Annotated in this window: 104 protein-coding genes, 3 tRNA genes and 2 riboswitches (1 of these 109 running past the window's edge); of the genes, 52 read left to right on the top strand and 55 right to left on the bottom strand. The window is 73.6% G+C overall.

The annotated features are described in order from the left end of the window. From D5H75_RS20220 to bldD, 3 genes are all read left to right on the top strand, one after another. Window positions 1–1257, top strand: partial view of an amino acid permease gene (locus D5H75_RS20220; RefSeq protein WP_119928052.1) — the 3' portion only. It extends 156 nt beyond the left edge of the window; only the last 1257 of its 1413 coding nucleotides appear in the window; its start codon lies off the left edge, out of view; it ends in the stop codon at window positions 1255–1257. 10 nt (window positions 1258–1267) lie between these two features. Continuing rightward, window positions 1268–2158: a universal stress protein gene (locus tag D5H75_RS20225; RefSeq protein WP_119928053.1), complete on the top strand. Its 891-nt coding sequence runs from the start codon at window positions 1268–1270 to the stop codon at window positions 2156–2158. Between the two features lie 290 nt (window positions 2159–2448). Further along, window positions 2449–2943: a transcriptional regulator BldD gene (gene bldD, locus D5H75_RS20230; protein ID WP_119928054.1), complete on the top strand. Its 495-nt coding sequence runs from the start codon at window positions 2449–2451 to the stop codon at window positions 2941–2943. 280 nt (window positions 2944–3223) lie between these two features. Here the strand turns inward: bldD and D5H75_RS20235 are convergent, their stop codons facing one another. Continuing rightward, complete coding sequence (locus tag D5H75_RS20235; RefSeq protein WP_119928055.1) at window positions 3224–3700, bottom strand: YbaK/EbsC family protein; 477 nt, start codon at window positions 3698–3700, stop codon at window positions 3224–3226. Between the two features lie 91 nt (window positions 3701–3791). On the opposite strand from D5H75_RS20235, the gene D5H75_RS20240 reads away from it, so the two are divergent. Next, window positions 3792–4604 carry a L,D-transpeptidase family protein gene (locus tag D5H75_RS20240; protein WP_242454380.1) on the top strand — a complete coding sequence of 271 codons (813 nt, stop codon included), beginning with the start codon at window positions 3792–3794 and terminating at the stop codon, window positions 4602–4604. 259 nt (window positions 4605–4863) lie between these two features. Here D5H75_RS20240 and D5H75_RS20245 read toward each other — a convergent pair whose 3' ends face one another. Beyond that, window positions 4864–5826 (bottom strand): helix-turn-helix transcriptional regulator, encoded by a 963-nt coding sequence (locus D5H75_RS20245; RefSeq protein WP_119928056.1) that lies wholly within the window; start codon window positions 5824–5826, stop codon window positions 4864–4866. A 52-nt stretch (window positions 5827–5878) separates the two neighbouring features. On the opposite strand from D5H75_RS20245, the gene D5H75_RS20250 reads away from it, so the two are divergent. Beyond that, window positions 5879–7255, top strand: coding sequence for an FAD-binding oxidoreductase (locus D5H75_RS20250; RefSeq protein ID WP_242454381.1), 1377 nt, complete (start codon window positions 5879–5881; stop codon window positions 7253–7255). 711 nt (window positions 7256–7966) lie between these two features. Continuing rightward, a complete protein-coding gene (locus D5H75_RS20255) occupies window positions 7967–8401 on the top strand; it encodes an SAV_6107 family HEPN domain-containing protein (protein ID WP_119928058.1) in 435 nt (144 codons plus the stop codon). Window positions 8402–8725: 324 nt separating this feature from the next. On the opposite strand, the gene D5H75_RS20260 is transcribed toward D5H75_RS20255, so the two are convergent. The 4 genes from D5H75_RS20260 to D5H75_RS20275 all read right to left on the bottom strand — a co-directional run bounded on the left by D5H75_RS20260 (window position 8726) and on the right by D5H75_RS20275 (window position 11503). Further along, on the bottom strand, window positions 8726–10975 hold the full coding sequence (locus D5H75_RS20260; protein ID WP_119928059.1) for a hypothetical protein: 2250 nt from the start codon (window positions 10973–10975) through the stop codon (window positions 8726–8728). 1 nt (window position 10976) lies between these two features. Then, window positions 10977–11048: transfer RNA gene (locus tag D5H75_RS20265), tRNA-Pro, on the bottom strand. A gap of 161 nt (window positions 11049–11209) precedes the next feature. Next, a tRNA-OTHER gene (locus D5H75_RS20270) sits at window positions 11210–11280 on the bottom strand. A 152-nt stretch (window positions 11281–11432) separates the two neighbouring features. Further along, window positions 11433–11503, bottom strand: a tRNA-OTHER gene (locus D5H75_RS20275). 204 nt (window positions 11504–11707) lie between these two features. Here D5H75_RS20275 and D5H75_RS20280 point away from each other — a divergent pair. After that, window positions 11708–12277, top strand: a complete 570-nt coding sequence (locus D5H75_RS20280) for a GNAT family N-acetyltransferase (protein WP_242454382.1) — start codon at window positions 11708–11710, stop codon at window positions 12275–12277. Here D5H75_RS20280 and metF read toward each other — a convergent pair. The 4 genes from metF to D5H75_RS20300 form a co-directional block, all read right to left on the bottom strand. Then, window positions 12220–13164: a methylenetetrahydrofolate reductase [NAD(P)H] gene (metF, locus tag D5H75_RS20285; RefSeq protein WP_119928060.1), complete on the bottom strand. Its 945-nt coding sequence runs from the start codon at window positions 13162–13164 to the stop codon at window positions 12220–12222. The genes D5H75_RS20280 and metF overlap by 58 nt on opposite strands. A gap of 236 nt (window positions 13165–13400) precedes the next feature. Next, a complete protein-coding gene (locus tag D5H75_RS20290) occupies window positions 13401–14495 on the bottom strand; it encodes a polyprenyl synthetase family protein (protein ID WP_119928061.1) in 1095 nt (364 codons plus the stop codon). 109 nt (window positions 14496–14604) lie between these two features. Further along, window positions 14605–15249 carry a thiamine phosphate synthase gene (gene thiE, locus D5H75_RS20295; RefSeq protein ID WP_119928062.1) on the bottom strand — a complete coding sequence of 215 codons (645 nt, stop codon included), beginning with the start codon at window positions 15247–15249 and terminating at the stop codon, window positions 14605–14607. Continuing rightward, the gene (locus D5H75_RS20300; protein ID WP_119928063.1) at window positions 15227–15598 is read right to left on the bottom strand and encodes an Rv2175c family DNA-binding protein; all 372 of its coding nucleotides are present in this window, start codon (window positions 15596–15598) and stop codon (window positions 15227–15229) included. The genes thiE and D5H75_RS20300 overlap by 23 nt, the downstream gene beginning before the upstream one ends. A 181-nt stretch (window positions 15599–15779) precedes the next feature. Beyond that, a riboswitch (TPP riboswitch) is annotated at window positions 15780–15891 on the top strand. On the opposite strand from D5H75_RS20300, the gene thiO reads away from it, so the two are divergent. The 5 genes from thiO (at window position 15885) to D5H75_RS20325 (ending at window position 20975) form a co-directional block, all read left to right on the top strand. Further along, window positions 15885–16940, top strand: a complete 1056-nt coding sequence (gene thiO / locus D5H75_RS20305) for a glycine oxidase ThiO (RefSeq protein ID WP_119928064.1) — start codon at window positions 15885–15887, stop codon at window positions 16938–16940. (Overlaps the previous riboswitch by 7 nt.) Further along, window positions 16937–17137 (top strand): sulfur carrier protein ThiS, encoded by a 201-nt coding sequence (gene thiS / locus D5H75_RS20310; RefSeq protein WP_119928065.1) that lies wholly within the window; start codon window positions 16937–16939, stop codon window positions 17135–17137. The genes thiO and thiS overlap by 4 nt, the downstream gene beginning before the upstream one ends. Before the next feature lie 2 nt (window positions 17138–17139). After that, on the top strand, window positions 17140–17928 hold the full coding sequence (locus D5H75_RS20315) for a thiazole synthase (RefSeq protein WP_277949960.1): 789 nt from the start codon (window positions 17140–17142) through the stop codon (window positions 17926–17928). A 217-nt stretch (window positions 17929–18145) separates the two neighbouring features. Next, entirely contained in the window at window positions 18146–20059 is a 1914-nt protein-coding gene (gene pknB, locus D5H75_RS20320) for a Stk1 family PASTA domain-containing Ser/Thr kinase (protein WP_119928066.1), read from the top strand. A gap of 61 nt (window positions 20060–20120) precedes the next feature. Further along, window positions 20121–20975 carry a deoxyribonuclease IV gene (locus D5H75_RS20325; protein ID WP_119928067.1) on the top strand — a complete coding sequence of 285 codons (855 nt, stop codon included), beginning with the start codon at window positions 20121–20123 and terminating at the stop codon, window positions 20973–20975. A 162-nt stretch (window positions 20976–21137) separates the two neighbouring features. Here the strand turns inward: D5H75_RS20325 and aroF are convergent, their stop codons facing one another. Next, window positions 21138–22196, bottom strand: a complete 1059-nt coding sequence (gene aroF / locus D5H75_RS20330; protein WP_119928068.1) for a 3-deoxy-7-phosphoheptulonate synthase — start codon at window positions 22194–22196, stop codon at window positions 21138–21140. 315 nt (window positions 22197–22511) lie between these two features. Between aroF and D5H75_RS20335 the strand changes: the two genes are divergently transcribed. The 5 genes from D5H75_RS20335 (at window position 22512) to D5H75_RS20355 (ending at window position 27249) form a co-directional block, all read left to right on the top strand. Further along, window positions 22512–23120 carry a molybdopterin-dependent oxidoreductase gene (locus D5H75_RS20335; RefSeq protein ID WP_202638330.1) on the top strand — a complete coding sequence of 203 codons (609 nt, stop codon included), beginning with the start codon at window positions 22512–22514 and terminating at the stop codon, window positions 23118–23120. 118 nt (window positions 23121–23238) lie between these two features. Further along, window positions 23239–24351, top strand: a complete 1113-nt coding sequence (locus tag D5H75_RS20340; RefSeq protein WP_119928163.1) for a histidine kinase — start codon at window positions 23239–23241, stop codon at window positions 24349–24351. A gap of 62 nt (window positions 24352–24413) precedes the next feature. Further along, the gene (locus D5H75_RS20345; RefSeq protein ID WP_119928070.1) at window positions 24414–25157 is read left to right on the top strand and encodes a LytR/AlgR family response regulator transcription factor; all 744 of its coding nucleotides are present in this window, start codon (window positions 24414–24416) and stop codon (window positions 25155–25157) included. Next, window positions 25154–25498, top strand: a complete 345-nt coding sequence (locus D5H75_RS20350; protein ID WP_119928071.1) for a hypothetical protein — start codon at window positions 25154–25156, stop codon at window positions 25496–25498. The genes D5H75_RS20345 and D5H75_RS20350 overlap by 4 nt, the downstream gene beginning before the upstream one ends. After that, window positions 25495–27249 (top strand): sodium/solute symporter, encoded by a 1755-nt coding sequence (locus D5H75_RS20355; RefSeq protein WP_119928072.1) that lies wholly within the window; start codon window positions 25495–25497, stop codon window positions 27247–27249. Before D5H75_RS20350 ends, D5H75_RS20355 begins: the two co-directional genes overlap by 4 nt. Before the next feature lie 622 nt (window positions 27250–27871). Here D5H75_RS20355 and thiI read toward each other — a convergent pair. After that, window positions 27872–29164, bottom strand: coding sequence for a tRNA uracil 4-sulfurtransferase ThiI (gene thiI / locus D5H75_RS20360; protein WP_119928073.1), 1293 nt, complete (start codon window positions 29162–29164; stop codon window positions 27872–27874). 129 nt (window positions 29165–29293) lie between these two features. Between thiI and D5H75_RS20365 the strand changes: the two genes are divergently transcribed. Beyond that, entirely contained in the window at window positions 29294–30655 is a 1362-nt protein-coding gene (locus D5H75_RS20365) for a CapA family protein (RefSeq protein WP_119928074.1), read from the top strand. Between the two features lie 149 nt (window positions 30656–30804). Here the strand turns inward: D5H75_RS20365 and D5H75_RS20370 are convergent, their stop codons facing one another. Beyond that, entirely contained in the window at window positions 30805–31530 is a 726-nt protein-coding gene (locus D5H75_RS20370; protein WP_119928075.1) for a VOC family protein, read from the bottom strand. 45 nt (window positions 31531–31575) lie between these two features. Here D5H75_RS20370 and D5H75_RS20375 point away from each other — a divergent pair, with 45 nt between their 5' ends. Next, entirely contained in the window at window positions 31576–32337 is a 762-nt protein-coding gene (locus D5H75_RS20375; protein ID WP_119928076.1) for a TetR/AcrR family transcriptional regulator, read from the top strand. 3 nt (window positions 32338–32340) lie between these two features. On the opposite strand, the gene D5H75_RS20380 is transcribed toward D5H75_RS20375, so the two are convergent. Continuing rightward, entirely contained in the window at window positions 32341–32862 is a 522-nt protein-coding gene (locus D5H75_RS20380) for a hypothetical protein (RefSeq protein ID WP_119928077.1), read from the bottom strand. 210 nt (window positions 32863–33072) lie between these two features. Then, window positions 33073–34098, bottom strand: a complete 1026-nt coding sequence (locus tag D5H75_RS20385; protein WP_119928078.1) for a 6-phosphofructokinase — start codon at window positions 34096–34098, stop codon at window positions 33073–33075. A 224-nt stretch (window positions 34099–34322) separates the two neighbouring features. On the opposite strand from D5H75_RS20385, the gene glpK reads away from it, so the two are divergent. Next, complete coding sequence (gene glpK / locus D5H75_RS20390; protein ID WP_119928079.1) at window positions 34323–35801, top strand: glycerol kinase GlpK; 1479 nt, start codon at window positions 34323–34325, stop codon at window positions 35799–35801. A 113-nt stretch (window positions 35802–35914) separates the two neighbouring features. On the opposite strand, the gene D5H75_RS20395 is transcribed toward glpK, so the two are convergent. Continuing rightward, window positions 35915–36661, bottom strand: coding sequence for an IclR family transcriptional regulator (locus tag D5H75_RS20395; RefSeq protein WP_119928080.1), 747 nt, complete (start codon window positions 36659–36661; stop codon window positions 35915–35917). Between the two features lie 46 nt (window positions 36662–36707). On the opposite strand from D5H75_RS20395, the gene D5H75_RS20400 reads away from it, so the two are divergent. From D5H75_RS20400 to D5H75_RS44190, 9 genes are all read left to right on the top strand, one after another. Then, a complete protein-coding gene (locus D5H75_RS20400; RefSeq protein WP_119928081.1) occupies window positions 36708–38177 on the top strand; it encodes a 2-hydroxymuconic semialdehyde dehydrogenase in 1470 nt (489 codons plus the stop codon). Continuing rightward, entirely contained in the window at window positions 38174–38941 is a 768-nt protein-coding gene (locus tag D5H75_RS20405) for a 2-keto-4-pentenoate hydratase (protein ID WP_119928082.1), read from the top strand. The genes D5H75_RS20400 and D5H75_RS20405 overlap by 4 nt, the downstream gene beginning before the upstream one ends. Further along, window positions 38938–39918: an acetaldehyde dehydrogenase (acetylating) gene (locus D5H75_RS20410; protein WP_119928083.1), complete on the top strand. Its 981-nt coding sequence runs from the start codon at window positions 38938–38940 to the stop codon at window positions 39916–39918. The genes D5H75_RS20405 and D5H75_RS20410 overlap by 4 nt, the downstream gene beginning before the upstream one ends. Next, window positions 39915–41045 carry a 4-hydroxy-2-oxovalerate aldolase gene (gene dmpG, locus D5H75_RS20415; RefSeq protein WP_242454384.1) on the top strand — a complete coding sequence of 377 codons (1131 nt, stop codon included), beginning with the start codon at window positions 39915–39917 and terminating at the stop codon, window positions 41043–41045. Before D5H75_RS20410 ends, dmpG begins: the two co-directional genes overlap by 4 nt. 2 nt (window positions 41046–41047) lie before the next feature. After that, the gene (locus D5H75_RS20420) at window positions 41048–41779 is read left to right on the top strand and encodes a 2-keto-4-pentenoate hydratase (protein WP_119928084.1); all 732 of its coding nucleotides are present in this window, start codon (window positions 41048–41050) and stop codon (window positions 41777–41779) included. After that, window positions 41776–42243, top strand: coding sequence for a RidA family protein (locus D5H75_RS20425; RefSeq protein WP_119928085.1), 468 nt, complete (start codon window positions 41776–41778; stop codon window positions 42241–42243). The genes D5H75_RS20420 and D5H75_RS20425 overlap by 4 nt, the downstream gene beginning before the upstream one ends. Window position 42244: 1 nt before the next feature. Continuing rightward, on the top strand, window positions 42245–42817 hold the full coding sequence (locus D5H75_RS20430; protein WP_119928086.1) for a 3-hydroxyanthranilate 3,4-dioxygenase: 573 nt from the start codon (window positions 42245–42247) through the stop codon (window positions 42815–42817). Window positions 42818–42946: 129 nt separating this feature from the next. Continuing rightward, window positions 42947–43771, top strand: a complete 825-nt coding sequence (locus D5H75_RS43280) for a MerR family transcriptional regulator (protein ID WP_242454385.1) — start codon at window positions 42947–42949, stop codon at window positions 43769–43771. Then, on the top strand, window positions 43768–46206 hold the full coding sequence (locus tag D5H75_RS44190; protein ID WP_119928087.1) for a VIT domain-containing protein: 2439 nt from the start codon (window positions 43768–43770) through the stop codon (window positions 46204–46206). Before D5H75_RS43280 ends, D5H75_RS44190 begins: the two co-directional genes overlap by 4 nt. Before the next feature lie 82 nt (window positions 46207–46288). Here the strand turns inward: D5H75_RS44190 and D5H75_RS20445 are convergent, their stop codons facing one another. After that, entirely contained in the window at window positions 46289–47023 is a 735-nt protein-coding gene (locus tag D5H75_RS20445) for a lysophospholipid acyltransferase family protein (protein ID WP_422674041.1), read from the bottom strand. 155 nt (window positions 47024–47178) lie between these two features. Here D5H75_RS20445 and D5H75_RS20450 point away from each other — a divergent pair, with 155 nt between their 5' ends. Both D5H75_RS20450 and D5H75_RS20455 read left to right on the top strand, forming a co-directional pair. Beyond that, window positions 47179–47964, top strand: a complete 786-nt coding sequence (locus D5H75_RS20450; protein WP_119928089.1) for an alpha/beta hydrolase — start codon at window positions 47179–47181, stop codon at window positions 47962–47964. A 15-nt stretch (window positions 47965–47979) separates the two neighbouring features. Then, on the top strand, window positions 47980–48450 hold the full coding sequence (locus D5H75_RS20455) for a hypothetical protein (protein WP_119928090.1): 471 nt from the start codon (window positions 47980–47982) through the stop codon (window positions 48448–48450). 210 nt (window positions 48451–48660) lie between these two features. Here D5H75_RS20455 and D5H75_RS20460 read toward each other — a convergent pair whose 3' ends face one another. The 7 genes from D5H75_RS20460 to D5H75_RS20485 form a co-directional block, all read right to left on the bottom strand. Further along, entirely contained in the window at window positions 48661–49926 is a 1266-nt protein-coding gene (locus D5H75_RS20460; protein WP_119928091.1) for a WD40/YVTN/BNR-like repeat-containing protein, read from the bottom strand. A gap of 100 nt (window positions 49927–50026) precedes the next feature. Then, entirely contained in the window at window positions 50027–50761 is a 735-nt protein-coding gene (locus D5H75_RS20465; protein ID WP_119928092.1) for an endonuclease/exonuclease/phosphatase family protein, read from the bottom strand. After that, window positions 50758–51702 (bottom strand): ROK family glucokinase, encoded by a 945-nt coding sequence (locus D5H75_RS20470; RefSeq protein ID WP_119928093.1) that lies wholly within the window; start codon window positions 51700–51702, stop codon window positions 50758–50760. The genes D5H75_RS20465 and D5H75_RS20470 overlap by 4 nt, the downstream gene beginning before the upstream one ends. A gap of 70 nt (window positions 51703–51772) precedes the next feature. Further along, on the bottom strand, window positions 51773–52603 hold the full coding sequence (locus D5H75_RS41765; RefSeq protein WP_202638331.1) for a DUF5304 family protein: 831 nt from the start codon (window positions 52601–52603) through the stop codon (window positions 51773–51775). A gap of 85 nt (window positions 52604–52688) precedes the next feature. Continuing rightward, window positions 52689–53867, bottom strand: coding sequence for an ArsA family ATPase (locus D5H75_RS20475; RefSeq protein ID WP_119928094.1), 1179 nt, complete (start codon window positions 53865–53867; stop codon window positions 52689–52691). A gap of 4 nt (window positions 53868–53871) precedes the next feature. Continuing rightward, complete coding sequence (locus tag D5H75_RS20480; RefSeq protein ID WP_479688595.1) at window positions 53872–54324, bottom strand: SRPBCC family protein; 453 nt, start codon at window positions 54322–54324, stop codon at window positions 53872–53874. 121 nt (window positions 54325–54445) lie between these two features. Continuing rightward, a complete protein-coding gene (locus D5H75_RS20485) occupies window positions 54446–55213 on the bottom strand; it encodes a metallophosphoesterase family protein (protein WP_119928095.1) in 768 nt (255 codons plus the stop codon). Between the two features lie 186 nt (window positions 55214–55399). On the opposite strand from D5H75_RS20485, the gene D5H75_RS20490 reads away from it, so the two are divergent. Then, on the top strand, window positions 55400–57187 hold the full coding sequence (locus D5H75_RS20490; protein ID WP_119928096.1) for an AMP-dependent synthetase/ligase: 1788 nt from the start codon (window positions 55400–55402) through the stop codon (window positions 57185–57187). 233 nt (window positions 57188–57420) lie between these two features. On the opposite strand, the gene D5H75_RS20495 is transcribed toward D5H75_RS20490, so the two are convergent. The 8 genes from D5H75_RS20495 to D5H75_RS20530 form a co-directional block, all read right to left on the bottom strand. Then, window positions 57421–59652 carry a terpene synthase family protein gene (locus tag D5H75_RS20495; protein ID WP_119928097.1) on the bottom strand — a complete coding sequence of 744 codons (2232 nt, stop codon included), beginning with the start codon at window positions 59650–59652 and terminating at the stop codon, window positions 57421–57423. Window positions 59653–59966: 314 nt separating this feature from the next. Beyond that, window positions 59967–61109, bottom strand: coding sequence for a glycosyltransferase family 4 protein (locus D5H75_RS20500; protein ID WP_119928098.1), 1143 nt, complete (start codon window positions 61107–61109; stop codon window positions 59967–59969). After that, window positions 61106–62374 carry a M48 family metallopeptidase gene (locus D5H75_RS20505; RefSeq protein ID WP_242454386.1) on the bottom strand — a complete coding sequence of 423 codons (1269 nt, stop codon included), beginning with the start codon at window positions 62372–62374 and terminating at the stop codon, window positions 61106–61108. The genes D5H75_RS20500 and D5H75_RS20505 overlap by 4 nt, the downstream gene beginning before the upstream one ends. After that, the gene (locus tag D5H75_RS20510) at window positions 62371–63312 is read right to left on the bottom strand and encodes a hypothetical protein (protein ID WP_147425226.1); all 942 of its coding nucleotides are present in this window, start codon (window positions 63310–63312) and stop codon (window positions 62371–62373) included. The genes D5H75_RS20505 and D5H75_RS20510 overlap by 4 nt, the downstream gene beginning before the upstream one ends. A 129-nt stretch (window positions 63313–63441) precedes the next feature. Further along, window positions 63442–64065 carry a C40 family peptidase gene (locus D5H75_RS20515; protein ID WP_242454387.1) on the bottom strand — a complete coding sequence of 208 codons (624 nt, stop codon included), beginning with the start codon at window positions 64063–64065 and terminating at the stop codon, window positions 63442–63444. 55 nt (window positions 64066–64120) lie between these two features. Continuing rightward, a riboswitch (cyclic di-AMP (ydaO/yuaA leader) is annotated at window positions 64121–64266 on the bottom strand. Window positions 64267–64884: 618 nt separating this feature from the next. Continuing rightward, a complete protein-coding gene (locus D5H75_RS20520; RefSeq protein ID WP_242454388.1) occupies window positions 64885–65901 on the bottom strand; it encodes a C40 family peptidase in 1017 nt (338 codons plus the stop codon). A 202-nt stretch (window positions 65902–66103) separates the two neighbouring features. Further along, a complete protein-coding gene (locus tag D5H75_RS20525) occupies window positions 66104–66295 on the bottom strand; it encodes a hypothetical protein (RefSeq protein WP_202638332.1) in 192 nt (63 codons plus the stop codon). A 77-nt stretch (window positions 66296–66372) separates the two neighbouring features. Beyond that, on the bottom strand, window positions 66373–67710 hold the full coding sequence (locus tag D5H75_RS20530) for an NYN domain-containing protein (RefSeq protein ID WP_242454389.1): 1338 nt from the start codon (window positions 67708–67710) through the stop codon (window positions 66373–66375). Window positions 67711–67893: 183 nt separating this feature from the next. Between D5H75_RS20530 and D5H75_RS20535 the strand changes: the two genes are divergently transcribed. Both D5H75_RS20535 and D5H75_RS20540 read left to right on the top strand, forming a co-directional pair. After that, window positions 67894–69003 carry a phosphotransferase family protein gene (locus D5H75_RS20535; RefSeq protein ID WP_119928103.1) on the top strand — a complete coding sequence of 370 codons (1110 nt, stop codon included), beginning with the start codon at window positions 67894–67896 and terminating at the stop codon, window positions 69001–69003. Between the two features lie 115 nt (window positions 69004–69118). Next, complete coding sequence (locus D5H75_RS20540) at window positions 69119–70843, top strand: DEDD exonuclease domain-containing protein (protein WP_119928104.1); 1725 nt, start codon at window positions 69119–69121, stop codon at window positions 70841–70843. Window positions 70844–70991: 148 nt separating this feature from the next. Here the strand turns inward: D5H75_RS20540 and qcrB are convergent, their stop codons facing one another. From qcrB to ctaE, 4 genes are read right to left on the bottom strand one after another with little or no spacing between them, the layout of a single operon-like run. After that, window positions 70992–72650 (bottom strand): cytochrome bc1 complex cytochrome b subunit, encoded by a 1659-nt coding sequence (gene qcrB / locus D5H75_RS20545; protein ID WP_119928105.1) that lies wholly within the window; start codon window positions 72648–72650, stop codon window positions 70992–70994. Further along, window positions 72647–73726 carry a cytochrome bc1 complex Rieske iron-sulfur subunit gene (gene qcrA / locus D5H75_RS20550; RefSeq protein ID WP_119928106.1) on the bottom strand — a complete coding sequence of 360 codons (1080 nt, stop codon included), beginning with the start codon at window positions 73724–73726 and terminating at the stop codon, window positions 72647–72649. Before qcrA ends, qcrB begins: the two co-directional genes overlap by 4 nt. Further along, entirely contained in the window at window positions 73719–74567 is an 849-nt protein-coding gene (gene qcrC / locus D5H75_RS20555; RefSeq protein WP_119928107.1) for a cytochrome bc1 complex diheme cytochrome c subunit, read from the bottom strand. Before qcrC ends, qcrA begins: the two co-directional genes overlap by 8 nt. Beyond that, window positions 74564–75229, bottom strand: a complete 666-nt coding sequence (gene ctaE, locus D5H75_RS20560) for an aa3-type cytochrome oxidase subunit III (protein WP_479688596.1) — start codon at window positions 75227–75229, stop codon at window positions 74564–74566. Before ctaE ends, qcrC begins: the two co-directional genes overlap by 4 nt. A 127-nt stretch (window positions 75230–75356) precedes the next feature. Here ctaE and D5H75_RS20565 point away from each other — a divergent pair, with 127 nt between their 5' ends. Both D5H75_RS20565 and trpD read left to right on the top strand, forming a co-directional pair. Continuing rightward, entirely contained in the window at window positions 75357–75773 is a 417-nt protein-coding gene (locus D5H75_RS20565; RefSeq protein ID WP_119928109.1) for a response regulator, read from the top strand. A gap of 32 nt (window positions 75774–75805) precedes the next feature. After that, window positions 75806–76846: an anthranilate phosphoribosyltransferase gene (trpD, locus tag D5H75_RS20570; protein WP_119928110.1), complete on the top strand. Its 1041-nt coding sequence runs from the start codon at window positions 75806–75808 to the stop codon at window positions 76844–76846. A 389-nt stretch (window positions 76847–77235) separates the two neighbouring features. Here the strand turns inward: trpD and D5H75_RS20575 are convergent, their stop codons facing one another. Further along, window positions 77236–77523, bottom strand: a complete 288-nt coding sequence (locus D5H75_RS20575) for an Lrp/AsnC family transcriptional regulator (RefSeq protein ID WP_119928111.1) — start codon at window positions 77521–77523, stop codon at window positions 77236–77238. Between the two features lie 275 nt (window positions 77524–77798). On the opposite strand from D5H75_RS20575, the gene D5H75_RS20580 reads away from it, so the two are divergent. Then, window positions 77799–78095, top strand: a complete 297-nt coding sequence (locus D5H75_RS20580) for a hypothetical protein (protein ID WP_119928112.1) — start codon at window positions 77799–77801, stop codon at window positions 78093–78095. Window positions 78096–78350: 255 nt separating this feature from the next. Here D5H75_RS20580 and D5H75_RS20585 read toward each other — a convergent pair whose 3' ends face one another. The 4 genes from D5H75_RS20585 to ctaC form a co-directional block, all read right to left on the bottom strand. Next, window positions 78351–79607 carry a L,D-transpeptidase gene (locus tag D5H75_RS20585; protein ID WP_242454400.1) on the bottom strand — a complete coding sequence of 419 codons (1257 nt, stop codon included), beginning with the start codon at window positions 79605–79607 and terminating at the stop codon, window positions 78351–78353. Between the two features lie 256 nt (window positions 79608–79863). Continuing rightward, on the bottom strand, window positions 79864–80259 hold the full coding sequence (locus tag D5H75_RS20590; protein ID WP_119928113.1) for a cytochrome c oxidase subunit 4: 396 nt from the start codon (window positions 80257–80259) through the stop codon (window positions 79864–79866). Continuing rightward, the gene (ctaD, locus tag D5H75_RS20595; RefSeq protein ID WP_119928169.1) at window positions 80256–81878 is read right to left on the bottom strand and encodes an aa3-type cytochrome oxidase subunit I; all 1623 of its coding nucleotides are present in this window, start codon (window positions 81876–81878) and stop codon (window positions 80256–80258) included. The genes D5H75_RS20590 and ctaD overlap by 4 nt, the downstream gene beginning before the upstream one ends. Before the next feature lie 65 nt (window positions 81879–81943). Continuing rightward, window positions 81944–82744 (bottom strand): aa3-type cytochrome oxidase subunit II, encoded by an 801-nt coding sequence (gene ctaC, locus D5H75_RS20600; protein WP_242454391.1) that lies wholly within the window; start codon window positions 82742–82744, stop codon window positions 81944–81946. A gap of 145 nt (window positions 82745–82889) precedes the next feature. Here ctaC and D5H75_RS20605 point away from each other — a divergent pair, with 145 nt between their 5' ends. Both D5H75_RS20605 and D5H75_RS20610 read left to right on the top strand, forming a co-directional pair. After that, window positions 82890–84032 carry a cysteine desulfurase family protein gene (locus tag D5H75_RS20605; protein WP_119928115.1) on the top strand — a complete coding sequence of 381 codons (1143 nt, stop codon included), beginning with the start codon at window positions 82890–82892 and terminating at the stop codon, window positions 84030–84032. Next, complete coding sequence (locus D5H75_RS20610) at window positions 84029–84265, top strand: sulfurtransferase TusA family protein (RefSeq protein WP_277949961.1); 237 nt, start codon at window positions 84029–84031, stop codon at window positions 84263–84265. The genes D5H75_RS20605 and D5H75_RS20610 overlap by 4 nt, the downstream gene beginning before the upstream one ends. 139 nt (window positions 84266–84404) lie before the next feature. Here D5H75_RS20610 and D5H75_RS20615 read toward each other — a convergent pair whose 3' ends face one another. The 3 genes from D5H75_RS20615 to erpA form a co-directional block, all read right to left on the bottom strand. Next, window positions 84405–86555: a tetratricopeptide repeat protein gene (locus D5H75_RS20615; protein WP_119928116.1), complete on the bottom strand. Its 2151-nt coding sequence runs from the start codon at window positions 86553–86555 to the stop codon at window positions 84405–84407. 65 nt (window positions 86556–86620) lie between these two features. Continuing rightward, a complete protein-coding gene (locus tag D5H75_RS20620; protein WP_119928117.1) occupies window positions 86621–87607 on the bottom strand; it encodes a carbohydrate kinase family protein in 987 nt (328 codons plus the stop codon). A gap of 160 nt (window positions 87608–87767) precedes the next feature. After that, window positions 87768–88118: an iron-sulfur cluster insertion protein ErpA gene (erpA, locus tag D5H75_RS20625; protein WP_119928118.1), complete on the bottom strand. Its 351-nt coding sequence runs from the start codon at window positions 88116–88118 to the stop codon at window positions 87768–87770. A 257-nt stretch (window positions 88119–88375) separates the two neighbouring features. Between erpA and nadA the strand changes: the two genes are divergently transcribed. Continuing rightward, on the top strand, window positions 88376–89533 hold the full coding sequence (nadA, locus tag D5H75_RS20630; protein WP_119928119.1) for a quinolinate synthase NadA: 1158 nt from the start codon (window positions 88376–88378) through the stop codon (window positions 89531–89533). A 270-nt stretch (window positions 89534–89803) separates the two neighbouring features. Here the strand turns inward: nadA and D5H75_RS20635 are convergent, their stop codons facing one another. From D5H75_RS20635 to D5H75_RS20655, 5 genes are all read right to left on the bottom strand, one after another. After that, window positions 89804–90568 carry a maleylpyruvate isomerase family mycothiol-dependent enzyme gene (locus D5H75_RS20635; RefSeq protein WP_202638334.1) on the bottom strand — a complete coding sequence of 255 codons (765 nt, stop codon included), beginning with the start codon at window positions 90566–90568 and terminating at the stop codon, window positions 89804–89806. 67 nt (window positions 90569–90635) lie between these two features. Beyond that, window positions 90636–91199 carry a PspA-associated protein PspAB gene (gene pspAB, locus D5H75_RS20640; RefSeq protein WP_119928121.1) on the bottom strand — a complete coding sequence of 188 codons (564 nt, stop codon included), beginning with the start codon at window positions 91197–91199 and terminating at the stop codon, window positions 90636–90638. Further along, on the bottom strand, window positions 91199–92107 hold the full coding sequence (gene htpX / locus D5H75_RS20645) for a zinc metalloprotease HtpX (protein ID WP_119928122.1): 909 nt from the start codon (window positions 92105–92107) through the stop codon (window positions 91199–91201). The genes pspAB and htpX overlap by 1 nt, the downstream gene beginning before the upstream one ends. 1 nt (window position 92108) lies before the next feature. Continuing rightward, window positions 92109–92387, bottom strand: a complete 279-nt coding sequence (gene pspAA, locus D5H75_RS20650; protein ID WP_119928123.1) for a PspA-associated protein PspAA — start codon at window positions 92385–92387, stop codon at window positions 92109–92111. Beyond that, window positions 92384–93181, bottom strand: coding sequence for a PspA/IM30 family protein (locus tag D5H75_RS20655; protein WP_119928124.1), 798 nt, complete (start codon window positions 93179–93181; stop codon window positions 92384–92386). Before D5H75_RS20655 ends, pspAA begins: the two co-directional genes overlap by 4 nt. Window positions 93182–93298: 117 nt before the next feature. Here D5H75_RS20655 and D5H75_RS20660 point away from each other — a divergent pair, with 117 nt between their 5' ends. Next, window positions 93299–93898 (top strand): DUF3043 domain-containing protein, encoded by a 600-nt coding sequence (locus tag D5H75_RS20660; RefSeq protein WP_119928125.1) that lies wholly within the window; start codon window positions 93299–93301, stop codon window positions 93896–93898. A gap of 249 nt (window positions 93899–94147) precedes the next feature. On the opposite strand, the gene D5H75_RS20665 is transcribed toward D5H75_RS20660, so the two are convergent. Further along, a complete protein-coding gene (locus D5H75_RS20665) occupies window positions 94148–95053 on the bottom strand; it encodes an SMI1/KNR4 family protein (RefSeq protein WP_119928126.1) in 906 nt (301 codons plus the stop codon). Between the two features lie 46 nt (window positions 95054–95099). Between D5H75_RS20665 and D5H75_RS20670 the strand changes: the two genes are divergently transcribed. After that, window positions 95100–96098 carry an aldo/keto reductase family protein gene (locus tag D5H75_RS20670; protein WP_119928171.1) on the top strand — a complete coding sequence of 333 codons (999 nt, stop codon included), beginning with the start codon at window positions 95100–95102 and terminating at the stop codon, window positions 96096–96098. A 226-nt stretch (window positions 96099–96324) separates the two neighbouring features. Here D5H75_RS20670 and D5H75_RS20675 read toward each other — a convergent pair whose 3' ends face one another. Further along, window positions 96325–96534, bottom strand: coding sequence for a hypothetical protein (locus D5H75_RS20675; RefSeq protein WP_119928127.1), 210 nt, complete (start codon window positions 96532–96534; stop codon window positions 96325–96327). A gap of 85 nt (window positions 96535–96619) precedes the next feature. Here D5H75_RS20675 and D5H75_RS20680 point away from each other — a divergent pair, with 85 nt between their 5' ends. The 3 genes from D5H75_RS20680 to D5H75_RS20690 are packed head-to-tail and all read left to right on the top strand — an operon-like array spanning window position 96620 to window position 99230. Further along, complete coding sequence (locus D5H75_RS20680) at window positions 96620–97414, top strand: SCO2322 family protein (protein WP_119928128.1); 795 nt, start codon at window positions 96620–96622, stop codon at window positions 97412–97414. A 2-nt stretch (window positions 97415–97416) separates the two neighbouring features. Beyond that, window positions 97417–98349: a bifunctional adenosylcobinamide kinase/adenosylcobinamide-phosphate guanylyltransferase gene (locus D5H75_RS20685; RefSeq protein WP_242454392.1), complete on the top strand. Its 933-nt coding sequence runs from the start codon at window positions 97417–97419 to the stop codon at window positions 98347–98349. A 47-nt stretch (window positions 98350–98396) separates the two neighbouring features. Next, window positions 98397–99230 carry an adenosylcobinamide-GDP ribazoletransferase gene (locus D5H75_RS20690; RefSeq protein WP_119928130.1) on the top strand — a complete coding sequence of 278 codons (834 nt, stop codon included), beginning with the start codon at window positions 98397–98399 and terminating at the stop codon, window positions 99228–99230. On the opposite strand, the gene D5H75_RS20695 is transcribed toward D5H75_RS20690, so the two are convergent. The 3 genes from D5H75_RS20695 to D5H75_RS20705 are packed head-to-tail and all read right to left on the bottom strand — an operon-like array spanning window position 99160 to window position 101415. Further along, window positions 99160–100116 (bottom strand): CPBP family intramembrane glutamic endopeptidase, encoded by a 957-nt coding sequence (locus D5H75_RS20695; RefSeq protein WP_119928131.1) that lies wholly within the window; start codon window positions 100114–100116, stop codon window positions 99160–99162. The two genes, D5H75_RS20690 and D5H75_RS20695, sit on opposite strands and share 71 nt — an antisense overlap. After that, on the bottom strand, window positions 100109–101071 hold the full coding sequence (locus D5H75_RS20700) for a DUF1648 domain-containing protein (protein WP_119928132.1): 963 nt from the start codon (window positions 101069–101071) through the stop codon (window positions 100109–100111). The genes D5H75_RS20695 and D5H75_RS20700 overlap by 8 nt, the downstream gene beginning before the upstream one ends. Further along, window positions 101068–101415 carry a GntR family transcriptional regulator gene (locus tag D5H75_RS20705; RefSeq protein WP_119928133.1) on the bottom strand — a complete coding sequence of 116 codons (348 nt, stop codon included), beginning with the start codon at window positions 101413–101415 and terminating at the stop codon, window positions 101068–101070. Before D5H75_RS20705 ends, D5H75_RS20700 begins: the two co-directional genes overlap by 4 nt. Window positions 101416–101499: 84 nt before the next feature. Between D5H75_RS20705 and D5H75_RS20710 the strand changes: the two genes are divergently transcribed. From D5H75_RS20710 to lipA, 7 genes are all read left to right on the top strand, one after another. Continuing rightward, entirely contained in the window at window positions 101500–102984 is a 1485-nt protein-coding gene (locus tag D5H75_RS20710) for a leucyl aminopeptidase (protein WP_119928134.1), read from the top strand. Between the two features lie 101 nt (window positions 102985–103085). Continuing rightward, the gene (gene lpdA / locus D5H75_RS20715) at window positions 103086–104477 is read left to right on the top strand and encodes a dihydrolipoyl dehydrogenase (protein ID WP_119928135.1); all 1392 of its coding nucleotides are present in this window, start codon (window positions 103086–103088) and stop codon (window positions 104475–104477) included. A 38-nt stretch (window positions 104478–104515) separates the two neighbouring features. Further along, entirely contained in the window at window positions 104516–105979 is a 1464-nt protein-coding gene (sucB, locus tag D5H75_RS20720) for a 2-oxoglutarate dehydrogenase, E2 component, dihydrolipoamide succinyltransferase (RefSeq protein ID WP_119928136.1), read from the top strand. 4 nt (window positions 105980–105983) lie between these two features. Then, entirely contained in the window at window positions 105984–106871 is an 888-nt protein-coding gene (locus tag D5H75_RS20725) for a TIGR01777 family oxidoreductase (protein WP_119928137.1), read from the top strand. Between the two features lie 55 nt (window positions 106872–106926). Next, window positions 106927–107658, top strand: a complete 732-nt coding sequence (locus D5H75_RS20730) for a Type 1 glutamine amidotransferase-like domain-containing protein (protein ID WP_119928138.1) — start codon at window positions 106927–106929, stop codon at window positions 107656–107658. Window positions 107659–107844: 186 nt separating this feature from the next. Continuing rightward, the gene (lipB, locus tag D5H75_RS20735) at window positions 107845–108522 is read left to right on the top strand and encodes a lipoyl(octanoyl) transferase LipB (RefSeq protein ID WP_242454393.1); all 678 of its coding nucleotides are present in this window, start codon (window positions 107845–107847) and stop codon (window positions 108520–108522) included. Between the two features lie 298 nt (window positions 108523–108820). Further along, entirely contained in the window at window positions 108821–109762 is a 942-nt protein-coding gene (gene lipA, locus D5H75_RS20740) for a lipoyl synthase (protein ID WP_202638335.1), read from the top strand. Window positions 109763–109960: 198 nt separating this feature from the next. Here the strand turns inward: lipA and D5H75_RS20745 are convergent, their stop codons facing one another. Beyond that, complete coding sequence (locus tag D5H75_RS20745; protein WP_119928139.1) at window positions 109961–111640, bottom strand: M14 family zinc carboxypeptidase; 1680 nt, start codon at window positions 111638–111640, stop codon at window positions 109961–109963. Window positions 111641–112036: the final 396 nt, after the last annotated feature.

The raw sequence follows: 112036 nt of genomic DNA on the forward strand, positions 1-112036 counted from the left end.
GTCGTGCTGGGCGAGGCCGTCCCGCTGTCCGGGCCCGCGATCGTGGTCTCGTTCGTGCTGGCCGGCCTGACCGCGCTGTTCTCCGCCCTGTCGTACGCCGAGCTGGCCGGGACCATCCCGGTGTCGGGCTCGTCGTACTCCTACGCGTACGCCACCCTCGGCGAGATCATCGCCTGGGTCAGCGGCTGGTGCCTGATGCTGGAGTACGCCGTCTCGGTGTCGGCGGTGGCCGTGGGCTGGGGCCAGTACATCAACGAGTTCGTCGGCAAGCTCTTCGGCGTCCGGCTGCCCGAGGTGCTGTCCAACCCGCCGGGCGAGGGCGGGGTGTTCAACGCGCCCGCCCTGGCCGTCGTGCTGATCGCGGCGTTCCTGCTGCTGCGCGGCACCTCGGAGAGCGCCACGGTCAACACGATCATGGTGTTCATCAAGATCGTGGTGCTGCTCTTCTTCTGCGTGATCGCGTTCACGGCGTTCCGGGCGGGCAACCTCGCGCCGTTCGCGCCGATGGGCGTGGCGGGCATCAGCGCGGCCGGGGCCAAGGTCTTCTTCTCCTACATCGGCTTCGACGCCGCCTCCACGGCGGGAGAGGAGGCCAAGGACCCGCGGCGCGACCTGCCCCGGGCGATCGTGCTGTCGCTGGCGATCGTCACGGCCGTCTACGTGCTCGTCGGGCTGGCCGCGGTCGGCGTGCTGCCCTGGCGCGAGTTCGCGGGGGCCGAGGCGTCCCTGGCGATGGTGCTCGACCACGTCACCGGCGCCGCCTGGCCGTCGATCATCCTGTCCTTCGGCGCGGTGGTCGCGATCGCCAGCGTCGTGCTGACGGTGATGTACGGCCAGACGCGCATCCTGTTCGCGATGTCCCGCGACGGGCTCATCCCGAAGGTCTTCCAGCGGGTCAGCGCCCGGCGGCAGGTCCCCACGGCCAACACGCTCATCGTGACGGCGTTCGTGGGGCTGCTCGCCGGGCTCGTCGAGCTGGGCCGGCTCGCCGACGCCACCAGCATCGGCACGCTGTTCGCCTTCGCCATCGTCAACGTCGGCGTGATGGTGCTCCGCCGTACCCGGCCCGACCTGCGCCGGAGCTTCCGGACGCCGTTCTTCCCGATCACGCCGCTGCTGGGCGTGTTCTTCTGCGCCTACCTGATGATCAAGCTCGACTCGGGCACCTGGACGGCCTTCCTGAGCTGGATGGCGCTCGGGCTGGTCATCTACTTCTCCTACAGCTACCGGCACTCCCGGCTGGCCTCCCAGTCATGAGGCTCTCACCATGAAGTTCGACCACGTCCTCGTCGGATACGTCCCCGACCGCCGCGGCAGGGACGCTCTCGCGCTCGCCGCGCTGATCGCCCGGACGGCGGGCGCCGCGCTCTCCGTCGCCCACGTCAACCCGGCCGCCTGGGACACTCCCTCGCCCGGCCGGGTGGACGCCGAGTGGCGTTCCTACCTGCGAGAACGCGCCAAGTCCGCGCTGGAGGAGGCGGCCGGGCTGCTCTCGGACGCGGAGCTGCCGCACCCGCCCGACCTCGTGGTGCACGCCCACCGCGGCAGCGGGCGCGGGCTGAGCGAGGTCGTCTCCAAGGTCGGCGCGGACCTCGTCGTGATCGGCTCGGCGCCCGGCCGCTCCGCCGGGCACATCACCGTCGGCAGCACCGCCGACCAGCTCCTGCACGGCTCGCGGGTGCCCGTGGCGCTCGCCCCCAAGGGGTACGGCGAGCGCCCGCCGCGCGAGCTGGAGCGGCTGAGCGTGGCCTACCGGCGCGAGCCGGAGGCCGATGACGCGGTGGCGCTCGCGGCGCGGGCGGCGGGGCGCTACGACGTGCCGCTGCGGCTGCTGACGCTGATGGTGCGGCGGGCGGGGGCCACCCGGATCGAGGGCGAGATGCTGGACCTGGCGCACGAGCAGCTCGAGGCCGACCTGGCCGCCTCGGCGAAGGAGAGCCGGCGCCGGGCCACCGTGACGACCGAGGTCCTGGAGGGACCGAACGTGGCCAAGGCGCTGGCGGGGACCGAGTGGCTGCGCGGGGAGATGCTGGTCTGCGCGTCCAGCGCCAGCGGGCCGATCCGCAAGGTCTTCATGGGCGACATGTCGCTGAAGATCCTGCGGGCGGCCACGATCCCGGTGATGGTGCTCCCCCGCGCCGCCGTCAGGACCAGGTGAGGGGAGGTGAGAGGGGCGTGAGGGCCGTGCGGGGCGTCGCGGGCCGTGCCCACTCTCCGCCAAGCGGGACGTTCGGGACCGGACGGATGAGCTGTGTTTTTTCCAATCAGCTTGACCTTCGGGCTCCACGGCTTTACCGTCACTGTCCGTAACCACTCCTCGTGGCGTACCCGGACATACCGGACCCCTCGGCTGGGCTTCCCCCGCCCCGCCGACACCGGGTGCGTGTTCTCCGCGGGGTGGAGCACAATTCCATTGAAACCGCACACAGAGAGCCGGGGGGCCAAACGATGCCGTCTGAGTACGCCAAGTCGCTGGGTGCACGACTCCGCGCCATCCGCACCCAGCAGGGACTGTCCCTACACGGAGTCGAGGAGAAGTCCCGCGGGCGCTGGAAGGCCGTGGTCGTGGGTTCCTACGAGCGCGGCGACCGCGCCGTGACCGTGCAGAAGCTGGCCGAGCTGGCCGACTTCTACGGGGTGCCCGTCTCCGAGCTCCTGCCGGGAGGCGCCGCGCCGAGCCCGCTCGGCCCGACCCCCAAGCTGGTCATCGACCTGGAGCGGCTGGCCCAGCTCCCCAAGGAGAAGGCCGGTCCCCTCGCCCGCTACGCCGCCACGATCCAGAGCCAGCGCGGCGACTACAACGGCAAGGTCCTGTCCATCCGCCAGGAGGATCTGCGCTCCCTGGCCGTCATCTACGACAAGTCGCCCAGCGAGCTCACCGAGGAGCTCATCAGCTGGGGCGTCCTGGACGCCGAGGCCCGGCGCGCCGTCGAGGCCTTCTGACGACAACCACCCCTGGCACCACGGGGCCGGACCGCTCACCGCGGTCCGGCCCTTTCCCTTTTCCGGCCCGGCTCCCCCCGCCCGGTCACGTGCGGCTCGCGCCCCCGCCGCTCGTGAGGCCCGCCCCCGCCGCCCGTACGGCTCGCACCGCTGAGACCCGCCCCCGCCTCCCGTACGGCTCGCGACGGCGCCTCCTGTACGGCTCATGATCGCGCCTCCCGTGCGGCTCGCGACCGCGCCGCCTCCGACGTACGGCGCGGATGGGACCCGGGGCGCGGGGTCAGGTGACCTCGGCCGGGGTGCCCCCGGTGACGCGGACCAGTTCGTCGAAGGTGGTCGGGAAGACCGTGTGAGGGTGGCCCGCGGCGGCCCAGACGGTCCCGTGCTTCATGAGCCAGGTGTCCACCAGCGTGCGGAGCGGCGCGGGGTGGCCAACCGGCGCGACGCCGCCGATGGGCTGGCCGGTCGCGGCCCGGACGAACTCCGGGGTCGCGCGGCGCACCTTCTCCACGCCGACGAGGGCGGCGACGCGGGCGGTGTCCACGCGGTGGGCGCCGCTGGTGAGGACCAGCAGGGGGTCGCCGCCGGCGTCGAAGACCAGGCTGTTGGCGATCGCGCCGACCTCGCAGCCGAGCTGGGCGGCGGCCGCGGCGGCGGTCGGGGCGGGCTCCGGCAGCACGACGACCTCGCCGGTCACGCCGAGCGCGACCAACCTGTTACTGACGTGCAAGGCGTTCGCAGGCAACTTTTCAGGCACGAAGACAACTCTAAGTGTGTGAACGTCCCCCCCGAGCGCGACAATCGTGACCCACGGGGAGTTTGTTACATATGTGAATGGGGTCTGATTTATGCGTACATCTAGGAAGGTTGCCGGACTCGGTGCCCTGGCCGCCGCGATCGTGATGATCACCTCTGGGGGCGCCGAGGCGGCCGCCGCCAAGCCCTCCCTCGCGCCGGTGACGGCGGCCGCTCCGGTGATCCCCACCGCCACGGCCGAGCCCGCCCCCACGACGGCCACCGCCCCCGTCAAGCGCAAGACGCTGCGGCCGGGCATGAAGGGCGCCGAGGTCAAGGCCCTCCAGCTCCGCCTGCAGGCGCTCGGGTACGACCCGGGCAAGATCGACGGGAGGTTCGGCGACGCCGTGCGGATGGCCGTCTGGGCGTTCCAGAAGGTCAACGGCATCAAGCCGAGCGCGGCCGTGGGCACCAAGACGTGGAAGGCGCTGGACAAGCCGCGCACGCCCAAGGTCCTCGTGCCCAAGGGCAAGCCCACCCGCGTCGAGGTGGACCTGCGCAAGCAGGTCATGTACCTCTACAAGAACGGCCGCCTGGTCCAGATCAACCACATCTCCTCCGGCACGCGCGTGCCGTACTGCGAGACGGTGACCTACCAGGGCAAGAAGATGCGCAACTGCGGTGACGCGATCACCCCGACCGGCAACTTCAAGACCGGCCGCCGCGTGAAGGGCTGGCACGTCGCGCCGCTGGGCCGGCTGTACAACCCGATCTTCTTCGTGGGCGGTATCGCGTTCCACGGCTCCGTGGGCAACAACGTGCCGCTGTACCCGGCCTCGCACGGCTGCGTCCGCGTCCCGATGCACATCGCGGAGAAGCTGCCGAAGATCCTCGGCACGGGCGTCCCGGTGCACGTCCGCCGATAACGCCTCCCAGCCCGCCGGCCTCGCCACCTCCCATCACCCTGGCGAGGCCGGCGCCATGTCCGGGGTCCTTCTGCCGCCGCCCCTTCCCGGAGGTCCCCGCCGCCCCTTCCCGGAGGTCCCCGCCGCCCCTTCCCGGAGGTCCCCGCCGCACCCCTCCGGCGGTCCTCACCGCGCCCCTTCGCGCCCCTCCGGAGGTCCCCGCCACGTGCCCGGCCGGCCGTACGCCCGGGGAGAGGCCCGCCCCGCCGTACGGGCCGCGTCATCCGGCGGGGGCGCGCAGGCGCTCGCGGACGCGGTCGAGGTGCTCGCGCAGCTCGGGCGGGCCCTCCAGGGTGAAGTCGGCGTCCAGGGAGACCAGCTCGGCCGCGATCCGGTTGAGGGAGTCCGCGCCGAACCGCACCCGGCAGGTGCGCGTGTCGATCGGCTCGACCCGGTCCCGCACGGGCAAGGGCAGCCGCGCCAGCACGGTCTCCGCCGGGGCCGAGACCGTCGCGACGGCGCGGTAGCGGTACGGCGTGAGCGCCACCGTCCGCGCGACGTGCGCGACCGGGTCCGGCGCGGGACGCCGGGTGAACCGCCACCGCACGGGCCGCGGCTCGCTGATCCGGTCCACCCGGAAGACCCGCCAGTCCGCCCGGTCCGGGTCGTAGGCCAGCAGATACCACAGCCCGTGGATGCTGACCAGGTTGTACGGCTCGACGCGGCGCGAGGTGGCCGTCCCGGCGCGGCTGCGGTGCCCGAACGCCACCATCTCCCGGTCCCGGATCGCCGACGCGAGCACCCCCAGCGCCTCCGGGTCCACCCTGGGCAGTCCCGCCCGCTCCACCGGGGTCACGGTCTCGGCGATCGCGTCGAAGCGGGCGCGCAGCCGTACCGGGAGCACGTGGCGCAGCTTGGCCAGCGCCCGCGCGGACGGCTCCGCGAGGTCGGCGACGCTCGTGCCGGACGCCGTGAGCAGCACCACCGCGACCGCCACGGCGACGGCCTCGTCGTCCTCCAGCAGCAGCGGCGGCAGCGCCCGGCCGGAGGCCAGCCGGTATCCCCCGGCGGTGCCCGTCGTGCTCTCCACCGGATAGCCCAGGTCGCGCAGGCGGTCCACGTCCCGGCGCACGGTCCGGCCGCTGACGCCCAGCCGTTCGGACAGCTCCGCGCCCGACCACTCCCGGCGGTTCTGCAGCAGCGACAGCAGGCGGAGCAGGCGGCCCGGCAGGTCCTTCGTCATGTCCCGATTCTCGCTCGCTTGCGGACAGGTTCTGGCCTCAAGGGCTCCTAGCGTGGGTCCCGACCGACCGATCGAGGGAGAGGACGAGGACATGATCCGCGTGGAGGGTTCCGTCTACCGGCCCGGCGACCCCGGATACGACGCCGAACGCGACGGGTTCCAGCTCCATGGTCAGCACCGGCCGGACGTGATCGTCGCCGCCGCGGGGGCCGCCGACGTGCGCGCCGCCGTGGAGTACGCCGTGGAGCGCGGGCTTCCCGTAGCGGTGCAGGCCAGCGGCCACGGGCTCGCGGAGACGGCCGAGGGCGGCGTGCTGATCAGCACGAGGGCGATGGACGGCGTGCGGGTGGACCCGGCGGCGGGGACCGCGTGGGTCGAGGCGGGCGCGCGCTGGGAGAAGGTGATCGCCGAGGCCGGGCGGCACGGGCTCGCGCCACCCTCGGGCAGCTCGCCGAACGTCGGCGCGGTGGGATACACCCTGGGCGGCGGCATGGGCCTGCTCGCGCGGCAGTACGGCTACGCGGCCGACCACGTGCGCGCGTTCGAGGTGGTCACGGCCGACGGGCGGGCGCGCCAGGTGACGCCCGGCGACGAGCTGTTCCGCGCGCTGCTGGGCGGCGGCGGCAACTTCGGCGTGGTGACCGGGATGGAGATCGGGCTGCTGCCGGTCGCCCGGCTGTACGGCGGGGGCCTGTACTTCGACTCCACGGCCGAGGTGCTGGAGGCGTGGCGGGCCTGGACCGAGACCGTGCCCGACGAGCTGACCTCGGCGATCGCCATGGTCCCGCTGCCCGACGCGCCCGTCATCCCCGAGCCGCTGCGCGGGCGCCACGTCACCCACGTCCGCGTCGCGTACACCGGGGACGCCGAGTCCGGGGAGCGGCTGGTCGCGCCGTTGCGCTCCGCCGGGGAGGTCCTCATGGAGCGGCTCGGCGACATGCCGTACACCGAGTCCCACACGATCAGCGACGACCCGCCGCACCCGCACGCGTACGCCGGGGCCGGGACGCTGCTGACCGAGCTGGACAGCGCGGCGGCGTTCGCGGTGGCCGGGCCCTCGGCGGAGGTGCCGACCGTGCTCCAGGTCCGCCACCTGGGCGGCGCCCTCGCCAAGCCGTCGCCGGCGGTGATCGGCCACCGCGAGGCGCGCTACGTCCTCCACGTGGTCGCCGGCCTCGACGACCCGGACACCCCCGGCGGCCCCGGCGCCCAGGACGTGGAGGCCGTGCGCGCCTACCAGCGCCGCCAGATGGACGCGCTCGGCGGGGTCGGCACGTTCCTCAACTTCCACTGCGGCCCCGCCACCGAGTCCGAGGTCGCCGCGGCCTACGACCCCGACGTCTACCAGGACCTCCGCCGCCTCAAGGCCACCTACGACCCCGCCAACACCTTCCGCCTCAACCACAACATCCCCCCAGCCTCCGCATAGCGCCCTCCTCACCCCAGCCCCGGGCCCCTCTCCCCCCGCCCGGGGCTCCGTCGCATCCGCAGCCCCGTTCCCTCACCACCACGGCGGCTTCGCCATACGCCCGCCACCCCCACTCACGCGCGCCCCGCCCCTCCCGCCCCGCCGAGAACGCCGCCCTCCCCCGCGCGAGCCCTCCCCCGCGACGCCCCCACCTCGCCGTGATCATGCGATTTCGATCACAAGGTGTGCGCAAAACCGCATGATCACGGCGAGGGAAAGGGGGCGGGAGGAGGTTCGGGGGGCGCGAGGCCCTGGGCATGGCGTCCAGGGACGTAGAGGCCGGGAGCGTGGAGAGCCCCGCCGCGCGGGGCGCGGGGGCCAAGGGGGCGGGCGTCGGGGGGCGGTGGGGTGGGGTTGTTGACAGGCGGGGTGGGGGTGGAGTTGAGGGCGGCGGAAATGTCGGTGGGGATGGATATGTTCGCAGGAGTGGAGGGCATGGATCGAACGCCTGTTCGGAGTTTCGCTTGACTTGATCTTGCGATCGAATCTATGTTCGAAGAAGTGGTGCGGGACTCGCGGCCCGCGCCTGGGCAGTGGGTCCCGGTGGACCGCCGTCGGCGGAGGCGGCGAGCCGGGTCCCATCGGCCGGACGGGGAGAGGGGAAGCTCCTCGTCCGGCCCCGCCCCGGCGTGGAGCGATCCGGCATACGTGCTCCAAAGGGGAGGCAGCACAATGGCTCGACCGACCAGCGACCTGGCCCGCCCCCGGGTCTCGGAGACGGCACTCGCCCAGCTCGACGACGCACGCACCCTTCTCGCCGACGCCCGCGAGGCCCGTGCCTCCGCGGACCGCTACTCCATGGCCCACCGCGCGGCCCTGCGCGCCACCGCCGCCGTCCTCTCGGTCAAGGCGCGCCCCACCGCCAGCCGCCGCCTGCGCAGCGCCTGGGAGCTCCTCCCGGCCGCCGCGCCCGAGCTCACCGAGTGGGCCTCGTTCTTCGCGACCACCGCCGTCAAGCGCGCCTCCGCCGAGGCGGGCGTCCTCCACGCCGTCACCCCCGTCGAGGCCGACGCCCTCATCCACGACGTGGAGACCTTCATCAACACCGTCGAAGCGCTCCTCGACATCCCCAGCCAGCCGGTCCTCCCCATCCCCCTGGCCGGCTGACCCCCGCGGCCGGCCAGGCCCGCGGGCCCGCCCTCCCACTCAGGGCGGGCCCGCGGCACCCCCGCCCCGGCCCCCACGCCACCCGGCACTCGGGGCGCCCCGGCTCGTCCCGCACCCGTCACCAGCCCTCCACGGCGCAGGTGACGCGCTCACCGGCGCCATCGCGCGCACACCGCGAACCCACGCGACACGCCGACTCGAACAGCGGCGGTCCGGCGGCGCCGGAGAAGCGGCCGCATCCCGATGGCTCGCACCCCGACCCACCGCCCGGCCGAGGCCGGGCGGTGGATCTCATGGCGGCGGAGACCGGGGAGCCCGCGGGCGTCAGGGGGCGGCGGCCATCCAGTGGCGGGTGGTGGTCCAGCCGCGGAGGCGCCGGGCCTCGCCGGCGGTGCCGTCCGGGGCGAACTCACCGCCTGCCGCCACGTGCCGCAGGCCCGCGACGGCCGGGGTGAGACGCGCGCGGGTGGGGGCCGGGACCGCGGCGAGGCGGCGGTCCAGCTCGTCCGCGAAGTCCAGCGGGTCGCCCGCGCCGGGCAGGGACAGGAAGAAGATCATGTGCCGCCAGGCGTACGCCGCGTCCTTGATCGTGGACAGCGGTCGCGGGTTGCCCCGCACCCGCCCGGTGAGCGTGACCGCCGTGGCGAAGGCGCGCAGCGCGAGCTCCCGCCAGCCCGCCGCCGGCCGCGCCCCCGCGCGGAGCACCAGCGTGGCGAGGTTGTGCGTGGTCAGGATCTGCGCGTTCTCGATCACCACCCCGTTCTCGGCGGGCCTCCCCCACGAGCCCGTGGACCCGCACATCCGGTCGAACTCCGCCGAGGTCGCCGCGCCCCGCCCCGCGCCCCGCCGTACGTCGGGGACGGCCGCGACCGCCGCGTAGTCGATCCCGTAGTACCGCTCGTAGAGGCCGCCGCGCAGCAGCTCCCCGGCGATCTTGGCCGCCGCGGGGAACTTGCCGGAGAACGTGCCCATGAAGATGTCGGCGGCCAGCTCCTCCACCCACGGCAGCCGCTCCCCCGCCTCCTCGGACAGCGCGGCCAGCTCCCGCACGAACGGGTTCGGCGGCAGCGTGCCCGGGAACGCGTCGAGCGCCAGCTCCCCGAGGCGGCGCAGCGCGGCGTGCGCGTCGTCGCGCGAACCCGCGTCCGCGGCCCGGTGCCGGGCGGCGGCCCGCACCCACGGCAGCTCGTCCAGCCGCACCTGGTGCTCCAGGTTGAGCAGCAGCAGCGACCGGCGGCGGCGGAAGGCCAGGTAGTTCGCGGCCATCAGCGACCGCAGGGCGTCGTCGGCGTACGGCGCGGCGGTGGCGGCCGCGGCGATCCGGGGCACGAGCGTGGCCAGCACCTCGGCGGACGGCACCACCCCGGCCTCGATCAGCTCCTCGGCCGTGCCGGCGTACGCCCGCCGTACGACGCGCGCGATCGACGGCGGGATCGGCGTCCCCGCGGGCACGCCCGGCGCCTCGCCCTCGCGGGCGGGGGCGAGGACGGCCTCCACGTCGCGGATGCCGTGGTCCGGCGGCAGGTCCGCCAGCCGGGCGACGACGACGCGGGCCAGCAGGTGGTGCGCCGGGATGGACGCCTCGGCCGCCTGCCTCGCCCGGAGCGCGGCGTGCCGCTCCTCCCCCGGCCGCCCGCGCCGCGCGACCATCGAGTCCACGGCCCGCTGGAGCAGCCCGGCGGCGCGCGGGGTGAGCGCCCGCCCCGCCACGGTCTCCTCCAGCGCGGAGCGCAGGATGGCCAGGTTCTCCTTGGGCTTGCGGTGCTTGGCGCAGCGCGTGTGCGCCGCCGCCAGCTCCCGGTAGCGCGCGAGCAGGGCGGCGGCCCGGTCCCGCCACTCACCGTCCGTCCGCGCGCCCACGCGGCCGTCCTCGGCCGTGTCCAGCCACAGGGCCAGCAGTTCGTCGGCGAACGGGTTCCAGACCGTCAGCGCCTCGCGCATCGTCTCGACCCGCGCGTTCGGCTCGCACCCGGACACGCCGTCGCGCGCCTCGCCCGCCGTCTCACGCCACATCACCTCGGGGTCCGGCGGCGGGGCGTCGGCCGGGGCGGGGGCGAACCGCAGCAGGCCGGCGTACGGCGAGACCGCCTCCAGCACCTCCAGCGCGCCCTCGCGGTCGCCGGCCCGCAGCAGCCAGGCCACGACCGGCAGCGCGGCCTCCTCGGGGAACTCCACCCGGTAGGCGCCGCCGTCGAGCAGCTCGCCGAGCCCGGCCAGCCCCTCCTCGGTGAGGTGGTGGGCGAAGAGCGCCTTCCGCTCGGGCCGCACCCCGGCGCGCGCGGCCAGTTCCGCCTCGTGCCGTGTCAGCGGGCCGCCCGCGGCCGGGGTCCCGGTGGCGAACCCGCCCCGGACCACCTCGGGCGTCACCCACGCGGGCAGGTCGGCCACCGGCGTCCGCGACCCGACGGTCAGCCTCCCCGAGAGCGTCCCCCCGAGCACCGCCGCCCAGCGCCGGACCCGCTCGCCGGCCCGCTCCCGGGTCGCCGCGTCCTCATGCGCCGCCGCCGTGAACAGCGCCTTGGCGAGCTGCCCCGCGGAATACCCGGCACCGGTGTGCCTGTCACTGCCTTCCATGCCAGCGTGGCGGGACTCGCACCCGCGCCCTCCGGGTCCCGAGCCCGGTGCTCCGCTGCTGAGCTACACGCTGATCGCGCCGGCCCCGGCGCTCCCCCGACGATAAGCGCGCGACCCCGCGCCGGCCACCCGATTTCTCCCCTTCGACCCCATCCGCCGCCGTCGTACGGCACGAGCCGGCGCGCGGGACGAGCACACGGGCCCCGCCGTACGAGCCCCGGCTCGTCGATCCGGCCGGCGTGGCGGGACTCGCACCCGCGCCCTCCGGGAGAAAGCCCGGTGCCCTGCTGCTGAGCCACACGCCGATCGCGCCCGCCCGGGCGCGGCCCCGATCCTAGACCGCCGGGCCCGCCGAGGTCATCCCCGTTTCCGCGACGCCGCCGGAGAGACGGACAGCAGGAAGGCCGGAGAGCCGGCGAAGCGGGGACGGGCCCCCGCGCCGGCGGCCGATCTCGGGCCGGCGTGGCGGGACTCGCACCCGCGCCCTCCGGGAGAAAGCCCGGTGCCCTGCTGCTGAGCCACACGCCGATCGCGTCATTTCCACGCGTTCCCTACGGTACGCCCCCGCCGTCCACGGCGTCCCGGATCTCGCCCGCCAGCGCCGTACGGCCGCCCGGGCGGGGGCCGTACGGGGGCCGTGCGGGGGCCACGGGTTGGGGGTCGGCGGGTATCGGTTTCGTCAAAGCGGGTGATAACCGCTATCCGGGCTGGAAGGCGGGTTAGTCTCGCGGCGTGGGCGAGGCGGAGTTGCAGCGGGTGGGCCGGGAGGGGTTTCCCGGGGTGCTCGACAGTGTGCTGGCGATCTACTCGGCGGCGATGCGGCCGCCGGGGGAGCAACTGGCGGGACGGCAGAGCATCATGCGGAACCACTCGGGCTATCCGGGGTTCTCGTGCTGGATCGCGCTGGAGGACGGCGCGCGCGTGGGGTTCGCGTACGGCTTCCACGGCGCGCCGGGCCAGTGGTGGCACGACGTCGTGCGCCGGGGGCTGGCCGAGGTGGGCGGCGAGGCGGCGGCGCGGGAGTGGTTCGCCGACCCGTTCGAGATCGCGGAGATCCACGTGCTGCCGGAGTACCAGGGGCGGGGCCTCGGCCGCCGCCTGCTGCACCGGCTGACCGGCGACCGGACGGAGCGGACGGCGCTGCTGTCGACGCACGACAGGCTCAGCGCCGCCCGGCATCTCTACCGCGACCTGGGGTTCGTGGACCTGCTGAGCGACTTCGAGTTCCCCGGCGGGACCGAGAGCTACGCGATCATGGGGGCGCGGCTGCCGCTGGCGGTCCAGCCGTCGAGCCGGCGGTAGACCTCGCGCGTCGCGCTGGACTTGTTGAACGTGATGAAGTGGATGCCCGGCGCGCCCTCGTCCAGCAGCCGCTGGCACAGCTCCGCGCCGTGCTCGACGCCGAGCCGCCGCACCGCCGCCGGATCGCCGGACACGGCCTCGAACCTCGCCGCCACCTCGGGCGGGAACGGCGCCCCGGAGAGCTGCTCGGACCGCGCGATCGTGCTCATCTGGGTGACCGGCATGATCCCCGGGATGATCGGCACGTCGCAGCCTCGCGCCGCCACCCGGTCGCGCAGCCGCAGGTAGTCCTCGGCGCGGAAGAACATCTGGGTGATCGCGAAGTCGGCCCCGGCGTCGCACTTGCGCACGAAGTAGTCGACGTCGGAGTCCACGTCGGGCGACCTGGGGTGTTTGTACGGGAACGCGGCCACGCCCACGCAGAAGTCCCCGGACTGGCGGATCAGCCGGACCAGGTCCTCGGCGTAGTGGACTCCCTCGGGGTGCGCCACCCACTCGCCCAGCGGGTCGCCGCCCGGGGGGTCGCCCCGCACGGCCAGGATGTTGCGCACGCCCGCCTCGGCGAACCGCCCGATCAGGTGCCGCAGCTCCCGGACCGAGTGGTTCACGGCGGTGAAGTGCGCCACCGGCGTCAGCGTCGTCTCCGTCGCGATCCGCTCCACCAGATCGACCGTGCGGTCGCGGGTCGAGCCGCCCGCGCCGTACGTCACGGACACGAAGGTCGGCCGCAGCGCCTCCAGCTCACGGATGGTGCGCCACAGGTTGCGCTCGCCGTCCTCCGTCTTCGGGGGGAAGAACTCGAACGAGAACGACCGCCCTCCCGCGGCGAGCAGCTCGCGGATCGTGGGCGGACGTCCTGGCAGGACCGAAGAGCGACCTAGCGACATGCCCTTTAGCGTAACGGCCCGCCCGTACCCCGTCCTCCGCCGCGTCCCGTCTTTCGGACCGGCCCCGTCCACTCCTTGGTACGGCCGCGCGGCGACGCCGTGCCGGGCGCCCGGCACGGGGGCGGCGACGGCCGCACGGTACGGCACGGCGGCGGCGCCGTGGGGTCGCGAGACGCGCATGCCGGGACGGGCACCGGGGTGCCGCCGGCCCGGCCGCGCCCGCCGTACCGGGCCGCTCAGGTCCTGCGGGAGGTGGCCGCGACGGCCAGGGCGTGCAGGGCCTCGCGGGCCTCGGCGGTGATCGGGGCGGCGGCGAGCCCGTCGAGGGCCGTCTCCAGGTATCCGGCGATCATGCGCTCCCCCGCGTCGAGGGCGCCGGTCTCGACGATGATCTCGCGCAGGGTCTCGACCCCGGCGACGTCGAGGGCCGGGTCGCCGAGGAGGGCGCGGACGGTGGCGGCCTGGGCGGGGGTCGCCGCCTCCAGGGCGCGGGCGATGAGGATGGTCCGCTTGCCCTCGCGCAGGTCGTCGCCCGCGGGCTTGCCCGTCTCGGCCGGGTCGCCGAACACGCCGAGGATGTCGTCGCGGAGCTGGAACGCCACGCCCACGTTGGTGCCGTAGGCGGCGCACAGCTCGTCGATCCAGTCCTCCGGCTTGTGGCCGAGGGCGGCCGTGGCCAGCATGAGGCCGATGTGCAGGGGGCGCTCGACGCTGTAGCGGGCGCTCTTGTGCACGGCCACGCGGTAGGCGCTCTCGACGGTGCCGGCCTCGCCCTTGGCCTGCTCCAGCAGGTCGAGGTACTGCCCGCACATCAGCTCGGTGCGCATCCGGTCGAACACCGGCCGCGCCGCGGCGAGCACCTCGCCGGGCAGCCCGGAGCCCTGGAAGAGCTGGTCGGACCAGACCAGGAACAGGTCGCCGAGCAGGATCGCGGCGCCCTCGCCGAACCGGCCGGGGCTGCCCTGCCACCCGGCCGCCCGGTGCAGCGCCTCGAACTTGCGGTGCGCCGACGGCATGCCGCGCCGCGTGTCGCTGCCGTCCATCACGTCGTCGTGCACGAGCGCGCTGCCCTGGAGCAGCTCCAGCGACGCCGCCGCCGCGAAGATCTCCGGCCGCCGGTCTCCCCCGGCGGCGCGCCAGCCCCAGTAGCAGAACGCCGGGCGCAGCCGCTTGCCCTCGGCCAGCAGATCGACGGCCGCGGCGTGCATCGGCGCCAGGTCCGGCCACCCGTCCATCCCCGGCCCCATGGCCTCAAGCTGAAGGTCCATGAACGCCCTGAGGGCGGCGTCGACCTCCGCGCGCACGTCGCGAAGGGGCCCGGTTCCGGTCATGCTCTGAGCCTAACGTCGTGGTACGACGCTCTGGCCCCGCGTCCCTCGCCCGCGGGGTGTGGCCCCCGTCACCGCCCGCCTCCCAGGTCGTACGGCCGCCGCCCGCGGATCAGGGCGGGCTGACCGACAGGCGGCGGGCGAACTCCTGCGCGGCGGCCCTGGGGTCCTCGGCCTCGGTGATGGCGCGCACGACGACCACGCGGGTGGCGCCGGCGGCGAGCACCTGGTCGAGGTTGGTCAGGTCGATGCCGCCGATGGCGAACCAGGGGCGGTCCGAGTCCAGGCTCGCGGCGTAGCGCACCAGGTCGAGTCCGGGCGCGTGGCGGCCGGGCTTGGTCGGGGTCGGCCAGACCGGGCCGGCGCAGTAGTAGTCCACGCCCTCCTCCTCGGACGCGGCCTTGGCCTCCTGCTCGGAGTGCGTGGACCGGCCGATGAGGATGTCCGGGCCGAGGATGTCGCGCGCGTGCCGTACCGGGAGGTCGTCCTGGCCCAGGTGGAGCACGTCCGGGCGGGCGGCGTGCGCGACGTCGGCCCGGTCGTTGACCGCGAGCAGGGTCCCGTGGCGCTCGCAGGCGCGCCGGAACACCTCCAGGAACTCCAGCTCCTGGCGGGCCTCCAGGGTCTTGTCGCGGAGCTGGACGATGTCCACCCCGCCCGACAGCGCCGCGTCGAGGAACTCCTCCAGGTCCCCCCGGTCGCGGCGCGCGTCGGTGCAGAGGTAGAGCCGGGACTCAGAAAGCGAGCGCTTGGGCACGCCGGTTCACTTCGCTGTGGCGGCCGGCCACGAGGGCCTCCGCCGGGGAGCCGGGCAGGGAGTCGTCGGCGGTGAAGAGCCACCGCAGCGACGCGACCTCGTCGTAGCCGGCGTCGGCGAGCACGGTGAGCGTCCCCGACAGGCCCTTGAGGATCTGCCCGTCCTTGATGAAGACCGCCGGGACGCAGAGCTGCCGGTCGCGGTGGACCCCGATGAGCTTGCGATCGCGGAGGTACTGCTTGGCGCGGCCGAGGGAGATCCCGAGCTGCTGGGCGGCCTCCGGGAGGGTGATCCACTGCCCGACGAGCTGCTCGGTCTCACGGTCGATCTGCGCAACTGAAAGCGTCACGCCACCACAACTACCACGCCGCGAGCCGCGGCAAACAACCCCGAGGTCCGGGAACGGGGCGTGACGATCACTGAATGCGCCCGCCCGTAAGCGCGAGGGATAAACTTGGGCGAAGCGCCGTGGTCCTCCGGGTGGGCCGTTCACACTAGCCCCGGTTCGCCCGGAGGGTCACGCGCCTTCCTGCACCACGCGCGGGAGCCCGGCGGGACCGGGCTGAGAGGAGGGCTGTCCGGCCCTCGACCGCCGAACCTGATCCGGGTCATACCGGCGAAGGGAGCGACCTGCGTTGACCCATGACGTGATCGTCGTCGGCGGCGGGATCATCGGCCTGTCCGTCGCCTGGCGCGCGGCGGCGGCCGGGCTGTCCGTCGCGGTGATGGACGCCCACACCGGCGGCGGCGCCTCGCACGCGGCGGCGGGCATGCTCGCCCCCGTCAGCGAGGTCACCTACACCGAGGAGCCGCTGCTCCGGATCGGCCTGGCGTCCCTGGACCTGTGGGGGGAGTTCGCCGCGGAGCTGGACGATCCGGCCACCCCCCTGGACTTCGGCACGTCGGGCACGCTGGAGGTCGCCGCGAGCGCGGACGACCTGGCCGTGCTCGACGACCTGGCCCGCTTCCAGGACAAGCTCGGCCTGCCGGTCGAGCGGCTGACCGGCCGCGAGTGCCGCCGCCTGGAACCCATGCTCGCCCCCGGGATCACCGGCGGGCTGCTCTGCGCGCGGGACGCCTGGGTGGACCCGCGCCGCGTCGTCACGGCCCTGCGCGTCCGGCTCCGGCGGCTCGGCGTCCCGCTGATCGAGGAGCGGGCCGAGCGCGTCGAGGACATCGACGCCGGGGCCGTCGTGCTCGCCGCGGGCTCCTGGTCCGGCGGGCTCGCCGCGCTGCCCGTACGGCCGGTCAAGGGCCAGATCCTGCGGCTGCGCGGGCCGAAGGGCTTCCTCGGGCGGACGGTGCGCGGCCTCGTCCGCGGCTCGCACGCCTACCTCGTGCCGCGCGGGGACGGCGAGCTGGTGCTCGGCGCGACCCAGGAGGAGATGGGCTTCGACACGACCGTGACCGCGGGCGGCGTGTGGGAGCTGCTGCGCGACGCCCGCGAGGTGGTGCCGGGCATCACCGAGCTGGAGCTGGCCGAGACCTACGCGGGCCTGCGCCCCGGCACGCCCGACAACCTGCCGCTCATCGGCCCGGTGCCCGGGACGCGCGTGATCGCCGCGACCGGGCACGGCCGCAACGGCGTCCTGCTCGCGCCCTTCACGGCCGAGACCGTCGTCCGCACGCTGACCGGCGGCGAGCCCGGGGAGCTCGCCGCCGCCTGCGATCCAGGGAGGTTCGCCCCATGAACGTGACCATCAACGGCGTCGGCCACGAGCTGCCCGACGGCGCGACCGTGGCGCAGGCCGTGCGCACGCTCACCGACCAGCGCAGCGGCGTCGCGGTCGCCGTCAACGACACGGTGATCACCCGGGGGACGTGGGACACCACCCCCCTCACCGAGGCGGACCGGGTCGAGGTGCTCACCGCGGTCCAGGGAGGCTGAACGTGGACGACCTCAACGGCGCCGGGGGCCTCCCCGGCGCGGACGAGCTGGTCATCGCCGGGGAGAGGTTCGGCTCCCGGCTCATCATGGGCACCGGCGGGGCCCCCAGCCTCGACGTGCTCGACCGGGCGCTCGCCGAGTCCCGCACCGAGCTGACCACCGTCGCGATGCGGCGGCTGGACCCGGAGGCCCCCGGCTCCGTGCTCGACCTGCTGCGCAGGCGCGGCATCAAGGTGCTCCCGAACACCGCGGGCTGCTACACCGCGGGAGAGGCGCTGCTCACGGCCCGGCTGGCGCGCGAGGCGCTGGAGACGCCGTGGGTGAAGCTGGAGGTCATCGCCGACGAGCGCACGCTGCTGCCCGACCCCGTGGAGACGCTGGACGCGGCCGAGAAGCTGGTCGCGGACGGCTTCGTGGTCCTGCCGTACATCGGCGACGACCCGATCCTGGCCCGCCGCATGGAGCAGGCCGGGTGCGCGGCGGTCATGCCGCTCGGCGCCCCCATCGGCTCCGGCCTGGGCATCCGCAACCCGCACAACATCGAGCTCATCGTCGAGTCGGCGGGCGTGCCCGTCATCCTCGACGCCGGGCTCGGCACCGCCAGCGACGCCGCCCTGGCGATGGAGCTCGGCTGCGACGCCGTGCTCCTCGCCTCCGCCGTCACCCGCGCCCAGAACCCCGCCCTGATGGCCGCCGCCATGCGCGACGCGGTCGTCGCCGGGCGCGCCGCCCGCCTGGCCGGCCGCATCCCGAGGCTGCGCCACGCCCAGGCCTCGTCCCCGTCCCGCTGACCCGCCCGCCCCCTTCTCCTCCGGGCGCGGGCCGCCCCGCCGTACGGCCCCCGCGGGCCCCCGCCGGGCCGTACGGCCGCCGCCGCGCGGCGCCCGGGAGAAGGGGGCGGACGGCCGGGGCCGGGACCTGCCCGGATCCCCTGCGGCATCGGGGATGTCACCCGCGCGTCCGCCGTCAGACCTGTCCAACTTGCACCGGACCCGTAAACTCACACTCGTGGACACGACGCTTGCGGACCCCCTCGTCGGGCAGACCCTCGACGGGCGCTATCGCGTTGAGTCCCGGATCGCCCGGGGCGGGATGGCGACCGTCTACCTTGGCACCGACACGCGTCTGGAGCGCACGGTCGCCCTGAAGGTCATGCACTCGACCCTGGCCCAGGACCCCGACTTCGTCCGCCGGTTCATCGGCGAGGCCAAGTCGGTCGCGAAGCTCTCGCACCCCAACGTGGTCTCGGTCTACGACCAGGGCGCGCACGACGGGGTGGCCTACCTGGCCATGGAATACGTCGCCGGGCGCACCCTGCGCGACCTGCTCCGCGAGCGCGGGCGGCTCGGCCCCCGCGAGGCGCTGGAGATCACGATCCCGGTGCTCGCGGCGCTCGGCGCCGCGCACCAGGCGGGGCTGATCCACCGCGACGTGAAGCCCGAGAACGTCCTGCTCACCGACGACGGCCGGGTGAAGGTCGTGGACTTCGGGCTCGCGCGGGCCGTGGAGTCCACCAACCAGACCCGCACCGGCGTGCTCATCGGCACCATCGCCTACCTGTCGCCCGAGCAGGTCACCACCGGCCACGCCGACGCCCGCAGCGACGTCTACGCCGCCGGGATCATGCTCTTCGAGCTGCTCACCGGGCACCAGCCGTACAACGGCGAGACGCCGATGTCGGTGGCCTACCGGCACGTGCACGACACGGTGTCGCCCCCGTCCAGCCTCGTCCCCGGGGTGCCCCCGGCGCTCGACGGGCTGGTGTGCGCGGCGACCGACCGCGACCCGGACCGCCGCCCCGCGGACGCCTCCGCGATGCTCGTGGCCGCCGTCTCGCTGCACAAGTCGATGCCCGAGGACGACCCCTCGCTGCTCTCGGTCGCGGCCGCGACGCCGCGCGCGCAGCCGACCGTCCCGCCGTCCCCCGCCGGTCAGACCACGGTCCTGAACCGCGGCGACACCACCGTCTTCTCCGGTCCCCCGGCCGCGCCGCCCGCCCCGCGCGGGTTCCTCGGCGGCCCCAAGCGCTGGCTGCTGGTCACGCTGGCCCTCGTCCTCGTCGCCGGGGTCGGGTTCTCCGGCTGGTGGTTCACCAGCGGGCGCTACGTCTACGTCCCCGACCTCGTCGGCCAGGACGTCGACGCGGCCGCCGCCGAGGCGCGCGGGCAGGGCTTCACGGTCGTCATCGGCAACGCCGTGCACGACCTGAAGGTGAAGTCCGGCCGCGTGCTGCGCATGGACCCCCAGCCGCAGGCCAGGGTGCTGCACGACGCCAAGATCACGCTGATCCCGTCCGCCGGGCCGCGCAAGATCGAGGTGCCCAAGCTGGAGGGGCTGACCCAGGACCAGGCCCGCGAGGCCCTGGCCAAGGCCGGGCTCAAGCTCGACGACGTCAGGAACCAGGGCAGCAACACCGTCCCGCGCGGCCAGGTCATCTCCAGCAGGCCCGCCGCGGGCACGCGGCTCAACGAGGGCGGCAAGGTCGACATCACCGTCAGCCAGGGCCCGCTGATGCCCGACCTGATGGGGATGATGCGCGACCAGGTCGAGCAGTGGCTCCGGGAGCGCGGGTTTCAGAACATCGTGATCGTGGAGCAGCAGGACGACGCCCCTCCCGGCCAGGTGATCGCGCAGGACCCGCCCGCGTGGCGGCCCGTCGCGTTCACCGATCCCGTCCAGCTCACCGTGTCCAAGGGCAACGGCGGCTTCCCGTGGCCGTGGCTGCGCGGCGACAAGGACAAGGACAAGGACCTCGTGGACGTGCCGGACACCCGGTTCAAGAACGTCTCCGACGCCCGCTCCGACCTCCAGGCCGCCGGCTTCAAGGTGAAGGTGAAGTCCCTGGTCGGCGGGAACCTGGTCAAGATGCAGAGCCCGCTGGGCAAGGCCCCGCGCGGCTCCCAGATCACGCTCTGGAGCTGACCCTCCCGGCCCCGGCCGATGGCCGGGAGCACGCGCCGGGGTCGCCTAAGCTGGGGCCACCATGACTTCCCCGACTTCGCCCATCGGCGGGCACGTGCTGATCTCCGGCGGTCTCGCGACCGGCGGGCTGAAATACGGCGCGGAGATCGGCGCCGAGACGATCCAGGTCTTCGTCACCAACCCGCGCGGCTGGGCGCTGCCCGCCGGCAAGCCCGACGAGGACGCCAGGATGCGCGCGGCGGCCGAGGAGCTGCCGGTCTTCGTGCACGCCAACTACCTCGTGAACTTCGGCTCCCCCAGCGAGGGGACCGTGGAGAACTCCGTGGCGACCGTGCGCCACACGCTCCGGCGCGCCGCCGCGATCGGGGCGCGCGGCGTCGTCGTGCACACGGGCTCGGCCGTGAGCCAGTCCTACGACGACGCGATGAAGCAGGTCCGCGAGAACCTCCTGCCGCTGCTGGACGAGATCCCCGAGGACGGGCCCGACCTGCTGCTGGAGCCGATGGCCGGGCAGGGCAGGATGCTCTGCGCGACCGTGCAGGACCTCGGCCCCTACCTCGACGCGCTCGACCGGCACCCGCGCGCCGGCGTCTGCCTCGACACCTGCCACGCGTTCGCGGCCGGGCACGACCTGGCCGCCGAGAACGGCGTGCGGGACACCCTCGACGCGCTCGTGGCGACCGTGGGCGAGGGCCGGCTGAAGTTCGTGCACGCCAACGACTCCAAGGACGTCTGCGGCGCCGCCAAGGACCGGCACGAGAACATCGGCAAGGGCCACATCGGCGAGCGCCCGTTCGCGGAGCTGATGCGCCACCCGGCGATGGCCGGCGTGCCCGTCTGCATCGAGACCCCCGGCCCCGCCGAGAAGCACCGCGAGGACATCGAGACCCTCAAGCGCCTCCGCGACGGCTCCTGACCCGATCCCGTACGGCCTGAGCCCGCCGTACGGCCTGAGCCCGCCGTACGGCCTGAGCCCGCCGTACGGCGTGGACGCCCGCGCGGCCGGGGCACGGCGCGCTCGTGGCGGGAGCCGCGCCCCGGGATCCCGGGCCTTCGTGGGGAGTGGGCGAAGGCCGGATCAGCCGACCAGGGCGGGGGCCTCCCCGGCGAGGTCCGGGCCGAGCGTGAGGGCGCGGCCCATCGCCTCGGGGAAGGTGCGCATGACGCGGGCCAGCTCGGTCAGGTCGCCGTCCACGAGGGCCTGCGGGCCGTCGCACAGCGCCTTCTCCGGCTGCGGGTGCACGTCGATGATCACGCCGTCGGCGCCGACCGCGATCGCCGCGCGGGTGAGCGGGAGCACCAGGTCGCGCCGCCCGCCCGAGTGCGACGGGTCGATGATCACCGGCAGGTGCGACAGCCGCTGCGCCACCGGGACGGCCGACACGTCGAGGGTGTTGCGGGTCGCCTTCTCGAACGTGCGGATGCCGCGCTCGCACAGCACGATGTCGAGGTTGCCGCGCTGGGCGACGTACTCGGCCGCCATCAGCCACTCCTCGATCGTGGCGGTCATGCCCCGCTTGAGCATGACCGGCCTGCCCGCCGCGCCGACCGCCTGGAGCAGCGCGAAGTTCTGCATGTTGCGCGTGCCCACCTGGAGCATGTCGGCGTAGGAGGCGACCAGCTCCACGTCGTGCGCGTCCACGACCTCGGTGACGATGGGCAGCCCGGTCTCCGCCCGCACGTCCGCGAGGATGCGCAGACCGGCCTCGCCGAGCCCCTGGAAGGCGTACGGCGAGGTGCGCGGCTTGTAGGCCCCGCCGCGCAGCAGCGTCGCGCCCGCCGCCTTGGCCATCTGGGCCGCGGCGAGGGTCTGCTCGGGCGTCTCGACCGCGCACGGCCCGGCGATCAGCGTCACCGAGTCCGGGCCGATCGGCACGCCGCCGACCCGCACGGTCGAGCGCGCGGGGTGGTTCTCGCGGCTGACCAGCTTGTACGGGACCGAGATGCGGACGACGTCCAGGACGCCGGCCATGCCGCGCAGGTTCAGCGCCTCGAACTGGTCGAGGTCTCCGACGAGGCCGACGATCGTGCGGTTCACGCCGCGGCTGACGAACGCCTCGCCGCCCGCGGTCGTCACGAGCCCGACGACCTCGTCGAGATCTCTCTGGGTGGCGTCGGGCGCCATCACGATGACCATGTGCTCACTCCCCTGGTTGTCCGGTCACGCCTGGAACCGCGGCGGAGACCGGTCCGGAAAACGACGAAGACCCCGGGTCGGTGGTCCGACCCGGGGTCTTCGATCGATGCCTGTCAGCGCAGCGTCTGATGGGCGACCGTCCGATCCTCGGGCCGGTAGCCATAGCTAAACCAGTACGCAGTACGCATAGGTGGAGAGCGTACCGCATGCGCCGGGAGCCCTGGACGGGTGGGCGGATCCACGCGCCCCGGGAGGCGGTGGCAGTATGAGGCTTCGATGGAGCCCGCACGGGCGACAGGACCGACGGGGAGCGTGATGAGCACGGAGGAACCGGAGAACCGTCTTCCGCCGGGGCAGTACGTCCCGCGGGGACGCCCGGTGATCCATTACGGCCGGGTGCCGAGGTTCCGGGAGGAGACCTGGGACCTGCGGATCACGGGGGCCACGGCCTCCGGGAAGGAGCACCGCTTCACCTGGCCGGAGTTCCGCGAGCTGCCGGCCAAGACCGTGCTCGCGGACTTCCACTGCGTCACGAAGTTCTCGATCATGGGCAACCTGTGGACGGGGATCCACCCCTCCACGATCATGCGGATCGCCCCGCCCGCCCCCGGCGTACGCCATGTGCTGATCTACGCCGAGTACGGCTACAGCGCGAACCTGCGCATGAGCGACTTCGAGGCCGAGGACACCCTCTTCGCCCTGGAGCTGGACGAGAAGCCGCTCAGCCTGGAGCGCGGCCACCCGGTCCGCCTCGTGGTGCCCCACCTGTACGCGTGGAAGAGCGTGAAGTGGGTCCGCGGCGTGGAGTACCTCACCGAGGACCGCCGCGGCTTCTGGGAGGAACGCGGCTACCACAACATCGCCGACCCCTGGAAGGAACAGCGTTACTCCTATCAGGAGCTCCCGGGAGAGGGCCCGGCGTAGCCGCGAGCGGCCGCCGGCGACCGGTCCTCTCGCCGGGAGCGCCGTTCGGCGGTTCCGGGATGAGTTCGGCGGAACGAACACGGGCCATGACAGCCGGTGAGGATGTACGGTGGCGGCCATGTTTTCTCGGCGGCACCGGGTGGCGACGGGCGTCGAGGAGGCGACCTTCGCCACCCTCCACATCGCGGGGCAGGCGGCGCCCTCCTTACGTGCCGGACTCACGCGTGACAGCGCCCGCAAGGCCGGGCGGCACCTGCGCGCCCTGCTCGGCGCGCGCGCGGTGGCGATCACCTCGGACGAGCGCCTGCTGGCGTGGGACGGGATGGGGGCGGCGCACGGCGAGCAGGCGATGGACCACGTCCGCGCCGCCCTGACGTCCGGCCGCACCCACGCGATCAAGGACCTGACCTGCGACGACGAGTCCTGCCCGATCCGGGCGGCCGTGGTCGCGCCGCTGTTCGTGGACGAGCGCGTCGTCGGCGCCCTCGCGGCGTACGGCGAGCACGCCTCCCCCGTCGTCGTGCGCACGGCGGGCGAGGTGGCCGGCTGGGTGTCGGGACAGCTCGAACTGGCCGAGCTGGACGCCTCCCGGGCCCGCGCCCTGGAGGCCGAGATGCGGGCCCTGCGCGCGCAGATCTCGCCGCACTTCGTCTACAACTGCCTGACGGCGATCGCGTCGTTCGTGCGCACGGACCCCGAGCGGGCCCGCGCGCTGCTACTCGACTTCGCCGACTTCGCCCGGTACTCCCTGCGGCGGGTGCGCGACTTCACCACGCTGGCCGACGAGCTGGGCTGCGTGGACCGGTACCTCCTGCTGGAGCGCGCCAGGTTCGGCGACCGGCTCCAGTTCACCGTGCAGGTCGCGCCCGAGGTGCTGCCGGTGGCCGTGCCGTTCCTGTGCGTGCAGCCGCTCGTGGAGAACGCGATCCGGCACGGCATCGAGGGCGACGGCTCGGGCCACGTCACGATCATCGCCAAGGACGCCGGGCCCGAGGTGCACATCCAGGTCGAGGACGACGGCGTGGGCATGGACCCCGAACGGCTGAGCGCGGCGCTGACGGCCGGGACCGGGGGGATCGGCCTGGCCAACGTGGACGAGCGGCTGCGCCAGGTCTACGGGCCGGACTTCGGGCTGGCCGTGGACAGCGCCCCGGGGCGCGGGACGAAGGTCCGGCTGCGAATCCCCAAATTCCGGGCAGGCGTCCTCCCCGGTGTCACCCTCGGCGGTTGAGCGGGCACTGACTGTTGCCGAATCGCTTGCGTGACAGGGCGTCTGACCGGCAACTTTGACTCATGCTGCGTGTCCTCGCCGTTGACGACGAGGTTCCGGCGCTGGAGGAGATCGCCTACCTCCTGCGCCAGGACTCCCGAATCGAGCACGTCGCGACGGCCTCGGACGCGGTCGCCGCGCTCCAGGACATCGTGCAGATCCACGCCGTGGGCGAGCGGCTCGACGGGGTCTTCCTCGACATCCGCATGCCCGGCCTGGACGGCATCGACCTGGCCCGGCTGCTGGCGGGGTTCCCCACCCCGCCCCGGGTCGTGTTCGTGACCGCCCACGACGCCGCCGCCGTGCAGGCGTTCGAGCTGGAGGCCGTGGACTACCTCCTCAAGCCGGTACGCCCGGAGCGCCTGGCCGAGGCCGTACGCCGCCTGGACGGGTCGGTGCAGAAGCGGGGGGAGGAACGCGAGGACGTGATCCCGGTGGAGCTGGCCGGGCGCACCCGGTTCGTCTCCCAGGTGTCGGTGCTGTACGCCGAGGCCAAGGGCGACTACGTCCGCCTGCACACGGCCGAGGGCGGCTACCTGGTGCGGATGTCGCTGGCGGCGCTCGCGCGGCGCTGGGGCGACGCGGGCTTCATCCGCATCCACCGCAGCACGCTCGTCGCCACCCGCCACATCAGTGAGCTGCGCTTCGACGAGGGCCGCGCGTGGGTCCAGGTGGGCGGCGAGACGCTGCCCGTGAGCCGCCGCCACACCCGCGAGGTGCGCGAGCTGCTCGTCCGGCAGTACCGCCCCGACAAGCGCAAATCGTGAAACGCGGCCTCGTCGGCGCCCCCCGCCGCCGGCGCTCCCAGGTGCGCGTCAGGGAGGCCGACGAGGAGCTCGACCGCGCCGTGCGCGCCGTCGTCCGCGCCCAGCTCCGCCTCGCGCTGACCACCTGCGGCCTGGTGGCCGCCGTGCTCGTGCTCCTCACCGCGACGTTCGCCCTGGTCCCGGCCGTCCGGGCCGCGGACGTGCTCGGCGTGCCCCTCCCCTGGGTCGTGCTGACCATCGTGGTGCACCCCCTCTGGTTCGCGCTCGCCTGGACGCATGTGCGGCGGTGCGAGCGGCTCGAACGACGTCTTCCCACCCTGCGATCGAACGGACCCCCATGACGCTCGTGCTCGCCGCCACCCTGGCCGGAATCGTCCTCGTCCTGGCCGGATCGGCGGTGGCCGGCACCGTGCGGCCGCGCCGGTTCGGCGGAGCGTCGGAGTTCTACGTCGCGGGGCGCGCGGTGACCCCGTGGTCCAACGCGGCGGCGATCGGGTCGGAGTACGTCTCCGCGGCGGCCTTCCTGGGGCTGGCCGGGCTGGTCGTCGCCTACGGCGCGGACATGCTGTGGTACCCGATCGGCGCCGCCGCCGGGTACGTCGTGCTGATCGCCCTGGTCACCGCCCCGCTGCGGCGGTCGGGGACGTACACCCTGTCGAACTTCGCCGAGTGGCGGCTCGGGTCGTTCCCGGTGCGGCGGCTGGTCACGTTCTTCGTGGTCTTCGTCGGGCTGGTCTACCTGCTGCCGCAGATCCACGGCGCGGGCCTGACGCTGCGGCTGCTCGTCGGGGCGCCGCTGTGGGTGGGCTGGGTGCTCGTGTGCGCGGTCGTGCTGGTGGTCTCGGTCGCCGGGGGCATGCGCAGCATCACGCGGGTGCAGGCGCTCCAGTTCTGGCTGAAGCTGGGCGCGCTGGTGTTCTGCGCGCTCGTGCTCTTCTTCGTCTGGCGGGCGGACGGGTCGCCGCTGCCGGCCGCCGGGAACGTCCCGGTGTTCCCCAAGGCCACCGAGGTCGTGCTGGACACGCGGACGGAGGTCGGCGTCGCCCAGCGGGTCGAGGTGAACGTGGTCGGCACCCTCGACGGGCAGTACTACGGCGGCTCCTCGGTCACGCTCACCCCCGGCGACCACGTCTTCGCCGCCGGGACGCGCGTCATGTTCGCCGCGGGCGCCGCCGTGCCGCACATCAAGGGGGACGACCCCGAGCCCGGGGAGCTGTGGGCCACGCCGTACAGCGGGGCGCGCGACGACTCGTGGTTCGACACGATCTCGGTGCTGGTCGCGGCCGTGCTGGGCACGATGGGGCTGCCGCACGTGCTCGTGCGCTTCTACACGAACACCGACGGCGCGGCGGCCCGCCGTACCGTGGTCATCGTCCTGGGGTTCGTGGGGCTGTTCTACCTCCTGCCGCCGCTGTACGGCGTGCTGGGGCGGCTCTACGCGCCCGAGGTGCTGATGACGGGCCGGACCGACGAGACGATGCTGCTGCTGCCCGTACGGATGATCGAGGGGCCGCTGGGGGAGGTCCTGGCGGGCGTCCTGGCGGCGGGGGCCTTCGCGGCGTTCCTGGCGACGTCCTCGGGGATCGTGGTGGCGCTCGCCGGGACCCTGTCGACGTACCTGCTGGGCGGGGGCGTGGCGAGCTTCCGTACGGCGGCCGCGGGCGTGCTGGCGGTGGCGCTGGGGCTGGCGGCGGTCGTGGACCCGGTGGGCTCGCCGCTGCTGGTCATGCTGGTGTTCGCGGTGTCGGCCGCCACGTTGTGCCCGCTGCTGGTGCTGGGCATCTGGTGGCGGCGGCTCTCGACGGCGGGCGTGGCGGCCGGGCTGGTCAGCGGCGGCGGGCTGAGCGTGGCGGCGGTGATCCTGGGCTGGCTGGACCCGCCGTGGCTCCAGGGGCGGTGGACCTCGCTGATGCAGCACCCGGCGCTGATCACCGTGCCCGTGGCGTTCGCGGTGATGGTCGGGGTCTCGCTGCTGACGCCCGGCCGGGTGCCGCCCGGCGTGGGGCGGATGATGGCGCTGCTGCACGTGCCCGAGGGGCGTGCGACTTACCCGAGCGACCGTTCGTCGCGCGAAGACGACCGTTCGCCGTGACGGGCGGCTCCGTATACCGCGAACTACGGACCGTTCATCGCGTGAATCGGATTCTCTGTATCCATCCTGTGATCACTCCCCGTAATGTTGCGGACGTCGGAAGCTACACCGCGTAAACGGGGGGAACGAGCCGGCTGGCTTGTGGCTCACGGTCGCCAGGGGGGTTGGCGGACGTGGCCCGGATACGCGGGTCGTGGGCGATCGCGGCCGTGAACGCCGTCACTCGCGAAGGTGCCGCGAGCGTGGCGGCGGGAGCCGCTTGATCGCCTGGCCGTCGGGCCCCTGACCGGGGGGGTGGGGCTCGGCGGCCCCCGACGTGGAGGGGTGTCCGCTGCCGCGGAGGCCAAGGGGGGCCGATCCGGGCATGTCTGTCAGGTCCGGATCGCAGGCGGACACCCCTCACGTCCGTGGGCCCGGCTGACCGGGGGTGTGTGCGAGGGGTGTGTGCGAAACGCGCGCACCCCTTTCGCCATTCCGGGACGACCCCGTTCCGGACTCTCCTCGTTCCGGGACTCCCTGTGCCGGGACTTCCCCGTCCGGGACTTCCCGTCCCGGGAAAGGGAACGGGCCCGCGCCGTACGCCCGGGGAGGGGACGGCGGGGCCCGCGGAGGCGCCGGGCGGTCAGGCCCGGGTGGCCGGCTCCGAGGTCGCCGGGGCGGCCTGGCCGGAAGCCTGGTCCGTGGTCTGGTCGAGGCGGTATTCCTGGAGGTTGTCGGCGAGGCGGACGGCGACCTCCTCGGCGTCGAGGCGCTTCTCCATCTTGCGCAGGTCCTCGATCTTGGCCTTGGTCTCGGCGCGGCGCGGCGCGAGGAGGCTGCAGCAGTCCTCGTCGGGCAGCTCGGAGATCGCCAGCGTGCGGATGCGGCGGGCCTCGGCCATGATCTCGGTCTTGTCCATGCCGATCAGCGGGCGCAGCACCGGGATGTCCACCGCGTCGTCCTGGGCGGTGATGTTGGTCAGCGTCTGCGACGCCACCTGGCCCAGCGAGTCGCCGGTGATCAGTGCGCCGGCGCCGAGGCGGCGGGCGACCTCCTCGCCGGTCTTGAGCATGATGCGGCGCTGCGCCATCACCTGCAGGCGATCCTCGCCGGAGGACTTGATCTGCTGCTGCGTCTTGCCGAACGGCACCACGAACAGGCGCGAGCCGCCCTGGAACCGGTCGAGCTCGCGGACGAGTCCGTACGCCTTGTAGATCGACTCGGCGGTGGTGAACGGGATGCCGGAGAAGTGCAGGAAGTCCACCTTGAGGCCGCGGCGCATCATGCGGTAGGCGGCGACCGGCGAGTCGATGCCGCCGGACATGAGCACGAGGGCCCGGCCGCTCATGCCGACCGGCAGGCCGCCCTGGCCGGGGATGCCGTCGGTGAAGACGAAGACCTCGCTCTGGTCCACCTCGACGTGGACGGTCAGCTCGGGGTCCTTCAGCCGCACGGGCAGGCCGTAGGTGTCGTGGATGGTGCCGCCGACCAGCCGGTCCAGCTCCATGGACGTCAGCGGGAACCGCTTGTCACGGCGGCGGGACCGCACGGCGAACGTCGCCCCGCGGGCCACCTCGGGCCGCCCGGCGACCAGCTCGACGGCGGCGGCGACGACGGCCTCCGGCTCCTTGGCGACCCGCCAGGCGCGGTGCACCCACACCAGGCCCATCACGTCGGCGGCGCGCTCGGCGACCTGGTCGGCCTGCTCCACGGTCGAGCCGTCGGGCAGCCGCAGCACGATCACGCCCGAGCGCTGCTTGATCTCGACCTTGAAGTCCAGGCCCCTCATCGCGGCGCGGATGTTGTTCTGGAGCCGGCGCTCGAAGATCTCGCGGTTCTTGCCCTTGAGCACGACCTCGCCGAGCTTGAGCAGCACGCAGGGCTCGCCCAGGACGCTCCTGGGGGCGGTCTCGACGGCCGCTGTCTCGATGGACATGGTGCTTCCTCCGGGCGCTGGGGGTGGACCTTCTCAATTTAGTGGACTCCACGACCTCAGGTTTCCGGGCGATTCTCACAAGGAACGACAAAGACGACGATTCCTCGGGGGCTGACCCTCGGAGAAGCCATGCCCGCCCAGGGTTCGCCGGCACGCGCGTGCGCCCTCATGCTCGCCGCCTCGCTCGTGCTCGCCGCGCCCGCGTTCGCCCGCCCGGCCCGTGGGTCCCCCATCCCCAACGCCTCCTCCTCCCGATCCGATTCCGCGCTCCCCGGTCCCGCGCTCCCCGGTCCCGGCCTCGCCGGTTCCGCGCTTCCCGGTCCCGGCCTCGCCGGTTCCGCGCTCCCCGGTTCCGGGCGTCCTTCGTCCGCCGGCCGGGCCCCGGGCCTGCCCGCCGCGGCGTGCGCGGTCTTCGGCCCCCTGGCGTACGGCGGGTGCCCCGGCCCGCGGATGTGCCCGGCGCACGGCGGATGCGCGGCGGAGGGGCCGCCCCGGCCCGCGCGGACCGCCGCGCCGCGGGAGTTCACGGTGGTGGCCACCGGCGACGTGCTGGTCCACGGCACCGTCGCCGAGCAGGCCCGCCGCGACGCCGGCGGCCGGGGGCGGGACTTCCGCCCGATGTTCGCCGCGATCCGTCCCCTCGTCGAGCGCGCCGACCTGGCCGTCTGCCACCTGGAGACCCCCGTGGCGCCGCTGGGCGGGCCGTACCGGGGGTACCCGCTGTTCAGCGTCCCGCCGCAGGTGGTCCGGGCCCTCGCCGACACCGGTTACGACACCTGCTCCACCGCCTCCAACCACACGCTGGACCAGGGCGAGGCGGGCGTCCGCCGTACCCTCGCGGCCCTGGACCGGGCGGGGCTGCGGCACGCGGGCTCGGCCCGGTCCCGCGCCGAGGCGGCCGCCCCCACGATCCTCGACGTGCGCGGGGCCCGGGTGGCGCACCTGTCCTTCACCTACGGCTTCAACGGCATCCCCCGGCCGCCCGGCAAGAAGTGGATCGCGAACCTCCTCACGGCGGACGCCGTGCTGGGAGCGGCCCGCCGTGCCCGCGAGGCGGGGGCCGAGGTGGTGATCGCCAGCCTCCACTGGGGCGAGGAGTACCGGCACCGGCCGAGCCCCTCCCAGGTCCGCCTGGCCCGCGAGATCCTCCGCGGCGACGAGGTGGACCTCATCATCGGCCACCACGCCCACGTGGTGCAGCCCTTCGACCGCGTCCACGGCAACTGGGTCGCCTACGGCCTCGGCAACCTCCTCGCCAACCAGGGCGCCGACGCCGGCCCCAAACACGAGAGCGCCCTCGCCCACTTCACCTTCGAGCGGAGAGCCGGCGCGTGGCGAGTGACGAAAGCCCAGTTCACCCCCCTCCTCATAAGAACCACCCCCCGAATCCGAATCCACCCCGACCCCCCGGGCCACCCCTCCCACCGCACCACCCGCATCATCCGCAGCCAAGGAGAACCCGTCCCCCGAACCCCCACCCCCGACTTCTGATCCGGTGAGAACAAGCGCTGAGAAACCCACCACCGCCCACTTCACGAAAATTCACGCCATTCGTTCTTCCATGCCCGGTACGCCCAGGGGCCAGGGCGACATCGGCGAGCGAAGCGGGCCGTGGTGAGGCGGGGGCGGGGTGGGTGGGGTCAGGGGGTGGGGGGTGGGGGGTTGAGGTCGGTGGTCAGTTCGGCGGCGGTGGCGAGTTCCTTGGCCAGGGCGCGGCGGTCGGCGGGGGTCAGGTCGAGGGACTCGGCCTCGGACAGGAGGGCGGCGGCGGTGGTGTGGTCGCCGGTGCGGAAGCGGAGTTCGGCGAGGTAGACGAGGGCGGGGAGGCGCTGGGCCGCGGGGGCGTCGGCGTGGCGGGCCAGGCCGGTCTCCAGCATGCGGATGCCGGCGTGCTCGTCGCCGTGGGAGTCGGCCTGGCGGGCGGCGGCGGCCACCACGCGCGCCAGGCGGCCCTCCTCGGGGCTCGGCTCGTCGGCGTCCTCCTTGTAGCGGCTGATCCGCACCCAGTTGCCGCCCGGGTCCACCACCATGAACCCGCCCGCCGTGCCCTGCATGCGCCGGGGGCGGGTCATGCGCGGGATCCCGGACACCGGGATCTTGCCGTACGCCGCCCGCAGCCCGGCCGCGAACGACGCGTGCAGCGCCTCCGTGTCCGGGACGAGCACGATCACGTTGCCCAGGGACTGGGTGGGGTCGAACTCCGGGAGGCCGAAGAAGTGCAGTTCGATGCCCTCGCGGACGACCGCGGCGTAGGGGTTGGGGCGTTCCTGGCGGTAGGTGACGTCGAAGCCGAGCGCCATGTAGAACGGCAGGACGTCGTCGAGGTGGCGGCAGGGCAGGCACGGTATGACGGTCTCGCTGCGCATGAAAACATCGTACGGTGTTCGGAGTATTTTGGCGGAGGATTCTGGATGGAATACGCGGGACGGGGCGACCCCGCACGCACTATGGCGCTGCTGTGGGACGGGCTGCCCGCCCCCCGGCGCGGCCCGCGGCAGCGGCTGGAGCTGAGCCGCGTCGTGGACGCCGCCATCGCCCAGGCCGACCGCGCCGGTCCGGCGGCCCTGTCGATGCGGGCGCTGGCCCAGGAGCTCGGCGTCGGCACCGCGTCGTTGTACACGTACGTGCCGGGCAAGGCCGAGCTGCTGGAGCTCATGGTGGAGCGCGTCGCGGGGACGCTGCCGCCGCCCGACGCCTCGCGCGGCTGGCGGGCCGGGCTGCGTGAGGTGGCCGCAGGGGACCTGGCGGCGTACCGCGCCCATCCCTGGCTGCTGCAGGTGTCCACGTCCCGGACCGTGTTCGGCCCGAACGTCCTGGCCCGGTACGAGGCCACGCTGGCGCTGCTCGACGGGCACGGGCTGGCCCCCGCCCACATCGTCGGCTGCGTCGCCGCCGTGGAGTCCTACACCCGGGGCGCGGCGTCGGCGGTCGTCGAGGCCGAGCGGGCCCCCGACGCGACCGGGAGCAGCGACGAGGAGTGGTGGGAGGGGCGGGTGCCGTTCCTGGAAGAGCGGATGGACGGGCGTTACCCGCTGTTCGCCGCGCTGGAGGAGGCGGGGGCGTTCGCCGTGTCGGACACGGCGCTGCCGTACACGGTGCAGCGGGCGCTGGACCGCTTCGACTTCGGCCTCGACCTGGTCCTCGACGCCGTCGCCGCGCGCATGACGTCCTGAGGGTCAGTCGCTCTCGATGACCGGGACCTCGGGGGCGAAGGTCGCCACGGCCACCTCGAGGCGGTGGCGGTCCAGGCGCCACCCGCTGACGGGCCGGCTGGCGTTGACGATGTCGGCGGGGACGTCGGGGGCGAGGCGGGTGGCCACGCGGACGCCCCGGGGCTTGGGCAGCGGGGGCAGGCCGTCGGCGCGCCAGAGGCCGATCCGGGAGAAGCGGGGTCCCACCGGGAGCTCGTTCTGCCAGAGGACGATGGCGTGGATCTCCGGCCAGGGGACGGCGGCCGTGCGGGGGCGGAGGGTGGAGCTGCCCAGCGTGACCCCGGTGGCGTCGACGCGGAGGGCGACGCGGCGGGTGGCCATCGCGACGAGCAGCGGGGCGCCGGGGATCGCCAGCAGCAGCAGGACGGCGATCCCGAGCGCGAGGGTGACCGCGAAGGTCACCAGCAGGAACAGCGCGGCCACGAGCGCCAGCGTGACCACGGCGGGCCGGGTGAACCGGTAGTGCTCCTCATAGGCACCTGACACGCCCCGGGGGTTTCCCCGCTTCGGCCGATTCATGCCGCTCCGGCGCCACCGGGTTTCCCGAGTTCCCGAACCCGGCGCCCCGCCCCCGCCGTACGGCCGCCGACCGTCCCCGCCGTACTGTCCGGCGGCGGAGACGCGCGGCAGGCCGTACGGCGTGATCGCCCGCCCCGGCGGACGCGGCGGAACGGGCGATCCGCGAGGCCGGCGGGGTCAGCCGAAGAAGACCTCGGCCTCCTCGTAGCGCTCGTAGGGGACGGTCTTGAGCTCGGCGGTGGCCTCGGCGAGGCCGACCCTGACGATGTCGGTGCCGCGGAGGGCGACCATCGTGCCGAAGTCGCCGTCGTGGGCGGCGTCGATGGCGTGCAGGCCGAACCGGGTGGCGAGCACGCGGTCGAAGGCGGTCGGGGTGCCGCCGCGCTGGATGTGGCCGAGGACGGTGAAGCGGGCCTCCTTGCCGGTGCGCCGCTCGACCTCGTCGGCGAGGCGCTGGCCGATGCCGCCCAGGCGGACGTGCCCGAAGGCGTCGCGGCCCTGGTCCTGCACCTCCATCTGGCCCTCCAGCGGGTGGGCGCCCTCGGCGACGACCACGATGGGGGCGTAGCGGGTCTCGAAGCGCTTCTCGATGTAGTGGACGACCCTGTCGATGTCGAACGGCTTCTCCGGGATGAGGATGCAGTTGGCGCCCGCGGCCATCCCGGCGTGCAGGGCGATCCAGCCGGCGTGGCGGCCCATCACCTCGACGATCAGCGTGCGGTGGTGGGACTCGGCCGTGGTGTGGAGGCGGTCGATGGCCTCCATGGCGATGTTGACGGCCGTGTCGAAGCCGAAGGTGTAGTCGGTGGCGTTGAGGTCGTTGTCGATCGTCTTGGGCACGCCGACCACCGAGACGCCCTCGTCGTACAGCCGGCGGGCGACGCCGAGGGTGTCCTCGCCGCCGATCGCGATGAGCGCGTCCACGCCCTCCTTGCGGAGGTTCTCCTTGATGCGCTCGACCCCGTCGTCCAGCTTGAGCGGGTTCGTCCGGGAGGAGCCGAGGATGGTGCCGCCGCGCGGGAGGATGCCGCGCACGGCGGCGACGTCGAGCTGCTGCGTGTCGCACTCCAGGGGCCCGCGCCAGCCGTCGCGGAATCCGACGAACTCGTGCCCGTATTCGCCCACCCCCTTCCGGACGACCGCCCGGATGACGGCGTTGAGACCGGGGCAGTCGCCGCCCCCCGTGAGCACTCCGATTCGCATGGCGCGTTCCCTCCACCTGATTGGCGCGACGGGCCAGACTGGTAACCGCTCGCCTCGATTCTGCCCAAGCGCCGAGCCATTGGTCTAGACCATCTGGAAAGTGTCCCCGCGTGAATGCGCGGGCCGAATCGCGGTGCGTGATCATCCGTGGGAAACGAGGCAGAATTTCCGGTTAACTGCGGAAAAATCAGTCAATAGATGCTTTTCGGGAAAGGAGTGCGGGGATGGGCGTACTGGCGATCGACGCCGGGACGACGGGCGTCACCGCCCTGGTCGTGACCGAGGACGGGCGGGTCGCCTCGCGGGGCTATCGCGAGTTCCCCCAGCACTTCCCGAGGCCGGGCTGGGTCGAGCACGTCCCCGAGGAGATCTGGCAGGCCACCCTCGCGGCGTGCCGCCACGCCCTCGACGGGACGGCGGAGACCCCCACGGCGGTCGGCATCACCAACCAGCGCGAGACCGCCGTCCTGTGGGACCGCCGCACCCTCGCCGCGCCCCGCCCGGCGATCGTCTGGCAGGACCGCCGCACGTCCGGCGTCTGCGACCGGCTGCGCGAGGCGGGCGCCGAGGAGCGCGTGTCCGAGGTGACCGGCCTCCGCCTCGACCCCTACTTCACCGGGACCAAGCTCACCTGGCTCGCCGAGAACGACGAGCGCGCCTGGGAGGGCGTGCGCCAGGGGCGGGTGGTCGCCGGGACCGTGGACGCCTACCTGGTCGCGCGGCTCACCGGCGGCGCCCGCCACGTCACCGACGCGACCAACGCCTCCCGCACGCTGCTGTTCGACCTGGCGCGGGGCGAGTGGTCGGCGGAGATGTGCGAGCTGTTCGGCGTCCCCGCCGGGGCGCTGCCCGAGGTCGTGCCGTCGTACGGCGAGGTCGGCCGCACCGACCCGGACGCGTTCCTCGGCCTGGACCTGCCCATCGCGGGGATCGCCGGGGACCAGCAGGCGGCGCTGTTCGGCCAGACCTGCTTCTCCCCCGGCGACGTCAAGTGCACGTACGGCACGGGCTCGTTCGTCCTCATCAACACCGGCCCCAAGCTGGTCCGGTCGAACGCCGGGCTGCTCACGACCGTCGCGTGGCAGACCCCGTCGGGCGAGCTGACGTACGCGCTGGAGGGCTCGATCTTCGTCACCGGCGCCGCGCTCCAGTGGCTGCGCGACGGCCTCGGCATCATCGACGCCGCGCCCGCGTCCCAGGCGATCGCCTCCTCGGTCCCCGACACGGGCGGCGTCGTCTTCGTCCCCGCGCTGACCGGGCTGGGCGCGCCGCACTGGGACCCCGACGCCCGAGGCACGATCCTCGGCATCACCCGCGGCACGACCTACGCCCACCTGGTCCGCGCCGCGCTGGAGGCCATCGCGTTCGAGGTCCGCGACGTGGTCGAGGTGATGACCGGGGAGGCCGGGCTCGCGGTGCCCGCGCTCAAGGCCGACGGCGGCGCCTCCGCCAACGACCTCCTCATGGCGATGCAGGCCGACCAGCTCGGCGTCCCCGTGGACCGGCCGGTCGTGCAGGAGACCACCGCCCTGGGCGCCGCCTTCCTGGCCGGCCTCGGCACCGGCCTGTGGACCAGCCCGGACGACCTCCGCCAGACCTGGACCCTGGACCGCCGCTTCGAGCCGGGCCCCCCGGACCCGAAGGCGTACCCCCGGTGGCGCGAGGCGGTCACGAGGGCCCGGGGCTGGGCCAGGCTCACCTGACCCGGCCGGACCCCGCTCACGCCGTACGGCGGGCGAGGCCCCGCTCACGCGATACGGCCTGCGGCGGCTCGCTCACGCCGTACGGCGGCGCGGTGTTCCGCCGGGCGGAACGATCACGGGCGGGGGCGGGTCAGGGATCGGGACAGCCCGAGGGCCGCGGTCTTGACCGCGGGGGCCAGCCGCGCCGGGGTGAAGCGGGACGTGGGGACGGCCACCGACAGCGCGGCCACCGCCAGGCCGCTGACCAGGACCGGCGCGGCGATGCAGCTCACGCCGGGCTGGGCCTCCTCCTGGTCGTAGGCCAGGCCGGAGGCCTGGATCTGCCCGATGACCTCGGCGAACCGCCGGGGGTCGGTGATCGAGTGGGGGGACAGGCGGCGCAGCGGGCGGGACAGCACCTCGTCCATGACCTCCTGCGGGGAGAAGGCGAGCAGGGCCTTGCCGACGCCCGTGGCGGACAGCGGGAGGCGGCCGCCGATCCGGGACGGGAGGTCGATGGCCGTGTGGGCCCGGATCTTCTCGACGTAGACCACGTCGAGCCCGTCGCGGACGCCCAGGTGGATGGTCTCGTGGGTGGCCTCGAACAGGTCGTGCATGTGGGGCAGGGCCGTCTCGCGCAGGTCACGCTGCACCGGCACCATCGAGCCCAGCTCGAAGAGCTTGCGGCCCAGGTGGAAGCCGTCCTCGCCGCGCTCGATGACGCCGGCCTCGACGAGTTCGCCGGTCAGCCGGTGCACGGTGGTCTTCGGCAGGCCGGAGCGGCGCACCAGGTCCGTCAGGCGGCAGGGCCCGCCGGTCGGGCGGAAGGCCTCGACCACGAGCCACGCCTTGCCGATGACCGAGATCTCGTTCCGTGACATGGAACGGATTTTGCCGGTTGAGAGCGCTCACGGCTATACCGGCCATATGCCAGATCTTCCCCATTTCATCGGCGGCGAGTTCGTGGCGGCCGGGCCGACGTTCGCCAACCACGATCCGCTGACCGGGCTCAGGACCGGCGGGGTCCACGAGGCCGATGCCGGGACCGTGGACCGCGCGGTCGAGGCCGCCCGCCGGGCCGCCCCCGGATGGGCCCGGACGCCCGCCGCCGAGCGCGCGGGCCTGCTGCGGCGCGTCGCCGACGAGCTGGAGCGCCGCTTCGACGACCTGGTCGCGGCCGAGGTCGGGGACACCGGCAAGCCCGTGTCCCAGGCCCGCGAGCTGGACGTCCCGCGCGGGGCCGCCAACTTCCGCACGTTCGCCGAACTGGCGGCCAACCAGCCGGGGCAGGTCTTCGAGACCGTGACCGCCGCGGGCGAGCGCGCGCTGAACTACACGCTGCGCAAGCCCCTCGGCGTCGTCGCGATCATCGTGCCGTGGAACCTGCCGTTCCTCCTCGCCACCTGGAAGATCGCGCCCGCGCTGGCCTGCGGAAACACCGTGATCGTCAAGCCGTCGGAGGAGACGCCCTCCTCGGTCACGCTGCTCGCCGAGATCATGCGGGACGTCGGCCTGCCCGACGGCGTGTTCAACGTGGTCCACGGCTTCGGCCCGGGCTCCGCCGGCCAGTACCTCACCGAGCACCCCGGCGTGGACGCGATCACCTTCACCGGCGAGAGCCGTACCGGGACCGCGATCATGCGGAGCGCGGCGCGGCGGGTGAAGCCGGTGAGCTTCGAGCTGGGCGGCAAGAACGCCGGGCTGGTCTTCGCCGACGCGGACCTGGACCAGGCGGTGGAGGGCGCGGTCCGCTCGGTGTTCACCAACGGCGGCCAGGTCTGCCTGTGCACCGAGCGGCTGTACGTCGAGCGTCCGGTCTTCGAGGAGTTCGCCGCGCGGCTGGCCGAGCGCGCCGCCGCCCTGCCGTACGCCCGGGCGGGCGAGACGGACCGGAAGGGCGTCACGATGATGCCGATGATCTCGGCGGGCCATCGGGACAAGGTGCTCTCCTACTACGAGCTGGCCCGGAGCGAGGGCGCGACGACGCTGGCCGGCGGCGGGGTCCCGGAGTTCGGCGACGAGCGCGACGGCGGGTACTTCGTCGAGCCGACCGTCTTCACCGGCCTGCCGCCGGCCGCCCGGCTCAACCGCGAGGAGGTCTTCGGCCCCGTCTGCCACATCGCCCCCTTCGACACCGAAGAGGAGGCCGTACGGCTGGCCAACGACAGCGAGTACGGCCTGGCCGCGACCGTCTGGACCTCGAACCTGGACCGGGCCCACCGGGTCGGGGCGTCGCTGGAGGCCGGGATCGTCTGGGTGAATTGCTGGTTCCTGCGCGACCTGCGCACGCCGTTCGGCGGGGTCAAGCTGTCCGGGATCGGGCGCGAGGGCGGCGAGCACTCCCTCGCCTTCTACTCCGAGCCCACCACCGTCTGCGTCAAGCTGGGAGACTCATGAGCATCGAGAAGGCCGCCGCGCGGCTGCGCGAGGCCGCCGGGACGCGCACCCCGTGCGCCCCGGTCCGCGACCTGATCGGCACGGTCGAGGAGGCGTACGCCGTCCAGCGGGTCGCCGTCGAGCACGGGGTCGCCGAGGGCCGCCGCCTGGTCGGCCACAAGATCGGGCTGACGAACCCGGCGGTGCAGGCGCAGCTCGGGGTGGACACGCCGGACTTCGGCGCGCTCTTCGCCGACATGGCGTACGCCGACGGCGCGCCGATCCCGACCGGCGCGCTGCTGCAGCCGCGCGCGGAGGCCGAGGTGGCGCTCGTGCTGGGCCGGGACCTGCCGGACGGGCCGTGCACGGTCGCGGACGTCATCCGGGCGGCGGACTTCGCGCTCCCGGCGATCGAGATCGTGGACAGCCGCGTCGAGAACTGGGACATCACCCTGGTGGACACGGTGGCCGACAACGCCTCCAGCGGCCTGTTCGTGCTGGGCAACCGGCCGGTGCGGCTGGAGGACGTGGACCTGGGGCTGGCCGGGATGGTCATGACGCGCAACGGCCGGGAGGCGTCGGTCGGCGCGGGCGTCGCGTGCCTGGGGCACCCGCTGAACGCCGCGCTGTGGCTGGCCAACACGATGGCGGCGGCGGGCGAGCCGCTGCGCGAGGGGGAGATCCTGCTCACCGGCGCGCTCGGCCCGGTGGTCCCGGTCGAGGCGGGCGACGTCTTCGAGGCGCGCGTCGCCGGGCTCGGCTCGGTGCGGGCGGTGTTCGCGTGACCGCCCCGGTCTCCGCCGGGCGGGCGGGCGCGGGCCGTGCCGGATCCGCCGGGAGGACCAGGGTCGCGGTGATCGGGTCGGGGAACATCGGCACCGACCTGATGTTCAAGATCAAGCTGTCGAAGACGCTGGAGATCGTCGCGATGGCGGGCGTGGACCCGGCCTCGGACGGGCTCGCGCGGGCCCGGCGGATGGGCGTGGCGACGACCGCCGAGGGCGTGGAGGGCCTGGTCGCGCTGCCGGAGTTCGCCGGGGTGGAGATCGTCTTCGACGCGACGTCGGCCGCCGCGCACGGGCGCAACGCCGAGGTGCTCGCCGCGCACGGGCGGCGGGTCGTGGACCTGACCCCGGCGGCGGCCGGGCCGTACGTCGTGCCGCCGGTGAACCTGGACGCGCACCTCGACGCCCCGGACGTGAACATGGTGACCTGCGGCGGGCAGGCGACGATCCCGATCGTGGCCGCGGTCGCCCGGGTCACGCCGGTGCACTACGCCGAGATCGTGGCGTCGATCGCCTCGCGGTCGGCCGGCCCGGGCACGCGCGCCAACATCGACGAGTTCACCGAGACCACGGCGCGCGCGATCGAGCGGGTCGGCGGCGCGCGGGAGGGCAAGGCGATCATCGTCCTCAACCCCGCCGAGCCCCCGCTGATCATGCGGGACACGGTGTACTGCCTGGTCGGCGAGGCGGACCGGGAGGCCATCGCGGCGTCGGTGGCCGAGATGGTCGCGGCGGTCCAGGCGTACGTGCCCGGATACCGCCTCAAGCAGGACGTGCAGTTCACCCGGCTGGCGCCCGGCGAGCCCGTGCCCGGCTCCGGGGACGGCGTGCCGGAGGCGGCCTGGCAGGTCAGCGTGTTCCTGGAGGTGGAGGGGGCGGCCCACTACCTGCCCGCGTACGCCGGGAACCTCGACATCATGACCTCGGCCGCCCTGCGCACGGCCGAGCGCATCGCCGAGAGGATGAGCGCCCGATGAACGAGACGAGCGGGCCGGGCCGGGCGACCGGGACGAGCGGGACGAGCGGGACGACCCGGGAGGGTGACGCCAGCCGGGCGGGCGCGGGGGCCCCGGGGCGGATGTACGTCCAGGACGTGACGCTCCGGGACGGCATGCACGCCATCCGCCACCGGTACACCGTCGAGCAGGCGCGGGAGATCGCGCGTGCGCTGGACGCCGCCGGGGTGGACGCGATCGAGGTCGCGCACGGCGACGGCCTGGCCGGGTCCAGCTTCAACTACGGCGCCGGGGCCCACACCGACTGGGAGTGGATCGAGGCCGTGGCGGACGCCGTACGGCGGGCCAGGCTGACGACGCTGCTGCTGCCCGGCATCGGCACCGTCAAGGACCTGCGGCGCGCGTACGACCTCGGGGTGCGGTCGGTCCGGGTGGCCACGCACTGCACGGAGGCGGACATCTCCGCGCAGCACATCGCGGCCGCGCGGGAGCTGGGCATGGACGTGGCCGGGTTCCTGATGATGTCCCACATGGCCCCGCCGGACGAGCTGGCGCGGCAGGCGAGGCTGATGGAGTCGTACGGCGCGCACTGCGTGTACGTCACGGACTCCGGCGGCGCGCTGACCATGGACGGCGTGCGGGAGCGGTTCGCGGCGTTCCGCGAGGCGCTGGACCCGGCGACGCAGACGGGCATCCACGCGCACCACAACCTCGGGCTGGGCGTCGCGAACTCCGTGGTGGCCGTCGAGGGCGGCGCGACCCGGGTGGACGCGTCGCTGGCCGGGATGGGCGCGGGCGCGGGGAACTGCCCGATCGAGGTGTTCATCGCGGTCGCCGACCGGATGGGCTGGGAGCACGGCTGCGACCTGTTCGCGCTGACGGACGCGGCCGACGACCTGATCAGGCCGCTCCAGGACCGGCCGGTGCGGGTGGACAGGGAGACGCTGACGCTCGGGTACGCCGGGGTCTACTCCAGCTTCCTGCGGCACGCCGAGGCCGCCGCCGAGCGGTACGGGCTGGACACGCGCGAGATCCTCGTGGAGGTGGGCCGCCGCCGGATGGTGGGCGGCCAGGAGGACATGATCGTCGATGTGGCGCTGGACCTGCTGAAGGCCCGGGAGACCGCCGGCGACGGAGCGGGAAGGTGAGCATGATCGACCCGGTGGAGCTGGCCGCGCGGCTGGACGAGGCCGCCCGGACGCCGAAGGCGGTGCCGCAGCCGGAGCAGGCGTTCGACGTGTCCACGGCGTACGCCGCGCAGCGGGAGCTGCTGGCGCTGCGGCAGGCGCGCGGGGAGCGCCTGGCGGGGGTGAAGATGGGCTTCACCAGCCGGGCGAAGATGGCGCAGATGGGCGTGTCCGACCTGATCTGGGGGCGGCTGACCGACGCGATGCGGGTGCCCGACGGCGGGACGATCGACCTGTCGGCCTACGTGCATCCGCGGGTGGAGCCCGAGGTGGCCTTCCTGCTCGGCGAGGGCGGGTCCGTCGAGGCGGTGGCCCCGGCGCTGGAGATCATCGACTCGCGCTACGAGGACTTCCGGTTCTCGCTGGAGAGCGTGATCGCCGACAACGCCTCGTCGTCCGGGTTCGTGCTCGGCCCGTGGTCGCCGGTCCCCGAGGGGCTGGAGAACCTGGGCGTGGTCATGAGCTTCGACGGCGTCCCGGTCCAGGTCGGGTCCACGGCCGCGATCCTCGGGGACCCGCGCCGCGCCCTGGCCGGCGCCGTACGGCTGACGCGGGACGCGGGCCTGGCGCTGGAGCCGGGCTGGGTCGTGCTCGCGGGCGCGGCGACGGCGGCCGAGGCGCTGCGCCCCGGCGTCCACGTGCGCGCCGAGGTCGCCCGCCTCGGCGCGGTCGAGTTCAGCGTGGAGGCGTCGTGAGCACGGCCCCCGGCGGCGGCCGTACGGGATCGGACCGGGGGCTGCTCGTGGCGGGCAAGGCCGTGCCCCGGGGCCGGTTCCCGCACGTGCGGCGGGCCGGCGACTTCCTGTTCGTGTCCGGGACGAGCTCGCGGCGGCCGGACAACTCCTTCGAGGGCGTCGAGGTGGACGAGCTGGGCACCACGCGGCTCGACATCCGGGCGCAGACGCGCGCGGTGATCCGCAACATCGACGACATCCTGCGCGCGGCCGGGTCCTCGCTGGCCGACGTCGTGGAGATCACCGCGTTCCTCGTCGACATGAACGACTTCGGCGGCTACAACGAGGTCTACGCCGAGTTCTTCGACGAGGACGGCCCGGCGCGGACCACCGTGGCCGTCCACCAACTCCCCCACCCGCACCTGCGCGTGGAGATCAAGGCCATCGCCCACGCACCGGCGGACCGACCCCCCTTGGAGGCCTGACATGGCGCTGCCCACGCTGTCGTTCGGACAGCCGTTCAACTTCGAGCGCTGGATCGAGGAGCACCGGGACCTGCTGAAGCCGCCGGTCGGCAACGTGCAGGTCTGGAAGGACGCCGACCTGATGGTCACCATCGTGGGCGGCCCCAACCAGCGCACCGACTTCCACGACGACCCGATCGAGGAGTTCTTCTACCAGCTCAAGGGCAACATGGTGCTGCGCGTGATGGAGGAGGAGGGCAAGCCTCCGGTGGACGTGCAGATCAACGAGGGCGACGTCTTCCTGCTCCCGCCGCACGTGCGCCACTCCCCCCAGCGCCCCGAGCCCGGCTCGATCGGGCTGGTCGTGGAGTTCGCCCGGCCGGACGGGCACAAGGACGCGTTCGAGTGGTACTGCGTGGAGTGCCACCACCTGGTGCACCGCGCCGAGGTCCAGCTCACCTCGATCGTGGACGACCTGCCCCCGGTCTTCCAGGGCTTCTACGACGGCGACCGCACGTGCCCGCACTGCGGCGCCACCCACCCGGGCCGCCAGTGGCCGGACTCCCTGGCCCCCCGCACGGCGCCGCGCGCCTGACGTCCCGCGAGGACGGCCGAGGGCCCGGCACGGCTCGCCGTGCCGGGCCCTTCCGCGTCCGCCGGTCCGCGCGGCCACGAGACCGGCAAAACGTTGACAGTGTCACCGTCATGGTGACACTGTCAACGTATGGAGTGGACGATCGGGGAGCTCGCCGAGCGGGCCGTGGCCGCGCTCACCTCCGACGACGCCCCCTCCATCGACAACCGCCGCGTCCGCGACCTCCCGAACGAACGGCTCATCCGGTGGTACACCTCCACCGGTCTCCTGGACCCGCCCGCCCGCCGGGGCCGCGTCGCGCTGTACGGCCCCCGCCACCTCCTCCAGTTGGTGGCGATCAAACGCCTCCAGGCCGAGGGCCTGTCCCTCACCGCCATCCAGGCCCGGCTGGCCGGCGCCACCGACGCGACGCTCACCCGCGCCGCCCGCCTCCCGGCCCCGCCGCCCTCCTCCGCGCGCGCCCGCCGGGGGACGCCGCCCGCGCCGTCCCCCGGCGCCCCGCCCCTCGACGCCCCGCCCATCGACGCCCCGCCGCCGAGCCCGGCACCGCCCGCCCCGCCGCCGGGCACCCCATCACCACTCGCTTCGCCGCCTCCCGCCCCGTCAGGCCCCTCCCCCGCCGCCCCGGCCGCGCGTTCCCCCCGGTACGGCGGGCCGCGCCCGGAGTCATCCGTACGGTGCGACGACGGGTCCGTCACCTCCCCGCCCGCGGGACCGGGCGAGGACGGCCCGGCGCCCGGCCGCCTGCCCGGACGGGAATCCCGGCATGAAGACCGGCCGGAGCGGGCATTCTGGGCCGAGCCGCCGGGACTGGTCCACGGCGTACGGCTGGCGCCCGGCCTGACGTTGCTGCTGGAGGCGGGGCGCGCGCCGGGCGAGGAGGACGCGCGGGCCATCGCGGCGGCGGCCCTGCCCCTGATCGACGAGCTCACCCGGAGGGGACTGCTCCCATGATCATCGCACCGCTCCCCGAGACCCCGCCCCTGCCGGACGCCGGCCTCGGCGCCCTCGCCACCGAGCGCGGCAACCTGCCCCTGGACAGCGTGGACGTCCACGCCGTGATCACCGGCCCGGCCGCGGCCGTCACCGTGACCCAGGGGTTCCGCAACCCCTTCGACCAGCCGCTCGAGGCGACCTACGTCTTCCCCCTCCCCGCCCGCGCGGCGGTGACGGCCATGCGCATGGAGGCGGCCGACCACACCGTGGAAGGCGTCCTCAAGGAGCGGGCGGAGGCCCGGGCCGAGTACGACGCCGCGATCGCCGCCGGGCACCGCGCCGCCATCGCCGAGGAGGACCGGCCCGACGTCTTCACCATGCGCGTCGGCAACATCGCCCCCGGCGAGCGGGTGACCGTCCGCCTGGCCCTGACCCAGCCCCTCCCCTACGAGGACGGCGCGGCCACCTTCCGCTTCCCCCTGGTGGTCGCCCCCCGCTACGTCCCCGGCGCCCCGATCGACGTCACGCCGTCAGGCCAGGGCGTCGAGCCCGACACCGACGCCGTCCCCGACGCCTCCCGGGTGACCCCGCCCACCCTCCTGCCCGGCTTCCCCAACCCGGTACGGCTGTCGCTGACCGCCGAGCTGGCCCCCGGCTGCCCGCCGTACGACAGGATCGAGTCGGCGCTCCACGTGGTCGCGCGGGACGAGCGCACCATCAGCCTCCAGCCCGGCGAGCGCCTCGACCGGGACTTCGTCCTGCGCCTGCGCGCCGCGCCCGGCGCGACCACGCTCACCCTCACCCCCGACGCCGAGGACGCCGGCGGGCGGGAGGGCGGCGACCGCGCGGACGGCCCCGGCGAGGGCACGTTCACGCTGACGCTCATGCCGCCCGCCGGCGAGACGGCCGGGCGGGAGCGGGACGTGGTGCTGGTCCTGGACCGGTCGGGGAGCATGGCCGGGTGGAAGATCGTCGCGGCGCGGAGGGCGGCGGCCCGGATCGTGGACACGCTCACCGAGCGGGACCGGTTCGCGGTGCTGGCGTTCGACCACCAGGTCGAGGCCGCCCACGACGGGCTGGTGGCCGGGAGCGACCGGAACCGGTTCCGGGCGGTCGAGCACCTGGCGCGGCTGGAGGCGCGGGGCGGCACCGAGATGGTCGCGCCGCTGGAGCGGGCCGTCGCGCTGCTGTCCGGCGGCGCCGCGCCGGGCTCCGGCGGGCGTGACGCGGTGCTGGTGCTCGTCACGGACGGGCAGGTGGCGAACGAGGACCAGATCCTGCGGCGGATCCCCCTGGCCGGGGTGCGTGTGCACACGGTGGGGATCGACCGCGCGGTGAACGCGGGGTTCCTCGGGCGGCTGGCGATGCTCGGGCGGGGCCGGTGCGAGCTGGTCGAGTCGGAGGAGCGGCTGGACGAGGCGATGGAGCACATCCACCGGCGGATCGGGTCGCCCGCGCTGACCGACGTCCAGCTCGCGGCCGGCGGGTTCGAGGTCGTCGAGGGCACGGTCACCGGCGGGCGCGACCTGTTCCCCGGGGTGCCGCTGGTGATCCGGGGGCGCTGGCGCGGGGCGGCCGGGGGCACGCCCGCCGTCCGGGCCGTGACCCCGGACGGGGAGCCGTGGGAGCGGCCGGTCGAGGCGCGCGCCGCCGACGATCCGGCGGCGGCCGTGCTCTGGGCGCGGGCGCGCGTGCGGGACCTGGAGGACGCGTACGCCACGGGGCGGCACGAGCTGCGCGACGAGATCGTGGCGACGTCGCTGCGGTACGGCGTGCTGTGCCGGTTCACGGCGTTCGTCGCGGTGGACTCGCGCGCCACGGGCGCCGAGGGATCGCCGCACCGGGTGATCCAGCCGGTGGAGCTCCCCTCGGGCTGGGAGATGCCCGCGCCCGCCGCGCCGGGAGCCCGCGGGTTCGCGGCGGAGGCGGCCGCGTTCACCGCGGGGACCTTCGCGGGCGGGGCGACGCTCCCGCGGTCCCTCTCCGTCCCGCCGGAGAGCCCCCCGCTCGCCGGCGGCCCGGGCACGGCCGCCGGGCCGTTCCCCGCCCGCCGCGCCGCCGCCGAGGCGCCCGCGGCCAAGCGCCGGGCCATGCCGCCCGGCAGCCGCCCGGTCGGGGCGGAGGTGGTGCGGGAGGTGCTGCGCGAGGAGCTGGCCCGCCTGCACGACCTGGAGACGGCCCCGCCCGCCGAACGCCGGAGCCACCTGTCCGACCTGGTCACCCGCCTGGGGGCGTTCCTGCGGGACTGGTGGCCCGCCGATGAGGAGACCGCCGAGATCCTGCGGGACCTGGAGAGCGCCCTCCCCCGCCTCGACCCGGCGGCCCCCTCGGCGGACCGCTCCGCCACGGACCTGGCCACCCGCTGGGCCCACGCCGTCCAGGTCCTCGAAGCCCACCTCACCCCGGGCCGCCCGGGCCCCGCGCCGGACGCTCCCCGCGAGTTCTGGACCTGACGCGGCCGCCGTACGGCGAGAGCCCCGCCCTCCGGTCTTCCGGCCGGGGGACGGGGCTCTCGCCGTACGGCGGCGCGGGGCGTCAGTCGGTGGTGACGGCGGTCTGGTCCTCGGCCTTGGTGGCGCCGGTGCGGGCCTCCTGCTCGCGGGCGGCGCGAATCATGTCGATCTTGGCCTTGGTGGCGTACTTGTCGACGTACTCCTGGCCGGAGAGCTCCATCAGGGCGTACATGATCTCGTCGGTGACCGCGCGGAGGACGAGCCGGTCGGACTCCAGGCCGTAGTAGCGGGAGAAGTCCAGGGGCTTGCCGAAGCGCACGCCCGGGCGGACGCGGAAGTTCGGCATGAGCTTGCCGGGGGGCTGCAGCTCGTAGGTGCCGACCATGGCCATGGGGATGACCGGGACCCGGGCCTCCAGGACGAGGCGGGCGACGCCCGTCTTGCCCTTGTAGAGGCGGCCGTCGGGGGTGCGGGTGCCCTCGGGGTAGATGCCCAGCAGCTTGCCCTCGCGCAGGACGCGCAGGCCCGTCTTGATCGCGCGCTCGCCGGCCTGGCCGCCGGAGCGGTCCACCGGGATCACGCCGACGCCGCCCATGAAGCCCTTGCTGATGAGGCCCTTGATCCCGCGCCCGGTGAAGTACTCCGCCTTGCCGATGAACCACACCTTGCGCGGCAGCGGCAGCGGCCCGAAGAAGTGGTCGGAGAAGGACAGGTGGTTCCCGGCGATGATGGCGGGACCTTCGCGGGGAACGTTCTCCACGCCTTCCGCCCAGGGACGGAACACCAGGTGGAGGATCGGGCTCAGAATGGCCTTCACCACCCAATAGAACACTCCCGACCCCTTCCATGGATCAAAGCGCGATATGTGCGAACATCTTCGCACCCTCGCCCGCCAACACCTACACCTGGATTGCCGGGATCGCCCGTGCGACGATGCGATCCGTGCCCCAACGAGCCGAGGGGAGGCATCCGATGCCGGTGATGCCCGGCGCCGAGCCGTACCACCACGAGGGCGGTCCGGTCGCGGTCCTGCTGTGCCACGGTTTCACGGGAACACCGCAGTCCTTACGCCCATGGGGAGAATACCTGGCCGCGGAGGGGCTGACGGTTGCCTTGCCGCGCCTGCCCGGCCACGGCACCACGTGGCGGGAGATGGCGCGCACCCGCTGGGAGGACTGGTACGCCGAACTGGACCGCGCCTTCGAGGAGCTCCACGCGCGCAGCGCCGACGTGTTCGTGATGGGTTTGTCGCTGGGCGGCTGCATGGCGCTGCGGCTCGCCGAACAGCGCGGAGAGCAGGTGCGCGGCGTCGTCGCGGTGAACCCCTCGCTCTACCCCGACCACCCGCTGCTGAAGGTCGCGCCGCTGCTCAAGTGGGTGATCCCGTCCGTGCCGGGGGTCGCGAACGACATCAAGAAGCCGGGCGCGGAGGAGCTCGCCTACGACCGCACGCCGGTCCGGGCCGCCGCCACACTCCCCAAGCTCTGGGCGCGTACGGTCGCCGGTCTTGGGCAGGTGAAGCAGCCGGTGCTGGTGTTCCACAGCCCGCAGGACCACGTGGTCGGGCCGAACAGCGTGCGCCTGCTGCGAGAACGGATGACCGGGGGGAATCTGGACGTGCGCGAGCTGACCGACAGTTATCACGTGGCGACGCTGGACAACGAGGCGCCGGTCATTTTCGCCCAGAGCTTGGAGTTCATCCGCACGAATGCGTCGGTACCCTTGCAGAGTAGGGGTGGACGAGAGCGAGAAGCTTAAAGTGACGAGCCCAGAGTGACGAGCCAGCGCGACCCACAGCGAGACGAGGACGAGGTCTTCCGGCAGATCGTCGCGTCCTTCGACGAGCCGGCGGACGGCGATCAGCCGTGGCCGGAGCGGGAGAACGTCCCCGCCGAGCCGACCCGCCGCGTCGTCAAGAGCGCGGACGAGGCGCCCGGTGCCCCCGGCGTGCCCGGTGTGCCCGGCGAGGCCCCGGCGCGCGCCGAAGGCGACGACGAGGGCCACTACGAGCCGCCGCCCCCGCCGCCGCTGCCCAAGCTCGACGTGATCAGCAAGGTGGCGTGGCTGGCGCTCTTCGGCGGCCCCGCCTACCTGCTGATCTTCACGATGTTCGGCTGGGACATCCCCAACTGGGCCGCCTTCTGCGCGGTGGGCGCGCTGATCGGCGGTTTCGTCACCCTCGTCGTCCGCATGGGCGACGACCCCCCGCGCGACTCCGGCTGGGACGACGGCGCCGTCGTCTGACCACGCCGCCTGACCACGCCGTCTGACCACGCCGTCCTCCGGCCGCCCTCATCCGCCGTCGTCCCGACCGCCCCCAGCGTCCCGCCCGTCCCGTACGGCCCGGGGCCGGGGCACTGCGACGCGCCGGAGCCCTGCCGCGCGCGCGGGAAGGCTCTGGGGCCGTTCCCAGGCGTGGGGCCGGCGAGGGTTCGGGCCGGGGTTCAGGCGCGTTCAGGCGGGCGGGGTGAAGCGGGTGACCAGGTCCGTGTAGCGGTCCGCGGGGTCCACGGAGTGGCCGACGGCCCAGGCGGCGTCGTGGCCGGGGACCTGGCTGACGGACTGGACGCGGACCAGGGAGCCCGACGGGGCCGGGCTCGTGTGGACCGCCTTCCACTTCTTCCCGTCGAAGCGGAGGAAGTAGGCGGTCTCCGGGCGGTCCGGGTCGAACCCGGAGATCCACAGGTGCCCGTCGCCGTCACCGGTGAGGGAGTACAGCTCCGCGCGCGCGGTCGGGATGGTGACCTTGCTCCAGCGCTTGCCGTCCCAGCGGAGCACGAGGGGGCGGATGCGGCCGCCCTCGTAGACGCCGCCGATCGCCCAGGCGCGCTTCTCCCCCTCGGCGTACACGTCGCGCAGGAACCCGCCGGGCACGTCCGGCGCGTCCACGGTCTTCCACTTCGTGCCGTTCCAGCGCATGATCAGCGGCTCGGCCCCGGTGTCCCCGACCGCCCAGGCGTGGTCGCGGCCGGTCAGCGTGACGCCGTACAGCGCGCCCGGCGTCTTCTTGGGGGAGAACGTCCACTCGCGCCCGTCGTATCCGGCGATCAGCGTCTCGCCGTCGCGTGTGCCCACGGTGAACACGCGCCCGGGCACCGCGTCCACCCCGGCGAGCCAGGACCCGTCGAGCAGGCCGGGCACGTTGACCCGGTCCCAGGTCGCGCCGTCGCCGTGGACGATGTACGGCTGGCGGTCGTGGCCCTCGCCGATCGCCCACAGCTCCTCGCGGGACGCGGCGGCGACCGCGCGCAGGTGGTCGGCCCCGATCGCGTCGTTGCGGATGGGGACGGAGGTCCAGCTCTGGCCGTTCCAGTGCGCGATCACCGCGCGGGTCTGCCAGACGTCCCACACGGCCTGGTGCCCGACCGCCCACACGTCCTGCCCGCCGACGGCGACCACGTCCGACAGCGACGCGTCCGCCCGGAGCTGCCCGGTGGACGAGCTGCGCCACGCCTCCGCGAGCGCCGGCTCACTCGGCCGTACGGCTCGCGCCCGCCCCGGCGCCCCGGCCCCGCCCTCCGGCCGTGCGGCCTGGTCACGGGGCTGGGCGACGGGCCGAGCGACGGGGTGAGAGGCAGGCTGGGCGACGGGCTGGGCGGCGGCCCGCCCGGGAGACCGGCCGGACCCGTCGGGCCGGTGTACGGCCTCGGCGGGGGCGGACGCGACGCAGAGCAGGGCGGCCGCCGCCAGCCCCGCCGCAACACTCCGCCCGCGTCCCAACCCGGTCCGCCCCCCCGTCTCCGATGGTCGTGGCGCCGCTCACCGGCGCCGGCGCACGTCCTAGCCTGCGAGATTCTCCGGCCGCGTGCGCGAGGAAGTCCTAATGCGAGAATCGTACGGGTATCTCCGGCCCGGAGGGCGCGGACCCCTGATCCGGTTCGACCTCGGCCACCACCGGGAGGTGGTCCGACGCCGCCCGCAGGTCCCCGGGATCGGCCCGCGCGACCCCGCACGACACCACCCGCAGGCCCTCCCCCACGAGGATCCCGTCGATCCGCGCGCGCGGCCCCCGCGCCGGGAACGTGAGGTTCCCGCACGCCGCCCCCGCGTCGGCGTACCCCCGGCCCAGATACCTCCACACCGGCCCGTCCGGCCCCTCGTTGAGGTCCCCGGCGAGTACGGCCCGCGCCCCGTGCGCGCGCCGGAGCGCCGCGACCCGCCCGGCGATCTCGGCGGCGTGCGCCAGCCGCGCCCCGCCGTGCAGGTCGAGGTGGACCGAGCCCACCACCAGCCGCTCCCCGTCCACCTCGACGGCCGCCAGCGCCAGCGCCCGCCGTTCCAGCCGGGCGAACCCGCGCAGCGGGGCCGAGGCGTCCGCCAGCACCCGCACACGCGGCGAGACGGCGACGGCCACCCCGCCCACGCGCACGCCCGCGGCAGGCCGCAGCCCGGCCGACTCCGCCAGCAGGGCGCGCCGCCGCCGCCAGAACGCCAGCCGCGGGACCTCCTGGAGGCAGAGCACGTCGGCGCCCAGGCCCCGGATCACCCGGAGCAGCGCGGAGCGGTCGTCCCGCAGGCCGCGGACGTTGTAGGAGGCGATCCTGATCAGGGTCAACGCTGACGGGCGAGGTCGGCCGCCCCGATCACGCCGGCCTCCGCGCCCAGCTCGGCCACCCGGATCTCGGCGAGCGGCCGGTGGGAGCGCGCGGTCAGCGACTCGGAGAAGGTCTTCCTGGCCGGTTCCAGCAGCAGCTCGCCGGCCTCGCTCACCCCGCCGCCGATCACGAAGCAGGCCGGGTCGAGCATCGCCGCGATGTCGGCCAGCCCCTGCCCCAGCCAGTCGCCCAGGATCCGGAACGCCTCCAGGGCGAGCACGTCGCCCTCCAGCGCCGCCGAGGTGATCTCCGGCCCGGTCACGCCCTCCGGCGTGCCGTCGCCCAGCTCCAGCAGCCGGTCCGCGCGCAGCGGCTCGGCGCGCATCAGCTCGCGCGTGTTCTCCACGAGCGCGTTGCCGCTGGCGTACTGCTCCCAGCAGCCCCGGTTGCCGCAGCCGCACAGCCGCCCGCCCGGCACGACGGTCAGGTGCCCCATCTCGGCGCCCATGCCCCAGCGGCCCCGGTAGAGCCGGCCGTCGAGCACGATGCCGCCGCCGATCCCGGTGCCGACCGTCAGGCACACCAGGTGGCTCTGCCCGCGCCCCGCGCCGAACCGGGCCTCGCCCCAGGCCATCGCGTTCGCGTCGTTCTCGACGACCACCGGCAGGTCGATGCGGTCCTGCACCTTCTTGCGCAGCGGCTCCTCGCGCCAGGCGAGGTTGGGCGCGAACCTCACCACCGAGCGGGTCTCGTCCACGAACCCCGCCGCGCCGATGCCGACCGCCTCCACCCGATGGCGCTCGCCGAGCCGCTGGACCACGGTCGCGATCGTGTCGGAGATCTGTTCCACGTTGTTGGACGGCGTGGGCAGCTTGAGGTTGTCGACCATATGGCCGTCCTCGTCGACCACCCCACCGGCGACCTTCGTGCCGCCGACGTCCACACCGATCGTCAGGCCCACTGCCACTCCTCAACTCCGCGCGCGCCGCACGGCCCGCGAAAATCCTCCCCAGGCTGGCGATGGCGTAACGTCAGCCCAGGTCGATGTGCTCCACACCCTGGTCCCGGCGCTGCCGCGCGGGCTTCTGGTAGGCCTCGAACGCGTCCCGGAACGCCGCGAACAGCTCGCCGCCCGCCGCCATCAGGTGCGACGCGACGTCCGGGCCCGCCTCGCGGCCGGCGGCGATGGCGCGGCAGACCGGGCAGGCCCGGCAGACGTACTCCTCGCCGTGCGGCTCCCTGACCGCCTCGCCCCACACGTCCCTGGCGCGGTCGCCGGGCCGGTCACCGTGCCGGTCGCCGGGCCGGTCGCGGCCGCCGCGCGCCGCCGCGCGGGCCGCCTCGCCCAGGCCGCCGCCGAGACCCCCGAGGCCGCCGCCCAGGCCGCTGAGCCCGCCGCGGACCACGCCCTTGCCGAACTCCCGGCCGAGCCGCCGCTGGAGGGCGTCCACCAGGCGCATCGCCTCCTCGGCCGCCGACCCGAGCCCCTCGCCGATCGCCGACGCGCGGTCGGACGCGCCCTGGGAGGACCGCGAGGAGCCCGCGGCCACGTTCTCGTCGGGCGTGGGCCCGGTCGGGACGGACCTCTCCTCGTCCGCGCCGGAGCCGGCGTCGCGTACGGCCGCGCCCCACACGTCCGCCTCCGCCTCCCTGGACCACCCGCCGCGCTCCGGCGAGCCCGCGTCGTCCAGGCTGCCGGGGACGACCGGGTCGGCGCCCCCGGGCTCGGCGCCGGGGCCGGTGGCGGCGTAGGTCTGGTCGGTCAGCGCGTCGCGGACGGCCTCGCCCCACACGTCGCCGTGACCGTTCCCGGTGTGGGCCCGGTCCCCGCCCGCCGTGCCGCCGGATCCGTGCTCGCCCATGGCCGCCTCCCTGTCACTGATGATCGCCGTCCCGGCGTCTCCGTTACGTGCCGTCTCGGTGCGCGCCGGCCACGCCGCGCGGTGCTCAGTCCGCGGCGGGCCCGCCTGTCTCGAACCGTACCCGCAGCGTCCCGTCCCTGAGCGAGGCCGCCCCCACCGTCCGCCGCGCGAGCACGCCGGGCAGCGCGAGCACCCGGCGGTACGACCGCGCGGTCACGATCAGCTCGTCGGCCTTGCGCGCCAGGTCCACCTCCTCGCGCGAGGCGAACGGCAGGTCCAGCAGCAGCTCGTAGTCCTCGCCCGCCGGGACGACCCGCAGCGGCGGCTCGGCCTCGGGCGGGGCGAACGGGTCCGCGTCGCCGTACAGCCGCTCCCCCACCGCCGCGAGCTGCTCCGCGCCCACGGGCTCGGCCGGCAGGTAGGGCACGGTGTAGATGGGCAGCGGCGCGAACGAGTGCTCCACCTCGGCCATGCGCGCCGCCTGCGCGTCCACCCAGGCCCGGCGCCACTCGTCGGCCCCCTCGGCCGGGAAGACCCGGTTCGCGATCACGCCGTCCACGCGGTAGCCGTACAGGGACAGGGACGTGAGCGTACGGCGGGCCTCGGCGACGACGACGGACTCCGGCGTGAGCACGAGCCGCACGGACGCGTCGTCCCCGGCGAGCAGCGCGCGGACGTCCATCAGGCCCCGGTGGAACCGCTCCCCGGCGGAGATCACCTCGTCCTCGGGCATGGACACCCCGGCGACGCGCCGCAGGACCGGCCCGAACGCGCGCACGACCCGCCGCCCGATCGGCAGCAGCCGGTTCACGTGCCAGTCGAGCGCCTCGGGCAGGGCCAGCAGGCGCAGGGTCTCGGCGGTGGGCGCGCAGTCCACCACGATCACGTCCCAGCGGCCGGTGCGGGCCTGCTCGCGCAGCTCCAGCAGCGCCATGACCTCCTCGGCGCCGGGCAGGACCGTGATCTCCTCGGAGGTGATCTCGTCCAGGCCCAGCTCGGCGAGCACGCCCAGGGCGTACCCCCGCAGGTCGCCCCAGGAGCGCTCGACCGCCTTCTGCGTGTCCACCTGCTGCAGGAACAGGCCGGGCGCGATCTCGGCGGGCTCGGCGGACGGGGGCACGTCGAAGGCGTCCGACAGCGAGTGCGCGGTGTCGGTGGAGACGACCAGCGTCTTGTGGCCGCGCCGGGCCGCCAGCGTGGCGGTCGCCGCGGCGGCGGTCGTCTTGCCGACGCCGCCCTTGCCGGTGAACAGCAGAACTCTCATGGATTCATCGGTTCTCGACGCGTTTCTTCAGCCCCTTGAGCGCCGTGTCGATGATGACCTTTTCCGCCTTGCGCTTGATCATGCCGATCATCGGGATCCGGATGTCCACGGCCAGCTCGTACGTGACCTCGGTGGCGCCGCCGGACGGGGCCAGGCGGTAGCTGCCGTTGAGCTCGGACACCACCGCGCCCCCCTCGACGACGTGCCAGGACACCTGGTCCTCGCCCCAGTCGTAGCCGAGGGTGTACTCGTCCTTGATCACGCCCGCGTCGAGCGCGAACCGCACCTTCGAGGCGCGGCCGTCCGGCCCCTCCTCGACGACCCGCACGCCGCGCACCTGGCCGGCCCACTCGGGATAGGCCGGGAAGTCGGCGATCACGGACATGATCTCGGCGGCGGGCGCGTCGATCACGATTCTGGAGGTGGTGCGATCCGCCACGAGCAGCCTGCTCCCCACGTTGCGATCCCCACCGGTCCCGCCGGGGCCGCGATGGACCGGCGGACCGGGGAGTACCGGTTCGGATCGGTCGATCGGTTCGGAACGGCGCGGATCGGTGCTGCCAGGAAAACCGTACCCTTTACCACTCCAGCGCGTAGGGACGGCCACGCCCGCGGAAATGCCCCACGTTCACGCATTCGGTACGGCCGATGCGCACGCGCGAGGCCAGCGGCTGGTGCACGTGCCCGAACAGGACGTACCTCGGCTGAGTCTCCCTGATCGCCTCCAGCACCGCCTCGCTGCCACGCTCGAAACGCCGCGCGACCACGTCGTACAGCAGGTCGGGCACGGCCGGCGGGATGTGGCAGCACAGGACGTCCACCTGGCCGACGGCGGCGACCTTGGCGGCGTAGGCCTCGTCGTCGATCTCGTTGGGCGTGCGGTAGCGCGTGCGCAGCCCGCCGCCGACGAAGCCGAAGGTCAGCCCGCCGATCTCCACGGTCTCCCCGTCGAGCACGCGGTGCCCCTCGCGCAGGTGCTCGCCCCACAACGCCGGCACGTCCACGTTGCCGTAGGTGAGGTAGGCGGGCGCGGGCATCGCCGCGAAGATCTCGGCGTACTGCTCGCGGACGGCCCGCTCGATGTGCTCGCGGGGGTCGCCGCCGAGGCCGGCCCACAGCCGCGCGGAGAAGTCCCGGGCCTCGTCGAACCGGCCCTCGGTGCGCAGCCCGATGAACCGCTCGGCGTTCCCGGCCCCGAACAGGTCGGGGAAGATGCCCTGCGCGTGGTCGTCGTAGTCGATGAACAGGATCAGGTCGCCGAGGCAGATCAGCGCGTCCGCGCCCTCCCCGGCCCCGGCGAGGGCGTCGGTGCGCCCGTGGACGTCGCTGACGACATGGACCCGCATGACCGCCCATCGTAGGCGACCCCGGCGAAATACCAAGCGGGCGCTTGGGTGATCGCGATGGAATGCAGGTCGCCCGGCATGGGCGATACTGGAACGGTGCAACGGGGCACACCCCTACCCATTGGTAACCATACGCGATAACCTCCGGGGCGGCCCTGACAGAGCGTGCACCGACGAGGAGTTACCGTGCGCGAATACAGCGTCCCCCTCATGGTGGACGTCGCCGAGTCCGCGAACCTCACCGACGCGGTGTTCGATCGCGCCGAGACGGAGGCGGACGCGGTGGGCTTCCGCCGCAAGACGGCCGCGGGCTGGACCACCGTCACGGTCGGCGAGTTCCGCGACCAGGTCGCCGCGCTGGCCAAGGGCCTGATCGCCGCCGGGGTGGAGCCCGGCGACCGCGTGGCGCTGATGTCGCGCACCCGCTACGAGTGGACCCTCGTCGACTACGCGATCTGGTCCGCCGGGGCGGTCACCGTGCCGATCTACGAGACGTCCTCCGCCGACCAGGTGCGCTGGATCGTCACCGACTCCGGCGCCCGCGCGGTCTTCGCCGAGGGGTCCGCGGTCGCCGCCACCGTGCGCGAGGCCGTGCCCGACCTGAAGGACCTGTGGGAGATCGAGGCCGGCGCGGTCGACGACCTGTCCGCGCGCGGCACGGGCGTGTCCGACGAGACGCTGCGCGAGCGCCGCCGCTCCCGCACCGCCTCGGACCTGGCCTCCATCATCTACACCTCCGGCACCACCGGGCGGCCCAAGGGCTGCCGGCTGACCCACGACAACATCCTGTTCATCGTGCGCAACACGGTGTTCGGCGGGCTCAGCAAGGTCCTGGCCGAGGGCGAGGGCCGCTCCACGCTGCTGTTCCTGCCGCTGGCCCACGTCTTCGCGCGGATAATCCAGGTCGCCTGCGTCGAGGGCGGCATCGTGCTCGGCCACACGCCCAACATGAAGGACGTCGTGCCCGACCTGCAGGCGTTCGGGCCCACGTTCCTGCTCGGCGTGCCGCGCGTCTTCGAGAAGGTGCACAACGGGGCCGAGCAGAAGGCCATCGCCGACGGCAAGGGCAAGATCTTCCACATCGCGGCGGACACCGCCATCGCCTACAGCAAGGCCCTCGACGGCGGCCGGCCCGGCCTCGGGCTGCGGATCAAGCACGCCGTGTTCGACAAGCTCGTCTACGCCAAGCTCCGGGCGGCCACCGGCGGCCGGCTCACCCACGCGATCTCCGGCGGCTCCGCGCTGGGCGACCGGCTGGGCCACTTCTTCCGCGGCGTCGGCATCGAGATCTACGAGGGCTGGGGCCTGACGGAGACCTCCGCGCCGTCCTCGGTGAACACCCCCGAGCGCAACAAGGTCGGCACCGTCGGCCGCCCGCTGCCGGGCGTCGCCGCCCGCGTCGGCGACGACGGCGAGGTGCTGATCCGCGGCCGGCACGTGTTCGACGGCTACTGGAACAACGACCAGGCCACGGCCGAGGCGATCGACGACGAGGGCTGGTTCCACACCGGCGACCTGGGCGAGATCGACGACGAGGGCTTCATCCGCATCACCGGCCGCAAGAAGGAGATCATCGTCACGGCGGCGGGCAAGAACGTCGCGCCCGCGCCGCTGGAGGACAGCCTGCGCTCCCACCCGCTCATCGGCCAGTGCATGGTGGTGGGCGAGAACCGGCCGTTCGTCGCCGCCCTGATCACGCTGGACCCCGAGGCCCTCGAACCCTGGAAGGCCCAGCACGGCAAGAGCGGCGGGGTGAGCGAGCTCCGCCGCGACCCCGAGCTCCTGGCCGAGATCCAGGGCGCGGTGGACAAGGCCAACACCACGGTCTCCCGGGCCGAGTCGATCAAGAAGTTCGAGATCCTCGACACCGACCTGACCGAGGAGAGCGGCCACCTCACCCCGACCCTCAAGATCAAGCGCAACATCGTGCTCCGCGACTTCGCCGCCGAGATCGACGCCCTCTACCAGCACTGACCCCGGGCCCGGCGCGCTCACCCGCGCCGGGTCCCGTCACGTCCCGGCCTCCCCGCGCCGCCCGTACGGCTCCGCGCCGCGCCCCAGCCGCGCCGCGCCCCGCCGTACCGCGCCGTGCCCCAGCCGCGCCGCCCCCTGCCATACCGCGCCGTACCGCGCCGTACCCTGCCGTGACGTAGCGCCGGCCGTGCCGTAGCGCCGGCGTGGCCGTACGGCTCGCGCCGGCGGCCGGCTCAGGCGCGGGAGACGGCCGGGGCGAGGCGGGCGGCGGAGGTGCCGAGGCCGGAGGGGCGCGTGAGCAGGCCCTCCCGGTCGCGGCGGAGCGCGGCCTCGGTGTAGCGGGCGCACCTGCGGTGCCACTCCAGGATCCCCGACATCCAGTTCTTCAGCCGCTCGGCGTGCCGGGTGAGGATCTCGCGCACGGACGGGTCGAGGTCGTGCTCGTCGAACATCGCGGGCAGCTCCTCGGCCACGATGTGCTGGAACTGCCGCATGCGCGCCGTCATCAGGTCCGCCACCACGTCACGGGCCCGCCAGCGGTCCACGCCGAGGAAGTTCTCGATCACCAGCACCAGGTTGTGCATCTCGCCCTCGAACTCGATCTCCTTCTGGTAGGAGAACAGGTCGTTGGTGAAGCAGGCGTAGTCCTGGGCCGCCGTCTCCAGCTCCCGCATCGTGCGCGTGAGGTACAGCTCCTCGGGCACCTCGTCCCAGTGCGCCAGCCGGGCCAGCCCCATGGTCATGTCCGAGCCGAACGTGCGGCGGCGCATCTCGACGTAGTCGATCGGGTCCGGGATCCGGTTGGCCGCCTGGTTGGCCAGCTCCCACAGCCAGCTCTCGGTCATCGTCTCCACCGCCGCGCGGAAGCGCCGCCGCGCCCCCTCGGGCATCGGCCCCGCCGTACGCCGCCACAGGTCGGCCAGGCCGCGCTCGATCGCGTTGGCCGGGACGGGGGTCTCCCCGGCGTCCAGCGGCATGAAGGCGGGCAGCCGGTCGGTGCAGGCCTTGGCCGCGGCCAGGTCCCGCGTGGCGCCGAAGACCACCGGGTAGAAGTCGTCGCCGTAGGTGCCCCAGGTCAGCCAGTCGGCCGACAGGTTCAGCCCCGCCGGGTCGGCGTCCGGGTGGATCATGGCCGCGCAGTGCGCGAGGTCGATCTCCCGCATGCGCCGCTCGTCCCAGACGCCGCCCAGCTCCATGCCGGGCACCGCGTCGAACATGCCCATCTCCCGCGCCCACTCCACGCAGTGCTCCCGCGCGGCCCCGAGGTGGGGGCTCATGCGGATGGGGTACGGCATGAGCGGCTCGCCCGGCGGCAGGTGGCCCACCGGCCGGAACGGCACGAAGGCGTGCTGCCGCAGCCGCCGCTCCAGGCCGAGCCGGCCCGGGGTGATCACGGCGGCGGAGGTGCCCAGCCCCGTCGGGCCGCCCAGCACGACCTCCGGCGAGGCGCTGGGGATGATCCCCTGGTTCATGTACCGGCTGGAGCGCGCGTGCCACTCGTGGCCGCCGGCCTGCCAGTCCTGCAGGCCCTTGGCGTACGCCGTCACGGCCGCGGCCGCGGCCTCGCCGGGCGGGGCGGCGCGCTCGGCGAGCAGCGCGGGCACCTCGGTCAGCGCGGTGTGCTCGAACTGCTGAAGCCGCGAGGTGAGCAGGTCGTTGACCAGCTCGGCGGCCTCCTGGGTGGGGCAGCCGAAGAACGTCTCGAAGACCAGCACGGCGTTGGAGTTCTCGCCCTCCTGGCGCACCTCCCGCTCGTAGGAGAACAGGTCGTTGCGCAGGTGGACGGCGTCGGAGAAGGTGTCGGTCAGCACCTCCAGCGGGCGCGTGCCGGCCAGGGACGCGGGGACCTCCCCGCCCACGGCGTACTCGACCAGGTTGGCCGACCAGGGGGCGCCGCCGACGCGGCGCCGCATCTGGACGTATTCGATGGGGTTGGCGATCCGGCCCCGGTCGATGTTGTCCAGCTCCCACATCGACTCGACCATCAGGTTGCGCGTGCTGCGCCGGAACCGCCGCCGCCAGTCCGCCGACATCGCCGGGACCGTGCGCGCCCACAGGTCCCTGAGCCCGGCCTCGGCGGGGTTGCGGGGTTCGGGGGGCTCCTCGCCCTCCTCGGTCATGAACGACTCCAGCCGGTCCAGGTGGGCCCGCGCCCCGGCCAGGTCCCGGGAGTACTTGAACAGCTCCAGGAAGTGGTCGTCGAAGAAGAACACCCAGACGTACCAGTCGGTGATCAGGTCCAGGGTGGGGCCGTCGCAGTCGGGATGGGTGTAGGCGCACATGAGCGCGTAGTCCATCCGGTCGAGCGCCTCCTGATCCCAGACCAGGCCGCCGCCGGGCTTGGGGGTGTCCAGCATCCCCATCTCGCGGGCCCAGGCGGAGCTGTGCTCGCGGGCCCGCTCCACGTGGGGGTTGAGGCGGGCGGGATACGGCAGGTAGAAGTCGGGCAACACGAAAGCCTGCATGGGGGGTGCCTACTCTCTCGGGCCGAACGTCTTCCTCTCACTATCGGTAATCACCCTGACACTTCTCGTTGCCCCCGGCAACACCCCGCCCCTTCTCTCCCTCCCACCCCGCCGCGAGGCCCCGCCGGCCCCTCCCCCTTCGCGCCGATCCTGCGGTTTTGGGCACCCGGGGCGTCCGGCGGGGAGGGGCCGAGGCCGCGCGGAGGCGGACGGGAGCCGGGATGACGCGAGCGGCTCCGAGCGGGAGCCGGGCACACGGCCGGACGGGGACGCGCGAAAGCCGCGCGGAAGCCGGGCGGGGACGAGCGGCCGGGTCAGGCGGGGCGGTCGCCGGTGGGGTGGGCGGTCAGCAGGCCGGCGAAGCGGGCGGCGACCAGGTCCCAGTCCCACTCGGCCTCGATCCAGGCGCGGCCCCGGGCGCCCATCGCGCGGGCGCGGCCGGGGTCCCCGAGCAGGCCGGTCAGGGCGCGGGCGACCGCGGGCGGGGAGGCCCCCTCCACCACGAGGCCCGTCTCGCCCGGGATCACGGCGTCGGGGGCGCCGCCGGAGTCCCCCGCGACCACCGGCAGGCCGCAGGCGGACGCCTCCAGGTAGACGATGCCCAGGCCCTCCACGTCGATCCCGCCCAGGCGGGTGCGGCACGGCATGGCGAACACGTCCCCGGCGTCGAAGTGCGCGGGCAGTTCCTCCCACGGCACCGGGCCGGTGAACCGCACCGACGCGGTCACGCCGAGGGAGGACGCCAGGCGCTCCAGCGACGGGCGGTACGGCCCGCCGCCGACCAGCAGCAACGCCGCGTCCGGCACCGCCTGCAGCACCCGCGGCCAGGCTCGCAGCAGCGTGTCCTGGCCCTTGCGCGGCACCAGCCGGGACACGCACACCACCACCGGCCGGTCCGCCAGCCCCAGCCGCGCCCGCACCTCCGCGCCGCCGCAGCCGGGCCGGAACACGCCGGTGTCCACCCCGGGGGCCAGTCGCGTCAGCCGGGCCGCCGCCCGCGGGGACAGCGCCCGCGCCAGCCGCGCCCGGGTGTACTCGCCCAGATAGGTCAGCACGTCCACGCCGTCGCCGATGCGCCGCAGGAGCCCCCGGGACAGCGGCAGGGACGCCCAGGAGGCCTCGTGGCCGTGGGTGAGGCCCAGGCGGCGGCTCACCGGGAGCGAGGGCGCGAGCAGGCCCAGCGGGGCCGCCGCGCCGAAGACCACCCCGTCACAGCCCTCCGCCCGCGCGATCTCGGCCGCGCGCCGCCGCACCGACGGCACCGGCACCATCAGCGAGGACGAGTGCCGGATCACGGGGTACGGCTGCGCCGCGTCGAACCGGGCCGCCCCCTCCCACGCCGGGGCGTACACCACGACCGACCCCGGCGGGCGCCGTACGGCCAGGGCGTGCACGAAGGCCTGGATGCCGCCGGGCCGGGGCGGGAAGTCGTTGGTGACGAAGAGAGTCTTGATCACGGCTCCGGCAGCTTGTGCAGGCGTGCCCACGAACGCGCCGCGGCGATGCGCTGCGCGGCCGTGGGATGCGAGGAATAGACCGCATATTCGATCATATTCGGGGACAGGTCGGACAGGTTGCTCGTCGCCAGCCTGCGCTGCATCGCGACGAACGTGCGCGGGTCGCGGGTGAGGCCCAGCGCGTGCGCGTCGGCCCGCGCCTCGATGGCCCGGCTGACGAGGTTCTGCGCCGGGCCGCCCAGCGTGGTCCCGAGCGTGATCAGCCCCACCAGGAGCGCCGCCGCGCGCGGATCCCCCGCCCCGGCCCGCAGCGCCGTACGGCGGCGCAGCCGCGGCGAGGTCGTCAGCAGGTACAGCAGGCAGGCCCCGCAGGCGACGCCCAGGCCGCCCACGAGCGTGCCGTAGAGCACGTCGCCGCGCTTGGCGTGCCCCAGCTCGTGCGCCGCGATCAGCCGGATCTCGGCGGGCGAGGCGCTCTTGAGCAGCGTGTCGTAGACGACGATGCGGCGCGTCGCCCCGAAGCCGGACACGTAGGCGTTGAGCGCGGTCGTCCGGCGGGAGGCGTCGGCCACCAGCACGTCGGTCACCGGCACGCCGTCGGTCCGCGCCAGCTTGAGCAGGTCGTCGCGCAGGGCGGAGGCCGGCATGGGCCGGAACTCGTTGAACACCGGCTCCACGACCACCGGGTAGACGAACGAGACCGCCAGCGTGAACGCGAACCCGCCCAGCGCCGCCGGCAGCCACCACCTCCGGGGGAACCGCCGCGCGAGCGCGACCACGGCCAGCACCAGGAGCGCGGTCAGCAGCGTGCCCACCACGAAGTTCTTGAACCGGTCGATCGACCAGCTCCACCAGGTCTGCGTGGACAGGCCGAAGGCGCGCTGCTCTATCTCCGACCACACGCCGAGCGGGATCGTCAGCACCTCCGACACCGCCGCCACCAGGAAGGTGCCGGTCACCACGCGGACGGGCCGGGGCCCGCGCAGCCGGGCCAGCACCCGCGCCCCGACCGGCGTCAGCACCAGGACGAGCGCGAGCACCAGGGACAGCCCCAGCGAGATGTACGCCGGGGGACTGATCGCCGCGTCGAACGCCGCCGAGCGCGCCAGCTCCGCCGCCGAGAAGTCCCGCGCCGGGTCGGGCGTCACCCCTGGCGCGTCCGCGGGCAGGGCGCGCCAGGGCGTCGTCCAGGCCACCACCGCGGCCAGCAGGGCCACCAGCGCCGCCAGCGCCCCGAGCGCGACCGCGCGGTCGCGCCGGCTCACCACAGGGTCGCCGTCAGGTGCTCCCGCCACAGCCGGGTGAGCTCCGGGGTGCCGATCCCCAGCACCCTCCGCAGCGTCGTCTCCGAGGGGTCCCGGGCCATCTGGCCGTACAGCCTGACCAGCACCGTCTCCCCCCACCTGTCGGCGATCATCCTGCACGCGAGCCACGCCTCCTCGTACGCCTGGGGCAGCCGTGCGGCGTGCGCCTCGAACGCCGCGCGCCCGGGCAGCCGCTCCGGCGACCGGCCCGCCCGCACCTCCTCGGCGAGCTCGCGGGCGGCGACCGGCACCGGGATACCCGCGTCACGGTATCCGACGTAGTCGGCGAACCCCTCCAGCAACCAGCCGGGCAGCGACGGCGTGTTGGCCGCGCGGGTGGCGACGTGGGCCAATTCGTGCCGCAGCACCACGCGCCGCCCGGCCGGGGACAGCCGCCCGAACGGGCCGGGGGCGAGGACGACGCGGTCCCCGCCCGAGGCGATCGCCGCGAACTCCCCCGCCTGGGTCCCGGCCAGGGCCGAGGCGTGGTCCCGGTCGCGGGCGAGGAACAGCACGACCCGCCGGGGCCACTCGCCCCACACGCGGCTCACCGCGTCGATGCCCGGCTCGACCTCGGCCGCGATCTCGCGCAGCAGCGACTCCGGCTCGCCGACCAGGACGGCCCGCGCGGTGGTCACCACCGCCGGGCGCGGCCCTCCCGCCGCGGTGTACGCCCGCAGGGCCTCCTCGGCGGCTCCGGGGGCCGTCGCCGGCGCCGGGGGCGGCACGGCGTGCGGGGGGTCGAACCGGGGGCCGGGGTCCGCGGCGCGGCGGACGGCCACGGGGGCGGCCTCGGGCCGGGGCGTGCCGGCCAGCGCCGGGGCCTTCGGGGCGCCCGCCGCGGGGAGCACGATCAGCGCCGTGAGCATGCCGATCACGAGCGCGCGCCGCCGTTCCATGAACACCGATGGTAGCCAGAACGGCCCCGCTTCCCGAGCGGGGAAGCGGGGCCGTTTCACGGACCGGGTCCGCGGGCTCCTGGAGGCGGCGCGGAGGAGCGCCGGGCGCGGGGCGTGCCCGCGGGCCTGTCAGTAGCCCGGGCGGACCGCGCCGTTGAAGCTGCGCTTGCGGTAACCGCCCAGCTTCTCCTTGCGCACCTTCTTGCCGGAGCTGGGCGAGTGGATGTAGTAGCCCTTGCCCACGTAGATGCCGACGTGGCCGTCACCGCGGAAGAACATCAGGTCGCCGGGCTGGAGGTTCTTCCAGGAGACCTTCTTCTTGACGCCGCGGTGCTGGGCGTAGGTGGTCCGGGGGAGCTTGACCCCGGCCTTGCGCCAGACGTACTGCGCCAGGCCGGAGCAGTCGAAGGCGTTGGGGCCGCTGGCGCCGTACCGGTACGGGTCGCCGATCTGGGCGTAGGCCGAGCGGACGGCCTTGGCGGCCTTGGCGCGCTGCTTGGCGGCCCGGCTGAGCTTCTTCTTGGCCGCCGGCTTCTTGGCGGGCGCGGCGGCCGGCTTCTTGGACTGCTCGGCCGGCTTGGCGGGGGCCTCGGCGCCGGTGTACGACCACACGGTCGGGGGCGGGACGGACCCGGTGACCACGGACTCGGTGGCGGCCGTGGCGGGAGCGGGGGCCTTGGCCTGCGCGGGGGAGATCCCGAGGAGGGCGACACCTCCCGAGACCGTCAGACTGAGCGCTGCGCCGCCCAGCACGAAGCGGGCACGGCGGGACTGGGGGGTTTCACGCGAGGTAGACAGAACGAATCCTTTGTTCTTCCGCTTACGCCTACCGGGTTAGCTGACGGGTTCGGGCAGGGAAGGCGCCCTACGACGCGACGCGTCGATTCACCCCAGGTGCATGGTGGGTCCCCGGCTCCGTGCCTCCTGACTGCACGGACTCGGCAGGTCACCCGGGCGGCCTCCGGCTCGCACCGCCGCGTGCCGCGGGTGACTCCTTATTCAGATGTGGTTCGCTGGGTGCCATAACGTACAGATGTGATCAAGGAAGGGCAAAAGCGAAGGCAAAGAACGATCACCTTTAAGATCGCGGACCTACGATGCCGCACCCTCCTGTGCAGCGGGTTCCCTTTCACGATGTGAACCAGCTCACATTTTCCGCGGAACCTGAAACGCGGGGCTTCTCCACCGCCCCGGATCCCTCGCCCCGCCTCCACCCGCCGGACCCGGATCAGGGCCGGTCCGGCACCGGATCAGGGCCGGTCAGCGCCCCGCGCGGGAACGGCGGAGCCCCGCCCTGCCGTACGGCGGAGCGGGGCGGCCCGCAGGCGGGTCGCAGGGCGGAGCGGGAGGCCGTCGCGGCGGGGCCCGCGGGGAGCCCCGCCGCGCGGAGAGCCCTGACGCCCGCTGAGAGTGCTGACGCGCGCTGAGAGTGCTTAGAGAGTGCCGGGAGTGCTTGAGTGCCGGGACGCGCGACGCGGGCCCCCAGGCCCAGGAGACCCCCCGCGAGCCGGAAGCGGCACGCGAAGGGCCGTACGGCTCACGCGGGAGCCGTACGGCGGGCCTCGCGGGGGCTCAGGGGCGGATGGCGCCGAGGAAGCGGCCCATGCCGTACTGGGAGAGGGTGACGACCTTCACGACGTCGCCGGTGCGCGGGGCGTGGACCATCTTGCCGTCGCCGGCGTACATGCCCACGTGGCCCAGGCCCTTGTTGAAGAGCAGGTCGCCGGGCTCCAGCGCGTCCATGGGGACGCGGCGGGACGCGCCCCAGGCCCACTGCTGGGTGGTGGTGCGGGGCAGGGAGACGCCGCCCTTGGCCCAGGACGCCTGAGTGAGGCCGGAGCAGTCCCAGGAGTCGGGGCCGGTGCCGCCGTAGCGGTAGGGCTTGCCGATCTGCGCGTAGGCGAAGTCCAGCGCGGCCCTGGCGTTGCCCGAGGCGGGCCCGGTGTACTTCTGGCCGGGGCTGTTCGGGTCCCCGGGGTTGAGCGGGCCCAGCTTGCGGAGCAGCTTGAGCTGCTCCTTGATGGCGCGCTCGACGGTGGCCTTCTGCCCGCCGAGCTCCCTGCGCGCCTCCGCCGCGGTCTTGAGGGCCGCCTGGGCCTCCTCGCGCTGCTCGCGCAGACCCTTCAGGGCCTCCTCGTAGGCGGCCACGGACGCCGCGCGCCCGTCGGACAGGTGGGTCAGCGTCGCCGCCGACCCGAGCATGGCCTCGGGGTCGCCGCCCACGACGAGCCCGGGCATGGTGAGGACCGCGCCGCCCTGATACGCCGAGACGGCCAGCGTGACCGCCTGGGCGCGGAAGGCCTCCGCGCGCTCCTCCTCGGCCGCCAGCCTCTTGCCGATCTTGTCCGCCTTGGCCTTGGCGGACTTCCATTTGGAGTTGGCGGCGTTGTAGCGGTCGACGAGCACGTCGACCTGGTCGTTGAGCTTCTCCAGCTTGGCCTTGACCTGCTTGATCGTCGGCTTGGGCTCTGCTCCTGCCGCTCCGGCGGGGATCACCAGGGCGGCGGCCAGCCCGAGCCCGACCAGCGCTCGGGCGGCGAGCCCGCCCCGGGCGCGGTGGAACAGACGGTGGGCGCCGCGGAATGCCACTGGGACGAACGCTCCCTCTCGTACATGTCGCCTGCGCGACCATCGACATCGACAGATGGCGCGAAACAACAGACCTGGGGCGAGACAGTACTGAAGGGACAAGGTCCCAGCAAGCGATTCGCCCTGATCCGCCGGACTTATCCTGACCGGCCCGGACCACCGCGGAGCCCGGGCGCCGTCACGGCGACACGAGAGGGTGGCGCTACGAGGCCCGCGCCTCGGGCAGCGCCAGCCGCAGCGGGGGCACCATGCCCACCTCGGCCAGCGCGTCCAGCGCCCGCAGCTCCCCCTCCCCCAGCTCGAACGGCCGCCGGCCGAAGGTCAGCACCACGGGCACGACGCAGTCGCCGCAGCCCAGGTCGCGCAGCTCACACCGGGCACAGTCGATGACCATCGCTCCTCCTCGGTAACGCGGCGTCATCACTCCCGGACGTTACGAGGCCCCACCGACATTTCGCGGCGCGGCGGGGATCAGGCGCGGCTCAGCCGTTTCAGGAGGAGGGTGGAGGGGACGGGGCGGGCGCCGTCGCGGCGGACGGAGTCGGCGACCTCGCGGTCGGCGGAGAAGACCACGACCGGGCGGCCCTGGGGCTCGGCGCGGACGAGCTCGCGGATGAGGTCGTCGGCGGTCTGGCCGGGGGCGCTGAAGCGCACGCGGACGCCGCGCGGGGCCGGGACGGACACGGGGGCGCCCAGCTCGGCGCCGTCCCACACGCACGTGACCTCGGCGCGGATCTGGGTGGCCAGCGCCGACAGCCCGGTCAGCAGGCGGGCGCGCTGGTCGGCGAGGGTCAGGTGGGGGTACCCCGTCTTGGTCACGTTGTAGCCGTCCACGATGAGGTGGACCTGGGGCAGGGCGAGGAGCTGGTCCAGCAGCGCCGGGTCGTCGTCGGACAGCGCCCGGGCCGGGATGCCGCGCACGCCCGGCGACTCGGGCGAGATCGCCTCCACGCTGTCCGCGGGCCGCGTGATGCTCGTGGGCAGGGCCAGCTCGCGCCGCAGGCCGGCGGCGGCCTCCTGGAGCGTGTCGAGCAGCACGCGCAGCCGGGCGTCCTCCAGCGAGCGCTCCCCGCGGGCGACCCTGCGGCCGGACTCCAGTTGCCGCTCGGCGTCGGCCAGCCGCTCGCGCAGCCGCCGCAGCTCCGACTCGGTCGCCCCGGCGGCGGTGGCCGCCGCGGCCCGCTCGGCGGTGACCTGCTGGAGCAGGTCCTCCCGGTCGCGCTCCGCCGCGCGCGCCCGCTCGCGGGCCTCGTGCAGCTTGCGGCGCAGCTCGGCGTTCTCGGCCCGGGCCGACCGAAGCTGCTCGCGCAGCCGTTCGGTGTCCTCCTTCAGCGCGGCCTTGGCGGCGGCGAGCTGCTCGCGCAGCCGGGCCGCGGCCTCCTCCGCCGCGTTGCCCTCGGCGACCGCCGCCGCCCGGTCCAGGTCGGCGCGGGCCACCTCGACCGTGTCCTGCCACCCGGCCGGCCGTACGAGGTAGGCGGCGGAGGCGAGCACGACCGGGTCGGCGGCGGCCGGGAGCCTGCCCTCGCGCAGGGCGGCGACCAGCTCGGGAGAGCCGGCCTCCAGGGCCTCGGCCACGCGCTCGCGGAAGTCCTTGTCGGCTTCGAGCTGGGCGGCCAGGTGCGGGGCCGCGAGGCGGGCCCGCCGCCGCGGCTCGAACCTGGCGAACGGCTTCAGCGTGGCGGGGAGCTGCTCGGCGGGCAGGGTGCCCAGGGCCTGGGCGGCCAGTTCCACGACGTGCTGGCGAACCGCCTCGGGCAGAGGGCGGTCAAGTCCATCGGGGGAAGAATTCATCAGATATCTGGTCACGTCGCAGGAACATGGGTCTCACATACACGCTCGTACCCCAAGCTGCCCAAATCCATGACAAGAGCACCATGAGGTCCCGCTAACTGTACGGCCAGCAGGCATGCAACGTTACTGTCCAGCCCTCGTGGACAAGCGCTTGCTAGGGGTGTACCACTGTCACAGGTCCCGTGAGCGGAGGTCCCCATGAGCGCGCCAGGCGAGGAACGGCTCCGGACGAGCACGCGGGATCTGTCGGTCCTGCGCGGTCAGGTCGAGGACTGGCTGCGGGGCCGGCTGCCCGGCGCGAGCGGCGTCACGGTGTCCGAGCCGGAACAGCCCGGCGGCAACGGGATGTCCAGCGAGACGCTCATGTTCACCGCCTCCTGGACCGAGGCGGGGACCCCGCGCACCGTGGAGTGCGTGGCCCGGCTCGCCCCCGCCGAGGAGGCCGTGCCGGTCTTCCCGGCCTACGACCTGGGGAGGCAGTTCCGGCTGATGCGGCTGGCGCGCGAGCGGGCGGGGGTGCCCGCGCCGCGCGCGCTGTGGTTCGAGACCGACCCGCGCCACCTGGGCACGCCGTTCTTCGTGATGGAGCGCGAGCGCGGCCTCGTCCCGCCCGACGTGCTGCCGTACACCTTCGAGGGCTGGCTGCTCGACGCCTCCCCCGCCGAGCGCGCGCTCCTCCAGCGCGAGTCCGTGGCCATCCTCGCCCGCCTGCACGACGCGCCGTACGCCGACGGGGAGCTGGCCTTCCTCGGCCCGGCCGACCACGCGCTGCGCCGCCACGTGGACGAGCAGCGCGCCTACTACCGGTGGGCGCACGCCGAGCGGCCCATCCCGGTCCTGGAGCGCGCCTTCGCCTGGCTGGAGGACCACTGGCCGGAGGACCCCGGTACGGCGGTGCTGAACTGGGGCGACGCGCGCATCGGGAACGTCATCTACCGCGACTTCCGCCCGGCCGCCGTGCTGGACTGGGAGATGGCCGCGCTGGCGCCGCGCGAGGTGGACCTGGCCTGGATGACCTTCCTGCACCGGTTCTTCCAGGACATCGCCGAGGCCCTGGGCCTGCCCGGCCTGCCGGACTTCATGCGCCCGTCCGACGTCTGCGCGCAGTACGCCGAGATGACCGGGTACGAGCCGCGCGACCTGCGGTTCTACGAGATGTACGCGGCGCTGCGGCACGGGGTCATCATGGGCCGGGTCTGGCGGCGGCGGGTGCGCTTCGGCGAGCAGCCCGAGCCCGAGGACCCCGACGACCTGGTCATGCACCGGGCCACGATCGAGCGCATGCTCGACGGCCGCTACTGGGCCTGACCTCGCCCGGCCCGTGACCGGCACGGCGCCCGCGACCCGGCCGTGGCCGTACCGTGCCCGTATCGCGTCCGGCCGCTCGGGAAACTGTCGGTGGCGGCCTCTAGGGTCGGGCAGCGTGGTGGCTGTTCAGGGGACCTTCGACGAGCTCGGCACCCCGCTCGCGGAGGTGACGTTCGTCGTCTTCGACCTGGAGACGACGGGCGGGTCGGCCGCCGACAACGCCATCACCGAGATCGGCGCGGTCAAGGTCAGGGCCGGCGAGATCCTGGGCGACTTCGGCACGCTCGTGGACCCCGGCGGGCCGATCCCGCCGTTCATCAGCGTGCTCACCGGCATCACCGACGCGATGGTGATGGCCGCCCCCAAGATCGGCGAGGTGCTGCCGGCGTTCCTGGAGTTCATCCGGGGGGCGGTGCTGGTCGCCCACAACGCCCCCTTCGACATGGGCTTCCTCAAGGCCGCCTGCGCCGCGCACGGCTACCCGCCCCCCGCCAACCCGGTCGTGGACACCGCCGACCTGGCCCGGCGGCTGCTCAGCCGCGACGAGGTGCCCAACTGCAAGCTCTCCACCCTGGCGCGGGTGTTCCGCTCCTCCACCGAGCCGTGCCACCGCGCGCTCGCCGACGCCCGCGCCACGACCGACGTGCTCCACGCCCTGATCGAGCGGGTCGGCTCCTTCGACGTGCACACCCTGGAGGAGCTCAAGGGCTTCGTCCGGGCCCCCACCCCCGAGCAGCGGCGCAAGCGCCACCTGGCCGACGGCGTGCCCGCGAGGCCGGGGGTCTACGTCTTCGAGGACGAGCGCGGCGAGGCGCTCTACGTCGGCAAGAGCACCAACCTGCGCAACCGCGTGCGCTCCTACTTCACCGCCTCCGAGACCCGGCCCCGCGTCCGCGAGATGGTCGGCATCGCCGAGCGGGTGCGCACGATCGTGTGCGCCACCGCCCTGGAGGCCGAGGTCCGCGAGCTGCGCCTGATCGCCGCGGCCAAGCCCCGCTACAACCGCCGCTCCCGCTTCCCCGAGAAGGCCGTCTGGCTCAAGCTCACGACCGAGGTGTTCCCCCGCCTGTCGATCGTGCGCGAGGTCAAGGACGACGGCGCGGCCTACCTGGGGCCCTTCGGCAGCGGCCGGGCCGCCGAGGACGCCCGCGCGGCGCTCCACGAGGCCGTGCCGCTGCGCCGCTGCAACGACCGCCTCTCCCCGCGCCGGCCGACCCCCGCGTGCGCCCTGCACGAGCTCGGCCGCTGCGGCGCCCCCTGCGAGGGCCGCGAGACCCCCGAGGCCTACTCCGAGCACGTCCGGGCCGCCCGCGCGGCCATGGAGACCGACGTGCGCCCCGTGGCGGCGGCCGTGCAGACCCGGATCGACCGGCTGTCGGCCGAGCTGCGTTACGAGGAGGCCGCGGCCGAGCGGGACCGGCTGGCCGCGTTCGTGCGCGCCGCCGCCCGCATGCAGCGGCTGGTGTCGCTGACCCGGCTGCCGGAGTTCGTCGCCGCCAGTCCCACCTTCGACGGCGGCTGGGACATCCACGTGGTGCGCCACGGGCGGCTCGCGGCCGCCGGCACCATGCCGCGCGGCGCCCACCCGGTCCCGTTCGTGGACGCGCTGGTGGCCACCGCCGAGACCGTCGTCCCCGGCCCCGGCCCCACCCCGGCCGCGACCGCCGAGGAGACCGAGTGCGTGCTGCGCTGGCTCGACACGCCCGGCGTGCGCCTGGTCCGCCTCGACGAGGGCTGGAGCCAGCCCGTCCACGGCGCCGAGCGCCTGCGGGCCCGCATCGAGCGCGCCTACGCCTCCCCCGGCCCCCGCAGCCCCCGCGAAGGCCGCCCCCTGCGCTGACCCGCCCGGCCCCGCGCACGCCGTACGGCGCGGGCGCGAGCCGTACATCCGGGACGCGGGCCCGGGAACGGCGAAGCCCCCGGCGGATGATCCGCCAGGGGCCTGCCGGTGGCGTCGGAGCCTTCGGTTTCCGGTCAGTCGCGGCCGGTCAGTGCCGGGTGATCCCCTTCTGGGGCTCGCCCGCCAGGACCTCGCCGTGCTGCTCGCCGTGGCCGTCGTGGTGCTCCTCCAGGGGCACGTCGTCGGCCGTGTAGGCGTGGTTGAGCTTCACGCGCATCTTGCCCATGAGACCGCGCATGCCCGGCGCGGGCACCCCGCCCTCGTCGGCCGTGGTGTCCGGGAAGCGCTGGATCTCCTTCTTGCCCTTGATGTGCTCGGCCATCGGCTCGGAGGCCGGGGCGTGCACCTCGATGAACTCGCCGTTGGGCAGCCGCTTGATCACGCCGGTCTCCACGCCGTGGCCGATCACGTCGGCGTCGCGGCGCTGGAGGCCGATGCAGATCCGGTACGTGATGATGTACGCGAGCACCGGGCCCAGGAAGATCATCACGCGGCCGAAGTAGGTCGTCGCGTTCAGCGAGATGTGGAAGTTGGCCGCGATCTCGTCGTTCGCGCCCAGCAGCCACAGCAGGCCGTAGAAGGTGACGCCCGCCATGCCGATGGAGGTGCGGACCGGCGCGTTGCGCGGGCGGTCGCACAGGTGGTGCTCACGGTTGTCCCCGGTGATCCACCGTTCGACGAACGGGTAGACGCCCAGGCCGGTGAAGATCAACCCCAGTGGCACCAGCGCGGGGATCAGCACGCTGAGCGGCAGTGTGTAGTCGCTCGCGATGTTGATCTCCCAGGGCACCATGATGCGCAGGGAGCCTTCCAGGAAGCCCATGTACCAGTCGGGCTGCGATCCCGCCGAGATGTCCGCCGGCGTGTACGGCCCGAACGCCCAGATCGGGTTGATCTGGAAGAACGCGCCGAGAAGCGCGATCACGCCGAAGGTGAACAGGAAGAACGCGCCGCCCTTGGCCATGAAGGCCGGGTAGAAGGGCGCGCCGACCACGTTCTTCTCGGTACGGCCCTTGCCCGGCATCTGCGTGTGCTTCTGCACCCACATCAGGATCAGGTGGGCCGTGACCAGCCCGAGCAGGATGCCCGGGATGAGCAGGATGTGGATCGTGAAGAACCTGGAGATGATGTCCTCGCCGGGGTACTCCCCGCCGAAGAGGAAGAACTGGATGTACGTGCCCACCAGCGGCAGCGACACGATCACGCCCTGGGTGATGCGCAGACCGGCGCCGGAGAGCAGGTCGTCCGGCAGCGAGTAGCCGGTGAGGCCCTCGAACAGCGCCAGCGTGAGCAGGCCCAGGCCGATGAGCCAGTTCAGCTCACGCGGCTTGCGGTACGCCCCGGTGAAGAACACCCGGAGCATGTGGATCATCATCGACGCGACGAAGAGCAGCGCCGCCCAGTGGTGCATCTGCCGCATGAGCAGGCCGCCGCGCACCTCGAACGAGATGTGCAGCGACGACTCGTAGGCGGCGCTCATCATGACGCCCTTGAGCGGCTCGTACGACCCGTCGTAGACGACGTGCTCCATGCTCGGCTTGAACCAGAGCGTCAGGAACGTACCGGTCAGCAGCAGGATGATGAACGAGTAGAGCGCGATCTCGCCCAGCAGGAACGACCAGTGGTCGGGGAAGACCTTGCGCAGGTTGCGCTTGAGGAAGTCCCCGGTCGGGATCCGCTCCTCGATGAACTTCAGGGGTCCATCGGCCGCTTTGGGAAGTTCGGGCTTGACAGTCGGCTGACTCATGCCTTCTCTCCTTCACGGACCTTCTTCTCGGCGTCGCCGCGCTCCCAGAAGCTGGGCCCGACGGGCACCTCGAAGTCGCTCAGCGCGATGAGGTAGCCCTCGTTGTCCACGCCGATCGGAAGCTGCGGCAGCGGCCGGGCGGCGGGGCCGAAGACGACCTCGGCGCCGCGGGTCGCGTCGAAGGTGGACTGGTGGCACGGGCAGAGGATGTGGTGCGTCGTCTGCTCGTACAGCGCCGCCGGGCAGCCCACGTGGGTGCAGATCTTGGAGTAGGCCACGATGCCGTTGACCGTCCAGTTCTCCACCTTGGTCGGCGGCTGGATCTCCTCGGGCCGGAGCTTGATGAGGATCAGCGTCGCCTTGGCCAGGGCGTTCATGTCGTGCTCGTAGCCGTGCGGGACGACGGACAGGATGCCGCCCGGCGAGTTGAAGTCCGCCGCGCGGATCGGCTGCCCCGTGCCCTCGACGACCAGGCGCAGGCCCTTCTTCCACACCGTGTGCCGCAGCGCGGTCTTCGGCATGGGGCCCAGGTCGCGCAGCAGCACGATCGGGAGCAGGCCCAGCGGGGCGGCCGCCAGCAGCAGCGTGCGGCGCACGAGCTTGAAGCGGCCGAGACCGCTCTGCTGCGCGCCGTCGATGATGATCTGGTTCAGCTCGGACCGCTGCTCCGGCGAGGGAGCCAGGACCTTCCGCTTCTCGGTGATCTCGTACTTCGGCATGATGCCGCGCACCCACAGGGTGATGCCGACGGCCAGGCCGAGCAGCGCCAGGGCGAGCGTGCCGCCCAGGGTCGCGTTCGAGACCGCGGTGCTGTCCAGGTCGCCGACCTGGAAGACCACGTAGGAGACGATGAAGCCGATGCCCGCGAGGAACGTGATCAGGAAGGACAGCGCGATGTACTTCTCGGTACGGCGCGCCTTGTCCGGGTCCTGGACGTAGATGCCCGGGGCCTCACGCGACTCGTCGATCTGCTCCCCGTGGACGAGGTACCCGCCCTCGGAGGGCGGGGTCCCCAGGATGCGCTTGGGAACCCGCTCTTCGCCCGGCTCGTTGATGTCGTTGGTGTTGTCAGTCATGCTGCTTCCGCTTCGCGGTGATCCACATGGCGGCGAGGACCAGGAGAACGATGCCGACCAGCCATGCCGCGAGGCCCTCGGTGACGGGGCCGATGCGACCGAGTCCGAAGCCGCCCGGGTCGGTCTGCTCGCGGACGCCCACGATGTAGGCGATCATGTCGCGCTTCTGCTCGGGCGTGATCGTGGTGTCGTTGAACACCGGCATCGCCTGAGGTCCGGTGACCATCGCCTCGTAGATCTGCTCGGGCGTGGCCTCGTTCAGGTTCGGCGCGTACTTGCCGCGCGTCAGCGCACCGCCCGCGCCCACCCAGTTGTGGCACTGGATGCAGTTGGCGCGGAACAGCTCGCCGCCGCGGGCCTGGTTGCCCTTGGCCGGGTCGACCATGTCCCGCGAGGGAACGGCCGGCCCGCCGCCGAGGGAGTCGACGTAGGCCGAGACCTGGCGGATGGTGTCCGCGTTGACCCAGGCCGGGACGTTCTTGCGCGGCATCTGGGCGCCCGGGTTCGCCGCGGGCATGCGCCCGGTGCTCATCTGGAAGTCCACGGCCGCGGCGCCGACGCCGACCAGGGTCGGGGCCTGCGGCGTGCCCTCGCCGTTGAGCCCGTGGCAGCTCGCGCAGCTCGCCTCGAACAGCTTCTTGCCGGCGGCCACGTCGTCGGCCGCCTTCGTCGAGACGGCGCTGTTGGCCTCGGCGCGGTCGCCACCGGGCGCTATCACGGCATAAACCCCGCCGATGAGGGCGAGGGCCAGAAGGAGGACGGCGTATCTCGCGAGGGGATGCCGCCGCCGCGCCGCCGCCCCCCTGTGGAACCTACTCACAGAGTTCCCCGTTCGGGTCATCGGATGATGTAAATGGTCGCGAAGAGGCCGATCCAGACAACGTCAACGAAGTGCCAGTAATAGGACACCACGATCGCGCTGGTCGCCTGCTCGTGGGTGAAGCGCTTCGCGGCGTACGTGCGTCCCAGCATGAAGAGGAACGCGATCAGCCCTCCGGTCACGTGCAGACCGTGAAAGCCCGTGGTCAGGTAGAAGACCGAACCGTACGCCCCAGAGGAGAGCGTGGTGCCCTCGTGCGCCAGTTCGCTGTACTCGTACAGCTGGCCGCCGATGAAGAAGGCGCCCATGAGGAAGCTGACGATGTACCAGAACCGAAGCTTCCCGACCTGACCCTTTTCGGCCGCCCACACGCCCATCTGGCACGTCACACTGGACAGGACCAGGACAATCGTGTTGAACGTCGCGAACGGGATGTTGAGGTGCGCGTCCGGCCACGGCATGCCGCGGCCGATGCTCACCGACCGGATGGTGAAGTACACCGCGAACAGCGCCGCGAAGAACATGAGCTCAGAGGACAGCCAGACAATCGTCCCCACGCTGACCAGGTTCGGCCTGCGGGACGAGTGCGGTGTCGTCGTCGTAACTGCGGATGCTGTCGCCACGTGCAGCATTATTGCGTCAACCCATGCCGGGATGCCGCGCGACCCCCCGCTTGGGCGCATCACGGTCAGGACACGTCTCGACAAGCAGGGCATTTCACGTCAAACCGCGTACTGCCCTGACCCTACATCGTCGGCGACCGGTAGCATCCGGAGTGACCGACCCGGCCGACGACTGGATTGCCACGAGATGACCGAGCGCAGCGACGAAACGATGAGGGTTCTCGTCTACAGCGACGACGCCAGCACCCGCGCCAAGGTGCGGATGGCGATCGGGCGCAGGCCCGCGGCCGACGTGCCGCTCGTCGAGGTGGTCGAGTGCGCGACCGAGCCCGCGGTGTTCAAGCACCTGGAGTCCGGCTCGATCGACGTCGCGGTCCTCGACGGCGAGGCCGTGCCCGCCGGCGGCATGGGCGTCTGCCGCCAGGCCAAGGACGAGATCTACCGCTGCCCGCCGGTGTGCCTGCTCATCGCGCGCCGCGACGACCGCTGGCTCGCCAACTGGTCCCGCGCCGACGCCGTCGTCGCCCAGCCGCTCGACCCGATCGTGCTGGCCGAGAACGTCGCCGAGCTGCTCCGCCGCCGGGCCGCCCTGCCCGCCGGGTAAAAACCGCCCCCCGCATCGCCCAGGAGATCTACATGGACGCGCGCACCACCTGGCCCGCGTTGCTGACCGCCCTGCTCTCGGGGGAGTCCCTCAGCGCGGACGAGACCGCCTGGGCGATGAACGAGATCATGTCCGGGGTCGCGACGCCCGCCCAGATCGCGGGCTTCGCCGTCGCGCTGCGCGCGAAGGGCGAGACGGTGGCGGAGATCACCGGCCTGGCCAAGGGCATGCTCGACCACGCGACCCCCATCTCGATCTCCGGCCGCCTCGTGGACGTCGTGGGCACCGGCGGTGACCGGGCTCACACTGTGAACGTCAGCACAATGGCCGCCATCGTCGCCGCCGCGGCGGGCTCGAAGATGGTCAAGTACGGCAACCGCGCGGCCTCCTCGGCCTGCGGGAGCGCCGACGTGCTGGAGCGGCTGGGCGTCGCGATCGACCTGCCCCCGGAGCGCACCGCGCAGGTCGCCGAGGAGGTGGGGATCACCTTCTGCTTCGCGCCGATCTTCCACCCCTCGTTCCGGCACGCCGGGCCTCCCCGCCGCGAGCTGGGCGTCCCCACGTTCTTCAACTTCCTGGGCCCGCTGACCAACCCGGCCAGGCCGTCCGCCCAGGCCATCGGCGTGTTCGACGAGCGCATGGCCGGGGTCGTCGCCGGCGTCTTCGCCGACCGCGGGGTGTCGGCGCTGGTCTTCCGGGGCGACGACGGCCTCGACGAGCTGACCACCACCACGACCTCCTCGGTCTGGGTGGTCCGCGACGGCACGTCCACCCGCACCACCTTCGACCCGGCCGACCTCGGCATCCCGCGTTCCACCCCGGACGCCCTGCGCGGCGGCGACGCCGACTACAACGCCCAGGTCGTCCGCGACGTCATGGCCGGCGCCGAGGGCCCCGTGCGTGACGCCGTGCTCCTCAACGCGGCCGCCGCGCTCGTCGCCGACGCCACCCCGGACGGCGACCTCACCGAGGCCCTGCGCGCCCAGTACGCCCGGGCGGCCGAGGCCGTCGACTCCGGCAGGGCCACCGCCCTGCTCGACCGCTGGATCGAGCGCAGCCGCTCGCTCCGCTGAGCCTCTCCCCCGCCCAGGTCACGCGGCTCCCGCCCGGCGTCGCGTGACCGTCCCGGCCTGGGCGTGCGCGCCCGCATGCCGTACGGCTCGCGCCGGGCCCGGCCTTGATCCCACCCCGGCGGCCACGCCCACTCCCCGCGCCGTCCCTCGGCCGGCCGCGGCGGGGACGCGCTTCCTCCCCCCTGCCCCACGCGCCCCGACGCCGCGCAAGGCCGTACACAAGCCGCACAGGAGCGCGGGCGCCCCAAAGGGACCGGGAACACCAGGAGTGACGCGAAAGGCCCCCTGGAGCGTCCAGGAGACGCCAGGAGGCCTCGGCGAGCCCGCCCCTCCCCCGGGTCCGGCGGCGGGCCGGCAGGCGGGCGGGCGCGGTGAACGGAGACGCGCGATCAGTCGGCGTCGGGGAGGCCGATCGAGAAGGCGGCGTCGAGGTCGTGCTTGGAGTAGGCCCGGAAGGCGATGTGCGTCTCGGTGTGGAGGACGCCGGGGACCTTGTTGAGGCGGGCCGGGACGACCTCGGCGATCTGCTCGTAGCGGGGGACCCGGACCATGGCCAGCAGGTCGTAGTCGCCGGTGATGGAGTAGACCTCGCTCACGCCCTCGAGTTCCGCGATCGTCTGCGCGACCTCGGGGATCTGCGCCACGTCCGTCTTGATGTGCACGATCGCGGTGACCACGCTGTCCTCCCAGGATCGTCCTGATCGCTTGCTTCTGGCGGAAGTGTAACCAGTGGGACCGGTTCGCCGCGCGGCGGAGGGCGCCGGGCACTTTTTCCGGTTGTGGTGGGACGGCGCGGATTATTGCCCCGTCAGTGGGCATTGCTGATGTTGCGCGATGATCAGGCGGATTCCTCAACCCCTGCCTTGGTTGTGGGGATTCGTCCGCGCGGGGACGGCCCGCGCGCCGCGGCCGGGCCGTCCTGCCAATCGACAGACAATCGGGGGATTGAAGAATGCTCAGGAAGATCGCGATCACGGCGGCCGCGGCGGCCGCCCTCGGAGGCGTCGGACTGGCGTCGCCCGCCCTGGCCGGGCCCTGGCCCGGGCACTACTCGTCCAGCCACAACGAGTGGTCCTACAAGAACGTCGTGAAGAAGGACCGCGACATCCAGACCAACAAGCAGATCGCGCCGATCCAGATCTGCAACGTCGACCTCGACATCCTCGCCGAGCTGCTGGCGATCGGGAACAGCTACGACAACGGCAGCCACTGCGTCAACGGTTCCGTCCAGATCATCGGCGGCCGCTGACCGGGGGACCTGGGGAAGGGGCCGGGCGACCGGCCCCTTTTCTCGTGCCCTGCCCCCGCTCCACCGCCCCTCGCTCCCACGCGAGGCCCCCGCCCGTGCCGTACGGCCGGCCGCCCGCGTCCGCCGTACGCCGGGCGTGGCGTGCCGCCGTACGGCGTCCACGTCCGGAGCCCCCGCGCTCAGGTCAGGGGAACGGCGAACGGCCCGCCTCCGGAGAGGCGGGCCGTTCGCTCGCGTGTGCGGGACCGGGCGGGCTCAGGCGCCCGGGCTGCCGGTGGCGGTGGGCGTCGCGATGGTGTCGGAGCGCTCCGGGGTCTTCTCGGGCGTGGGGGTGACGTTGTCGCCGGGCTTGACGCTGGTCTTCAGCGCGCTGCCCTTCACCCAGTTCTTCCAGGAGATCTCCCAGTGCGCCCAGCCGTTCATGTGCTCCAGGGGGCGTCTGGTCCCGGTCACGTTGATCGGGTCGCCGCGGAGCGTGGTGTTCATGAACCACTTGGCGTTCTCGGTGCTGGCGTTGATGCAGCCGTGGCTGACGTTCGCCCGCCCCTGGGAGCCCACCGACCAGGGCGCGCCGTGGACGTACTCACCGCTGTCGGAGAACTTGACGGTGTAGTAGACGTCGAGGCGGTAGTAGTCGGGGCAGCCCTTGGGGCAGCCGAGCGTGCTGGAGTCCATGACCACGTGGTAGGACTTCTCCATCGCCAGGTGCTTGCCGTTCGTGGTGATCCACTTGTACTTGGCGCCGCTGCCCGCGCTGATCGGGATCTTGCGGATGACCTTGCCGTCGCGCTTGACGGTCATGTAGTGCGAGCGGGTGTCCACGGTGCTGATCTGCGACCGGCCGACCTTGAACTCGCGCACGTAGTCCTTGGTGGCGTAGGTGCCCTTGGCCCCCCGCACCCCGGCCAGGTGCGCCATGAACTTGACCTTGGTGTTCTTCGGCCAGTAGTGCTTGGTCCGGAAGTCCACCCGCTGGTTGTCGAACCAGTGCCAGGCGCCCTCGACCGGCTTGGACATCTGCACCTCGAGCGCCTTCTCGACCTCGGCGCGGTTGTGCACCGGGGCGTCGAAGCGCACCATGATCGGCATCCCGACGCCGACCGTCTCGCCCTGCGAGGGCGTGATGTCGGCGATGCCGAAGGTCTTGCTCGGCTTGAGCGTGCTGAAGGTGCTGGTGACCTCGGTGGTCTTGCCGGCCTCGTTCACCGCGGTGGCGGTGACGGTGTACGTCGAGGAGGGGTGGAGGTTCCACTCGCTGCGCCAGCGCGTCTTGTCGTCGCTCATCAGGCCGCCCTTCTTGGCGCCCTTGCCCTGGACCTTGACGCTCTGCAGCCTGCCGCCCTGGGCCGACACGGTGATGCCCTTGTCGGGAAGCACCTTTTTGGCGCCGTTGACCGGGGCTATCGCGACCGTCGCCGGCGCGGGTTCCTTCTTGACCGGACCGATGCCGCCCCCGCCGGACTTGCCGCCGCCCCCTGAGCACGCGGACAGCAGCAGTGGGATCCCCGCCACTGCGGCCAAGAGCCGGATCGTCCGCTTGCTCCGGACGCCTTTACGCACCGTCGTCCTCCTGTCAGCAGGTCAGCCGTTGCTTGCCTACCCACTCATGTCCCCGTACCACCCCGAGCGGGCCGCACACGGGGCAGAGGTTACCTTCTTCTGACGCCCGCTACGGCCAAGAAGTTCTGTATCAAACAGTATCGCGGGAGACCGACACATCCTTCCCGGGATGTGCCGGTCCCCCGCGACCAGGTGCGAACGGGACTTCTCAGTGCGAGAAGTGCCCCCGGTAGTACTGGAAGACGAAGCCGATCGTCGTCATCAGCACCGCGGCGACGCCGATGATGAACAGCCACCAGCCGATCACGAAGCCCACCGTGGCGAGCGCCGCGGCCAGCGCCACGAAGAGCGGCCACCAGCTGTGCGGGCTGAAGAAGCCGATCTCCCCGTTGCCGTCGCTGACCTCGGCCTCCTTGTTGTCCTCCGGCTGCGGGCCGATGCGCCGCGCGGTGAACAGCAGGTAGTAGCCGATCATGAAGGCCAGGCCGACGGTGATGCCGAGGGCCGTGGTGCCCGTCGGGTCCTTCGACCAGAACCAGTACACGACGTCGGTGGCGGCGAAGAAGATGCCACAGATCAGGAACAGCCAGCCCTGAACCTTCATCGGTCAGTCCCTTCCGTCACGGAAGCAGCGGTGGCGGAGGCGGCGACCGGGGCGACCCCGGTCACGTGCGGGTAGTGCAGGTCGAACGCCGGGCGCTCGGAGCGGATGCGCGGCAGGCTCGTGAAGTTGTGCCGCGGCGGCGGGCAGGACGTCGCCCACTCCAGCGAGTTGGCGTAGCCCCACGGGTCGTCGACCAGGATCTGCTCGCCCTGCTTGTGCGTCCGCCACACGTTCCAGAAGAACGCAAGCGTGGAGGCGCCCAGGATGAACGCGCCGACCGACGAGATGAGGTTCAGGTCGGTGAAGCCGTCGTTCGGGGCGTAGTCGGCGTAGCGGCGCGGGAAGCCCTCGACGCCGAGCCAGTGCTGGACGAGGAACGTCAGGTGGAAGCCGAAGAACAGGGTCCAGAAGTGGACCTTGCCCCAGCCGTCGTGGAGCATCTTGCCGGTGAACTTGGGCCACCAGAAGTAGAAGCCCGAGAACATCGCGAAGACCACGGTGCCGAAGAGCACGTAGTGGAAGTGCGCCACGACGAAGTACGAGTCGGTGACGTGGAAGTCCAGCGGCGGCGAGGCCAGGATGATGCCGGTCAGACCGCCGAAGAGGAAGGTCACCAGGAAGCCGATGGCGAACAGCATCGGCGTCTCGAACGTGAGGTGGCCGCGCCACATCGTGCCGATCCAGTTGAAGAACTTCATCCCGGTGGGCACCGCGATGAGGAACGTCATGAAGGAGAAGAACGGCAGGAGCACCTGGCCGGTCGGGAACATGTGGTGCGCCCACACGGTCATCGACAGGCCGGCGATGGCGATGGTCGCGCCGACGAGGCCGGTGTAGCCGAAGACGGGCTTGCGGCTGAAGACCGGCAGGACCTCGGTCACGATGCCGAAGAACGGCAGGGCGACGATGTACACCTCGGGGTGGCCGAAGAACCAGAACAGGTGCTGCCACAGCATGGCGCCGCCGGTCTCGGCGTCGAACAGGTGCGCGCCGAGCTTGCGGTCGGCGGCGAGGCCGAGCAGGGCCGCGGTCAGCACCGGGAACGCCAGGAGCACCAGCATCGAGGTGATGAAGATGTTCCAGGTGAAGATGGGCATCCGGAACATGGTCATGCCCGGGGCCCGCATGCAGACGACCGTGGTGATGAAGTTCACCGCGCCCAGGATCGTGCCCAGGCCGGACAGCACCAGACCCATGATCCACAGGTCGCCGCCGACGCCCGGCGAGGAGATGCCGTTCGACAGGGGGGTGTACGCGAACCAGCCGAAGCTCGCCGCGCCGCCCGGGGTGAAGAACCCGCTGATCGTGATGATGCCGCCGAACAGGAACAGGTAGTAGCTGAACATGTTCAGGCGCGGGAACGCCACGTCGGGGGCGCCGATCTGCAGCGGCATGATCACGTTGCCGAACCCGACGAACAGCGGCGTCGCGAACATCAGCAGCATGATCGTGCCGTGCATGGTGAACAGCTGGTTGAACTGCTCGTTGCTCGTGAACTGCAGGCCCGGCTGGGCCAGCTCGAGCCTGATCACCAGCGCCATCAGGCCGCCGATCAGGAAGAACACGAACGACGTGATGAGGTACATGTACCCGATCACCTTGTGGTCCGTGGAGGACATCCACGAAACGATGATCGAACCCTTGCGGGAGGGGCGCCTCTGCGCGCCTCCGGCGGTAATCGCGGTCACTGGGCTCTCCCAGCCTGGCTCTGGATGTACTGGTCGAACTCACCCGGCGGGACGAGCTTCACGGTGAACAGCATGCGCGCGTGGTCGGTGCCGCACAGCTCGGCGCACCGCCCGGCGAAGACGCCGTTCTTGTCCAGCGTCTTGAGCTGGAACGAGTTGTGGACCCCCGGGATGACGTCGCGCTTGAACAGGAACGCGGGCACCCAGAACGAGTGGATGACGTCCGGCGACTCCAGGTTGAAGCGGATGTTCTTGCCGCCGCTCGGGAGCACCAGCTGCGGGTCCTGGCCCGGCCTGCCGACGACGGTGACCGTCTTGCCCTGGGTCTCGGTCGTGAAGCGCCAGCTCCACTGGAACCCCTCGACCTTCACGGTCACGTCCGGCTTGGCCTTCATGTCGTTCAGGTAGTCCTGATCGCGGGCGGTGAAGTAGAAGAACACCGCGATCATGATGAACGGCAGCACGCTGTAGAGGATCTCGATCGGCAGGTTGTACCGGACCTGCGGCGGAAGCTCCTCGTAGCGCTTCTGCTGGGCGCGCTTACGGTGGAAGACGCACGCCCAGATGATGAGGCCCCAGACGACCACGCCGACGGCGAACGCCGCGATCCACGAGCCCTGCCACAGGGACAGGACGCGTTGGCCCTGCTCGGTGATCGGCTCGGGCATGGCCAGTCGGCCGAACTCGTTATCGGAGGCGCACGCCGTCGCGCCGGCCAAGACCAGCGCGAGAGCGGCGGCGCTCGTCGCCTGACGTCGGGCTCTGCTGCGCCCGGTCGCACGGCGGGTCGGACTCACGGATCGCCTACCCCACTCAAATTCGCCCAAGGGTCCCTCCCCTGGGCGGATGTTTCCTTGGATCATGGAATTCAGAAGTCATGCGATGGACACATTAGCGCGCACCGCCACCGGTACTTCGCGCAGCCCCCGTTAATGTCGCCCTGTGGCGTACTTCGACGCGGCCTCCACGGAGCCGCCGCACCCCTCCGCACGCGACGCGCTGATCGAGGCGCTCGGCTCCGCGTGGGCCGACCCGGCGAGACTGTACGGCATGGCGCGCCGCTCCCGCATGCTCTTGGACCGGGCCCGCGCCGACGTCGCCGCCGAGCTGGGCGCGCGGCCCGACGAGGTGTTCTTCACCACCTCCGGCACGCAGGCCGTGCAGCTCGGGCTGCTCGGCGTGTTCCGGGCGCGCCGCCGCGCCGGCCGCCACGTCGTCGTGAGCCGGGTGGAGCACTCCAGCGTGCTGCACGCCGCGCGCGCCGCCGAGGCCGAGGGCGGCGAGGTGACCGAGGTGGGCGTGAGCCGTACCGGGCGGGTGGACCCGGCGGAGTTCGCGGCGGCGCTGCGGCCGGACACGGCGGTGGCCTGCCTCCAGTCGGCGAACCACGAGGTCGGCACGGTGCAGCCGGTGGAGGAGGTCGCGGCGGCCTGCCGCGAGGCCGGGGTGCCGCTGCTGGTGGACGCCGCGCAGACGATCGGGCGGGCGCCGCTGCCGGGCGGCTGGTCGGCGCTGGCCGGCAGCGCGCACAAGTGGGGCGGGCCCGCCGGGGTGGGCGTCCTGGCCGTGCGAAAGGGCACCCGCTGGCGGTCGCCGCTGCCGGAGGACGAGCGGGGGTACGGCAGGGTGCCGGGGTTCGAGAACGTCGCGGGCGCGGCGGCCGCGGCGGCGGCGCTGCGCGCGCGGGCGGCGGAGATGGCGGCGGAGTCGGCGCGGCTGTCGGCGCTGGTGGACCGGATCCGGGCGGAGATCCCGGCGCGGGTGCCGGACGTCGAGGTCCAGGGCGACCCGGTGCACCGGCTGCCCCACTTGGTCACGTTTTCGTGTCTATATGTAAACGGTGAGGCATTGCTGACCGAGCTCGACCGGGAAGGATTCCAGGTCTCCTCCGGCAGCTCCTGCACCGCGAGTACGCTACAACCGTCGCATGTCCTTGAGGCGATGGGCGTGATTACGCATGGGAACGTCCGGGTATCGCTGCCCCGTGGGACTCCCGCGGAGGCCGTCGAGCGGTTCCTCGACGTGGTTCCGGGCGTCGTCGGCAGGCTGCGCGAGTCCATGCGCGGATCGGGGGTGAGCGGGTGAACTCCGGGAGCGTCACCATCGACGCGCTGGGCCGCAAGTGCCCCATCCCGATCATCATGCTCGCCGAGCGCATCAACGAGGTGCCGCTCGGCGCGGTGATCACGGTCCTGGCCGACGACCCCGCCGCCTACACCGACATCCCCGCGTGGTGCCGGCTCAAGTCGCACCAGTTCGTCGGCAGCCTGGAGATCAAGCCCAGGGGCTGGGCCTTCAACGTCCGCCGCTCCTACTGACGGAGCCGGGCGCGCCTCCGGGAGCACCGGGCCCGCCTCCGGGAGCACTACCGGCCCGTCTCCGGGGAGCGCCGGAACGCCCCGCCGGGCGCACCCCGAGCGCCCCGGGCCTGCGCCGGGCCCGTGGCGTACGGCGGGCCTAGACGACCGGCGCGTCCTCGGCCAGCGCGGCGCGGGCCAGGGCGAGGTTCTCCCTGGCCACGGCCGTGATCGGGTGGTCGGGGTCGAGCACGGCCTCGCTGTCCGCGAGCGTCCGCTCGTGCAGCAGCACGGCCTCCTCCAGCCGCCCGGCCGCGCCGTACGCGCTGGCCAGATTGTTGCGGGATCGCAGCGTGTCGGGATGGTGCAGCCCGAGGACGCGCTCGCGGGCGGCCAGCGTGCGCTCGCACTGCCGGACCGCCTCGGCCGTCATCCCGGCGGCCTTGTAGGCGTAGGCGAGGTAGTCGCCCGACCGCAGGGTGTCCGGGTGGTCCTCGCCGAGGACGCGCTTGCGGTCGGCGAGCACGCGCTCGCTCTGGCGCACGGCCTCGCCGAGGCGCCCGGCCGCGCCGTACGCGTAGGCCAGGTTGCTCCGGGATCGCAGCGTGTCGGGATGGTCCACGCCCAGGACGCGCTCGCGGGCGGCCAGCGTGCGCTCGCACAGCTTCACCGCGTGCGCGGACCGGCCCGCCGCCCGGTAGGAGTGCGCGAGGTTGCTGCGGGTCCGCAGGGTGTCGGCGTGGTCGGGGCCGAGCAGGCGCTCCTGCTCGGCCAGGGTGCGTTCGGCCAGCTCCACGGCGGCGTCCAGCCGCCCGGCCGCGCGGTAGGCGGAGGCCAGCGTGTCCCGCGCGCTCAGCGTCTCGGGGTGGGTCTCCCCCATCAGCCGCTCGCGGTGCGCCAGGGTGCCCTCGCGCAGCTCGATCGCCTCGTCCACGTAGCCCGCGGCCTGGTAGGCGTACGCCAGGTTGTCGCGCGCGGCCAGCGTGCCCGGGTGCCCGGCCCCCAGGACCCGCGCGGAGTCCGAGACGACCGCCTCGCCCAGCGCGATCGCGCGGGCGGTGTCGGCGAAGCCGTTCAGGTGGAACAGGACCCAGCTCCGCAGCGACAGCACCTCGGCGGCCAGCTTCAGCAGATCGTCCGGGGCGTCGCGGGGGTCGTCGCCCAGCTCGCCGTCCACGTGCGCCCACAGCTCCTCGGACTGCTCGGCGAGGACGGCCACGACCGCGCGCTCCCCCTCCGCGCCCGATCGCGTCAGCCCGCGCACGATGCCCAGCGCGCCGGCCGCGGCGGTCATCGCGTCCACGAGCGTGCCCTCGCGGCGGGCCCGGTCGCGCGCCACGCGCTGGCCCAGGCCGTGGGCGAGCACCCAGAATCCGTTGAGGCTGTACGACAGGAGGGCGGCGTCCTCCAGGCGCGCGAGGACCTCCTCCGCGTCGCCCTCGGCGAGCTGCCGCAGCAGGTCGCGCGGCACGCCGGCGGGCGACAGCACGGCGAGGACCTCCAGCAGGGCGCGGGCCTCGCCGCCGCCCAGGCACTCGAGCGAGAGCAGCACCGACTCGGCCACGCCCCAGGGGTACGCCGGGGAGCCGGAGCGCGGCAGCAGCCTGGCCACGGGGGTCGCGCGCAGCCGCGCCAGATAGCCGGCGCAGGTCAGCCGCCGGGCGTTGATGACCGCGGCGGCGTGCGCGAGCGCGAGGGGCAGCCCGCCCAGCTCGTCGGCCAGGGCCCGGGCGTCCTCGGTGACGCCGGCCGCCTCCCGGAGGTAGACCAGCGACTCGCGCGGGGTGAACGGCTCGACCTCGACGACCGCGCCCAGCCGGGAGAACGCCCGATCCGTCGCGGTGATCACGACCTGCGCGCCCCCGGCCTCCGGCAGCCACGGCCGGACGACCTCGGGGTCCACCGCGTTGTCGAAGACCACGAGGTACGGCTCGCGCCGCCGCTCCAGGGCCCGCCGCACGCGCCGGGCCGACTCGGCGGAGGACTCGCCGTCGGCGCGCAGCCCGAGCTGGGCGGCCAGGGCGTCCAGGCCGCCGAGGATCTGCTCGGGCGTCTCGGCGGGGATCCAGGCGACCGGCACGCCCTCGCCGTGGCGCTCGCGGGCGTAGGCGGCGGCGAGCTGGGTCTTGCCCGTCCCCGGGGCGCCGACGAGGGCGCAGACGGGGTGGGCCCGGATGCGGTCGCGGAGGGCGCGGCGGGGCTGGAAGGCGTACGGCGCGGCGGGCAGGCCCCCGGTGAGCACGTCGGCGGGCGGCCCCCCGGCGGTCTCCGCCGTGCCGGGGGCACCGGGGTTCCGTATGTCCGCGTGCATGTCAGGCACCCGCATCACCCGTTCCGTCGCGCCGGTCCGCGACCAATGATCGGGCAAAAGACCGATCAGGGGTAGTGGCAGCGCACGTGCTGGGCGACCTCGTCCGCGGCCTCCTGGCCGTACGCCTCGGCGAGGCGCGTCAGGAACCTCTCCTGGCCGAGCTGGTACTCCTGGGTGCCGACGGTCTCCAGGACGTAGACGGCCATCAGGTTGCCGACCTGCCCGGCGCGCTCCAGGGACAGGCCCCAGGCCAGCGCGGACAGGAAGCCGGCGCGGAAGGCGTCGCCGACGCCGGTGGGCTCGACGCGCTCGACCTCGGGGACGGCGGGGACGTGGATGCCCTCCTCGCCCTGCCGGTCGATCACGACGCCCTTCGGGCCGAGCGTGGTGACCCGGACGCCGACGCGGGAGAGGACCTCCGCGTCGGTCCAGCCGGTCTTCTGCTCGACCAGGGCCTTCTCGTAGTCGTTGGTGATCAGGTAGGCGGCGCCGTCCACCAGGGCGCGCACGTCGGCGCCGTTCATGCGGGCGAGCTGCTGCGAGGAGTCGGCGACGAACGGGATGCCGCGCTGGCGGCACTCGTCGGTGTGCCGGAGCATCGCGTCGGGGTCGTTGGCGCTGATGACCACCAGGTCGAGGCCGCCGATCCGGTCCGCGCACGGCTGCAGCTCGATCTGGCGCGCCTCGGCCATCGCCCCGGTGTAGAAGGAGGCGATCTGGTTGTGGTCCTCGTCCGTGGTGCAGAGGAACCGCGCGGTGTGGTGCAGGTCGGAGATGTGGACCGACTGGCAGTCGACGCCGTGGCGCTCCAGCCAGGAGCGGTAGTCGTCGAAGTCGGCGCCCACCGCGCCGACGAGCGCCGGCTTCAGGCCGAGCATCCCCATCCCGAAGCAGATGTTCGCGGCGATGCCGCCCCGGCGGATCTCCAGTTCGTCCACCAGGAAGGACAGCGAGACCCGGTGCAACTGGTCGGGGATGAGCTGGTCGGCGAAGCGGCCGGGGAACTTCATCAGATGATCGGTCGCGATGGAACCGGTCACGGCGATGCGCACGGGTTCTCCTATTCGGAGTCTGTCTCTACGCGGAACCCGGCAAGCTTACCCGCGCATGCGAAACCCCGTCTCCCACCAGGAGGGAAGACGGGGCTTGCGGGACGGCCGCGGGCGGCCTCGGACGTCTGCCGGCCGCGGACGCCCGGTCGGCCGCGGACGCCTAGTTGAACGAGTCGCCGCAGGCGCACGAGCCGGTGGCGTTCGGGTTGTCGATGGTGAAGCCCTGCTTCTCGATGGTGTCCACGAAGTCGATGGTGGCGCCCATGAGGTAGGGGGCGCTCATCCGGTCGGTGACCACGCCGACGCCGCCGAAGTCGGAGACCACGTCGCCGTCCATCTTGCGGTCGTCGAAGAAGAGCTGGTAGCGCAGACCGGAGCAGCCCCCGGGCTGCACGGCCACCCGAAGCTGGAGGTCGGGCTCGCCCTGCTGCTCCAGGAGACTCTTGACCTTGGCGGCTGCCGCGTCGGTCAGGATGAGCCCCTGCTGGGTGGTCTTGCTCTCAACCGTCATGTGCTGACTCCTGCTGCGTCGCGTGACCGCCCCACACGGCGGTCCCTTTCAACAACCTTGCAACACGCGACGTGCCTCGCGCATTCCTCACCATGCTCGCACATCTTCCGGGCCTCTCGCCAGGCGGTGGCCCGCTTCCGCCCGGTGAGCGTTTCCCCTGGTCGTACGGCTGCCGCCGGACGAGCCCAGGGGCCGGAATAAACCGGGCGAAGCGTGTGTAATCATTAGTCGTCAATCCGACGAAAAGGGGGTGTGGCGTGACCGCCGCACAGGATCTGGGACTGCCGCTCTTCATCCTGGGACGGGAGTCCGACACCCACAGCGAGCGGGGCGTGGACTGTCCGGGGTCCCTGCCCCCGGCGTCCGACCCCGCGCTCGTCGAACGCGCCCGCGCCGCGAAGGCCGCCCTCGGCGACCGACTCTTCGTCCTCGGCCACCACTACCAGCGCGACGAGGTCATCCAGTTCGCCGACGTGACCGGCGACTCCTTCAAGCTCGCCCGGGAGGCCGCCGCCCGTCCGACGGCCGACTACGTGGTCTTCTGCGGCGTGCACTTCATGGCCGAGTCCGCCGACATCCTCACCGCCGACCACCAGCAGGTCGTGCTCCCCGACCTGGCGGCCGGCTGCTCCATGGCCGACATGGCGACCTTCGACCAGGTCGAGGAGGCCTGGGAGGAGCTGGAGGACGCCGGGATCGCCGACGACGTGATCCCCATCACGTACATGAACTCCTCGGCCGACATCAAGGCGTTCGTCGGCCGCCGCGGCGGCGCCGTCTGCACCTCCTCCAACGCCAGGCGGGCCCTGGAGTGGGCATTCTCACAGGGCTCGAAGGTGCTCTTCCTGCCCGACCAGCACCTCGGCCGCAACACGGCGGTCCTTTCGATGGGCCTGTCGCTCGACGACTGCGTGGTCTACAACCCGCACCGCCCCGGCGGCGGCCTCACCCGCGACCGGCTCCGGGACGCCACGATGATCCTGTGGCGCGGCCACTGCTCGGTCCACGGCCGGTTCAGCAGGCAGTGCGTGGACGACGTGCGGCAGCGCATCCCCGGCGTGAACGTCCTGGTGCACCCCGAGTGCCGCCACGAGGTGGTCGTCGCGGCCGACCACGTGGGCTCCACCGAGTACATCATCAAGAAGATCGAGGAGGCCGAGCCCGGCTCCGCGTGGGCGGTCGGCACCGAGCTCAACCTCGTCCAGCGCCTGGCGAACGCGCACCCCGACAAGACGATCACGTTCCTCGACCGCACGGTCTGCTACTGCTCCACCATGAACCGGATCGACCTGCCGCACCTGGTCTGGTCCCTGGAGTCGCTGGCCCGCGGCGAGGTCGTCAACCGGATCCAGGTGGACGCCGACACCGCCCACTGGGCCAAGGTCGCCCTGGACCGCATGCTCGCCCTGCCGTAAGCGCCGCTCCGGGCCGCACGCCGTACGGCGGGGCCACGCCGGCTCCGCCGTACCGGCTCCGGCCCGGATCCGGACGCGTCAGCACGGACACGGACGGATCAGCACGGACACGGACGGGTCGGCACCGACACTGACGGGTCAGCACGGACACGGACGGGTCAGCACGGACACGGACGGGTCGGGACGGACCCGGACCCGCCGGCGCGGGCCGGAACGAGCGGTCACGGCCGCGGCGGTCACGGGCCGGAAGCGGTCACGGCCGCGGCGGGATCAGACGCGGGCGCGCCCGGTCCACCAGGTGAGCAGGGAGGCGTCGCCCTCCACCGTGTAGCGCGGGCCGTCGATGGGGCGGCGTCCCCACACCGCGAGCAGCAGGTCCGTCGCGTTCGCGGCGCGCACGGTCACGTCGCCGGGCTTGCCCGAGCGCTCGTGGCCGAACCCCTCCGGCGTGAGCGTCACCACCCAGCCGGGGCGGTCGCCGTACTGCCAGGACAGCGTCTCACCGCGGCCGTCGCCCGCGCGCAGCTCGCGCACCTTCCGGTTCCACCGGGCGTACGGCAGGACGTCGAAGAACTCGGCCACCCCGTCGTCGGCGACCTCGGCGTCGATCACGGGCTCACGCCCCAGCGCCAGCTCCGCGTCCGCGCGGTGCACGGCCGTCTCGTGGAGCTGCCGCCGCGACCAGAACCGCACGTGGCGGTCGCCGCCCCAGGACCACACGGCCTCGGCCGGGCCCGCGTCGCGCAGCGCCGAGATCAGCGGTACGGCGCCGGCGCCCAGCCAGTCGGCCGCCTCCCGGTCCTCGGCGGGGAACTTGGGGTCCACCGTCGTGCGGTCGATGAGCTCCGGGGTCCGCGTCCGCACCACCAGGGCCGCCCACCGGTGCACCCATCCGGTGTGCCGCACCAGCTCCCGCAGGTCCCAGCCCGGGCAGGTCGGCACGGGGACGTCCAGATCCATCCCGCGCACCGCCCGCGCGAACGCCTCGATCTCCCGCGCCAGCGCCTCCGTGTGCGCCCGGTGAGTCCACTCCACGCCCGGCACCTCCCATCGCCCGCGCATCGTCTCACGCGGCCGCCCGGCCGTACACCGCCGGCGGGGATCAGAGGCCGGGGGCGCCCCAGACGGGGAACCAGCGGGTGAGGTCGGGCTCGATGCGCAGGTCGCCGGCCAGGGTGGAGCGGATCTGCAGCTCCAGCGGGTTGTCGCGGCGCTCGCCCGGCAGCGGGGCGAAGGGGTAGAAGTTCCCGCGCTTGTAGAGGTAGACGAGGGCCAGCCGGCGCAGCTCGGCGTCGGTGAAGGTGACGAGGGAGCACAGGAGGGAGGGGCCGAAGCCCGCTCCCTCCAGGGTGGAGTTCACCGCGTGCAGGTCCGTCACCAGGCCCTCCAGGTCGGACTCCGGGCGGCGCAGGAGGAGCCAGGTGTAGCCGTAGGCGTCCGTCGAGCGCTCGACCGGGGTGTCCAGGCCGACCAGCTCGCGGGTCTCGCGTTCCAGGCTCGCGAAGGCCCCTCCCTCGGCGGCGCGGAAGGCGACCGAGCCGGCGCCCGTGGGCTTGAAGCCGGTGGCGGCGGCGAGGGTGACCGCCGCCGCCGGGAGGGCGAAGAGCTGGTCGAGATCCGGCCTGGCCGGCTCCGACCGGCCGAACAGCGCGTCCAGCCAGCCCATCACACGCCCCGGCTGAGCTGGGCGGAGATCTGGCCGAGCTGCTCCAGGCGGCGTTCGAGCGGCGGGTGCGTGGCGAAGAGCGACGTCAGGCTGAAGCCCTGCGCGAACGCCGGGACCAGGAAGAACGCGTTGAACGGCTCGGCCTGCCGCAGGTCCCGGGTGGGGATCTGGGCCATGTCGCCGCTGACCTTGGTGAGCGCCGACGCCAGGGCCGAGGGACGGCCGGTGAGCAGGGCGCCCGCGCGGTCGGCGGACAGCTCGCGGTACCGCGACAGGGCCCGCGTGAGCAGGAAGCTCACCGCGTAGACGACCGCCGACACCAGGACCACGACCAAGAACACCGGCACCGCGTTGTTGCCGCGCCGGTCGCGCCCGCCGACCAGGCCGAACTGCAGCCCGAACCGGGTGATCAGGCCGGCGACCAGGCCCAGGAACGACGCGATCGTCATGACCGCGACGTCCCGGTGCGCGACGTGCGACATCTCGTGCGCGAGCACGCCCTCCAGCTCCTCGGGCGTGAGCCGCCGGAGCAGGCCGGTGGTGACGCACACGACCGAGTTCTTCTGGTTGCGCCCGGTGGCGAACGCGTTGGGGACGTCGGAGTCCGCGATGGCCACCCGGGGTTTGGGCATGTCGGCCATCGCGGACAGCCGGTCCACGAGCCCGTGCAGCTCAGGAGCCTGCGCGGGCTCGACGACCTTCGCGTTCATGGCGAAGAGAGCGATCTTGTCGGACAGGAAGTACTGCAGCAGCAGGAACCCGACCGCGATCACCAGGACGGTGACGGCCTTCACGCCGAGGGCGATGAGGACCGCGACGAACACGACGTAGAGCAGTCCCAGCAGGAACATCGTCGTGACCATGCGCCTGGTCAGCCCCTTGTCCGGGGCGAACCTGCCAGATGTCATGTCAGCCGGGGATGAGCCCGGAGTCACCCAGCATCTGGCGCACCTCGTCCATGGAGGCGTCGGCCGGCGGCAGGATCAGCTCGGACGGTTCGAGGCTGTCGTCGGGCAGCGGCTTCCCGACGTGGCGGACGCGGTCGAGGAGCGCGTGCAGCTTCTCGCGGAAGACGCCCTCGTCGCCGGACTCGATCGCGGACTCCAGTTCCCCGTCGAGCACGTTCAGGTCGTCGATGTCGGAGTCGGCGATCGTGACCTGGCCCTCGCCCATGATGCGGACGATCACTGGCCCTCCCCAGGCCGGTTGTACTGCTGGGTCTGCTGCTGCGGCTGCGCCTGCTGCCCGGGCTGGCCCGCCTCGATGGCGTCCTGCGGCCGCGGCCCCTGGCCCAGCTCGGCCTTCATCTTCTGGAGCTCCAGCTCGACGTCGTTGTTCGCGCCCATGCGGTCGAGCTCGGCCTGGATGTCGTCGCGCGGCCCGGTGAAGTCGTCGAGCGCGCCGCTGGCGAGCAGCTCGTCGATCGCGCCCGCGCGCGCCTGCATCTGCGCCGTCTTGTCCTCGGCCCGCTGGATCGCCAGGCCCACGTCGCCCATCTCCTCGGAGATGCCGGAGAACGCCTCGTTGATCCGGGTCTGCGCCTCGGCGGCGGTGTAGGTGGCCTTGATGGTCTCCTTCTTCGTGCGGAAGGAGTCGACCTTGGCCTGGAGGCGCTGCGACGCGAGCGTCAGCTTCTCCTCCTCGCCCTGCAGGTTCTGGTACTGCGTGCGCAGGTCGGCGATCTGGGTCTGGAGGCCGGAGCGGCGGGTCAGCGCCTCGCGGGCGAGGTCCTCGCGACCGGCCGCGAGCGCCTTGCGGCCCTGGTCCTCCAGCTTGCGGGACTGGCCCTCCAACTGGTTGATCTGGAGTTCGACCCGCTTGCGCGAGGTGGCGACGTCGGCCACTCCACGGCGCACCTTCTGGAGGAGCTCCAGCTGGCGCTGGTAGGAGTAGTCAAGGGTCTCGCGCGGATCTTCCATCTTGTCCAAGGCCTTGTTGGCCTTCGACTTGAAGATCATGGAAAGTCTCTTCATCACGCTCATGCGCGTCGGCCGTCCCCTTCTGTTCGGCACCCAGCCCTTGTGCCTCTATCGCTGGGTTCACCCTACGCATAACGCACGGGGCCGTCACTAAGTTGCCGCCCCGGTACGCTGAACGGCGTGTTCCGACGTCGCTCCCAAGCCCCCTCGGACGAGGCCGTCACGACGCCCGCCGAGGACCAGGCTAACGCCCAGGCCAAAAAAGGCCGCCCCACGCCCAAGCGCCGCGAGGCCGAGGGCCGCCGCCGCCAGCCGGTGGCCGCGCCCAAGGACCGCAAGGAGGCCTACCGCCAGCTCCGCGAACGCCAGAAGGTCGAGCGCGAGCGCGCCCGTCAGGGCATGCTGCGCGGCGAGGAGCGCTACCTGCCCGCGCGGGACAAGGGCCCGGTGCGCAAGCTCGCCCGCGACTACGTGGACGGCCGCCGCACCTTCGGCGAGTTCTTCCTGTTCATCTCGCTGGCGATCCTCGTCGTGGCCTACCTGCCGTCCGCCGCGGGCGCCGCGATCACCATCGTCTGGCCGCTCATGATGCTCCTCATCATCGGTGAGTCGATCTTCATCGCGCGCCGGGTCAAGAAGCTCGCCGCGGAGAAGTTCCCCGGCGAGAGCACCAAGGGCGTCGGCTTCTACGCCGCCATGCGGGCCCTGCAGATCCGCAAGCTCCGCTTCCCCCCGCCCGCGGTCGGCCCCGGCGGCAAGCCCGTCCCGCCCAAGAAGTAACCGCTCCCGTCGGAACCCCGCCGCCCGCCGCGCCTCCCGGCCCGGCGGGCGCGACCCATGCCCGCGGCGCCCTTCCAGGCCCCGCCGCCCCCTCGCGTCCTTCCGGCGCCGCGCCCCCGGGCCCCGCGCGCTCCCCTCGCCGTGATCATGCAGTTTTGAGCACAGGGTGTTCGAAACCGCATGATCACCGGGAGGGTTTCCGGAGAGCCGCTGGGCTCCCGGCCCGTTCCGGGGGCACGGCGGGCGGGGCTATTCGAGGTCCCAGTCGAGGCGGCCGTCCCTGACGACGGGGCGGTCGCCGCGGAGGCGCCGGCCCTTCTCCAGGGAGCGGGCGATGTCACGGAGCATGGCGAGGTAGGAGGGCCAGCCCCGGTCGCCGTCGAACGACAGGCCCTCCTCGTTGTAGTAGTTCCCGACCGCGCCGTTCCGGGCGTCGATCACCTGGTTGCCGCCGTCGCCGGCGGAGGCGAAGGGGATCATCTTGCCGTGCCACCAGGTGTCCACGGCCTCGATCGGCCCGTCGGCGAGGATGCCGCAGAGCATGCGCCAGTCCGACACGATCACGTCCAGATCGGACAGATCGTGGAGCGCGTCCATCGGGAACCCCCCGTCGTGCCGCAGCAACGACGCCTTCAGGCCGTCAGGGAAGCGGAGCCCCATGGCCGCCTCGGCCCTGGCGATCCGCAGGGGCGTGGCCGGTTCGCCGAGCGTCCGGTAGGTCCCGGGGGCCCGCCGCCGCAGCCAGCGCTCGATCCTGTCCCACGCCCGGTCCACCGCCGCCTTCGTCCGCGGGTTCACCGGCCGCACGACGGGCCGCCGCTTCGCGGGAGCGCACCCGGCCCGCCGTACCTCCCCTGGGGTCAGGCTCTCCTCCCGCGGCGGAGGCGCGGCCTCGGCCGGGGTGGCCGGCGGCGGGCGCGTCTCACGGCCGGGCCCGGGCAGGGCGAGGTCGGATGCGGCCAGGACCGTCGCGAGCAGGAGGAACGCGGTGAGGCGCGCGGGGCCGTACCGGCGGCGGGCGGGGGCGGGGCCGGTGGCGGGGAGGGGCGGGGCGAGGGGGGCGGCCGAGCGGCGGCGGGACTCGCGGACGGCGAGCGCCAGGACGGCCAGCGCGACGACGGCCGGCGCCAGCCGTACCAGGAACAGGTCCCACATTCGGGGCACCGTACAGCAAATCACCCGCCCGGATAGGGTGCTGACCATGGAATTCCGCCGTCTGGGCCGCAGCGGTCTCAAGGTCAGCGAGATCAGCTACGGCAACTGGATCACTCATGGCTCCCAGGTCGAGGAGGACGCGGCGCGCGACTGCGTGGCCGCCGCGCTCGACGAGGGGATCACCACGTTCGACACCGCGGACGTCTACGCGGGCACCAAGGCCGAGGAGGTGCTCGGGCGCGCGCTCAAGGGCCAGCGGCGCGAGAGCCTGGAGATCTTCACCAAGGTCTACTGGCCGACCGGGCCGACCCCCAACAACCGCGGCCTGTCCCGCAAGCACATCTTCGAGTCCATCCACGGCTCGCTCCGCCGCCTCCAGACCGACTACGTGGACCTCTACCAGGCCCACAGGTTCGACTTCGAGACCCCGCTCGAGGAGACCCTGCGGGCGTTCGACGACCTGGTACGGCAGGGCAAGGTGCTCTACGTCGGCGTGTCCGAGTGGACCGCCGACCAGATCGCGCAGGCGCTGCGCATCGCCGACGAGATGGGCTTCGACCGGCTCGTGTCCAACCAGCCGCAGTACTCCATGCTGTGGCGGGTCATCGAGGAAGAGGTCGTCCCGCTGTGCGAGAAGGAGGGGCTCGGGCAGATCGTCTGGTCCCCGATCGCGCAGGGCGTGCTCACCGGGAAGTACCTCCCCGGCCAGCCCCCGCCCGCCGGCTCGCGCGCGACCGATCCGAGCGGCGGGGGGTTCATCGGCGCCATGCTGACCGACGACCTGCTGACCCGCGTCCAGGGGCTCAAGCCGATCGCCGCCGACCTCGGGCTGAGCATGGCCCAGCTCGCCGTCGCCTGGGTGCTCCAGAACCCGAACGTGTCCTCGGCGATCATCGGCGCGTCCCGGCCGGAGCAGGTCCGCGACAACGTGAAGGCCTCCGGCGTCAAGCTCGACGCCGACGTCCTCGCGAAGATCGACGACGTCCTCGGGCCGGTGGTCGAGCGCGACCCGCGCAAGACCGTCAGCCCCGCGCGGCGTCCCTGACACCCGGAATCGCACCCCCCGCACGGCGTCCCCGACGCCCGGCGGCCCGCGGCGGCGCCCCCCGGCTTTCCGGGGGGCGCCGCCGCCTTTTCCGGGGATCTCTCCCGCGCGGAACGGAGCGCCTTATCCGGCTCATTCACCGGTCATGGTCCGCCGCGCCGCGCACTTTGGCGAAATTTTACTTTTCCCCGTTCCGATCACCCCGGGGGCGTTTTCGCGGGACGCGTCACTCCGCCGGGCGCAGGCTCATCCCGGCGTACTCCACGCGGTCGTCCTCAAGCAGTGTGACCTGCTCGACCCCGCTTTCCAGCAGCTCACGCCAGGTCTCTCCGAGCCAGGTCTCCGCGTCCGCCTGGGTCGGGAAAGTCTCGCGGGCGATTCCCGTGCCCGCGACCTCGGCGCCGTTCGCGTCCTCGTACCGCCATCTCCACGTCATGCCATACGCTCCTTTGTCGCGGGTTCACGTCTTCGTCAACATCATCCGCTGTTCTGATCATTTATAGATCATCGGGAGGCGCCGGATGCCGGCCAGTAATCGATTCGGGAAACGACGCGACGCCGTTCTGTTCACCACGGCACTCCTCCTCATCGCGCTCGCCGGACTCGGCACGGCCGCCACCGCATCCGCATCGGTCTCCGCGCCCGGCGCCGACTCCGGCACCGGGTCCGGCACCGGGTCCGGCACCGGGTCCGGCACCGGCTCCGCCGCCGGTTCGCCCTCCCTCGCCGCCCCGGCCGAGCCCGCGCCCGCGCCGGTCCCGACCGGCACCGGCCTGTGGGGCCACCACTACGGTGACGGGCTGGCCTGGATCCCGCAGCAGGTCGGGCCCCGGAAGAACCAGCCTAAGGACGGCAGCGTCGAGGGCTGGCGGTACGGCCTGGCCGAGGACGTCCGCTATCCCCTCCCGCCCGAGGTCATGACCGACTTCGAGGAGATCTGCGGCAAGACGCGGGTCACCGCGGGCGCCAAGCGGGTCGCCCTGGTGATCGACTACGGCGACGCCGAGGACTCCCCCGGAGTCACCCCGCCCTCGCCGCGCCTGGTGAAGAAGTGCGCCGTGGTGGACGCCGGGGCCGACAGCCTGCAGGTGCTCGCCTCCGTCGCCAAGCCGCGCACCGACGCCGCCGGCAAGGTCTGCGCCGTGAACGACCACCCCAAGGCGAACTGCGGCGACGCCGTGGCCGCCGCCGCGACGGAGGCCCCGGCCGAGTCCGGGAGCGGCGGCGTGGTCCTGTACGCCGCGGGCGGCGCGGCGGTCCTGGTGCTGATCGCCCTGGGCGGTTTCCTGGTCGCCAGGAGGCGTAAGCTCACCTGACCGTGAGAATCCTCGGCACGGCGGGCCCCGCGGGCTGGCCGGAGGCGGGCTGCGGCTGCGTCTCCTGCGAACGCCTGCGCTCCGCGGGAGAGCACCGCTCCCCCACCCGCGTCGTCCTCCGTGACGGCCGCGAACTGCCCCCGGGCGGCTCGGCCCCCGGCGTGCTCCACGCCTCGCCCGACCCCGTGCCGTACGGCGGGGCGGGGCCGTACGACGTGGTGGTGTTCGACGTCTCGCGGCCCGAGACGCTGGGCCGGCTGCGGCGGGACGGCCTGGCCGGCGACGCCACGGACGTGATCGCGGTGGGACTCGACCACCGGCTCCCCTCCATGGCCGAACTGGAGCGGCGGCTGCGGTTCTGGGGCGCGCGGGCCGTGCCCGACGGGACGGAACCGGCCGGCGAGGTCCCCGCGCGTCCCGCGCCGCCGCGCCGGACGCTGATCCTCGGCGGCTCCCGGTCGGGCAAGTCCGCCGAGGCCGAGCTGCGGCTGCTGGCCGAGCCGTACGTCACCTACGTGGCGACCGGCCCGGCGGCGGGCGACGACCCCGGCTGGCGCGCCCGGGTGGCCGCGCACGTGGAACGCCGCCCCGCGCACTGGGAGACGGTGGAGACGACCGACCCGGTGCCGCTGCTGCGCGAGGCGACCGGGTGCCTGCTGATCGACGGGATCGGCACGTGGCTGGCCGCCGTGCACGACGAGTGCGACGGCTGGAACGGCGGCGACGTCACGCCCCGCGTGGAGGAGTTCGTGGAGGCGTGGCGGCGGACCCGGGCCCGGGTGGTCGCCGTGAGCGACGAGGCCGGGATGGGCGTCGTGCCCGCGACCGCGAGCGGGCGGCTGTTCCGCGACGCCCTCGGCCGCCTCAACCAGCGCCTGGCCGCCGAGTCCGAGGAGGCCGCCCTCGTCGTCGCCGGCCGCGTCGTCGCCCTGTGACCGGGGCGGCGGCGGGGAGGGGCGGCGTGACGGGGAGGGGCGGGCCGATGGCGGACGGCGTGCGGCTGGCGTTCGGGACGCTGACGGTGTTCCCGGTGCGGGTGTCCGCGGTGGACCGGCGCACGGCGGGGCGGGCGATGGCGTTCGCGCCGGTCGTGGGGCTGGCGCTCGGGGCCCTCGGCGGGGCCGTCCTGCTGGGCGCCGCCTGGTGGTCGGACGCGCGGCTGCTGGGGGCCGCGCTGGCCGTCGGGCTGCTGGCGTGGCTCACGCGCGGGCTGCACCTGGACGGGCTGGCCGATCTCGCGGACGGCCTGGGCAGCGGGAAGCCGGCCGAACGGGCGCTCGACATCATGAAGAAGTCGGACATCGGCCCGTTCGGGGTGATCACCCTGGTGGTCACGCTGCTCGTGCAGGTGGCCGCGCTCACGCGGGCGGGCCCGCTCGCGCTCGTGGTCGCGTGCGCGGCCGGGCGGCTGGCGATCACGTGGGCCTGCCGCCCGGGGGTGCCCTCCGCGCGTCCCGGCGGGCTGGGCGCGATGGTCGCCGGGTCCGTACGGCTCGCGCCCGCCCTCGCCGTGACCGCCGTCGTGCTGCTGGTCGCCGTCCCCGCCGGGTTCCCCGGCGTTTTCGCGCCGGTCCCGGGCGGGATCGCCTGGCTCTCCCCCGAGTCCGGGGCCGCCGGGGACGCCGCCGCCCCTCCGGGCTCCGGCCCGTGGGCCGCGGCCGCCCTGGCCGGTCCCGCCGCCGTCGCCGCCGGGCTCGCCGCCGCGTGGTGGCTGCGGCGGCGGGCCGTACGGCGGCTCGGCGGGATCACCGGTGACGTGCTGGGGGCGCTGTCGGAGACGGCGACGACAGCGGCTCTCGTGGTCCTCGCACTCTGAGCAGGGCCACCGCGACCAGGGCCATCAGCACCCAGCCGACCAGGCCGAAGGGCCCGGCCAGCGCGGTGTTCGGCGGCTCGCCGGGCGCGGCGACGACCAAGACGTAGGGGGCCGAGGCGTTGAACGCGCCGTGCGCGACGACCGCCGGCCACACGCTGCCGGTGATCATGCGCAGCCGGCCGAGGACGGCGCCGAAGATCACGCAGAAGCCGGTGAAGAAGAGCGCTCCCCACGCCCCGAGCGCCGGGTAGTTGCGGCCGAGCAGTTCCAGCGGCGCGTGCCAGAGCCCCCAGATCACCCCCGACCCCACGAGCGCCGCCGCCGTGCCGTACGGCATGAGCCGGGGCAGCAGCCAGCCGCGCCAGCCCCACTCCTCGCCCAGCGAGGGGATCGCGTTGATCGCGGGCGCGATGAGCAGGCCGAAGACCTGGGCGGCGACCAGCGCCTGCGGCGGGACCTCCGCCCCGGCGCCCGCGGGGACGCGCGTCAGCGCCGACAGGTCCAGGTCGAGCAGCCCGAGCCACGCGCTGACCGCGATCGCCGCGAAGCCGAGCGCGGGGATTCCGGCCCAGGCGGCGGCGGTCCACGCGATCGTGCGCCCCCGGCGCGGCCCGAGCGTGAGGCCCGTCTCCCGCGCCCACCGCCCCGCGGGCGTCCGCCGCATGAGCCACACCGCGAGCACCGCGACGGTGGGCGTGAGCATCATCCCCGTGGCCAGCAGCGGGCCCCACGACGGCGCGGCGCCCCGGCCGCTCACCCAGATCGGGATCGCCACCAGCCACGCCAGGCCGTACGCCACCGCCACGAAGACCGGCAGGTCCTTGTTCCGCGCCCTCTCCCCGCGTCCTCCCGCCCCTCCGCCGGCGCGCGGCGCGCCCTCAGACACGGGCGCCGTCGGCGGCCAGGGCGTTGAGGAGGGCCGCGCCGTTCTCGGCGTCGTCCACGCTCACCGCGAAGGTGCCGCCGTCGCGGAGCCGGACCACCAGGCACCGGCCGCCGCGGATCATGACGGTGGTGGCGCCGGGCAGCCCGCGCACGCCGTATCCGCCGGCCCGCATCGCCGACCGGTCCTCGGTCCAGGCGCGCTCGATCCGGTCCAGCGCGATCCGCCGGGCGGGCCACCCGAACGGGCCGAAGCCGACGCTCAGCCCGTGCTCGTCGGCGCGGACGCGCACGGTGGACAGGAACGCGCCGACCACCGCGATCACGAGCACCGGGCCGACGCTGGCGGCGGCCGCGGCCTCGGCCGCCGCCATCGCGAACACCGCCGCGGCGACCGCCAGGGCGGCCCCGCCCGTCGCCAGCCACAGGTTGGAGGTGCGGGAGACCCAGACGGCCCGCTCCCCCGGCCGCAGCACGATCGTCGGGCCCGCCTGCGCGTCCGTCTCCGGCGCCCGGTCCGGGCCGGGGGTCCCGGCGAGCCACCCCGCGAGGACGCCCAGCGCCGCGGCGCCGATGACGTACCCGAACCCGATCGCCGGCAGCCGCGCCTCCCGCCAGTCGGCCAGGTCCAGGTTCGCGAGCAGGGTGATCGCGTACATCGCGATCACGAACCCGCCGGCGCCGAAGACGTACGCCAGCAGCCTGCGCCGCGCCGCGCGCCGGGCCGCCACCAGCGAGCTCAGCGCGGGCGGGATCGCGACGACGGCCATCACGCCCCAGAAGACGAGCGTCTGGGCCAGGAAGGCGCCGGTGGACTGCGACCGGTCGGCGCCGCTTCCGCTCCAGTGCACGGCGACCGCTCCCGGGAGCCGGTCCGCCAGGCCGGTGTGCAGCGCGGCGATCACTCCCGCGACCAGCGCCGCCCAGGCGGCGACGACGCCCAGCAGACGTCCCCTCATGTCAGCTCTCCGATCATCTTGATCACGTCCTCCCGGCGGTAGCCGTACCGCTCGGCCTCGCGCAGCAGGCCCCGGATGCGCTCCAGCAGCGCGGACCGGTGGTCGGCCTGGTGCATCACCGTCACTCCCCGGCCGCGCCGGAACTCCAGGACCCCCTCGTCGCGCAGTTCCCGCAGCGCGCGCAGCACGGTGTTCGCGTTGATCCCCAGCGCCCCGGCCAGGTCGCGGGCGGGGGGCAGCCGCGAGCCGGGCGGATAGGAGCCCTCGGCGATCGCCCTCCTGATCGCCCCGGCGACCTGCTCGTGCAGCGGCCGTGGATCGTTCAGGTTCAATTTGAGAAGCATAGTGCTAGCGACATTAGCACCATTCGATTAAGAGGGGTACCTCCTGGTACGAACACCTTCCCGGTCCCGATAGCATCGGCCTACGTGACCACTGTGAGCCGCACCACCGCAGATCTTCAGTCCGTCGACGCCGACGCGCTCGTCATCGGTGTCCACGCCGGCCCGGACGGTCCCCGCCCCGCCGCCGGCGCCGAGTCCGCCGACGCCGCGCTCGGCGGGCGGCTCGGCCAGACGCTTTCCGCCATGGGCTTCTCCGGCAAGGCCGGGGAGATCGCCAAGGTCCCGACGTTCGGCGCGCTGCCCGCCACGATCCTCGTCGCGGCCGGCCTGGGCGACGCCCCCGCCGAGGGCCCCGTCGACAACGAGACCCTCCGCCGCGCCGCGGGAGCGGCGGTCCGCGCGCTGGCCGGCACGGCTCACGCCGCCCTCGCGCTCCCCGCGGCCTCCGACGACGCCGCCGAGGCCGTCACCCTGGGCGGCCTGCTCGGCGCGTACGCCTTCGGGCGCTACCACACCACCGGCGACCGCAAGGCCCCCGTCGAGCGGCTCACCGTCGTGACCGAGGCCGGCGAGGCCGCGCTGAAGCGCGCCGAGGTCGTCGCCGACTCCGTGACGGCGGTGCGCGACCTGGTCAACACCCCGCCGTCGGACCTGTGGCCGGACCGCTTCGCCCGCATCGTCGAGGAGCGCGGCCGCGAGCTGGGCCTGGACGTCGAGGTGCTGGACGAGAAGGCGCTCAAGGAGGGCGGCTACGGCGGCATCTCCGGCGTCGGCCAGGGCTCGGTCAACCCGCCGCGCCTGGTCCGCGTGGCCTACTCCCACCCCGAGGCCGCCAGGACGCTCGCGTTCGTCGGCAAGGGCATCACCTTCGACTCCGGCGGCCTGTCCCTCAAGCCCGCCGCCTCCATGGACTGGATGAAGTCCGACATGGGCGGCGCCGGGGCGGTCTTCGGCGCGGTCTCCGCCGTCGCCAGGCTCGGCCTGAAGGTCAACGTGATCGGCTACCTGCCGCTCGCCGAGAACATGCCGAGCGGCACCGCGCAGCGCCCCTCCGACGTGCTGACCACGCTCTCCGGCAAGACCGTCGAGGTGCTCGACACCGACGCCGAGGGCCGCCTGGTCCTGTGCGACGCGATCACCCGCGCCACCCAGGACGACCCCGACCTGATCGTCGACGTCGCCACCCTGACCGGCGCGCAGATCGTCGCCCTCGGCTGGCGTACCGCGGGCCTGATGTCCAACGACGACTCCGCCCGCGACGAGGTGCTGGCCGCCGCCGCCAAGGCCGGCGAGCCGATCTGGGCGATGCCGCTGCCCGAGGAGCTCCGCAAGGGCCTGGACTCCCCCGTGGCCGACCTCGCCAACCTCCAGCCCGAGCGCTGGGGCGCCATGCTCACCGCGGGCATCTTCCTCCGGGAATTCGTGCCCGCCGGGCAGCGCTGGGCACACATAGACATGGCCGGGCCGGCGTTCAACAAGGGCGAGCCCTACGGCTACACGCCGAAGGGCGGCACCGGCGTGACCACTCGCACCCTGATCGAGCTGGCCACCGAGTACGCCCAGGCGTGACGTGACCGGTCGGCGCGAACCCCGGCCGACCGGTCACCACAAGTGAAAAACTGCGAGCGAGCACCAAATGCGAGCACAACATTTCGGACAAGGAGACCCCTGTGGCTGATGGCAGCGGCCCCTACGACCTGGTCGTCCTGGGGGGTGGGAGCGCCGGCTACGCCTGTGCCCTGCGAGCGGTCGAGCTGGATCTGCGCGTAGCGCTCATCGAGAAGGACAAGATCGGCGGCACCTGCCTTCACCGCGGATGCATTCCGACCAAGGCTCTTCTGCACTCGGCCGAGATCGCCGACCAGGCGCGCGAGAGTGACAAGTTCGGGATCAAGGCCCGCTTCGAGGGCGTCGACATGCCCGGCGTGAACGCCTTCAAGGACAAGATCGTCACGCGGGCCTGGAAGGGCGTCCAGGGTCTCCTCAAGGCCGGCGGCGTCACCGTGATCGAGGGCGAGGGCCGCCTCACCGGCCCGACCCAGGTGACCGTGCGGACCGCCGAGGGCGAGCAGGTCGTCGAGGGCGCGCACATCGTGCTCGCCACCGGCTCCGAGCCGCGCTCCCTGCCGGGCCTGGAGTTCGACCACGAGCGGATCATCTCCAGCGAGGACGCCCTGCGGCTGGACCGGGTCCCGGGCTCGGTGGTCATCCTGGGCGGCGGCGTCATCGGCGTCGAGTTCGCCAGCGTGTGGCGCTCCTTCGGCGCCGAGGTCACCATCGTCGAGATGCTGCCGCACCTGCTCCCGCTGGAGGAGGAGTCCAGCTCCAAGCTGCTGGAGCGCGCCTTCCGCCGCCGCGGCATCAAGTACGAACTGGGCGTCCGCTTCGAGAGCGCCAAGCCGACCGAGAACGGCGTCCAGGTGACGCTGGAGGGCGGCAAGACCCTCGACGCCGAGGTGCTGCTCGTCGCCGTCGGCCGCGGCGCGGTCTCCGCCGGGCTGGGCTACGAGGAGGCCGGCCTGCAGGTCGAGCGGGGCACGGTGAAGGTGGACGAGCTCTGCCGCACCAACGTCCCCACGATCTCGGCCATCGGCGACCTCATCGCCACCCCGCAGCTCGCCCACGTCGGCTTCGCCGAGGGCATCCTCGTCGCCGAGCGCCTGGGCGGCCTCAACCCCGCCCCGATCGACTACGACGGCGTGCCCCGGGTCACCTACTCCGACCCCGAGGTCGCCTCGGTCGGCCTCACCACGGCCGCCGCGCGCGAGCGGGGTCACGACGTCGTCGAGGCCGTCTACGACCTCGGCGGCAACCCGAAGAGCCAGATCCTCCAGACGCAGGGCGCCGTCAAGGTCATCGCCCAGAAGGACGGCCCGATCCTCGGCGTGCACATGGTGGGCGCCCGGGTCGGCGAGCTGATCACCGAAGGCCAGCTCCTCTACAACTGGGAGGCCCTGCCCTCCGAGGTGGCCCAGCTCCTGCACGCCCACCCGTCCCAGTCGGAGGCCGTCGGCGAGGCCGCCATGGTGCTCGCCGGCAAGCCCCTGCACGTCCACAACTGATAAGCCCTCACAGAAACGCGATAGGAGCACTGCGAACCATGCCGGTCTCCGTAACCATGCCCCAGCTCGGCGAGAGCGTCACCGAGGGCACCGTCACCCGTTGGCTCAAGAAGGAGGGGGAGCGCGTCGAGGCTGACGAGCCGCTCCTCGAGGTGTCGACCGACAAGGTCGACACCGAGATCCCCTCCCCCGCCGCGGGCGTCCTGCAGAAGATCGTCGTCGCCGAAGACGAGACGGTCGAGGTCGGCGCCGAGCTGGCCGTCATCGGCGAGGGCGGCGAGGCCCCGGCCGAGCAGGCCCCCGCCCCGCAGGCCGAGCCGGAGCCCCAGCCCGAGCCCGAGCCCGAGCCGCAGCCGGCTCCCCAGCCCGCTCCCCAGCAGGTGAGCGCGCCGCAGCCGCAGTACCAGCCGCCGGCCCCGCAGTACCAGCCGCCGGCGCCGCCGCAGCCCGCCCCGGCCCCGCAGCCGCAGGCCCAGGCTCCGGCGCAGGCCCCGGCCGCGACCTCGGGTGACAGCCCGTACGTCACGCCGCTGGTGCGCAAGCTCGCCGCCGAGCACAACGTGGACCTCGACTCGCTGACCGGCACCGGCGTCGGCGGCCGCATCCGCAAGCAGGACGTGCTCGAGGCCGCCCGCGCCCAGCGCGAGAAGGCCGCCCAGGCCCAGCAGCAGGCCCCGGCCGCCGCGGCCCCCGCCGCGCAGGCCCAGCCCGCCGCCCCGGCCCAGCAGCAGGCTCCGGCCGCCGCCCCGGCCCCCGCGGTCGAGGTGGACACCACGCTGCGCGGCCGTACCGAGAAGATGTCGCGCCTGCGCCAGACCATCGCCAAGCGCATGGTGGAGTCGCTCCAGACCTCCGCCCAGCTCACGACGGTGGTCGAGGTGGACGTGACCCGCATCGCGCGGCTGCGCGAGCAGGCCAAGGCCGACTTCCAGCGCCGCGAGGGCGTCAAGCTGTCGTTCCTGCCGTTCTTCGCGCAGGCGGCGATCGAGGCCCTCAAGGTCCACCCCAAGCTCAACGCCGTCATCGACGACGAGACCAACGAGGTGACCTACCACGAGGCCGAGCACCTGGGCATCGCGGTGGACACCGACCGCGGCCTGCTGGTGGCGACCGTCCGCGACGCGGGCGACCTCAACATCGGCGGTCTGGCCCGCAAGATCGCGGACCTGGCCGAGCGCACCCGCGCCAACAAGATCAGCCCGGACGAGGTCACCGGCGCGACCTTCACGCTGACCAACACCGGCAGCCGTGGCGCGCTGTTCGACACGCCGATCCTGTTCAAGCCGCAGGTCGGCATGCTGGGCACCGGCGCCGTCGTCAAGCGCCCGGTCGTCGTCGAGGACCCGGACCTGGGCGAGGTCATCGCCGTCCGCTCGATGGTCTACCTGGCCCTGACCTACGACCACCGGCTCGTGGACGGCGCCGACGCCGCCCGCTTCCTCACCACGATCAAGAACCGCCTGGAGGAGGGCCGGTTCGAGGCCGCGCTTGGGCTAGCGTAGCCATGTGAGGATTGTGGTGACCGGTTCCTCCGGTCTGCTCGGTTCGGCCCTCGTCCGCGTTCTGCGCGGCGAGGGCCGCCGTGTTGTGAGCCTCGTGCGCCGCGCGCCCGCGGGCGCCGACGAGGCCCGGTGGGACCCGCGCGGCGGCGAGGTGGACCGGTCGGCGCTCGACGGCGCCGACGCGGTCGTCCACCTCGCCGGCGCGGGGCTCGGGGACCGCCGCTGGACCCCCTCGCGCCGGCGGGAGATCGTCGCGAGCCGGGTCGAGGGCACGCGGACGCTCGTGCGCGCGATGGCCTCGCTCGACCGGCCCCCGCGAGTGCTCCTCTCCGGCTCCGCGATCGGCTTCTACGGCGACACCGGCGACCGGGCGGTGGACGAGACCGCCCCGGCGGGGACGGGCTTCCTGGCGGATCTGGTGCGCGCGTGGGAGGCCGAGGCGATCGCCGCCGAGGAGTTCACCCGGGTCGTACGGCTGCGCACGGGGCTGGTCCAGACGGCGCGGGGCGGGTCGCTGCGGCGGATCCTGCCGATCTTCCGGCTCGGGCTGGGCGCCCCGCTGGGCTCCGGGCGGCAGTACTGGAGCTGGATCACCCTGCACGACTGGGTGGGCGCGGTGTGCTTCCTGCTGGAGTCCGAGGTCTTCGGGCCAGTGAACCTGACCGCGCCCGAGCCGGTCACCAACGCCGAGTACACCCGGGCCCTGGGCCGCGCCGTACGGCGTCCCACGTGGCCGATCCGGGTCCCGGGGTTCGCGCTGCGGGCGGCGCTCGGGGGGTTCGCCGACGAGGGCGTGCTGATCGGGCAGCGGGTCCTGCCCGCGCGGCTGGCCGAGGCGGGCTACGCGTTCCAGCATCCGGGCCTCGGCCCCGCCCTGCGGGCCGTACTGTGATCTGCCGTCACTACGCAAGAAGCACCATGCGGTGCGCCGACGCGGGGAGAAGAACATGCTTGGCCAGTCGCACATCCTGGCGATCGGGGGCGGGTCGTTCCTGCCGTCCGACCGTTACTCGTTCATCCGCCCGAGCGGGCTGCTGCGGTACGCCCTCGACCTGACCGGGCAGGACCGGCCCAAGCTGTGCCTGGTGGCGACGGCGCTGGGCGACGAGCACTCGCGGCTGCTGCAGATGTACGACGCGTTCCGCGACTGGGACGTCGAGGTCAGCCACCTGACGGTGTTCCCGATGCCGAACGTGCCGGACCCGCGCGCGTTCCTGCTGGAGCAGGACATCGTCTACGTCACCGGGGGCAGCGTGGCGAACCTGATGGCGCTGTGGCGGCTGCACGGCCTGGACGAGGCGTTCACCGAGGCGTGGCGCGCGGGGGTGGTGCTGGCCGGGCAGAGCGCGGGGGCGCTGTGCTGGCACGTCGGCGGCAACACCGACTCCTTCGGGCCGACGCTGCGCCAGTGGGACCAGGGCCTCGGCCTCCTCCCGTACTCCTGCGGCGTCCACTACAACTCCGACCCCCAGCGCCGGACCCTCCTCCACGAGGCCGTCGCCGCGGGCACCCTCCCCCAGGGCTACGCCGCCGACGAGGGCGTGGGCCTGCACTACGTCGGGACCGAGCTGGTCCAGGCGGTGACCATCGACCCCGAGGGCCGCGCCTACCGGGTCGAGCCCGACGGGGCGGGCGGCGCCAAGGAGTCCGTCATCGAGGCCCGCCTCCTCACCTCCTGACCATCCCGCTCGCCGGGATACCGCGATCCCGCGCCCGCCCGCGTCGTCCCCCGGGGACCTGAACGGCGTCGGCGTGCGCGGGATCACGATCCGGGGAGGCCCCGCGGCCGGGGCCGGGACGCCCTGGGAGGGGCCCGGGGAGCGGGCCGTGGGACGGCGTGTCGCGCCTTCGTCTAACCTGGACGCGTGACCAAGCTCGCGATGGTCCGGCTCGGTGTGGACGTGCCCTACGAGCAGGCGTGGGACCTGCAACGCAAGGTGCACGAGCGCCGGGTGGCGGACTCGCTCCCCGACACCTGCCTGCTGCTCGAACACGCCCCGGTCTACACGGCGGGCAAACGCACGGACCCGCTGGAGCGGCCGATGGACGGCACGCCGGTGGTGGACGTGGACCGCGGCGGGAAGATCACCTGGCACGGGCCCGGCCAGATCACCGGCTACCCCATCGTCCGGCTGACCGACCCCATGGACGTCGTGGCCTTCGTCCGGCGGCTGGAGGAGGCGCTGATCAACGTCTGCGCCGACTTCGGCGTGGTCACCGGGCGTGTGGAAGGCCGCAGCGGCGTGTGGGTGCCCGCCTCGGGCGGCCGCCCCGACCGCAAGCTGGGCGCGATCGGCCTGCGCGTGGCCAGGGGCGTGACGATGCACGGCTTCGCCCTCAACTGCGCGAACGACCTCAACTGGTACAACCGCATCGTCCCCTGCGGCATCGCCGACGCCGGCGTCTCCAACCTCAGCGAGGAGGCCGGGCGCCGCATCACCGTGGACGAGGTCCTCCCCTACGTCGAGAAGCGCCTGGCCGAGGCCCTCGACGCCGAGATGGTCGACCTCCACGAGGAAGAGCTCGAACGCCTCCTCCGCTAGACCCGCCGGGCGGCGGGCGCGGCCCCTCGCCGCGCCGGCCGCCCGCCGCGCGTCTCCGCCCGCCTCCGGACCACCGCCCTTCCACCGGAGCGCCGCCCGCCGGGCCGGGTCGCTTCCCTCCGTACGGCGAGCCGCCCGCCCCGGCCGCGCGCCGCCGTACCCCGGGACGGGCGCCGCGCCCGCCGTACGGGGCGTGCGACGCCGGCCGGGAGGGCGCCTGGCGCGTCGTGCCTGGACAGGGGTGGTGAGGGGGGCGCGGTGTGCGCGGTGGGTGTGGTGGGGACGTAGGCTGATTCTCGTGACAGTCGCTCCTGAAGGCCGCAAGCTTCTCCGCCTGGAAGTACGCAACAGCCAGACCCCCATTGAGCGCAAGCCGCCGTGGATCAAGACGCGGCTCAAGACCGGACCCGAATACACCGAGCTGAAATCGCTGGTCCGGCGCGAGGGGCTGCACACCGTTTGCGAAGAGGCGGGGTGTCCCAACATCTACGAGTGCTGGGAGGACCGCGAGGCGACGTTCCTGATCGGCGGCGACCAGTGCACGCGGCGCTGCGACTTCTGCCAGATCGACACGGGCAAGCCGGCCGAGTTCGACCGTGACGAGCCGCGCCGCGTCGCCGAGTCGGTGGCGACGATGGGGCTGCGCTACGCCACCGTCACCGGCGTGGCGCGCGACGACCTGCCCGACGGCGGCGCGTGGCTCTACGCCGAGACCGCCCGGCAGATCCACGCGATGGTGCCCGGCTGCGGCGTGGAGCTGCTGATCCCGGACTTCAACGCGATCCCCGAGCAGCTCGACGAGGTGTTCTCCAGCCGCCCCGAGGTGCTGGCGCACAACATCGAGACCGTGCCGCGGATCTTCAAGCGCATCCGCCCGGCGTTCCGCTACGAGCGCTCCCTCGAAGTGATCACCAAGGCCCGCGAGGCCGGGCTGGTCACCAAGTCCAACCTGATCCTGGGCATGGGCGAGGAGCGCGAGGAGATCGTCCAGGCCATGCGCGACCTGCACGAGGCGGGCTGCGACCTGCTGACGATCACGCAGTACCTCCGCCCGTCCCTCCGCCACCACCCCGTCGAGCGCTGGGTCAAGCCGGAGGAGTTCGTGGAGCTCCAGGCCGAGGCCGAGGCGATCGGCTTCGCCGGCGTGCTGTCCGGGCCGCTCGTGCGCTCGTCCTACCGCGCCGGCCGCCTCTACCAGCAGGCCGTCGAGAAGCGCGGGGTCGCGTCGGCGCAGGCCTGACGCGCCGTCTCACGTCGAGGGCCGCCCTCCGGGTTCACCGGGAGGCGGTCCTCTCGTTTCCGCGCGCCCCGCTCCCCCGGCGCGTAGTACGGCGGGCGCCGGCGCCCCGCGCTCCGGGGGCGCCGGCGTCGCGCCTCCGGGGACGGACGCCGCCGTCGCGCGCGGGCGCGTGCCGTACGGCGGGGGCCTGGCGCGGGGTCAGAGGCAGCGGCGCAGGTCGGCGTGGGCGGCGCCGCCGCGGACGACGGTGAGCCTGGCCGTCTGGGTCAGCAGGCCGAGGGGGCCGCGGCAGGTGATCGTCCAGGATTCGGCGTGGTGGGCGGTCGCGGTCTGGCTGGGACGTGGCGACGGGTTGACGTGCCAGGTGAAGCGGCCGTCCCGGGGGACGGTGATCGACGAGGTGAGCTCGACCGGGTACGTCAGCGCCGGGCCGGTGGAGCCGTCGGGCCGGGCCACCGGGGACGTGGACATCGTGAACGACTTCGTGAGCGTGAGCGTCGCGCCCGGCGTGGAGCGGCCGCTGATCACCCCGTGCCCGGCCGGGTCGGCGGCGGCCTCGAAGCCGGTCAGGAAGGCCTCGCGCGCGTCGGAGCCGGGGTACGCGCCGATGCCGAGGTACTGGTCGATGACGTACTGGTACGGCGGGTGGAAGCCGCGGCCGCCGGGCGTGTGCTCGAACGTGAAGCCGTACGCCCCGGTCGTGTAGTAGACGGTCTCCTCGGTGGTGCCGCTGGCCGCGTAGTAGATGTCCGGCCACGGCCCGGCCGGCCACTTCATGATTCCGCCGAGCCGCTGCGCGAGGGCGTCGTACGGCACGGCGTCGGCGGGGACGGGCTCGTTGGGGGCGCTGGGCGCGCGCAGGACCCGGGCGTCGGGGGTGTGATTGCTGAAGGCGACGGTGATCTGGTTCGTGTGGACGAGGTGGCGGATGTTCTGGATCTCCGGTTCGGAGAACGGGCCCTCGCCCCGGTAGTTGCTCGCGTTCTCGTCGTGGCTCGCGCCGGGCCCGCCCCAGAACGCCCCGTAGTTCCGGTTCGGGTCCACGCCCTTGGCGAAGTTGGCCGGGTCGGCGCACTCCTCGCGGGTGGGGACGCGGCCGGGGTTCACGCGGCAGTTCTTGCGCTTTTGCTCCTGGGTGAGGCCGCGCGACATCTCGAACCCGTCGGGGTTGACGATCGGCACGACGATCATCCGGGCCCGGTCGAGCAGGGAGGTCACGCGCGGGTCGCGGCCGTCGTTCTGGAGCACGTCCCAGGCGAACTCCATGGTCAGCTCGACCGTCGGCCATTCGCGGGCGTGGTGCAGCCCGGTCATCAGGAACGCCGGCTTGTGCCCGGCCCGCCGTACGTCCCGGGAGATCTCCGCGGCCCACACGGTGTGCCCGAGCAGCGACTTCAGCGGCAGCGCGAACCGGCGCACCTTCCCCGGATGCTCCCGCTCCAGCCGCGCCAGTTCCTCCGCCGTCTCCTCCAGGGTGCGATAGGTGACCCGCCCGGTGGGCAGCCGGGACGCAGTACGGCGGAGCGCCCGCGCCTCCTCGGCCCGCCGCGCCTCCCGGTTGCGGGCGGCGACGTCCGGCACCACCACGCTCACCGGGAGCCCGGTGGACCGCAGCCGGGCCTCGTCCGCGCTCCCGTGCAGCATGACGTGGACGTTCTCGCGGTCCCCGTCCATCACATCCAGGTCCAGCCGGAGCAGCCGCTCCCGGTCGGCCCGGTCGGGCGCCCTCACCCGGACGATGGACACGACCTCGGCTGCGGCGGCCGCCTCCCGCGCGGGCGGCGCGGCGAGCGCGGGCGCCCCCGCCAGCGGGAGGATCAACGGCGCCAGCGCCGCGATCGCGACGAACCGGACCTTGCGCGGGACGCGGACAGCCATCAGAACCACCCCGGGCCGAAGGGCGGCGACCCCTCCCCCGCGCAAGATCACCGAGACCACCCCGACTATCGCCCGCCCCCACCCCCCTGTCAACGCCCCTACCGCCACCCGCCCGGGCCGCCGGCCCCGACCTGGGCCTCCCGCCTTACTCCCGCTGTGACAGGTTCCGCCTGCGCCGGGACAAGGCGGGCGGGGCTCTTGTCCCCGCCGTGTCGGTGAAGGGGTGGTGTGTACGGCCGGGGGCGGTCGGTGCTCCGGGTATGCGCATGCGGAGGCCCCCGCTGCCGGGTGTTCCGGTGGCGGGGGCCTTGGCTGCTGTTCGTGCGGGTGTGTGGGGGTGACCTCGGGGGGTCAGCTGTTGGTGTGGGCGTAGGCGCCGGTGGAGAAGGGCTTGGG

The organism is Bailinhaonella thermotolerans (genome assembly GCF_003594875.1).
Taxonomy (GTDB): Bacteria; Actinomycetota; Actinomycetes; order Streptosporangiales; family Streptosporangiaceae; genus Bailinhaonella; species Bailinhaonella thermotolerans.

Excerpts from the sequence above, each read along its gene's own strand:
- D5H75_RS20225 (WP_119928053.1), top strand. The coding sequence starts at position 1,268 with ATGAAGTTCGACCACGTCCTCGTCGGATACGTCCCCGACCGCCGCGGC.
- bldD (WP_119928054.1), top strand. The coding sequence starts at position 2,449 with ATGCCGTCTGAGTACGCCAAGTCGCTGGGTGCACGACTCCGCGCCATC.
- D5H75_RS20240 (WP_242454380.1), top strand. The coding sequence starts at position 3,792 with ATGCGTACATCTAGGAAGGTTGCCGGACTCGGTGCCCTGGCCGCCGCG.
- D5H75_RS20245 (WP_119928056.1), bottom strand. The coding sequence starts at position 5,826 with ATGACGAAGGACCTGCCGGGCCGCCTGCTCCGCCTGCTGTCGCTGCTG.
- D5H75_RS20255 (WP_119928058.1), top strand. The coding sequence starts at position 7,967 with ATGGCTCGACCGACCAGCGACCTGGCCCGCCCCCGGGTCTCGGAGACG.
- D5H75_RS20260 (WP_119928059.1), bottom strand. The coding sequence starts at position 10,975 with ATGGAAGGCAGTGACAGGCACACCGGTGCCGGGTATTCCGCGGGGCAG.
- metF (WP_119928060.1), bottom strand. The coding sequence starts at position 13,164 with ATGTCGCTAGGTCGCTCTTCGGTCCTGCCAGGACGTCCGCCCACGATC.
- D5H75_RS20290 (WP_119928061.1), bottom strand. The coding sequence starts at position 14,495 with ATGACCGGAACCGGGCCCCTTCGCGACGTGCGCGCGGAGGTCGACGCC.
- thiS (WP_119928065.1), top strand. The coding sequence starts at position 16,937 with ATGAACGTGACCATCAACGGCGTCGGCCACGAGCTGCCCGACGGCGCG.
- D5H75_RS20325 (WP_119928067.1), top strand. The coding sequence starts at position 20,121 with ATGACTTCCCCGACTTCGCCCATCGGCGGGCACGTGCTGATCTCCGGC.
- aroF (WP_119928068.1), bottom strand. The coding sequence starts at position 22,196 with ATGGTCATCGTGATGGCGCCCGACGCCACCCAGAGAGATCTCGACGAG.
- D5H75_RS20335 (WP_202638330.1), top strand. The coding sequence starts at position 22,512 with ATGAGCACGGAGGAACCGGAGAACCGTCTTCCGCCGGGGCAGTACGTC.
- D5H75_RS20340 (WP_119928163.1), top strand. The coding sequence starts at position 23,239 with ATGTTTTCTCGGCGGCACCGGGTGGCGACGGGCGTCGAGGAGGCGACC.
- D5H75_RS20345 (WP_119928070.1), top strand. The coding sequence starts at position 24,414 with ATGCTGCGTGTCCTCGCCGTTGACGACGAGGTTCCGGCGCTGGAGGAG.
- D5H75_RS20355 (WP_119928072.1), top strand. The coding sequence starts at position 25,495 with ATGACGCTCGTGCTCGCCGCCACCCTGGCCGGAATCGTCCTCGTCCTG.
- thiI (WP_119928073.1), bottom strand. The coding sequence starts at position 29,164 with ATGTCCATCGAGACAGCGGCCGTCGAGACCGCCCCCAGGAGCGTCCTG.
- D5H75_RS20365 (WP_119928074.1), top strand. The coding sequence starts at position 29,294 with ATGCCCGCCCAGGGTTCGCCGGCACGCGCGTGCGCCCTCATGCTCGCC.
- D5H75_RS20370 (WP_119928075.1), bottom strand. The coding sequence starts at position 31,530 with ATGCGCAGCGAGACCGTCATACCGTGCCTGCCCTGCCGCCACCTCGAC.
- D5H75_RS20375 (WP_119928076.1), top strand. The coding sequence starts at position 31,576 with ATGGAATACGCGGGACGGGGCGACCCCGCACGCACTATGGCGCTGCTG.
- D5H75_RS20385 (WP_119928078.1), bottom strand. The coding sequence starts at position 34,098 with ATGCGAATCGGAGTGCTCACGGGGGGCGGCGACTGCCCCGGTCTCAAC.
- glpK (WP_119928079.1), top strand. The coding sequence starts at position 34,323 with ATGGGCGTACTGGCGATCGACGCCGGGACGACGGGCGTCACCGCCCTG.
- D5H75_RS20395 (WP_119928080.1), bottom strand. The coding sequence starts at position 36,661 with ATGTCACGGAACGAGATCTCGGTCATCGGCAAGGCGTGGCTCGTGGTC.
- D5H75_RS20400 (WP_119928081.1), top strand. The coding sequence starts at position 36,708 with ATGCCAGATCTTCCCCATTTCATCGGCGGCGAGTTCGTGGCGGCCGGG.
- D5H75_RS20405 (WP_119928082.1), top strand. The coding sequence starts at position 38,174 with ATGAGCATCGAGAAGGCCGCCGCGCGGCTGCGCGAGGCCGCCGGGACG.
- dmpG (WP_242454384.1), top strand. The coding sequence starts at position 39,915 with ATGAACGAGACGAGCGGGCCGGGCCGGGCGACCGGGACGAGCGGGACG.
- D5H75_RS20420 (WP_119928084.1), top strand. The coding sequence starts at position 41,048 with ATGATCGACCCGGTGGAGCTGGCCGCGCGGCTGGACGAGGCCGCCCGG.
- D5H75_RS20430 (WP_119928086.1), top strand. The coding sequence starts at position 42,245 with ATGGCGCTGCCCACGCTGTCGTTCGGACAGCCGTTCAACTTCGAGCGC.
- D5H75_RS43280 (WP_242454385.1), top strand. The coding sequence starts at position 42,947 with ATGGAGTGGACGATCGGGGAGCTCGCCGAGCGGGCCGTGGCCGCGCTC.
- D5H75_RS44190 (WP_119928087.1), top strand. The coding sequence starts at position 43,768 with ATGATCATCGCACCGCTCCCCGAGACCCCGCCCCTGCCGGACGCCGGC.
- D5H75_RS20450 (WP_119928089.1), top strand. The coding sequence starts at position 47,179 with ATGCCGGTGATGCCCGGCGCCGAGCCGTACCACCACGAGGGCGGTCCG.
- D5H75_RS41765 (WP_202638331.1), bottom strand. The coding sequence starts at position 52,603 with ATGGGCGAGCACGGATCCGGCGGCACGGCGGGCGGGGACCGGGCCCAC.
- D5H75_RS20475 (WP_119928094.1), bottom strand. The coding sequence starts at position 53,867 with ATGAGAGTTCTGCTGTTCACCGGCAAGGGCGGCGTCGGCAAGACGACC.
- D5H75_RS20485 (WP_119928095.1), bottom strand. The coding sequence starts at position 55,213 with ATGCGGGTCCATGTCGTCAGCGACGTCCACGGGCGCACCGACGCCCTC.
- D5H75_RS20495 (WP_119928097.1), bottom strand. The coding sequence starts at position 59,652 with ATGCAGGCTTTCGTGTTGCCCGACTTCTACCTGCCGTATCCCGCCCGC.
- D5H75_RS20510 (WP_147425226.1), bottom strand. The coding sequence starts at position 63,312 with ATGGAACGGCGGCGCGCGCTCGTGATCGGCATGCTCACGGCGCTGATC.
- D5H75_RS20525 (WP_202638332.1), bottom strand. The coding sequence starts at position 66,295 with ATGGTCATCGACTGTGCCCGGTGTGAGCTGCGCGACCTGGGCTGCGGC.
- D5H75_RS20535 (WP_119928103.1), top strand. The coding sequence starts at position 67,894 with ATGAGCGCGCCAGGCGAGGAACGGCTCCGGACGAGCACGCGGGATCTG.
- qcrB (WP_119928105.1), bottom strand. The coding sequence starts at position 72,650 with ATGAGTCAGCCGACTGTCAAGCCCGAACTTCCCAAAGCGGCCGATGGA.
- qcrA (WP_119928106.1), bottom strand. The coding sequence starts at position 73,726 with ATGACTGACAACACCAACGACATCAACGAGCCGGGCGAAGAGCGGGTT.
- qcrC (WP_119928107.1), bottom strand. The coding sequence starts at position 74,567 with ATGACCCGAACGGGGAACTCTGTGAGTAGGTTCCACAGGGGGGCGGCG.
- ctaE (WP_479688596.1), bottom strand. The coding sequence starts at position 75,229 with ATGCGCCCAAGCGGGGGGTCGCGCGGCATCCCGGCATGGGTTGACGCA.
- D5H75_RS20565 (WP_119928109.1), top strand. The coding sequence starts at position 75,357 with ATGACCGAGCGCAGCGACGAAACGATGAGGGTTCTCGTCTACAGCGAC.
- trpD (WP_119928110.1), top strand. The coding sequence starts at position 75,806 with ATGGACGCGCGCACCACCTGGCCCGCGTTGCTGACCGCCCTGCTCTCG.
- D5H75_RS20580 (WP_119928112.1), top strand. The coding sequence starts at position 77,799 with ATGCTCAGGAAGATCGCGATCACGGCGGCCGCGGCGGCCGCCCTCGGA.
- D5H75_RS20590 (WP_119928113.1), bottom strand. The coding sequence starts at position 80,259 with ATGAAGGTTCAGGGCTGGCTGTTCCTGATCTGTGGCATCTTCTTCGCC.
- ctaD (WP_119928169.1), bottom strand. The coding sequence starts at position 81,878 with ATGTCCTCCACGGACCACAAGGTGATCGGGTACATGTACCTCATCACG.
- D5H75_RS20615 (WP_119928116.1), bottom strand. The coding sequence starts at position 86,555 with ATGCACGCGGACATACGGAACCCCGGTGCCCCCGGCACGGCGGAGACC.
- erpA (WP_119928118.1), bottom strand. The coding sequence starts at position 88,118 with ATGACGGTTGAGAGCAAGACCACCCAGCAGGGGCTCATCCTGACCGAC.
- pspAB (WP_119928121.1), bottom strand. The coding sequence starts at position 91,199 with ATGGGCTGGCTGGACGCGCTGTTCGGCCGGTCGGAGCCGGCCAGGCCG.
- htpX (WP_119928122.1), bottom strand. The coding sequence starts at position 92,107 with ATGACATCTGGCAGGTTCGCCCCGGACAAGGGGCTGACCAGGCGCATG.
- D5H75_RS20655 (WP_119928124.1), bottom strand. The coding sequence starts at position 93,181 with ATGAGCGTGATGAAGAGACTTTCCATGATCTTCAAGTCGAAGGCCAAC.
- D5H75_RS20665 (WP_119928126.1), bottom strand. The coding sequence starts at position 95,053 with ATGTGGGACCTGTTCCTGGTACGGCTGGCGCCGGCCGTCGTCGCGCTG.
- D5H75_RS20670 (WP_119928171.1), top strand. The coding sequence starts at position 95,100 with ATGGAATTCCGCCGTCTGGGCCGCAGCGGTCTCAAGGTCAGCGAGATC.
- D5H75_RS20675 (WP_119928127.1), bottom strand. The coding sequence starts at position 96,534 with ATGACGTGGAGATGGCGGTACGAGGACGCGAACGGCGCCGAGGTCGCG.
- D5H75_RS20680 (WP_119928128.1), top strand. The coding sequence starts at position 96,620 with ATGCCGGCCAGTAATCGATTCGGGAAACGACGCGACGCCGTTCTGTTC.
- D5H75_RS20690 (WP_119928130.1), top strand. The coding sequence starts at position 98,397 with ATGGCGGACGGCGTGCGGCTGGCGTTCGGGACGCTGACGGTGTTCCCG.
- D5H75_RS20700 (WP_119928132.1), bottom strand. The coding sequence starts at position 101,071 with ATGAGGGGACGTCTGCTGGGCGTCGTCGCCGCCTGGGCGGCGCTGGTC.
- D5H75_RS20705 (WP_119928133.1), bottom strand. The coding sequence starts at position 101,415 with ATGCTTCTCAAATTGAACCTGAACGATCCACGGCCGCTGCACGAGCAG.
- sucB (WP_119928136.1), top strand. The coding sequence starts at position 104,516 with ATGCCGGTCTCCGTAACCATGCCCCAGCTCGGCGAGAGCGTCACCGAG.
- D5H75_RS20730 (WP_119928138.1), top strand. The coding sequence starts at position 106,927 with ATGCTTGGCCAGTCGCACATCCTGGCGATCGGGGGCGGGTCGTTCCTG.
- D5H75_RS20745 (WP_119928139.1), bottom strand. The coding sequence starts at position 111,640 with ATGGCTGTCCGCGTCCCGCGCAAGGTCCGGTTCGTCGCGATCGCGGCG.